Consider the following 115,343-nt stretch of genomic DNA (forward strand, 5'->3'; position numbering starts at 1 on the left):
AAATCTACGACCAGCTTCAAACGGTTATAGCGGCGTTCGGCCTTGAACACAACGGCACCAACGCCAGATACGCCACTCACCTCATCGCCGCACAGGTGGCGGTTGCCGGCGGCGCTCCGGACGATGCGCTAACGCATCTCACCCGCTATGTGCGCGCTGTGGAATCGACGACTTTTCCCGTTGTGCTGAACCGCAACCCCTATTTTGACGACATCGACGACTGGCTGTCCGATCACTTGTACACAGGGACCTTGTCACCGACTACTGAAGTCCTGACCCGACGGCTTTTTTACGATGCTGTGGCAAAGGACCCAACTTTTGCCGCATTGGCCGAAAACGCAACTTTTCAACAGCTATTGAAACGATTGGAGGCGATTATCCATGACTGATTTAAAAAATTTACTGCCCATAGTGGTGCCGTTTGCGCTGCTGCATTTTGGACTGGCTATTTTCTGTCTCGTCCACCTATACAAACGCAAGAAAGTGCGCGTGCTCAATGTGCCGATTTGGGTGCTGATTATCCTCCTTATTCAGACCTTTGGCTCTATTGGCTACTTGCTGTTCGGAAGGGTGGATACTTAATGGACGATCTCTTAACCATACAAAACCTCTCCAAGCGCTTCGGCGATAAAACGGTTCTCGACGCCCTCTGTCTAAAAGTGCCAAAAGGCGCAGTCTACGGGTTTATCGGTAAAAATGGCGCCGGCAAAACTACGACGATGAAGGCTGTTTTGGGGTTGCTTCCGGCAGATGCCGGCACGATTACAGTCTGCGGTGAACCCGCTGTCTTCGGAGGCGCCAAAACAAACAAGCACATCGGGTACTTGCCCGATGTCCCCGCCTTTTATGAATACATGACGGCCCGTGAGTACTTGAACTTGTGCCGTAAACTCGTGATTGCCGGCGGCGCTGAACGCACTGCCCCTGTGGACGAGCTCATCGAAAAAGTCGGGTTGACCGGCGTGGCCCAGAAAATCGGTGGCTATTCTCGGGGCATGAAACAACGCCTTGGAATCGCCCAGGCGCTTATCGGTCGCCCGCGGCTCCTCATATGCGACGAGCCCACTTCTGCACTGGACCCCATTGGGCGGCACGAACTGCTTACGATTTTACAGCGGATTAAAGAAGAGACCACTGTGATTTTTTCGACGCACATTCTCAGCGATGTTCAAAGCATTTGCGACCACATTGGCATCCTCCACGGCGGGAAACTCGCCTTTGAAGGGCCGATGCACGCCGTGGGTGCTGACGGCCGGCAAATTGCCATCGAATTTTACACCCCCGATGCGGCGGAGGCGTTTGCAAAACTCTCGCAGCCGCTGTACAATACGACGCTTTCAGGGCTCCACCTCACTTGTGATGTCGACGACGGGCCAAGTGCCTCTCAAACGCTTCTCGCACTGCTCGGTGAAGCTGCACTGCCTATCCTTTCCTTTGAGGTTAAGCGCCAGTCGCTTCAATCGCTGTTTATGGAGGTGACGTCATGAGATCTTTCGCCGTGTTTTATAAAAAGGAGTTGGCTGAACAGCTGAAGACGTACAAGCTCCTCATTATTGGTGCTGTGTTTGTATTTATCGGCATTACCAGTCCGCTCATCGCCGTGTACATGCCAAACTTGCTCGAAGCGTTTTTGCCCGAGTCCATGGAATTGACTTTGGCGGCGCCCACTTGGGTCGACAGCTACGGCCAATTTTTTAAGAATTTCTCTCAGTTTGGCTTACTGCTCATGATAGCGCTATACATCGGTACAATGAGCCGGGAGTACCAAAGCGGCACACTTGTGAACCTGCTCACCAAAGGCGTTCCGCGTTCGGCCATTATAGGGGCCAAATACGCCGCTGCCCTAACGGTGTTTACAGGCGCTTATGTCGTCTGTACCGGCATCGCCGCCCTCTATACGGGCTTCTATTTCCCAGTGGCCTTTACGACTTCTGTGTTCAGCGCACTGGTATGCCTCTATATCTTTTTTGCTTTTCTGTTGGCGTTGCTCGTAGGCGTCTCTACGGTAAGTCGGCGGGAGAGTACAGCGCTGCTCTATCTCTTTACAGCATTCGCGCCTTTGCTCCTCATTCAATTTCTGCCGCAAACGCGATTTTACAACCCGCTGTCTCTTTTGTCTGCACCTATGGCCATTGTGTCGGGGACACAAGTTCTCGGCGATTTTTTGCCGGCGTTGGGCATTGCCATCGCGCTTTCAGCCGCCCTATTGTTCGGTGCCGTTTGGTGGTTTAAGAGGCGGGGGTTTTAGAGAAGTTCACCTATCGAGAGCCAACACTTCTTAATAGCAAAAGGCATACCCTTTTTAATGTAGACGGTATGCCTTTTATTATTTCATCAAGGTGCCACCACCTAAAATGTTGTTTTATTTAAAATTTAACTTTAAATCCCATTATTATATGTTACCCTATAGGAAACGTGTTTTAAAATCAGTGATTAAGGAGGGCTTTATGAAATTTGGTAAAAAACGACTCGTTTTCAGTGCTGTCATTGCTCTAGTGCTTAGTGTTCTATTGTCCCAATCGAGTATTGGCCGCGATTTGTACACGCGTTGGCAGTATCGCAACCTCTCAAAGGGGATAACTTTTTCATTTGAGAACGCGACGGCGACTTCCATTAAAGCACCGACGCTTACCCTCGTGGAAACAACTCAAACACATCCTCTGACGTCATGGACCGCTATAGACGCCAACAGCACTGAGACTGCCTACTTGAATCTCGATGGCTACGATGGCAACGAATACGCCCTTGAACTCACTTACGAAAAATATGACGGCACATTGAACACCCTCTCTCTAATGTACTTGCCCTCTGCAAAAGGCCGCTACAAAATCGATATAACCGTAAAAGAAATCGACGAAACCGGTTTGATAAAAGGGCAGCTAAAAACTTATGATGGTCTCCAATCCTATACGTCTACTCTAGAATAAGACTCACCTTGACCGAACCTACCACTTAGGCCGTTTATTGTTCACACAATAATACGGCCTATTCAAGTCTGCCACTGGAGGGTTAGGCCTTGGTTTTGAGCAACTTAGCCAAAAATAAAAACGCCATCACTCCAAAAGACAATACGTAGCCACACACGCCCATCACAAGCTCTATATTAAAACTGTAAAAGTTAGCCGAGGCATCCATCCAGTATTGAACGGTTCCAAATTTCACAAAGTAAAACCGGTTGCTAACCGCCCCCATCATCGTCATGTAATTTCCCAAAAATACTGAGACCAGGTACAATACAATAAAAGAGTTTTTATTTTTCGTCAACTCAATTACGATTAAAGTATAGGCATTCCAAACACCCCATAGTGCCATATGTATGACTGCCACGCCAAAGATGTTCTGAAAAAACACGCCTACTGAAATGCTGTCTCCTGCACCGTAGACCAAAGTATTTATAAAAAAAGTCATAAAAATATATATGAACACACAAGCACTTGTGAGCATCGTAATAATAAAAAACTTGCAGGCATAGAGGGTTGCTTTCGAGACGCCACGCCCAATGTACACATCGACAACTCGATACGTGTAGTCATCGGCTATGAAGAAACAGAATAGCGGCAACAACAATAGTGACAGGTTAAAACATGTGTTCAAGCCATACAGCGTTGAGTTGACCCCTGAAGAAACGCTACTGGTTAAATCCCATGAGTAGCCTACTAAAATCAATCTCTTTTGAACCAAACTCAGCCCGACAAAATAGACAAAAACCCAGAACAGTGTATGGTATATGCTCTTTCTTTTTCTTAGCCGATAGAGCTCTGCATTTACTATGGCAATCATATAGTATGCCTCATTAGCACCACTCTAAAAAACTGCTCTAAGGCCATTTCATAGTTTTCAATCCTTTTAAATGACAATCCTTTTTGCTGAAAATCATGTACGACTTGATAAATATCTGTTTGTTTAGAAAATACGATGCTGTTTTCATCAATTTTTATGCCACCACATAGCCCATCAAGAGCTTCTATCTGCTCCAACTCACTTGCGTCACTGAACACCAAGCAATGGTTGCCCTTGAGTTCTTCCTCAAGCTGTTCATGTGTCATTTCCATGAGGCATCTTCCAGTGTCTATAATGCCATAATGGGTTGCAACCAAGTGCAACTCCGGTAAATTATGGCTTGATATTAAGAACGTGGTCCCTTCCTTTCTATTCAATCTGCGAATCAAATCCCTTACTGTTGCCATTGCAACTGGGTCGAGTCCATTTAAGGGTTCATCTAAAATAACCAGTCTCGGCCGATTCATTATGGCTAAAGCAATGCCCAACCTCTGTTTCATTCCCAGAGAATAAAATTTAACTTTTTTATTGCTTGCATCAACCAAATCCAGCATATCGAGCGCTTTTTTCGCAGCTTTTGTGTCCTTGCAACCAAACAAGCGCCTATAATACTCGAGATTTTGTAACCCTGTTAAATTGGGATAAAAAGCGGGGATTTCAAACAAAGTCCCTATTTTCTTTTTAGATATCTTATGAAACTCAGTCTCTCTCCCCATTAGCTTAATATGCCCTCGATCGTGATTGACAATCCCCATAATGCTCTTAATCAAGGTGGATTTCCCCGCGCCATTTGTCCCAATCAAGCCATAAATTGATCCTTCGGGAACTTTGAGGTCGATTGCCTTCAAAACATATTCTTTTCCATACTTTTTATGTACATTTTTGCATTCTATCATATTCCCTCCCCTGAACATTAATGAATATCGGATTTATTTATTTTTAAGAGCCCAATGCCAATGAAAATACATAAACTTGTTATTAACATAAACGTCATAACAGTGTACTCTTGTATGCCAAAGGCCTCGTTTTCAATAACACCTAGCATCCAGTACTGGTAAAACCAATACCTTGCCGTTATCCAGCTGTCATTCATTAGGGTCATGAGAAACAAGGTTCCAAACCCTATCAAGCCCATGATGTAAAAACCGATGAGCTTAGAGGTACTTTGCACAAATACGCATATAACCAGCGCAATAAGTCCAAACAATGACAAGAAGCCCCCTTGAAAAATAAGCGTAATCAGTAGCCGCTTCCAGTAAAGCCCCATTGGCTCTTGTAAACCAAATCCATACAAGAGCGTCCCAACAGCCATCGGAATAAAAACGAGTGATAAGTAAAACACAAGGGTAGTGATAACTGTAACAAAAACCTTGCTTAAAAAATAGTCATTTTTCGTGTATCCCGAAGCCAGTGTGTTGTAAATGGTCTTTGAACTGTAGTCGTGCCCCATGACTGAAACATAAATCGGCAGCGCCATTAGTGGGATGTTCATCGGTGTGCCAATACCATAATAGATGCCGTAGGCGCCATTTTTTAAACTATTCACTTCTGGGAGATTGTTGTAACTCATTATAATGATAGGGACTTCAAGTAAATCAATTAATATGTACATGAGAATACAAAGTAAAAATGTTATATGTATCATTCGGCTGTGGGCCAGTCTATACAAATCCGCTTGAATTAATTTTAGCACTTAGTATCACCTCTTCATTTTTTTTACAAATATATACTACCGTTTGTGAAAACGATTGTCAATATCACCGTTGTTTAATTTTTTATGATTTGTACTAGATAAACATATTTTACTATATAGGGTTCACTTAAAAACAGCCTCTCACCAATCACTTGTATGCTTAAGTCAAACCGCCAAAAAAGGCTAAAGACCGATCACTGCGGTCAAGCGTTTATCGGTCTCTTTATTATTGCCAGCCCCTTAAGACTTTCTTTCTCGCCACCACTTGTGAAGCGCCAGTGCTATAAAAGGTGCTGATTTCAGCAGTGGACTAATGTTTGGGTTTTGAAGGATGCCGGTGTAGAGGAGAGCCAATAGCAACCCGGCATAAATAAACAAATAGATGTGCATATCGACCTCCAGTAAAAAGTTTGCTCATCAAAATCTAAACTGTCCAACAACCACTGACTAGCAAGTGCCTGTTCCTGAAGAAAGCACCGTGGAACAAGTATCCGTCCTCAAAGCGCGCCATACACAGCGCTCTATAGCGATTAACTCATCACAAACTCTTTTTCTCAAAACCAGCATTTGACTCATCCATTACACAACCGTGAGGATTTGAATGTCGTATTCCTTTCTCTTGATTTCTTCTACCATGATATCTTTACGGGTTTCCAGAATCGGCATGACTTTATCACCAACAAAGAAACGATCCATTTTCCAGCTGCTTATGAAAATAATACGACCACCCTTACCAACTTTCTCCATCGCGCTTTCTAATACGCCACAGAAAATACTCTGCATGTGCCCCAGCCCGTTCATGCAAGCGACCACATCAACCGATTGATTGAGTAAATTCAGTTCAAGTGCATCGTACTGTAATAGCTCGACATTGCTTGGACACGTTTGCACGCGTTCCAGTCGGACAGACTCAATATCAATTCCGGTTACACGCTTTGCATACTTAGCGCTTTCAAGTGAAAATTTTGCTTCTCCACATGCAATCTCAACAACGTTTTTACCTAACAGATACAACTCAAGTTCCTTACAAATAGATTCTATGATTCTCATAGTGGCTTCACTCTTTCCTTTCTATTTATTCACTGCTAGATTTTGAAATAATCGCTAAAGGGCGTCGAGTAAGTCAAAGGGTTTTCCCCGCTCTCTCCCCTACAACTTAAATTCTATGTTATTTTTATAGTGACTATAAGAGTGCTGTTTTTTCATATTCTATGAAAATTTAAATGGCACTCTTAAATTTTAGCATTTTTTACATGCCCCTTTCAATAGAATCATTTCAAGCATTCTAATCGCTCCTTATTTTATAAATATTTACAAACTCATTGGTGGAAGCTACATTAGAAATAGAGATGTTTTGGTCATTCTTTATGAAATTTAACATAGGCATTTATCATATACTTCCCCATGAGGTTATTTTCTAAAAGCTTTATAACCACAGGTTTTGGTAGCAATAAACACGTGCTGAGGGGAACCTAGGCTGTATACCATTGACTGGTCACAAAACAAACCCGCTGACAACAGTCCTCCGTCAGCGGGTTCACTCTGTTTAACGCATTCGATTGTAGGTCATTAAAACAATACCGTCGCTGACGGCTTGTGACACCAAGTGCAGCGGCAGCGTCGGCGTACCCCCTAAAAACAATGGCCTGCCCTCACCTAGGATAATGGGGATTACGCCGACGATATACGTGTCAATAACATCGGCTTTAATAAACGCATCGGCAAGTCCGCCTCCGCCGTAAATCCATATGGCCGCTTCGCTGGCTTCCTGAAGAGCGACGACGTGTTCACAGATGGCGCCATTTACAAAAGTCACATTGTCGCCCCCTGTAAGCGGTCTCGATGTGGCCACCACAATCGCCTTGTCCTTAAATGTTTCAAACGCTTCTGCCGGACAGTCTTCATAAGCTTTGGCACCCATAACAATGGTGCCGACAGACGCCAAAAAGGCCTCAAAATCATACGGTTCCCCTGAGGTTAGCCCCTTGCCGTCTTCCCCTTTAATCCAATCGAAACCGCCGTCCGGGTCGGCGATGTAACCGTCCAAACTCATTGCCAAATTCAGTACAATCTTGCCCATTTATACACCTCCTTGTAACCTGTCTAGATCAATAATGCCGTCAAATTTTGATAGATACGCCGCCCGACGGTCGTGTGTAATGACAAAAACCGTCTTATCGGCACAGTCTAAGATAAAGCGATGCACCCACGCCACATTTTCGGGGTCGAGGGCACTGGTGGGTTCATCAAAGATAACAATGGAAGACGGTCGAATAGCCGACCGCAGCAGTGCGAGACGCTGTCGCTCGCCCCCTGAGAGTTTAACCCCTCCGGTGCCCACAGCCTCTGGACGACTGAAAAATGCCGGTGTCAAGTTGACACGTGCTAGAGCCGCCGGTTCAACAGCGAGCGGCCGATTTAAGCGCACATTGTTTGCAATGGTGTCGTTGAACACAAACGGGTTTTGCGCAACGTAGTCGACGTGACGAAGCAAGTCATCGTAATCCAGCGTCTGTACGTCTACGCCGTTGATTTCAATAGCACCCCTATACGCCACTTTGCCCATCAGCGCACTTAATAGCGACGTTTTACCGGAACCGGAGCGGCCGATAAACGCGTACTTTTTACCGGCCTCGAACGTGTAGCTAAACGGTTGCACCACTTCCTTGCCTTCGTAGTCAATAGATACCCTTTTGTACTCAATCGCACCATTTTCGAACTGCCGTCCCGAACCGCTCTCCTCAATGGCCAATACCTGTTCGTAATGTGCGCGCACCCCTTTTGTAGCTTTGAGATGCGTCATGCGCGACAACAAGGCGTTGAGAGGTGAAAAGACGAAATTGAGCAACTGGGTCCCAGCAATCATCGCTCCCACAGTTATGTCCCCTCTGACAATCAGAACCGCCGCTATAATCATACAGCCCATATGCGCAATCATCCCGATGGAACTGCTCAACTCCACCACGACCCGGTCGACGACCTCACGTACCAATCGACGCTGTTCGTATGAAGCATCAACAGCCCCCATCTTGGCTTTGAACCCCTCGCCGGCACCGTTGTCTACAATGGTGTTGCGCCTTGTAACAAATTCTTTAACCGCCTCTAAAGACGATGCGGCACTTTCTGAAAAGCGCTCATAGGCATGTGACGAACGCTTTTTCAGCGCTCTAACCAATAGGGGCGGCACCGTTGAAACGGCTACAAAAGCGCCGAAGAGCTGCGCATCTATAAAATACAGCGCCACGAGGCTAATCACTATTTTAAACCCGTAGCCGACAATTGTGCTCAGTGCGGTAAGATAAGACTTGTACAGAGTATCTGCATCGCTTTGAAACAAGTTGAGAACAAACGCCTGTGGCAACGCTTCCACAGTCATTCGCCGCCCTTTTAAAAGCTTTGCAAAAATGGCCGCTTTAACATCCAAAAGTACCTTTTTAGAGAAAAGGCGGTTGAAATATGTATCGAGGCTGTTGAACACAAACATGCCCACTATGGCCGTTACTGTGAGCAGCGCGTTTAGACGCAGCGGCGACCAAGTGCCTTCAATGGCGGCATTGGTGAGGTTTCCCATGGCATAAGCCAGCACCACCCCGAGGCTGTTGGCCACAATGCCGAAGAAAATCGACAACAAGAGCTTGCCCTTGTGTTTGTAGATGAATGGTTTCATAACACCTCCTTGTAAATCACTTTCGGTTCACTACCCAGCTTTATTACCCTATTCATTTTTCGCCCTTTTGTCAACATTTTTGTAAAGGTTTGCTCTCTTTACAAGGGAAAGCCCGCCAAGTTCTCTACCACTTGACGGGCTTTTCAGGTGAAACCGTTTTCGATGCATTAGGCGACGTTTGCTTTTGACGCACCAAAGTCACATCAGCGCCACTCGACAACGGCTTCCCGACGCGGTACCGTCCTACGGTACGTCACATCCGGATGGCCTAGTGCCAAGCACGCCACAACTTTTTCCCGATGCTTAAGATTTAATGTGCGCCTAATGCGGTTCGACCGATTGGCAAAAGTCGTAAAAATCCCGACGTGAAGGCCGCCCAGTCCGTGGGTACGTGCGTGCATCTCCATACTCTTTGCCGCCAGTGCCGCATCGACATCGCTTGTTGAAACCACCAAAATTGCCACCGGTGCATTCTTAAAGACAAAACCGCTATCAAAGGTGTAATTGCTCAAATCTTTTTTCAGCGGCAACGCCTTGCCAAAGATTTTTGAGAGTTTTTGCAGCCCACGTAGCTTAGGCAACACCAGTTGTTCTAAACGATCGATATCGTCCCTCACCACAATATACCGCACCCCTTGGCGGTTGACAGCCGTTGCTGTAAAACGCCCAGCCTCTATGATGTCTTCAATAACAGACGGCGCAACCGGTTCGCCTGTAAACTGGCGAATGGTTCTCAAGCGCTTGATAAAGCCCATCATTGCATCAGGGGCAATCAGAGGCGGCAGTGTATCGTAGTCGACGACCTCCTCGGGATTTAAATCGCTGATGGTCACCGCTTCCGTAGGACAAATTGCAACGCAATGCCCGCATTTGATACACGCTTCCGATGTAATGACGGCTTTGCCACTTTCTTTTGCAATAACCCTGCTCGGGCAATCAGTTACACAAAGACCGCATCCGACACAGCGCTCTGCATCTATATTTACTTGATACGTCACTTAGTACGCTCCTTCCTTCAAATAAGCCGTGTATTCCTTTAGATGGTCTGACAACGCTATTAGGTCGATCAACCCGCCTTCAATGTCCACGGCATAAAAATTCATCGTTCCCTCTTTCCGCATGCGAATGACCTGTGCCTCTTTTAAAATCTTTAAGTGGTGAGATACCGCAGGCCGCGACAAATGGGTACGCGCTGTAATTTCGCCGACGCGCATACCAACGCTGCAGGGGGCTTCCATTAGAGCCAAGAGTATATGTTGTCGTGTCTCGTCTCCAATGGCAATCAGTACTTTTTGGCTGCTTATAAAATCAGTTCTTATTTTTTCTATTGTCTGGGTCATCATTTGCCCTTCTTTCTTTTGGTTTAAAGCTTTAAACGGTTAAACCTATTTTAACAGAAATCGTCCTACCGTCAACATTGAGAAAGAAAATCGAGACGAATAACCGTCACAACTGTAAGATATTTAATCTTCATTCGTTATTATATAAAGCATGTTATTATTAATATAGAAAGGAGCTGAAAATGAAACGTATTTTAACACTTTACCTCATCATAGCTGCACTGCTGATAATGACCTTTTACAATCTGGGTAAACAGAGCCGCATCGACGCCTATCACGACCTTCATGTCACTCAATACGAAGAACAGCTCGACACAGTGCTGTTAAAGCTGAAACAACTTAAAGCAGCGGTTGCAACAGGTGCGCCCATTGCCGCAACGTATATGATTCAATGTAGAGGAGAACTGGTGCAACTCGGCTTTACAATAGAGTATTTTTCCCCTGAAGTGAACTTTAACACGCTAAGTCCACTGTCTTTTCAATTTATCTATTACAACCAGTTGCTGCTAGAAGAGCAACTCAGCAACACGCCTGATAAGCGTGCCATAGAAGATATGATTCACAATTTTAGCGCGTTAAAAAAAGCCCATATTTTCGCCACAGAATCCGGCGACTTCCAGACCATTCGCGAGCGCTGGAACGCTGCATTAAAACAGTTCATATTAAATACGTCACCTGATATTTTTCGATTGTAAAGGCGGTCTATCTCATGAAAAAAATAGGTTTTATTGCACTCTTAATCGTACTCGTGTGCGCTTATGGCGCCTATCAACTCAGCGCTTATAAAGTCGATGTGCTCTATCACGCAGACGGCGTGCGGATCTACAACAACAGTCTCGTCCTCGTTAAAAGTGCCTCCCTTTTCAACAGCTCTATGGAAAATTACCGTGTAAAACTCTCTGAGGAAGGCTTTGCTGCTGTGGCTTCTGCTCAGCTGCTCAATAGCCTAGAGAATGTCTCAAATTCGGTAGCGTATTTTGAGCTCAACGCCGAGAGACGTGGTGTTGACGATGAGACGCGTCAAATTATCGACGATTATACAGCGTTCCTAGAGACCCTCTACGAAGCTGTTGAAAAGCAGACTTTTAAAGTGCACGACGACCTCGACGCCATTGAGCGCGTAGAGGCCGACATCAGCACCCTCTTTGAAGCTGCACTCTTCACCAAAGAGGATCCCGGTTTAAAAACCCTATCTGACAAGTGGAATGCGCTGTCACTTAATTTTAGAAAACCTTAAGTTCTGGCCATAATACCTGTAAACCTCACCTTATTGCTATTGATTTAAAAAGGAGTTCATTGATATGAAAAAAATTTATATCGCGTGTCTTATCATCGTCGCGGTGACAAGCATCCTTTTCTACAATCTGGGTAAACAAAGCAGCATCGACGCGTATCACGACCTTCATGTCACTCAGTACGAAGAACAGCTCGACACAGTGCTGTCCGAGCTCCAGCAGCTTAAAGAGGCTATTACAACTGAGGCGCCTGATACGGCAAAGTATTTGATTCAAAGTAGGGGCGAACTGGAGCGGCTTTCCCTCACCATAGATCGCTTTGAGACCGAAACCGGTTATTCAAGCCTCAACACACTCACATGGTATTTTCTCAGATACCACCAGTCGATTTTAGACGCACAGTACCGCTACACGCCTGAAGTAGAGGTCATCGATAAAATGATTCAAGATTTTACCACATTGAAAGAGGGGCGTATTTTCGACACGAAACCAGGGGACTACGAGACCATCCGCGCACGATGGAAGTCTGTTAAAGAACAGCTTTTACTTCACCCTAAACCCGATACTTGGCAATTGTAAAGGAGGGTATTTCTCATGAAAAAAAAAGGTCTTATAACACTCTGCATCGCACTCCTGTGCGCTTACGGCGCCTATCAACTCAGCGCTCTAAAAACAGATTATATTTACCACGAAGACAGCGTCCGTCTCTATGAAAGAGTCCTCGATTTTACCGCTATGTCTGCGTCGAACTATCACACTCCCCTAAGAAAAGAAAAACTTCCCAAGACCACCCCAGTTCTACTGCTCAATCATTTGGAAAAGCTTAGAGACGCGGTGGCGTATTTTGAGTTCAACGCCGAGAGACGCGGTGTCGACGACGAGACGCGTCAAATTATAGACGACTATACAGCCGTTGTGGACACCCTATACGAAACTGTTGAAACGCAGGCTTTTGATTTTGACGCCATGGAACGCGTAGTGGCCGACTTAAACACCCTTTTTGAAGCTGCACTCTTCACCAGAGATGATCCCGGTTTAAAAACCCTATCTGACAAGTGGAATGCGCTGTCGCTTAATTTTAGGAAATCTTAAGTTCTGGCCATAATACCTGTACACCTCACCTTATTGCTATTGATTAAAAAAGGAGTTCGTTTATATGAAAAAAATTTATGTCGCGTGTCTTATCGTCGTCGTGGTGACAAGCATCCTTTTCTACAAACAGGGTAAACAGAGCCGCATCGACGCCTATCACGACCTTCATGTCACTCAGTACGAAGAACAGCTCGACACAGTGCTGTCCGAGCTCCAAAAGCTTAAAGAGGCTGTTACAACTGAGGCGCCTGATACACTAAAGTATTTGATTCAAAGTAGGGGCGAACTGGAGCGGCTTGCCCTCGCTATTGAACGTTTTAAAGCCGAAAATAGCTATTCCAGTTTCATCTCGCTCACACGGTTGTTCCCAGAATACCACCAGTCAATTTTAGACGATCAATACTACTATACGCCTGAAGCAGAGGTCATTGATAAAATGATTCAAGATTTTACCACATTGAAAGAGGGGCGTATTTTCGACACGAAACCAGGTGACTACGAGACCATCCGCGCGCGATGGAAGTCTGTTAAAGAACAGCTTTTACTTCACCCTAAACCCGATACCTGGTCATTGTAAAGGAGGGGTTTTCTTATGAAAAAAACAGGTCTTATAACACTCTGCATCGCACTCCTGTGCGCTTACGGCGCCTATCAGCTCGGTGCTATAAAAACAGATTATTTTTACCACGAAGACAGTGTTCGTCTCTATGAAAGAACCCTCGATTTTATCGCTACAGATGCGTCGTATTACCACATGCGCCTAAGTAGCGAAAAGGCTTCCAAAGACGCCTCAATTCTACTGCTCAATCAATTGGAAAAGCTTAAAGACGCGGTGGCGTATTTTGAGTTCAACGCCGAGAGACGCGGTGTCGACGACGAGACGCGTCAAATTATCGACGACTATACAGCGTTCCTAGAGACCCTCTATGAAGCTGTCGAAAAGCAGACTTTTGAAGCGCACGACTTGGACGCCATTGAACGCGTAGCGGCCGACTTAAACACTCTTTTTGAAGCTGCACTCTTCACCAAAGAGGATCCCGGCTTAAAAACTCTATCTGACAAGTGGAATGCGCTGTCGCTTAATTTTAGGAAACCTTAGTTTCAATAGCATTACCTGCGGGAAACAGGCGATTTATGGCCGTAAAGCCTAAGCCATTTCGGCCTCTATAATCGTCTGTCCTCTTAAAAGCTTTATCAAAGAACCTTCTGCAAATAAAGCCGTTAGCAGAAGACCACAAGCGATGCCCGAGCCCACCATAACGGAGATGATGCCAAACTTTTCGACAAAAATTCCAAATGCATAAGCCCCTAAAGAGGCGGCGATGCCACTTAAAAAGCCCAATATAGAGAATACCCGCGCCTGAAACTGTACGGGAATGTGCGTGCCCAGACGAGTTCCCAGCGGTAAACTGGTCAGTACGTCGCCAAATCCGTAGACGAACATCATTAAAAATGGCAGTACGAGCACGCTTGTAAACGGAATAAACAGTATAGCTGTAACGAACATCACACAGCCCAGCAATGTTGCTCCAACATAGCCCAGTCGGTTGTTAATCGACTTAAAAAGCAAAGTTGCTAAAATAACACCTGCCGCCGCTGAAGTCTTCAGCAAACCGTAATACGATTCCGGTAGACCGTGCCCTGTCTTGACCAAAATTGGGAGACTCAACGTAAACATCGACTCAAAGAACTGGATGCCCGCCGATAAAAATACCACTTTCAAAAGCAACTTGTTGCGGAGAGAAAGCTCAAATCCCTCTTTCAAGCTGATGGCCCATTGGCGCACAAAGGAAAGGCTTTGTGCAGTCGTTTTTTGGTGCGTCGGCGTTGTATCTTGTTTAATAAATAGTGTACAGAGGACTGCAACGAAAAAAGTGCCTCCATTTAACGCAAAGGCAAAAACTGACCCAAGGAATTGTGCCGTTACCCCGCCGACCAATCCCCCTAATATGGCTGATACGTTACCTATGATAATGGTTTGTCGCATGGCCATTTCATACGCTTCTTTGGGAACGAGCATTCTCGGCAAGACACTGCCCGCCACTTTCGAAAGTGACGACCCAAACACATTGGCCACATAAAGGGACGCCACAACAGCTGTGGAAAAATGACCGCTTTGTGCGTACAAAGCGATAACCAACCACATCGTCCCACTCCAAAAGTCACCTATAACCGACAGACGCTTCCTATTGTATTTGTCTACAACCGGTGCCAATAATGGGTTGAGCAGCGTATCGATAAAGATGGGCACCGCCAAAATTGCTCCCAGTGCCGTCGGCGATCCTGTCTTTTCAATTATCCACCATGAAAGCGCTATGTATCCGGCCATACTCCCAAGAGAAGAGATAAACTGACCGGCTCTAAACCAGTAAAAACATGAAGACAATTTGTTCGTCACACCATACCTCCTAATATCCTTTTGTGTTATCCAGTCTATTGATTCAAAAGATTTTTTTTTCTTATAATAAATTGTATACTAAATTACTCAGAGCGTCACCCGACTCACGTGAGGGGGTTCTTTAATGGAGGCATCTAATGCACTATAATACCGTCAATTTCGGAAATGCCATCAGAAAAATTCGTAAAAAGTTAAAGCTCACACAAAAAGACGTGGCCACTATCACAGGTATCAACGAAAACACCCTGCGCAGGCTTGAAAACGGCAAGGCCCTTCCCAAACAAGAGACACTGGATTTATTAAGCATTGCCTATAAACAGGATATTTCTCAGATTTTTTTATCGTGTCGAATGGACAGTTTTGGCGTATACACAGATTTAATGATTGAAATAGAAAAAGCCTTCGAGGCCAGTAATCCCCACCAACTACCGCGAGCACTTTTACAACAAACTCGAACTCCAGTTGCTTATGAACATTGCCGTTGCTGAAAACGACCGCAATAACCATTCCATCGCGTTGGAACTGTTAGATTTCTGCGTATGGTATCTAGAACATAACCTCGACCTAAAAAAAGGGGTGCTACCTACCAAAATTTACTTGAACGCTTCTTATATGCACTACCTGAACGCCTCATTCTATGATGCGCTTAACTATGCCAATCAGGGCATTACCTACAATAACAGCCAACGCAGTCAGTACAGTATCGGGCACTTGTACGCTCGAAGGGGATTCGCGGCTCTGAAACTCGGCTATGACACCTCCGATTACATAGATGCTTTTAACAAAGCTGCATTCTACCACGAAGTTTTGGGACAAGAAGCGCTTAAAGAACTTCTTACACGCACCTTAAAAGAACGCGAAGGCATTGATTTGCTCAATCATTAAACCGCTCCAACGGAACACTTCCAGTAAGAACAAGCTTTCTTAATTTGAAAAACATCTTCAAAAGGCTCATAAAAAATGTAACAGCCCTCTAAAGGAGAAGACCGTCCGTCTCCTAAAGAGGGCTGTTTTAATAGGCACCTCAAAAAAGGCTCTAATTGAATACATGTAAACTGCATTAACACCTGTTAAAAATAAATATCCAATTTATTTATTATCTATTTGGGGGGTGTTTGAATTTTTATAGCATAGGTAGTTGGATACTAAAAGTAATAAAAACGCCGCTATGAATATTTGAGCAAAAATGAACGCAAGGTGTATCTCATTTTGTGAAAAAATCAAATAGGCGCCTATTGTAGAAATCAAAAAGAGTAAAATGATTACGATTCTAAACTTATTTTGTATGTCTCTAGTTTCATACCATTTTCCTGAATCAATTAACATATCACTTATCCTGAATTATTCATGACGGTTCACGAAACACTCCCCAAAACCGCATAGTTACTGTGTTTTAGACTACTTTTGCTTTTCACTTATCAAGTGAAACCTAAATAAATAGAAGAAGAGCTCCAACTTTGTTAAAATGAAGTTACCACACTCACAAACTAACAAAGGAGAAACTCTTCATGTCTAGTGTAAGTTCACTTCAGCTCGAAAGCAATAGTAAAATCAAAATAAATTTCAATGGAGGCGATTTATCCTCCGATTCGGGGCTGCTTCTCATAAAAGAATTCGCCCATAAGTTTGGCTTCAATAAACACATCAGCCAGTTTGTAACGGACAAAAATGATAGCTTCCGTAAACACAAAGACCATCAAAATCTATCCCAGCTAATTTATCAAATCCTTGCTGGATACTTTAATGACAATGATGCAGACGAACTGACCAATGAACCTGTCTTTAAAAGTATTCTGGGTAAACAGGCTCTTGCCTCACAACCCACACTGTCGAGGTTCTGGAACCGTATGGATGGAGATACAGTCAAACAGTTTGAAGATATCATCCGTCATATGAGATCATCGGCCTACAGGACTAAAATGCCAGAACAAGTTCTGCTTGATCTTGATTCAACCCTACTTAACACGTACGGCAAGCAGGAAGGCGAAGGCTTTAATTACCACTATCAAGCTCATGGATATCACCCCTTACTCTGCTATGACGGACTCACTGGAGATCTTCTCAAAGCAGAGCTTCGAGATGGTACCGCCTATAGTTCTACAGGCGTCTGCGAATTCATGCAACCTTTATTAGATGAATACTTTACGAAGTACCCTGATGTCCATCTGTTCCTCCGTGGAGACAGTGGTTTTGCAACACCAGACTTGTACAAACAGTGTGAAAGCAATGGTGTATCCTATGCCATACGTTTGAAAGCAAACAAAATACTGTATGCTCACGCAAAACATTTGGATGATGAAATAACCGAAGCTACAAAGGATAACATGATTGATTATGTGGTCCGTTATGATGAGTTCTTGTACCAAGCCGGTAAATGGGACTATCCTAGACGGGTTATCGTCAAGGTCGAGAAACCGTACAATCAGCTAACCAATCAGTATGCCTTTATTGTGACCAACATGGATCTCAGTCCTGAAGAACTAATTAAGTTCTATCGACATCGAGGCACCATGGAAAACTTCATCAAAGAAGGTAAAAGTGGCTTCAACTTTGCATCAACGCCAAGTAAGGACAAAGTCGTTAATGCGAATCATCTACTGCTCCATGTCCTAGCATACAACCTATTTAATTACTTTAAACGATTGGTATTACCTAAAAGCATGAAGAAAATGTTGATAGATACCATTCGATTGAAGCTGCTCAAAATCGCATCAAAGGTTGTTAAAGCAGCAAGATATATTCATTTCAAACTGTGTAGCAGTTGTCCATACAAGAATGAGTTCTATGAAATTCTTGAGAACATCCGTCGACTTCCACAGTTGGAATAAACGTAACTGATGAACTTTGAAATCTGAAAATCGAGAAAAGTATTGTCCACAGGATAAGTCTGCCCATTTTTAGGTGATAAACAGGAAGACGTCTTCTATGATAAGCATTATGAAGCGCAAAAACTTAAATCCGCTCGATTTTTGGTGATATCATGGGTTCATGAATAATTCAGGCTGAATTATTCATGACGGTTCACGAAATACTCCCCAAAACCGCATAGTTACTGTATTTTAGATTACTTTTGCTTTTCACTTATCAAGTGAAACCTAAATAAATAGAAGAAGAGCTCCAACTTTGTTAAAATGTAGTTACCACACAAACACCAAAACAAAGGAGAAACTCTTCATGTCTAGTGTAAGTTCACTTCAGCTCGAAAGCAATAGTAAAATCAAAATAAATTTCAATGGAGGCGATTTATCCTCCGATTCGGGGCTGCTTCTCATAAAAGAATTCGCCCATAAGTTTGGCTTCAATAAACACATCAGCCAGTTTGTAACGGACAAAAATGATAGCTTCCGTAAACACAAAGACCATCAAAATCTATCCCAGCTAATTTATCAAATCCTTGCTGGATACTTTAATGACAATGATGCAGACGAACTGACCAATGAACCTGTCTTTAAAAGTATTCTGGGTAAACAGGCTCTTGCCTCACAACCCACACTGTCGAGGTTCTGGAACCGTATGGATGGGGATACAGTCAAACAGTTTGAAGATATCATCCGTCATATGAGGTCATCGGCCTACAGGACTAAAATGCCAGAACAAGTTCTGCTTGATCTTGATTCAACCCTACTTAACACGTACGGCAAGCAGGAAGGCGAAGGCTTTAATTACCACTATCAAGCTCATGGATATCACCCCTTACTCTGCTATGACGGACTCACTGGAGATCTTCTCAAAGCAGAGCTTAGAGATGGTACCGCCTATAGTTCTACAGGCGTCTGCGAGTTCATGCAGCCCTTACTTGATGAATACTTTACAAAGTATCCTGATGTCCATCTGTTCCTCCGTGGAGACAGTGGTTTTGCAACACCAGACTTGTACAAACAGTGTGAAAGCAATGGTGTATCCTATGCCATACGCTTGAAAGCAAACAAAATACTGTATGCTCACGCAAAACATTTGGATGATGAAATAACCGAAGCTACAAAGGATAACATGATTGATTATGTGGTCCGTTATGATGAGTTCTTGTACCAAGCCGGTAAATGGGACTATCCTAGACGGGTTATCGTCAAGGTCGAGAAACCGTACAATCAGCTAACCAATCAGTATGCCTTTATTGTGACCAACATGGATCTCAGTCCTGAAGAACTCATTAAGTTCTATCGAAATCGAGGCACCATGGAAAACTTTATCAAAGAAGGTAAAAGTGGCTTCAACTTTGCATCAACACCAAGTAAGGACAAAGTCGTTAATGCAAATCATCTACTGCTCCATGTCCTAGCATACAACCTATTTAATTACTTTAAACGATTGGTATTACCTGAAAACATGAAGAAAATGTTGATAGATACTATTCGATTGAAGCTGCTCAAAATCGCATCAAAGGTTGTTAAAGCAGCAAGATATATTCATTTCAAACTGTGTAGCAGTTGTCCATACAAGAATGAGTTCTATGAAATTCTTGAGAACATCCGTCGACTTCCACAGTTGGAATAAACGTAACTGATGAACTTTGAAATCTGAAAATCGAGAAAAGTATTGTCCACAGGATAAGTCTGCCCATTTTTAGGTGATAAACAGGAAGACGTCTTCTATGATAAGCATTATGAAGCGCAAAAACTTAAATCCGCTCGATTTTTGGTGATATCATGGGTTCATGAATAATTCAGGCTTATTATTATATTTAAAACAAAGACCACCATTAGTATCTCTATTATGAATGTAAAGTTTAAAGAAATAAAATCCGTTGCTTCCAGTGCATATAGAATAAATAATAAAAGCTGATACAACATCAGCGTCAAAAGACTTACTTTAAATTGCTTCCTACTGTATACTGTCTTTTTTTCAACCTTTCTTTCCCCCTTGACAAACATATGGTAGCACAAAAGTGTATTAATGAACCATAGTATAAACAGCCCTTCCAATATAACCCATACGTTGTCGAATAAAAAGTAGGCTGTTGGAAGCCATATCAAGCCCACTAAATACAGATAATATTTGTATGGATTTCTAATTTTATCGATATCATAAAATTTACCGTATTCTACCAGTAAGTACTCGACAACTTTGTAACCCACCCAAACAAATATCCATAATTTGGATGGTGTTGTGTAGTGGGTTAGGAGCCCATACACCAAAACAATTTGAAATACGGCGATGACGAATAATCGAATGACCAACTCTTTAAACGTAAAATGACTTTTACTCAACTTTTAGCCTCCTTGAGAATCTAGAAACTTACTCAACTTTCCCTCCAAAATTAAAAACAACTGTTTGAAACGGAGAGTCGGTGAGTTAATTAGCTATAATAGCCCCCAATGTCAAGACACAGTTTTCAGGAAATTAGGTTATTCCTTTCTTTGATATTTTAGAGCATGCTAAGCAGACTCATAGGGTGTTAAGTCATTCAATGATTGATGAATTCTTTCGAAGTTGTAAAACCTAATGCATTCCACTACTCTGGCATTGTCTGGCGCTCGCCCAACAGAATTAGTACCAATCTGAATCCCTTCACTTTTCAGTAAGGATATGTAGTCAGTACTGGTGAACTGCCCCCAAAGAGGGCTGTTTTAATAGGCGTCAAAAGTCGTTTTTTCAGACAGAAGAAAGTCTGGACCGTGTCCGGGATACACGCGGATAGCCTTTGGCAGCGTCTCAAAAAAAGCCACTGAGTGACGCTTATACGCTTCTCTATCGCCGCCGAGCATCTTAGTGACCACCGTTTTTCCCAGCGATAAGGCATCCCCAGAAAACAGCATTTCATCAACAAAATAGATGCAAATGCTCCCTGTGGAGTGGCCGGCAGTCGCCTTTAAAACGATGTCGCGCCCGCACCACTGTAAACCCAGCGCGTCGGTGAACACCCTGTCCACCGGCACGCGCTCAAACGCCGGCAGGGCCTTTGCCTCGGCACCGACGAAATGCATGTGTAGGCGATACGTCCTTTTAAGCAGCTTTGGCACCTCGTCGAGCTTCCGGTCACATGTTTCGGAGGCGATGACCTCGCCCCCGATGTGCCGCTTGACCTCGGCCAGTGCCGCAACGTGGTCGTAGTGCTCATGGGTCAGCACAATGTAGTCGTTTTTCAGGTCGTGTGCCACTACAAAGGCCCTTAGAGCCGCCCCGTCGTTGGGGTCGATGACCATCGACCGCTTTGATTCTTCACAGTAAATAACGTAGCCGTTGCTTTGATAATCTGTGCCCACAAAGCGCGCGATTTTTATGCCCACGACTTTACTTGACCTCGATGTCGTACTTTTTAAGGATTTCCATGCCCTTTTCAAAAGAGCTGAAATCGATGATGTCGGTGGTGTCCATCATAATGTCAAAAGCGTCCTCAAGCGTGGCAATCAAATTCATGTGCCCAATGGAATCCCAAGCCGTAATCGATTGGTACGCAAGGGCTTCAACCTCACCTGCCGGCACATCAAAACTTTCTACAAATGCGTTTACATACGTTTCATAATTCATTTTATCGTCCTCCACTATTATACAGTTGCCGACCCGCTACACTTCTGTATCCGGTGCCGTGTAATCGGTCTCTATGAAAACCGCCTTTGCCTCTACCGGGCTAAACATCGATGTGCTCCCAGACAAATACTGCTTGCGAAACGCCTTGTTTTGCGCAGCGAGGCAAACCGGCGAATACTCGCCAAAATACTTGATGCTGAAACCGTAGTCGAATATAGACTTCAGCGACTGTTCCTTGACATTGCCTACTTTTAAATTGATAAACGGGCAAGGCAGGGCATCGCCTTTAGGCGTAATAAACAACCTGTTCATTGCCCAACATCCGGAGATGCCTTCCTTTTTGGGATCGTAGAAATCCCATGTATCAAAATAACTTTTATAGGTCTTTCGAATGCGGTTAAAGATTTCGAGGTCTTCTGCGTCCAGCACGTTGTCTTTCCAAACGCCATAGGGCATAGCGAGCAAAAAGTAGGTGGCGTAGTCATTGGCCTTGGCGTATTCCAAAAGGTCAAACAAGTCTTGAGATTTGGAATTGTGGTGACCGAAAATAGGCTGTATCCACGTGGCCAGTCCGGCATTTCTCGCGTTTTCAAGCGCTTGTAATGCCCGCTGGTGCGCCCCCTTTACCCCTCGCGATCGGTCGAATGCCTCGGCGTCCATCCCCGACAAGCTCACGGCGACGCAGTCGACACCGCGCTCCGCCAGTATTTCTGCGAGTTCAGGGGTCAACAAGTAGCCGTTGGTGACGAGAATCACCTGAAAGCGTTCCGGTTTTAGGGCTTCGAGTATTTTAAAAAGGCTCTCTCGATCCACTAAGAGCTCGCCGCCCTGTAGAACGATTTCCCAAACCCCCAGTTCGTAAGCCTCGTCTGCCACCCGGGCAATGGTTTCAAAGTTCAGTGATACGCCGTTGTGCGCCATATCCTCTCTCTCGTAGCAAAACTCGCATTTGAAATTGCAGATGTTGTTGTAATCAATGGCTATCGAACGCGGTATGCGCCCGACTTTGTTGCCGTTTTTCTTGACTTTTCGGATGAACTGCCGCATCTTCGACATCACTTCCGGTTTGTTCATAACGCCCATATCACGCCTCCTGTTCAGACAACAGCGCTTCTATACGTTTGAGTACCTGCGGCGCCGTCAACCCACAGGCTTCCAAAAGATCGCCGTAATCGCCTGCCATAGGGTAGCTGTTTTCCACGCCGAGCATCAGTTGCACCGGGCGCGTACGCTTTGAAGCGTAATACTCTGCTATGGCGCTGCCCATGCCGCCGGCCACCATGTGTTCTTCCAGTGTGACGAGGTAGGGGTGCGCCGCCAGCTGATTGAGAACGGCTTCGTCCAGCGGTTTTATCGTGTGCATATCCACCACTGTACAGCGCGTTCCGGCGGCTTCGAGTTTTTCTGCCACTTCCAGTGCTGTCGCCACCAGTGTGCCCGTGGCCACCAGTGCCAAATCGCCGCCTTCTTTTAAAATATGGCTCTTTCCGATTTCAAATTCAAAGTCTTCTGTATACACCATAGGCGTGTTGACTTTCCCCGTCAGTCTCAAATACGCCGGCCCATCGTATTCGGCGAGGGCATAGAGCGCCTTGACCACCGATGCCCCGTCTGCCGGAGACACAATGGCGATGTTGGGAATTGAGCGGATATTGGCGATGTCTTCGAGGCCCATATGCGTCGGACTCAAATCGCCTTCTGCCAAGCCGCCGCCAACGCCTACGAGTTTGACATTCAGACCCATATACCCGAGGTTCACTCTCACTTGATCCAGCACCCGCGCCGTTACAAAGGTCGCGTAAGTGGCGGCAAAAACGTGCCGACCTTCTTTGGCCATACCTGCGGCCACGCCGACCATGTTCTGTTCGGCAATGCCCATGTCCAGCAGCCTCTGCGGAAAATCGTTTTGGAACTTCTCGACGCCGAAATAACGTGCGACGTCGGCGGTCATAAAGACAAACGCGTCGTCTAAAGCCGGTAAATCGTTAATGACTTGTCCTAGAACGCGGCGCATCCCGAGCATCGACCAAATGCGCGCGTTTCTCTTAGTTATCTTCTGCATGTTCTATCTCCGCCATTCCTATACGATACATTTCTTCAGTAAAATAGCCAATGTGCCATTCCACTTTGTTTTCCGTAAGACTGAGTCCCTTCCCCTTTCGGGTATGGGCAATAAGCGCTTTTGGTGCCGTTGTGGGCACGGCGAGGGCTTCGCGCACGGCGAGGACATCGTGTCCATCCACTTCGAAGGTTTCAAAACCGACGCTTTCCCACCGTCGCGCCATGTGGGCTTTCCCCATGACCTGTTCTGTGGTCCCGTCGTTTTGAAGGCCGTTGACGTCGATAATCGCCGTGAGCCGATTGAGGCCGAAGTGCGCTGCCGAAACAGCCGCTTCCCACACCGAACCCTCATCGCATTCGCCGTCTCCAAGCATCACATACACCTTCGACGTGGTATTGCCCTTTGCCTGCATGCCCAAAAGGCTTCCCACGCCAAGTGACAGCCCCTGTCCCAAACTGCCGCCTGAAAATTCGAGCCCCTTTTCAACATTGAATTTCGGGTGCTTAAAAAACGGCGATGCCCCTTGCATGGCGCCGTCGATTTCGTCTGCGCTAAGAAAGCCCGCTTCGTGAAGTGCCGCGTAGAGACCGATGGCGCTGTGCGCTTTGCTCATAATAAAGCGGTCTCGCCCTTCCCAAGTGGGGTTTTGTGCGTCGTAACGCATGACGTCGCCATAGAGGACAGCCAGTATGTCCGCCGCCGATAGACTGCCGCCCATGTGCGCACCTTTTGTCCCCGAGTTCAGTGCCATTTTCATAATGCTTTTTCTAATGCGCTTGGCCATTTGCTCAAGTGCTGTTTTTGACTGCATACTGTTCCCCCTTACCAGTTGGCTCTAGGCGGCGTCGTTCCCCCGTCCACTCTCAGCACCTGTCCCGTCACATAAGTGGACAAGTCTGAGGCGAAGAAGACGACGCTGTCTGCGATTTCTTCAGGTTTACCGAATCTCCCTAGGACAATGGCCGGGACAATGGCTTCTAAATGCCCTTTGTCCGACCCTTTGATCATATCTGTCTCAACGAGTCCCGGTGCAATGGCGTTTACCCGAATGTTAAAAGCGCCGAGTTCTCGCGCCTGCTGTTTCATCGCCCCGTTGATCGCCGCCTTGCAGGCCACGTAGTCGAAACTGGAGAAAAAGGCGTCCATGGCGGCAATGGAAGAAATGTACACGATGCTCCCGCACTTGTTCCGCTGCATCAGGCGAGAGACCAGTTGCGCCAATTCCATCTGTCCGAAAAAGTTGACGTCGAAGAGTTTTCGAACACCGGCCATGTCCATCATATTGAAGCGCTGGTACTCGGAGAGCATGCCCGCGTTGTTGACGAGGATATCTATGGGGTGCCCATAGCGCTTCATCTTTTTAACCCCGGCCTTCATGCCCTCTGAGTCGCACATATCGAAATAAATGGGGTAAATCTCGACGCCACACCGCTGTGACACCGCTTCTAAATCCGCCTCAAACTCGGGATTTTCTGTTCGGGCGCAGGCGTAAACCCGTGCGCCGTGCTCAGCGAGCTTTAAAAGGATCGCGCGGCCCAGCCCCCTGTTGGCGCCGGTAACCACCGCTGTCTTGCCTTCCAACAAACGACTCATCGGCTACCGCCTCCCCCCATAATTTGCTGGACTTCGTCCGGTGCAATTAGTGAAAACGTCATCTTAGAAGTGCATTTGTCGCCGACGCGCGCCTCGGCGTCAAACCATGCGACGCCTCTGCCATAACGCTTCAGCACCACGTCCACCGTCAAGGTTTCGCCAGGGTGTACCCCTGCGTACATCTTCACCGACTTCGACTCGCTGAAGTACAGGCGCAACTCTTTTTTACCGGGAAGCGTGTTGAGAATCAAACCGCCTGCCTGCATCATCGCCTCCATCTGAAAGACCCCCGGCATCATTGGATTTCCCGGGAAATGGCTCTTAAAATACCAAGTGTCTTCTGATAGCCGCTTGCTGGCAACCGCTCGTTCACCGGGAACCACCTCGATGTCGTCGATAAAGATATAGTCCGGCGTCTGTCTGAAGTAATCGTACAAATCGCCTGCTTTATTTAAAGTTATGGGTTCTGCCATATTCTTTCCTCCTGTCTGTTACCGCGCCAAATGTGCGACTATTTTTTCAGCAATGGCCGCACTGGTCAAACCACACGCCTCTAAAAGCGCTCTGTAGCTCGCCGCATGTGGGTACGCATCGGGAGCCGCTACAATGACCTGTGGCGGTTTTTCCCGTTCACCTGCCAAAAACGACGCCACCGCTGAACCGAGGCCCCCCACTTTGCTGTGTTCCTCCACAGTGACCACCAGCTTAAAGCGCTTGAGTCCCGAAAGCATCGCCGTATCCAGCGGCTTAAGCGTGTGCACATTAATCACTTGACACGAGATGCCCTCTTCCCGAAGCTGTTTTTCAGCGGCCAAACTTTCAGCCACCATACTGCCCGTCGCCAAAATCGCCACCTCGTCACCTTCAGTCAGTGCAATGGCCTTGCCGATTTCAAAGGGGTAATCTTCTCTGTAGACAATCGGCGCATTTTGCTCGCCGGTGAGCCGAATGTACACCGGCTTGTCACAAGCGTATGCGGCGGCAATAGCTTTGGCGGCCTCTGTGCAATCCGCCGGCGACAGCACCACCATATTGGGGATCGCCGTCATAATCGCCAAATCTTCCATGGCCATGTGCGTCGGGCCCAAAATCCCCACGGCGTAGCCCGAAGTCAAGCCCACGAGCTTTACCGGCAGGCCCATGTACCCCATGCAGACCTTCACTTGGTCGAGACAGCGCGTCGACGCAAAACTGGCATAGGTCGTGGCAAATACCTTGAGTCCGGCCTTGGCCATCCCCGCCGCTGCGCCAATCATGTTTTGTTCTGCGATGCCGAAATTGACCACCGCCTGCGGTTTGGCCTTCTGAAGCCTTTCAAGTCCTGAAAAATAGGTTAAATCCGCCGTCGTCACCACAAAATCGTCGTCGCCCTCGGCGAGCTCCGCCGCAATCTGCCCAAACGTACCGCAACCGCCGAGCATAGACCACGCCCTTATCCGCCTCTTATTCACTTCTATCATCGCTCAACTCCTCTAAAGCTCGTTCGTAAAGTTCTTGGGACAGAACACTGTGATGCCACTTCGGATCGCCTTCCATAAAAGAAATGCCCTTGCCCTTTACAGTGTCGGCAACAATGGCCACAGGGCGGTCAGACGTCTGGTTGAACGCTTCACAACACGCGGCGATGTCGTGGCCGTCCACGACGTGTACCGCCCAGCCAAAGCTTTCAAACTTCGCTTCAAGCGCATCCATATTCATAACCGACGCGGTGTCGCCGTCGTACTGCAACTGATTTCTGTCGACAATTGCCATGAGGTTGTCCAGTTTAAAGTGCGCCGCAGAAGCGGCGGCTTCCCACACGGCGCCTTCGTTGCATTCGCCGTCTCCAAGGAGTACAAAGAGCCTCGCTGCATTGCGCTTGCGCTTTAACGCCATAGCAAAGCCCACTGCAAGAGAAAGCCCCTGCCCGAGACTCCCTGTAGAGAAGTCGATGCCCAGTGCCGCGTTGGCAGAGGGGTGTCCATACAACCGCGTAGCGTCGCTTTTAAACGTCATCAGCTCTTCATCTGTCAACACGCCCAGTTGCTTTAAGCACGCATAAAGCGTCGGCACGCCGTGACCTTTGCTGAGAATCAACCGATCTCTTACCGCGCCTTCAAGTGGCGCGTGCATCGTGTACCCGTAGAGGGTGACGACAATTTCCACAATGGACAGCGACCCGCCGAAGTGAAGGCCCACCGGCCCCGCCGCCTTGCCCATTCTCAAGAGATCCCGCCGAATGGCCTGCGCCTGTTGTGTCAACGCCTCTATAAGATGAGGCATCTCTTCTTCTGAGCAGCTGTTCAAATGCTTGGCACTCGTGTACTCAATCGCCTTGCGCCGCTCATGCCACTGTGCCTTGGTCATGTGAACCCGCATTTGATCGTACAACAGGCCGTTTTTTTCTACGGCGTCTTTTGCCACTGAATCGACGGTGTAGCCCAGATGCCGGTTGATAAGCACCACGCCTTTATTGGCTGCGAGTACGTCGCCGTAAAGCGTTTCGGCGCCGAGGTCGTCGAAAAAACAGTCCAGCAAACTGGCGATAACCGATGTCATGTTGGGCAAGCTCTTACACGCTTTTTCCGCTATATAAGACGAAGTCTCACCACTTTTGCCCTCTGCATCGAGGACAATGGACACCACCCCTGCATCGACGTCGTCAATTACCACAATCCAGTAATGCACATGAGGGTTTTGCTGCTGCTTTTCAAACCATTTGCGCTGACCCTCTAAAGTCAGCTTCGGGTCTGTCGTCATAAACCGCGTGACATCCGGCTGCATACGCCAGTGCATCACCTGTTCGAGATCTCGTTCTGTCATTTTTCTAAATACCAAATTCATAGGCTCACCCTTTTGACTTATTCTTTCTATTTTAAAAGACGATTTGTCTGCACAACGTCCGAATGACGTCGTAGCCGTCCCATAAGACGTCTATGTCCAGTGCTTCTCCAATAGCCGCTATGCGGTCGACGCCCTTTAGCCGATGGTCGACAACCCAGCGCGCCACAGCGTCTTTGTCTACGCCGTGGACGATTAACGTCTGTATCTCTTCTGTCAACAGCGGTGCCACCGCTTCTAAATCGGTGCAATCGTACTGGTAAAACAGGCCGAACTGCCCTCTCAACCGGCTGAGCTTATCTGGGAACGCGTCTACCTGAACGGTGTAGAGGCGGTTGTCCCATCGCTTCACTTCAGTGATGGCGCCACCTTCCATGGCGAATTCGCACAGCAAGGTGTACTTGTCCACGGCCTTAATAGGCGTCAAGTCGTACTTGGCAGCCACTTTGGCCACAGCGTCCCAAAAGCGCGCCTTGGCCTCGGCGCATTTTTCTCCCGTCCAGAGAATGAGATGCGGTGTCGAGCAGGCGTTTTGATCCATTAAATACGTGTCGTTGTAAAAACCGCTTGCCATCTGCTCAAGTGCCGCATCGGAAAGGGTGTGAATGCTTTCTGAATCAAACAGCGCCAGTGAGTAGCGATCGGCAAAGACCACCTCCACCGACTTGGCTTTCATGGGCGATTGCCGAATGACCTCTACGGTCGCATCGCCGCCCCAGATGAGGCGGCAGTCGCTCATGGCTGAAAAGCGGTCGTTTACCGCTTGGTTGTGGTCGTAGCTGACCACCGTTATCATCGGCTTTAATATTTCAAACTGAGGCATTTCTAAGCATTCGCTCAAAAGGCGACACAGACACGCCACCTGTTCATAGGGGCGACTGGATACCCGCACGATGTTTGCATTGCCCGATAAGAGGCCGAAAATCAATGAAAACATAAAGTTGACAGGGACATTGGCCGGTGCAATGTGAAACGCCATTCCCCTGCCGAGAAACAAGCCGTCGCTTGAAAAGCGCGCCTTTATCTGCTGAATGTGAGCGCTTCTACACCAGAACCCCAGTGTGGCCACATCTGAATAACGCCGTGCCTCTGCATCGGTTCTAATGCGCTTTGACAGCGCGTCTAAAAAGTCGCAGACCACCGGACTAAAAGGCGCCATCGGCACCGCTGCCTCATAGTCGCCGCCGACTAAAACTTGTACGTTATCTTCTGCCATACGTATCGCTGCACCCCCTGACTTCTGCTTTTGCTATTCGTCCGTGAATTTTAAAGGTCTTCCCGTTGCGCCCACATGGACAGTCGTCCACGCCGAGGAGCTCGCCGACGTCTTCAGACAGCAAACAGTGTCCCGGGTAACTCTCCGGCAACAGGGATACCAATTCAATCAAACCCTTTTCACCGATGGCGCACGGTGCGAAGTCCTCCGGTCGCCTAATAATGATATCCGAATAGTTCGACGCGTGTAACCGGTCGTGGGCACAGCCCATAAAAATCGACCCCGTCTGCTCCACCATACCATAGTAATTGTACACTTCTTTTATACCCAGTGCGCTTTCAAGCGCCGCTTTGTACGCCGCGTTGTCCACAGATTCTTCTGCCAGCTTTTTAAATCCACCACCGTGTATCAATAGGGCGTTTGACAAGTCGAGAGACAGGTTCTGTTCTTTAACGGCTTTGTAAAGATGTGCCCAAACGATGTACGTAAACCCAAACAAAAAGATTTTCTCGTCGCGGTGCCGCTCTAAAAACGCCGTCACAGCCGGTATGTCCAGCGCCATATCTTCGTCTAGCGCATAGGTCACATCGTGCCCCATCATTGAAAAGCCCAAGATGCCCGACCCCCTTGCAGAGAACAGCTGGCGGTTTTTCACCACCGCTTTCGTGTCTACGATTAAAAGGGGCAGACGCTTCTTGCCCAAAAAGTCCGAGACGATTTTCACCAGTGTTTTGGTCTGGTGTGCCGCTGTCGTCCTGTCTAAAAAAATCTTTGAAACCTGTTGACCGGAAGTCCCCGAAGACGTCATGGTCTTTACAATGTCCGACCGGTCGACGCTGAGGAGCTCGTATTCTTTAAACAGCCGCACCGGTAAAAACGGGATGTCCGCTACGGGGTGCGGGTTCGAAGGATCAAACCCCAACGCGTCGAGTAGGCGCCGATAAGGCGCGCAGTTTTCATAATGGCTCTGTGTCAACGGCACGAGGGCCTCTTGATAGAACGCTTCCTTTTCAGTTTGCCGCATGCTGTAGGGCGCGCGTTCAAACAATTCGTCGATAAAAGACATGTCCCGCCCCCTTATTTTAATGCTGAATACAGTATTTTACCCGCTTCGTTTCGCGGAATTTCGTCGATGACCACGGCTTCAAAAGCAGAGGCGTTAATCCCAGTGGCGGTGCTCAGAGAGCGAATGATTTCCCTGTGCCCCTCTTTTGCCGTGGTGTAAATTTTAAGGTTGTCGTCAACACCGGCGCAGACGCATTCGATGCCACGACGGTTCAACAGCTGTTCGACTTCATCGAGGTTAACCCGATTGCCAAACAGTTTTAAAAAACGTTTCTTTCGGCCGACAATGTAGTAATACCCCTCTTCGTCGCGCACGGCCATATCGCCGGTATGCAACACGCCGCCGCGCTCATCGCCCTTGGCGAGGTCCCGGCAACTTTCGGCGTACCCCAATGTGACGTTTTTCCCCGTGTACAACAGTTCCCCCGTCTGATGCGGGGCCTCGATCAGGCGTTGATGGTCGTCGACGAGGGCAAAGGTGCCACCTGGTATGGCGATGCCGATGCTCCCCGCCTTTCGGGTGGCCATTTCCCAAGGCAGGTAGGACATGCGCGCCGTCGCTTCGGTTTGGCCATACATCACAATAAACCGCATGCCTTTTTGTGCACAGAGCTCTGTAAATTCCTCGCAAAGGGCCTTGGACAGTTTGCCTCCCGCCTGAGTCAGATAAGTGATTGAGTCGAGCTTCATGCGCTCAAACCTCAGTTTTTTAAGCATTTCGTATATGTACGGCACGCCGCCGAACGTCGTCGCTTTTTCCGTCTCCAGAAGGGTCCAAAACGCCTTTTCCATTAAGGTGTGCTCGTTTAATATGACGCGAGCCCCCATTAGCAAATGGCTGTTGAGAATGGACAGGCCGTAGGTGTAGCTCATGGGCATGGTGGTAATCGCCCGGTCGTCGCCTGTGATGTCGAGGTACGCCGCTATGGCGTTGGCGTTGGCCACGATGTTTTCATAAGACTGCCGCACCAGTTTCGGGCTACCGGTGCTGCCTGAGGTCGTCAACAGAAGCGCAAGGTCATCGTCTACGGCGTAGTCTCTTTCCGCGCCGGTCTTCATCAGTGCGTAACCGCCGTAAGTCTGTAAGACGTCTGCCCCCTCTTTTATAGGGGCAAAGAGGTACGACGGCTTGTAGCGGTTAAATAGCACTTGGTACAAGCTCTCTTCTATTTTGGGGTTGATGAGTACCGGTACGACGCCTCTGCGCAGGGCGCCCACATAAGCGCATACCGACGGCAAGTCGTTTTCACAGACGAGAAACATGAGATGTCTCGGTTCAGCTGCCGCCATCAGGGCGTCGCCGTCGGCAATCAACTGATCGTAGCAGATGTGTTCGCCGCGGTCCGTCACCAGTGCGACGCGGTTTTTATAGCGCTCGATGTCCTGGTAAAAATCTCTCACTGATGCCTCCTCTATTCCTCTATTTCAAACCGTTCAATGGGGTCGCCATAAGCGTAGGCCCTCTTGGCTTTCTTCGTTAAAAGCGTTCGGTAGTACTTGGGTTTAAGACCGTCCGACGGTCTGATGCTCCGCACGTTTTCCGCTGTAAACGCCTCGCCTGCTGCTATGGGCTTCACTGCGAAAAGCGAGCGCCGTCCTTTCAAACTCTCTCGGTCGCCAGCTTTAAGCGCGTATGTCGGCGTTCCCTTTATGGCAACGGTGTCTCGAACTGCGGCAACCATCTCGCCATATGCCGACATAGCCATGGAGAAAGGCGCGTCTAAGCTGTCGTCTGAGGCACCTTCGAGTTTGACGTGTTTCTCTATAACTTGAGCGCCAAGTGCCACTGCCGCTACCGGCGCCAGATGCCCCATGGAGTGATCTGAAAGCCCCACTGGGAGGCCAAAGCGCGCTTTCATATCGGGAATTACAGAGAGGTTCATGTCCTCGTATTTCGCCGGGTATTGGCTGCAACACTTGAGGAGAACCACTTGCTTATTGCCGTGCTTGTAACATGCGGCCACGGCTTCTTCAATTTCCTCCACGCTGGCCATGCCGCAGGACATAATCATCGGCTTGCCCTTGGCGGCAATGTGCTCGATTAGCGGGATGTCCACCAGTTCAAACGACGCCACTTTGTAAAAATCGACGCCCAGCTCTTCTAAAAAATCCACCGCAGTGGGGTCAAATGGCGTCGAAAGGAAGTCGACGCCCACGGCATCGCACTTGTCCTTAATCGCCCGATGCCATTCCCACGGGGTATAGGCCTTTTGATAGAGGTCGTGGAGCGTGTAGCCGTCCCAAAGGCCGCCGGTGATTTTAAAATACGATTTGTCCGACGGTATGGTAATGGTGTCTGCGGTGTACGTCTGTATTTTTACGCAATCGGCGCCGGCGCGTTGTGCCGCTTCAACAAGGGCGAGGGCATTTTCCAGTTTGCCGGCGTGGTTGGCCGAGAGTTCGGCAATCATATAGACGCCTGTGGCCATTTTTTCGTAAAGTTTCGTCATTTTATTAACCCTTTCTCTCTCTATTTGAAAACGTCACAGCGCTTTGGCGATGCGCTCTGCACCGTGCCCGTCTACAATCCGCCGGCCGCACGCGACCATTGCGCGGCGACGGTCGCCGTCTTCTATTACGGTCTTCAAAAGGCGTAGCGCCTCTAAAGCGGTGACCTGTGCATCGCCAGAAACGGCGCCTGCTGACAACATGGCACCAGCCGCACTGTACTGCCGGATGCCCGCCAGTTGGTTGTCCGCCAAGGCAAAGCACACCGTCGGCACGCCGACGGCGCACAGTTCCGCCAGTGTCGTGCCCCCTGCAGAAACGGCGGCATCACACCGGCGCATAAGCGCCGCCATATCGGACACTTTGTGATGTAGATAAACCGTCGAATGCGCTTCGGCAAGTCGCTCGAGTTCGTCGACTTCACCGTAGAGGCCGCCGATGACCAGATGCAGCCGAATCCCTTCTAAAGCGGGATCTTTTAAGGCTTCTGACGCAAAGATCTGCGAAAATCGAAACGGGTCGCTCCCGCCTGTGGTCACGAGGACGTCGCGCACGGCGTCTCTTACCGCTCTCGGTTCAGCAACGGCATTAAACTCTTTTCGCAGGGGGATGTAAGCGGCGCCGAGCAAGCATTTTGCCTGTAGGCCACTGTAATGTGCCAAGGTCGCCTCGAGGTTGTAGTTGATTAGCAAATCGACGGGGAGGTCAGGCGACGAAAGGTCGTCGATGTACGCAAGGCGCACACGCGCTTTTAGCGCCGCCAGATACTGCGGCGTCACCTGATAGCTGTCGACGAGCAGTGTGTCGATGTTTGCCTCTTTTATAAACGCGTCGAGGCGCTCAAGTTCCCCTTCTTTGTCTCGCCAGTCCGAATTCAGACAGACACACGGATGCCCCAATGACGCAATGAGCGTTTGGGCTTCGGCATCTGAAACGATGAAGGTATAGGGCGCCTTTAACTGTTGCGCTATGGCCACACACCGCATCACATGCCCTGTGGCGATATATGCGTTGGCGTCGACGCGCAACCCGATCACTGAGCGCCCTCTCGTCGTTTTTGCATCATCTTGTATTTCATTTCGGCGTATTGCCAATCTTCTAAGGTGTCGATGTCCTGCACTTCCATTTCCGACACCACAATGGGCACGATGCCCTCGAGAATCTGCCCCTTTACTGCGAGAAATTTCTCGACGTTGTAGCAATAAAACTGACCGCAGTCGAAGTACATCGGCTCGATGTCTTGTGAGCGGGTATTCATGTATTCCGGCCACTTGCGCACCACTGATGCCCCCTCGAAGACGTAGCCCCTTTCCGGCGGCGCCGGAAACTTGACGATGGGCAGTGCCATGGCGCCGTCTTGTGCTTTGATGGCGCGTAGGGCTTCTCTTAGTTTTTCAGCGGTTACAAACGGTGCCGTCGGGTAAATGCACACGGCATAATCGTAGGTTTCTCCTCTGGAAGCGTAGGTGTTCAGTACTTCCAATATGACGTCGGCCGTTGTGGCAAAATCGTCGGCGTTTTCGGCACTCCGCATAAACGGCACCTTGGCACCTGCTCTTATGGCAATTTCGGCGATGGCCTCGCTGTCTGTGGACACCATGACTTCGTCAAAGAGCCCCGACATCTGTGCCGCCTCTATTGAGTACTCGACAATGGGTCTACCGCAGAAGTCCTTGATGTTTTTTCCCGGGATTCTCTTGCTCCCGCCCCTTGCTGTTATAATGGCGATTGAACGCATGGTTGCCCCCTTTTTCTCTATATGGTCTATCGGCATAAGCGCCTGCTTACTAAAGTCTGCTGATTAAAGTGTCTCAAATGTTATTGAAACTACTTTATTACATGTATTTATTGTTATATTTTATCACCAACCCCCTCATAAGTCACCCTTGTTCTCAAGGGAAATGGGCGCATGTGGCTTTGTACTTTTTTAGGAACACAGCGACTCTGTCTATGTGGGTATTACACTACTGGAAGCGGGCGTTTTTTCTACTGTAAAAATCTTGGTTCAGGGCTTTGTTTTATATTGTATTGAAAGAGGTATTTTAAGAAAGAAGGACGCCGAAATCGTAACGGCGTGGCTTGAAAAACAGGTTTAAGCCCCCTATAAAAAAACCAACCCTTGCATGTACTGGGGTTGGTTTTTTGTGTTTTAATAAGATGCCAGTAGAAGGGCTTTGCAGCAATAGAGGCCTTACAATAGATGCGCCATAACCCATGTCGCCATCTTTAGAGCCTCTTCGGTTTGCTCTGCATTGCCACTTTTCGACCAATAGGCGACAAACAGCAACTCGATGTACAACATCATCGGTTTAAACGATTTGCGCTCTGTCTCCGTCAGTGGAAGGCTCACTTCGTAGCCGGCGACGATTTCTGAGAAAATGAGCGGCCACCTGCCGCTTTTTTCTGCGTCTTCTGTGTTGCCTATTAAAAAGGAAAGGGCAAAATAGCACAGGTCGAAGATGCGCACGTTGTCAACGCTTAAATCAAAGTCGATATACCCCGTCAGCACGCCGTTTTCAAACAACAGGTTCCCCATATGCGGGTCTCGATGAATCAAGTAACGCGGCAGTGTCGGGTACACGTTCTCCAGCCAATTTTGAACCATATGCAGCATATCTACGGGAACCCGCTGCTCTATCTCCGGCAGAATATAGTGCGTCCACTCTTCAAACAACTGCTTCTGTTGACCGCCGGTTTGACCCTCTATTTTTTTAAGCGCCACATGCAGTTTGGCCAAGACAGTCCCCAGTGCAAACGGCAATTCTTCCCCCACCTGATACACATCTAAATGGGCGCCTTTTAACTTGCTCATCAACACATAGTAGCGGCCGCCCTCTAAAACAAAGGCCTTTGCGTCGCGTGTCTTATGGTATGTCGCAACCGGCAAGCCCTCTTTGTACAGGAGTTGTGAGAACAACTGTCCTCTCTCCACGTCGGCGGCGCTCTTTCCACACTTGAGAATATAGCGCCCGTCCACTTCCCAAGCGGTACGGTAAATGGCGGTCACTGTATGCGGTGTCACGCCCCAATGTTTAAGCAGCGCCTTTAAGTTCTTATCGTCCATAGGTAGCTCCCTCTTTTAAGTCTTTGGATAGGCTCGCGTAAGCGAGTTGTTTCTTATTTAGCAACAAGATTTGAGCCAAAAGCCTTTCCGCGAATGTTCAGCGCGGAAAGGCGTCAGCGAAAAACGGTTAGTGATGCCGGAGGCATTACTAATGTTGTTTTACAACCGATGTCAGTTGGTCAATTAGGCGCTGAATGCTGTATAGCCCAAAAAGCAAACACAAGGTTCTGCCCACCACCACACCGTCTATCGCCAGCTGGTAGCCACCTCGCGTCAAAACTGTGGGATTAAAAAAGCAATAGAGCGCAACGAAAGCGGCTACCGCAGAGAAAATGATTGAGAAGCTTTTATTGCCGTTCGTAGGGGCATCCATCCTTTCTTCATTTTGTATGATTATTCTATTTCTTTTATTTTTTATAGGTCGATGATACCCCTATTTTAGCACTTTGTACATCGTGGGGGCAATAAAAATCAACGCTGAAAACACTGTGTGACAAGTGAGTTCGGCGTTGATTTCAAGTGTTTTTTTGTGATGACTTTAAAGCCTAAAGGGATTGCTTTTGCCACCTCAGAACAAAGTCGGTACAGCGCCTTCCATCAGGCCTCTATTCCCCAAGGCTTACTTATTTTGCTCTAATTCAAGTTCTGGATATCTCACTTGGATAACCTCAAAGGCATCGTCGGTTGAAACGGTTACGATGGGGCCTTCTATAAAACGCTTCTCACCGTTTTCTTCAATCATTACAAAATGCTTGTGCAGGATTTCGTTGCCCCGCCCGACGAGGTTCATCGGATCGTATCCGCAAATCCGCCCTTTTAGGGTTTCGTTTTTGGTAAAGCCTTTAAACTGCGACGCTATTGACGCTTTATGGGCTGCCAGCAAATTCTCGAAGTCGGTGACTGGGGTGGTGTTAAAGGCGCTATCCGCCTGTGTATCAGGGTAAAGTGCCTGCAACAAGTTCATATAAGCACCGGTAAAGTAGGCCAGTCGCCTCGTATTAAAGTGTTCTTTTAATATGTAGGAAGTCCCCTCTTGGATGTGGGTGTCATAGGTCGCCTCGTTCAAGGTTTTTAAGGCCAGCAATTTGCAGCTTTCTGCCGCCCCTTCAAAATTCTCCATTGCCAGTTCGTAGTTGTAAACGGGGTTCATTTCTTTTCTCTTCTCCCGGATGGCAAGCACTTTGCTGTACGCCTCTTTGTTTAGGGTCTGAATAGCTTCGACCAAATACTGTTTTTCTAAGTCTTTCAGCTCAAGATACGCTTTGTCGAGTTCATATCTGGTGGCGTTTATATCGTCTATACCGACTTGCATATCGCGCTCGTATTGGTAGCAGTGGAACATTTCATGAACCATGTTCGATGCCAGAAGATCTTCATCGCCTTCCGGCTTGTACCATATGGCCATGTAGGCGCCCTCGTACGTTATGGCGGTGTTGCCGATAAACCTTTGGTCTTTTTCGATGACTTTGTCTTCTAGATACACGTGTGTGTCATCGTACAAAGCGTATGCGTATTTTTTGAAACCTTTGTGCAAGGCATCGAAGTCAATGCGCGCCAGTCGGTTATCAATGGCTTCTCTAAGGTGTTTCATTGGAACCTCCTCTTTGATTGGGGTTTAGGTTTGCTGTCACGTTTGTATTGAGTTGAAACTATCGGCCTATTAAACATTGTGGCGCTATATGATTTAACCACAATTAAAATCACTATAAAAAATAGTAACCTTGTATGACTTAACTTCGCCATAAGCTCTCTTTACGGACAATCAAACGCAGAAACAGGCGCTTGTGGTCACCGTCTATTTGTTCTCCTTTAATTATTATACCTCTAAACAATCTGAATTTACAGATAACTATTCTGTTTTATGAACCGGTTCTGTTTAGAGGCGGATTGATTGGGTTGAGTATTGTCGATTGTATTATGCACAATTCGTTAGCTTTTGCAGCGTAGTGATGTGATAAGAAGGAGACGGTTTGGCATGATAACGCGTATCAGATTTTTAAAAAAATATTTTTTCGACAATAAGAGGCAATTTGTAATTTCGTTTGGCATTTTAATTTTATTGTCTATAATCAGTGTTGTGCCAAACTTATTCTTAAAAAGGATTTTTGATTTTCATGATATTTGCTTGGTAAAAAAACGCTTGAATTCTGATTCGTATTCAAGTAGATGCTCCAGTTTACCATCCTCTAAGACTCTTCCATTCTCAATTAAGACAACTCTATTGCCATTCTGAATTGTGGAAAGTCTATGTGTAATCATAATTACAGTCATTTCATTAGACAGCTTCTGAATAGCATTTATAAAATTTGACTCTGTATGCCCATCAAGATTTGAAGTCGGTTCGTCAAGAATTAAAACTTCTGGCTTGCAAATTAAAGTCCTTGCTAATGCCAATCTATGTCTTTGGCCACCGGATAGCTTCATTCCATCCTCACCAATAACCGTTCTGTAACCATCAGGTAACTTTTCGATAAATTCATGGATATCTGCAGCTTTACAGCTATTGACTATATCTTCCATAGTAGCTTCATTGTTTCCCAGCATCATATTTTCATATATCGTAGTATTTAGAAACTTAGACTCTTGCAATACAACGCCTACTTTTTGCCTAATGTTTTTTATTGGAATTATTTCGTTTGACCCAGAATAAAAATCTATTGAGCCCTTGGTTGGGACTTCTAAACCCGCAATCAACTTTATGACTGTTGACTTGCCGCTACCGGATTTCCCGACCAATTGAATCACATCATTTTTAGATATTGTTAGACTTAAGTCTTTAATGTGAAAAGCCTCTTCTTGGTCGTATCGAAAATCTATATTACAAAGTTCAAGTGATGAAAATGAATTTACAGCAGTATTGGGGATTTTCTCATGGTTAAAAGCCCTGCTACTAGACAAACTGTGTTCTTCTAACGCATTGTCATGTAACATTTCAATTACTCTGTTAATACTTGGGATCTCTTGATTAATCGATACATCTGCATCGATAATTTTAATGATACATTCGTAAAAGATCTCGAAAAATTTCATGAACACTAACAGTTCACCTATCGTTAGCATATTATTAAAGATCAGTATGCCACCGACGAAATATAAGTTCATTTTTGTTATGAAAAAATCCTTTATAGAAATAAACGTCATGTTCCCGCAAGCATACAAATGCGTTGTGAAAAATGTATTATTTAACTTATCCCAATAGTTCTCAAATGTTGCCATTTGCCTATCCAACAGTCCAAACACCTTTGTGTCTTTCCAGCTAGAGATACTTTTCCTTAGCCAATTCTCATAGTCTCCATAAGTTGCTCTGTAAAACTCAGCATGTTTCTTAATGGACTGAGTTAGCCATTTATTAATTAGAAAGGAAAGCGGTACCATAAGAATACCAAAGGTAGCTAAATGATAACTTATTGCAATTAAAGTGAAACAGTATATTATGGCTAGTAGCACATAATAGCCATAGTCGATGAGTTGATTAGAAATAAAGGTCTCTAATTTTTCACAGTCACTATCTAGCCGACTTTTAACATCGCCTTTTTGGTATCTTCCAATTCTATTAAAAGGTAACTTTAAATAGTTAAAGAATATTTTTGCTCTTGATTTTCCTAGTATATTGTTATAATAGTTATTGGATATCTTTCTCTGAAAAAACAGAACCAAAGATTCCAAGACATAAAGGGCTAAATAGGCTATTATAACGCCCATAAATAGAGTGCTATTTCGTTCAATAATGACGTTATCTATAATAATTTTAAATAGATAGGTCATTGATATACCCAATACAATCAGGAATACCTTCAATGTTGATAACTGAAATAACTCCCGAGTAAAGACTTTGACACTTGAATCTATCTGTTTAAAAATAGCCCTACGTTTATTTATGTTTTTTAGCATGAAAGGTCTCTTTTCTTACTGTATTGTGTTTGAAATAGCCTCTTATATTCTGCACAACGCCCTTCAAGTACAGAATGATGGTCAATTGATACAATTCTCCCACTTTCAATAACAATAACTCGATCAGAGTGAATAACAGATGAAAGTCTGTGAGCTATCGTAACAACTGTAATGGCCTTTGATAGCTTCTTTAAAGCTTGAAATATCACATACTCTGTTTCTGAATCTATAGCAGACGTTGCCTCATCTAAAATTAGAATCTTACAACCTTTTAACATGCACCTAGCTATACCTATTTGTTGTTTTTGTCCACCTGACAAAGTCAAATTATCTGTATCAAGTATGGTGTCAAGACCATTAGGTAAGGATTCTATAAATGAGTCCATATTTGCAAGCTTACAAGCAGTTAATATTTCTTTATCTGTTATATTCTCATTAACAACTAGAAAATTATCCCTTATTGTACCATCAATAATGAGCACATTTTGCTGAACTAAACCAATCTGATTTCTAATTGAACTTGCTGTAAAATCCACAAGATTCTGATTATCTATTTTAACAGCTCCACTTTGAGGCTTATATAGCTTCAGCAATAGGTTAAATATCGTTGATTTTCCCGATCCGCTTTCTCCAACAATCGAGACCAGTTCTCCAGGAACGATTTCAAATGAAACATCTGACAATACAGTTTCATTCTCTGTATATTCGAACTTCACATCACAAAAAGATATGGCCCCTTTTGATACTTCAATAGGTTTTTCATTCTCATTGTCTTCAATCTCAAACTCAAGAAGTTTATACACGCTTTCAAGTGAAACAGAATCCTTTTGATACTTGAGATATAGATCACTTAATGAGGCTAATTCCTTAATAGCCTTGTCAAAATATTGATACAATGCCACAAAGCCACCTATACTAAGTTCACCGTTGAAAATCAAATAAACTGCTGCTACATAATGAATCATTCTTATGATTAGACGAATTAGTGAGTTAATCCTTTCAGCTGTGAATTCAATCATATTTGAGTTCACTTTGTGGGTAACAATTTCTTTATGTCTGCTTTCAAACTTATGAAGAACATTTTTTTCTGCAGATAACAATTTGATATCCTTGACAGCTTGTGTCACTTCCATAACCCAGCTGATAAAGCTGCCATACTTTTTTCTATATAGACTGTATTCTTGTTTAATTTTCTTAGAGAAATATCTAGAAGCAAAAACCGTTAAAGGTACCGTAAAAAGCATTATAATAGCGATTTTGGGGTTGATTATGATGATAAAAAAAGCACATGTTATTAATCTAAACACCTTAACAACACTGTTAATAACGTTTTTCTTTATAACATTTATAAAAGCTTCAGTATCCTTGTTTAATGTATGTATTAAATCGCCGGTCTTAGCTTCTTTTAGGTAACTTGCCTCCATTAAAAAAATCTTATTGTACAGGGTTCTTCTTATTTCATATAAGAAATTGGATCTTAGATATACCCAGTTCAGATTAAGTACCATATGAAGTAATTGTTCACCGATAAACATGACGCCATACGTTATAATTATGATTTTAAAGAAACTTGTATTCTTAAAACAAAAGACCTCATCTATTAACAAACTAAAAATGTATGGATAGCTTAAGCTCATTAATGATGTCACAATACTAGATAAAAAGATATTCGTAAATGTCATCCAATAGGGGCGTACAAATCTATGTATCCTATTCCATTTGTTTTTCTTACTGATATCCAAGTATTTTTCCCCCTTGAAATTAATTTTGTGTCAACCTTTTCAAAACAGTAATTTTACTTGATACGATATTTACTGACAATGAGTGGTCACCTATTGCCTTCTCTAATTTTTCTTTATCTTCGTCGTTAATTTCGAAAGCAATCGAGAAGTACCCTAGACTATCTTTCGCTCCCACATCAACGACCTTTGAGGAGATCGTAAACTCCTGACCCGTTTTATTGACGAGAATGATCTTAGTTCCAACTTCAACGACTTCATCGTTATCAAGCTTAATGTATATTCTTGCCTGATTGTTATTAATCAAATGATTCTTTTCATCTTCTGAAACTTCCGCTTCAAAGTATCCATCTACATAGATGTTGTTGACTATATAGAACATAAAAGATGAGATTATCACTATTAGCAATAACGTTACAACAGGATATTTCACTATCAATCGCAATGATAATTTGTCAAATGTTTGCATAATTTCGTCCTTCTCTTTATTTATAGTTAAATCAATAGAGGCCCTAGTTTTCCCTGTCCTTTCATATGGTTTATGTCATCTACAAACTCAATGTTGTGGTGCATACAATGGTAGTGGGGGCCTCTGACCTGCTCGCAGGTTATGTGCCAACTGCAAAGTTCGAGCATATTCCTATGGCGTCGTCATATGCCCATTCATTGCTTTAACACCTGTAATGGATGAAGCTACTTCAAGTACAAGATATTCTCGTGTGACTTCATCAATGAGTGCGTACATTCTAAACCGTTTTCCTCAGTTCAAGATTAGCTGATTTGTAAAGATGGTATACGCGTTTGTGATTCATTTTATTTTCATTACGTTTCAACATTATGTGAACTCGCCTGGATCCAAAGCGATTAAACTCAGAACCGATTCCAATCATTTTTTCAATGACGCTGTGGTCTTCTATTGCCTTGTATGCTACTCGATTTTTGTCGGCGGGCTTTAAAAGCCCTTTAAGACTTTATTATCCAGGCTAAAATCTGCTACGAGTTTCTTAATTCGATCTCCTTTTCTACATTTTATCATATCGAACGATCATTTACACTGACTCAGTTTTTGGAGGACAGGTTAAAGCGCACTTTTTTGCACAACAAAGGGGTGGATTTTAATAATCCACCCCAACATTTATTTTAGAGCCCTAATTCTTAGTCCAACTTGACAGAAAATCATCTACAATTTAATTTTAAAACCTACTCAAACAAGTCTAAAAAGTCATCGCTATTATAGTCTTTCACTCTATATATAGTTTCGTCTATTATAACCTTGTCTTCCATAAAAGATACTAGAGTTGTCACGTCTCCTTTTTGTTCTATTTTGAACATGTACTGCCACCCTTTTTTCATTTCATCTGTTGTTTGCTCCAACGAAAGGGCATTTAATTTATCTATCAAATCTTCCCATTCTTCCTTTTTCAATGCAATTTCTTGTTTTGGGTCAGTCATCTGAGTAGAAACTGTAATTTTTTCCACTTGTTCTAGATCTATATCCATAGACACCCCTTCATTCTCTGACTTTTCGGAGGCACAACTTACTAATAGTATTGTGAAAACAAGTACTATAACTAAACCAAAGTACTTTTTCATCATAATCTCACCTTCCTCTATTTAATTATCAAAGTAAATTGTACCATCTAAATAAGTAGTGCTCGGTTCTATCCAAACATTATTATCTCCCCATCCATTGTTTACGATTACATAGTCTCCATCAACGGGGCTTGTAAAATACCCATGTCCAACTATCCAATGATTTCCATAAACAGGATGATTCGAGGTTCCTATTATTATGGGTCTGCTATTATTTACCTGTGTCTTAACCCTAGAAAAGCTAAAACTATTTGTGCGACTTGCGCTATTATTAACTGCTCTAGTACCAAGGTAATTATTTAATCCATCAACCATGTCAGTATAATTTGTACCGCCTGACCCCACATGTTGTTGCATTAAAGCAATCAAGGCGTCTTGGCTTGTACTATTACTTGGAACATAGTCTGTATCTACATAATCATAATAATATCTCATACAAATAGCACCAGCTATAGAACCACAATGCCCTCCTGAAATATACCACGTTTTCAATGATCCAGTAATATACTTCTCAATATTCACATGTCTTAATTGATTTTGTGAAGAGTATTCTAAACTTTGAACTAAGTCATTTTTGTTCGCAATCTCGCTCTTAGAATAGATTTCACTAAATTGATTTATATCAAAAGACACATTATCTTTTACAGATATAAACGCGTCCCCTCTCCTACTGTAATAACCTTGGATAGGTTCCACTAAGTTAGACAGATTCCTTAAGGTCCTATAAAATAAGGATACACATATGAGGGAGAAAAATCATGTCTAATGAAAAACGCAATCGCCGAGAGTTCACTGATGAATTTAAGAAGATGCCCGTCTCGTTTACGAGGCGTTTGCGTCAATCAAGCATGATTTGTCAAAGATCAGTATATTTCACACAGACGGTGGGAATGAAATCAAGAATAATGCAATCGACGGTTTATTGGATACATTTGCTATCAAGCGTTCATTAAGTCAAAAGGGATGCCATTATGATAATGCAGTTGCAGAAGCGACCTTCAAAACTTTCAAAAAAGAACTTATTTATCAAGAAGCTTTTGATTCAATTGATCATTTGAAAATCTTGTATCGAGTTTACTTAAACCATTATACAAGCTCCTGTGCCAATTTTTTAATGCTTTTTTAGATACTCTGTATAAACTTCTCATACGCAGCTGGTAATGCTAAATCAATCAGTTTATCAGAGAGAACCAGCTCATTTACGTTATCAAAATAATAATCGCTATACACAGCTGGAACTATTTTTATATTGTGCGCTTTGTTAAGATATTTGATACACAGACCAGTATTTCGTGGCTCAGCTTCCACTTTGACATCTGTATATTTCAATACACATAGCAACGGTTCAATCATCTTCAGTTGAAATTCAGGTTCATAGAAATTAGGCAATATACCATTCTTAATCCAGTTAAACAAATCCAACCCTTCACTACGATTTAAAAATCTATGTTCTCTTTGGTTCCAGTAGTTTTTTAGACAATCATGGCAAGCTGATTTGCATTTTGAAGGACAATGCTCCAAGATAGTTTTCACTTCATTAAAGAACTCTTCCAATACGTCTGCCAACCTAAAAGCATATCCAGCACCACTTGATAAATTATCATAAAGGTATACATCCGCAAAAACCATATTGTTAACTTTTCTAATTCTGTGACCCACACTTAAATCTGTGTATTCTACATCTAAATACCTACTTGCTGCTAGCCTGAATGTCTCTGCCAGCGAAATAACTGCGCTATTAAACCATAATCCTTTAGCTGACACGTTAATCGCTTGGGGATCTATTGAAAGCTGGAACACAATCATATCTGTTCTGAAACTATGCCCCAAAGAAACGACCTCATAGTCATGATGTCTGCATTTCATATGAGTTTTGTATGGAGAATTAATTTTATTTTTTTCAAACCCTTCACCACCAACAGTTGCCGCGCCACATTTTTTACAAACGGAAAAACCATCAGAATCTGGACCGTTATTTACTATCGTTATCATCTGGCTTTCACGACGTGCAACTTGGAGGTTTTGATAATTCGTCTTTTGCATATCATCAATAGGTGGTTCTGCATAACATGGTTTTTCAGCAAATGAATAATCTACATTTTTAGAAACGGATACTGCCCTCCCATTCTCTGATGCAAATCCCCATGGTTTCAACATTGATCTAAAGCGCTTAACTGCATTTCCACAAAAAGTACATTTTTCATTTTCTGGTTTTTCTGTGCTTAGCCAAGCACAAGAATTATCCGTACATTTGTATAGATTCTTAAAATAATTTTGATCATTAAAATATGCTTCAGCAGGGTTTGAAAAAGAATGATTTCCTTTTCTAAACTTTGTAGCATTTGCGTAAATGCCTCCACTTCGATACAATGTCTTATTTACAACAATTTCTTTCCCTGGTGCGTACTCACTGATTGCAACATCCAAACTTCTTTCAGGCTTTTGTTTAATTTTGCCTTTCTCATCTTCAATGTAAAATCCAACTACATTTTTTGGAAAAGAAAATGTTGGTATTAGTCCTTCATTATAAAGAGAGTCGAGCAGAGTCACCTTTTCTTCATTGTCGGGATCATACTTTTCTGGGTGTTTTTCGACATCTATTTTCAATGACATTAAGGCATCATTTAGCTCTTCTCTTAAATAAGGAAGATTCACTACTGAGCATTTTGTTGGAAGAAGTATGCTTCGTTCTGCATCATTCATTTCAAACTGATCAGCGAACTTAGCGAACCTTTCAAAATCATCATCAAAGAACTTTTGAGTTAGGATTTCATCAATACTTACACTCTGCTTTGCATAAAATGCTTTAAAAATTTCAATGAACAAGTGGCGTCTAATCAATCGGGCACTTTTATTATCAATCCATGGTTTTCTAACTTTTCCTGAAATAATCCTCTCTGGATTCGAAAAATAATAATTGTCGTGTGGCCCATTCTCCACATACGTCGTAATGGTTGAAATGCTAGAATTTCTTCTTCCTGCTCTACCAGCTCTTTGTTGATAATTTTCTCTCATCGGAGGCACATTTCTTAGTGCAACTGCAGACAGTGATCCAATATCAATTCCAACTTCCATAGTGGTCGTACAACTTAATATGTCTACAGGGCTACCATTTTCCAAATTAATATCTTGAAATCTCATTTCATAATTTTCTGTTGTGGACCATGTGTTTTGCTTTTGATCTTTATATGAAAGCTGGGCAGTATGTTCTTCTGTATTTATTCCCACAATTTGTTTGTTTCCCTTGATAACTTCATCAACAGGTCTGCGCCAGAAATCTAATGACTTCAGCTCTTTTGATGTCATTACTTGAAGATTATTATAACCACAGCAAGGACATATATCATTGATAGAAAACGGAACTACTTCACTGCATTTTAAACACTTTAACCAGGTATGCGTATCACTCATTTTCAGCGCAACTTTTGAAGTTTTCAAATAGTATTTATCTGAATTTTTACCTTTCTCACAAAACATTGTGATCAGTTCTTTTTTTATGAGTTTTTGTTGATCATCTAGAAAACCCATCGACTTTAATACAGCTGTAAGACCTCTTGAAAAACCCTTACCTTCATCAATACCAAATCGTCCATACTCGTTATTTTGAACACGTTCTCTAATTGAATCATCAACATCCTCACCAAGCGCAATTGAATCCTTGGCAATACTAATAAACCAATTGCTCATAATTGCTTTAAGCTGTTCATCTGTAATTAGAATGTTTTTATCTTCCAACTCATAAGATACATCTTCTAGATAATCGATTTTAGATGGTTCCATCCAACATATGGCAATATCAGATAGCGATTGATAGTTGTCACATATCATCTTCAATAATTGTTCTAAATAGAGATCAGGCTTATTCTTGAAATCAGAAATTAGGTTCTCATATTTGATTTTGCGCCCTCTCTGTGCTTCTCGATCCAATTTTAAGCGCATTAGATTTACATGTTGCTCGAAAAGTTCCTTGTCATTTCCATAGAAAAAACTAATATTATCTTCACAAGCGATTTCAAGAAAAAACGGATATAATGAATCTATATTTTTTTCAATATTTCCGTTATAAGCTTCTAGTCGAATTACAGCTTTTACCAAAGCCTGTCTAGCCGCATTGTCATCTGCAGATTTTGTCATGTCTTTCGCCAAAACAGCTGCTTTTTGTCTACTATCTGAGAACATCAAAACTTTTCTTCCTGCATTAGGAAATTTTCTTATTTTTTCTTCATCAAAAAATTGCTTTGGCTGAGATAAAAGCTGGGTTTGAACAATATTGAAGAACGGGATATTCCCCTTTGTCTGAAAATCAGTTAACCCGACTCTGCCAATAGTCGTAAAACATTTAGGACAGGTTGAAAATGTAATTAGTCCCTCATTAGAGTCTCTTTTGTCATCCTTTTTCTTATCCGTGTTACTGAAATATGCCACCTGAATATTGTTCAACGTGGGAGAATATTCTAAAAATCCGGTTATAGGATTAAAGTATTGAACCCTGATTTTTTTGTCTTTAATGACATCATTACATAGGTACAAATGAATTTCTTTGATATTATCAGACTTTATCAAGCCTTGCCTATTCCAAATATAGTAACGATCTCTTACATTAAGATCAATGAAACCCTTTATAAACAGAGCGCCACAGCGTCTATGATTGATTAACTCATAAATTTTTCCACCGCATTCACACTTGTCTTCTATAGTGTCTAGATACACTTTACCTATTTTTAAATCTCCATCTTGATTGGTTTCAATGCAATTGGGATTAAGACATGCATAAACACCTTTTAACCCTCTAAAAAACATGTGCACTCTTGAGGGGAACAATACTTTACCAGTAAACGATTTTGCTAAACATGCAATGGCGACCACCACTTGAGTTGCATGTTCTGTCTCAGGATTATTTTCAACAAACAGCTCTTTGACTATGGTATTGAATGACAGGGCTTTTCCTCTACATTTTTTTAAAAGCTGCTGGAACTGTTTAATTTCCAATAGATTCTTATAAAGCCAGTCGGAAGCCTCAGCAATAGTTGAAAACGCCACTGCTTTCTTATAAACACACTCAACGAACCGATTAATCATTTCAAGCTTAGATGATTCTTCACTCTGGAGCTTTTCGAGTTCTATCTCCTTAAGTTGGCCTGCACGGATTATTAAGTCACCGCTCTCTGTTAAAACTTCATCCGTTCCAAAAATATACTCAAAATTTCCGTCTTCACTTAGTCTTCCAGTTAAGTCACATGTAAATTCTTCAACAGCTTGAAAATCATCTTCTGTTTCGTTGGGCATGCTCGCACTTGTCAAAATAAAGCGGATTTTGTCATATCCAATATTTAATTTTTTCATTAATCTTCGTAAAAGAAGGCTCACTTCTCCACCTGAAGCACCGCGATACATATGTGCCTCATCGATAACAACCAATAATTGATTCTTGGGGTTCTTTAGCCAATTAGCAGTGTCTTCCCACATTTTTCTCTCACGTGGCCTCAAAAGCATGTATTCTAGCATAGAATAGTTTGTAATCAAAATGTCCGGCGTATTTGCTTGCATTTCAAACCGGGTGATCATCTCTGAATCATCACGGCTTGTGTTATGTTGGTTTGCTTTGATTCCATCAACAAAACCTTTCAAATCACGCTTTGCAGGTAATTTCCCCAAATCCAATAGGTCTTTCCTCATTTTTTCATCGATGTTAATCAAATCTTTCATGAGTGAAGATGCCAACTCTTTGTCTTTTTCACTACTTTGCTCACCAGAATAGGGTGTACGTCCTGTATACATTCCAAACTGAGGCATTCTAGGACTCGAATAATCTATAAGAGTCTTAACTTGATCTTTAAAGGCGTCACTTCCGAAATTTTTTCTCAATCGACCCATTTGATCAGAGACCAGTGCATTCATTGGATATAGAAGCAAGGCCCTTATGCCTCTTTGCTCCCACGAACTTTTATCCGATATCATTTCATCGGCAATTTTTGTTATCATTGGCCACATGAAACACTCTGTTTTACCAGAACCCGTTCCAGTAGATACGAATAAGTCTTTTCCAGATAGATAGCTTTGCAAAGCATTCACCTGATGTTCATAAGGTGATTTAAAGAATATTAAATTATTCTCTACAAATGAGTTAATAAAGCGTTTCACAGATTGTGAAGTCTCAATCTTCTCTAGACCATTAGTCGATGTTTTATATGCTTTATTCGCTTCAATATAAGGCTCTCTGTAGATAATTCCTTCTTTATGAATTTCAGGCAAAATCGCTTTCTGCAAAATAGGTGTGTTTGCAAAATATTGCGAATTAATATACTCATACAACCTGCCCCAAAGAGCTTCGTGCGTATCTTTTATCCCAAACTGCTCCATAATATACTCCTAACATCAGATTTAATCACAATTTATTGATAAGTTACCAAGCACCTGCTTACATACAGTTACCAGCTCATTCGAAATTAAATACTCAAACTCATTATCATAATTTCCAACTGGCCAAGCACACATTTTCATCACCATCGTCTCTCGAATTGGTAATTTACTGAAAAGCTTAATATAGGTGTAATTTTGCCGTTTTTCAATCAAAGCCTTCGCTTTGTTTCCATGCATTGATTTTAGTCCATACATGAAACGCCTTGTATCTTCACCTAACATATTATTTGATGCGTTATTGTTCGTACTAAAAAATTCTGGTATATATACACCAACGATTCTTTTATCTTCGACTTTAGCAAAACCAAAATCGGTAATATTTTTCCTATACAAAGTTATTTCAACATTTGATGGAAACTCATTACCCCAACAATTGTATAAACTCTTATTAATTCTGGGATTGAAAAATTGAATCCCCCTATCTAAATTGAGTTGACCCGCATTTTCCCAGTTGACTTTTCGAATGTACTTTCTGGTCCATTCATGAGCATCTACCTCATTTAGATCAAACAGCTTTGCCATAGAAACATACTTATATTTTTGCGATCTCATCTTTTCATAAAATCCAAGGCCTGACGCAGTTCGTAGGTTACTGCTGAGGTTATTTCTGGAATAAGTTAAATTTGGTTCAATCTTAGTAAAAAGGGGTGGCGCTAATTCAACAAATTCTCCAAAATTACTAGGTCTTAACACCCCTGCTAGTTCATAATAGAGTCTAATGTTTTTAATGACATCCGAAGCGCTTGTGTCACCGAAGTAATTTTTAAATGAGGGAAAAGCCATCCATAATGACTCCAAATGCTTTGAATTCCTTAAAGTAATATAGGTTTTACTTACACCCTCGATCGGCTGCTGTGGGCTTTTTTTAAGAGTAGATACTAGTAATGTTTCACCAACAGCTGAATATAGTAACCTATTGACAAATGATTCTTCCGATTCATCAGCATATCTCCGTAGGTCAAAATAATTAGAAATCTCGTTTAAAAGCTTGTACTCCGTATTTCCCATAACATCACCAAATATTTTCTTCTAGAAAGCGTCTATGTTTATCCGAAAGATCCAGATTACTGATTGATTCATCATAATCATGACCATTTTGCTTCATGCTCGGTAACAACTCAAAAAAGATCCAGGCGAATAAAGAATCCTCATTATTCAATTGGTTTAGCAAAGTAATTAGTTTGGATTTTTGTAAAAAATGGAGTTTTGATTTGAAGAGCTGTTGCTTATGACTATTAAGTGTATCTTTAACTTTTTTCATCGTTCTTCTGTCTTCTTCAATATCAATGCTATTAAGGTTTGCAAACACACTTGCTTCAATGCACTCCAAATCTACATTAGGATTGTCAAAAATCCAATCAGTATAAACAAAGTTTACAAAATTGAAGATAGAATCATCCATTAGTGACAATGACTCTGGCAATAAGGTTATGAAAACAATTTGCTTATTTAATTGATCACTCAATATTTCCATAGCCAAATTTGAATTCTTTTGAAGCAAATCAGCAATGCCAACAAAGATCTCATCTGTCTCAATTACAGATTCCATGAGCTCATCCTTTGACGTATCCACTGAATTAATATAAAGCAAAGTTCCTAAACGGCCTGCAAGAGATTTAGAAACACAATCAAATAACAATTTGCTGTATTTCCCCACAAAACTCAAACTCATCCCCTGTTTAATGCTACAAAGAATATAGCTTGATAGCGAATAGCTTAACTCCTTGTCAATACCAATGGAATCCAGATTACTCTTAAGAACATCAACCATTTCAGTAGTACTATCAATTGAATATGATTCTTCTGCATCTAACTTTCCAGCAGATGTACTGATAGACCTAGCGCCATTCATAATCGAATGTTCTTTGGGCTGATTACTTACCATTGCGTATTGAGACAAAAATTCGACCACGTCACTATTTGCTTTACTAATTTTTTCTCTAACCTTATCTGATAATTTTGAATCAATTTCATTAAGTGTTTCCGTTCTTTCAATTAAGTTCTCAAGCTTGGTTTCCATATCCGTGATTTGTGCGTCTATCGCATTTTTTTTATTCTGCCTTTTATTGATTTCCTCGTCAATTATTGCCAATCCTCTATTTCTTTTATCAACTTCTTTTTTGTGGTGTGTTAAGTAATCTTCTTCAATTTTATGCTTTAAATGCGTAACTATACTATTTGAGTTCCTTATCAACCCTTGACAGATACTCATTCTTAAATTTTCATCAACAAATACTTCATCAATCTGTTTTTTAATTGATTCTATGGCTTCCTCTATGTTCTCTATCGACCAGCCATTCTCTACAAAGAACTTTTCTATATCCAAAGGTTCACTAAGTACCATGTCCAACCAATGCTTAGTATTCCTTCTTTCTGCTTTAGACAGGCTAAGTGCCTTTACTTGGGATTGAACAAAAAGGCCTAGCTTCTCCTCAAAAGTTAGTACATCGATTCTATCATCCGGTTCATACAAACTTAAAAATTTATAGACCATCCTCCCCGGAAATCTGACTCCATTTTCATCTAATACCTTCACATTATCTGTGCTGAAAAAATCATTTTTTAACAGATAATAGCCATTCAAATGCGTAACACTTTGATCTAACTTATGAATAGATCCTTTCTTTTTAAGAATACTAGAGTCAGCATACATCACAAAATATTCTTCTTCAGTTTCTTCTAAAACAAGCAGGCAAGGCTTATAATCATACTTTTCAATGAACACGCCGTCTTTTAAAGCCTTAATCTTTCCCATTCTATCTAAATGGTCTAATGAATAATCTCTTATTAGCTCATAAAAAACTCTATTCGTTTTAACCGCCCAAATCTTATCAAAAGGATCCCACTCCCATATTTTAAGTTCATTTATTACATGGTTTCTATAATCTGTATATGGATATTTATAACCTGTATCTTCTTGATAACCGTCATCAAAATCGTTCGTTCTTTGATAATCAACAAAAGCATCCTTTTCAACATCCTTCAATCGAAACAAAACGGTTTTATAGTTATTACCTTCATAATTTTCACTCATCAATTGTGTCGTTAAACAAAGGGACAGTATTTTAGCCATGATTTTCTCCTTTTGCGATTTTCTCGATATATTTAGATAAAGTATCCGTCATTTTATCCATTGATACTAATAACCTTAAGTATTTGTAAGTTTCCTCGTATTTTTCGAGTACATATATTGACCACAATGTTTTAGAAGAAATTGCAATCGGTTTGCCTTTGATTCGTTTTATGGTTCTCAATAATGTCATATCTTGATCTTTATCAAGTGTTCTTTTTGTTCTGTTATCATTTTTTACGTATACTGCTACGACATCCGTGCCAATCAAATATTCAATTCGATCTACACCTAAAGTACTGTGTTCAGTTAATTGTTCTTTTTCAATCCGAAAGCCCATCAATAAATTCGACTTAAACTTCTTAATAAAGCACTTTCTGTCAAGTTCCTTTGTTATCTTACTATTGTATGATTGAAGAACCTCTGGGTCCATATGAACTTGTTCGATTAACTGAAAACGTTCTTCATCTACTTTGAAAGTCATTCCATTTTGCAATGGCATTATTTCAACATTCTGATCAAATGGGATTGATACAATCTCCTCTGAATTATAAAGTAAAAAGATCTCACTTGAATCATTCAACAATAGACTTTCCTCTTCTTCTATAGTTGGTGGCCATAAAACCATTTGCCGCTTTTGGGCTTCCTGTACTTTTAATCCAAAAGTTTCAAAAAACAGCTCGACATCACTTGTTTTTTCATGTATAGTCACTTCAAAAACTTCATATTTTAAGAAACTGGAGTTTGTAAATTTCATTTCTTGGACCATTTTAAAATCAGCACCAAGTATCGATTTATGGTCCAATGATTTTGCCGTCAAAAACAGATATGATTCTCCCGTATAAACACCATCTTTAGTTGACACTTTTTCACAAGCAAAATCAGACTTTTTAAATATGACGCCCTCTTTTCGAACGCCTGAAATTGTATCCGTCCACTTATTTATAATTTCAGGTGGTACTCTTTCAAGATTAAATGAAACAGCATATTGATCACGCAAATAGTCTAAGTAAACATAATGATAGCACGACGGACTGAAGTATCTTCTTGACACCTGGATATCAAACTCTGAATTCAATCCCGTTTTTATGTTAATTCTAAGGTCTTCATTTTCAGCTTCAATCAACACAGTTTCGCTAATATTTGGCAATCCAATTGCCAATCTGTAATGATCAAAACTCGAAACTAAGAATAATGTACTTTTTTTACCGTCATAAGCAGTGTTTTTGATTATCTGTTCAGCACCGGCATAGTGCTCACATTCTTTGCTGTAGGTCCCCTTTTTATGTCTAAAATGTTTGGTCTGAATGCCATCACCATATACTTGTACAGGAGTCTTGCAACCTAAGCAATAATAACTATGACTAGATGCCTTATCGCAATCTGCGGCATTTACTACTACATATTCATTGTTTTTATTGAACCAGTATGCCAATTGCATAATGCATCCCCCTTTAAACAACCTTCTGCCAATCTTTTTTTAGCTCAGCAATCAACCATAGGTCTCTAAAACCTCTTTCACACACATCGCAAATTGATCTTTTATTTCTATAGGCTCAACAATTCTCACCTTATTCCCAAACATAAACAGCCAACTTAAAAAAGTAGGTGTCACAACAACATCAACCTCAATACTAAAGGTTCCTACGTCATTTTTTTCTATTTCAACATCCTCTCCAAATCGATCTATAACCACATTAATTAGTGCATTGTCAACCTGCAACTTGACTCTTTCTGTGTCCCCACTAAACATCTTTTGGGAATACTCAGCGACATTGAAATCCTCCTGATCACCTGTGAAGATTCTATCTGCATCAACGATTCAATTGAAGTCATTCGATCGACGCGGAAGTTGCTTATATCCTCATACTTTTCGTAATATGCTATCATGTAATAATTGTCATCATCCCATGTAAAGGCATAGGGACTAGCGTAATACCAGTCTCCATTTCTACGATACTCAACTTCTTTGTCCAAGTTGTACATAAAATACTTAAACCTGATTTGTTTGTTTTTTTGGATGGCCTTGTTAATCTCATCCACATTGTAATAAATGTTTTCATTAGCAGCTTTTATTTGATCAACAATAACAACATGCTGGTGTAGTTCCTTAGCTTCATGGACACTTGTAAGCTTTTCCAGTTTTCCGATGAGTTCCTCACTTTTTTTATGTGTTATAAACCTTGACGATTGAACAGCATCAACCAGTAATTTCAGTTCTGGGAGTTCGAAATCTCTAGCACCTATAAAATTTTGATTTCATATTTAATTTCTGCCATAAATCCACATCCTCACTATTTAAGATTGGTATAATCAGCTCTATAATAAACCTTATAGTCCCCTACTTTAAAATCGTATTCTTTAAGCAATTTCACTATAAAATTTCTAATAGAGTTGCTACTTTGATTTAACTCAATAAACATTTCGTTACTAATTGAACCAGGCTTTCTTAGCATAGATTCATTTTTTGAAAAATACTTGTTCTTCTTACCATTCATGCTTTTGTTATGTTCAAAAGCCAAAAACTTATCCTTGTCAATCGCAATTAATAACTCACATGTTCTAATCAACATTTCTTGCCAAGTCTTGGCCTCAATGATTTTATTATCGCTTATTTTAAAACCATAGGGCCGGATATGGGTGAAATTTTCATACAACGTGTGCTCAACTTTACTATCCACAAGATATTCATCATAATTTGGCAATCCACGTTTTTCTTCAATTTCGTCTACACTTTCAAAATCCTCATTTGATTCAATTTCAAGAACAGATAATATTTGAATCAACTTATCCTCATGACCACTTAACGCTTCAGCTATTTTAGTTAATTTGTTTAAATCGTTGAATTTTCTTTCTAAAACTTTTTCGGAAGTCTTATCGCTAATTTCTTTAATCGTGTCATTTAAGACTGTTTGAAGTAATTCAATGCTCTCAAACAAATCTATTGCCTTGTTAGGAAAAAGTTCTCGAATATCACCAAGTAGTTCACTAGCGTTGCATAAACTCAACTACAAATCTAGAGCAAATCCATATTACGCTTTATAGGGATAAAAATGTAACCCTGTCGATTCTACTAATGAAACAAAGCTGACTCTAATCAGACAGTCTCGTTGCACAGTGATGGGAGCCACATATGGATAGATTAATCTAAAAAGGATTGAGCCTCATAATCTTTCGTTTGAAACTTTCAAAAGTACTGTAAAGACTTGCTCTTATAGCAACCCTGATCTTGTTTAGTGGTGCGTCTGTTCTCAGGTTTTGCTTAAACAGAGCGAGTAGACAGTAGAGAATGAGCGAAAGGTAAATTTGGTTTACCGCGCCCACTTCATCTGTCGCAAAGAAATGCTTGACTTTAGAATGCTGTTTAAGCCATTTGAAAAAGAGTTCAATTTTCCACCTGAGTTTATAGATATTGCAGACGTCTTCAAAACAGAGCCCTGTGTCGGTTTCAAGGTCAGGGACGTTTGTCAAAAAGTGATAAATAGTTCCGTCATCATCTGCTTGCTGAATATAGTGGTATTCATGCTTGGTCTTTTTGCTGCCTGAACCCATAGGGCCTTTTGATGCGTAAAGAACGCCCTTTGGATTATCATAGCGCGTATTCACCCATGTCACAGAGTTGCTTTTCATGCGAACGACAAAACAACCACCAGCTTCGTGGATTTGATCTAGGCGATTGTAATCCACATAGCCTCTGTCATAAACATTGATGACGCCTGGTGTAAAATCCGTCACACTGAGCATTTCACTCACTCATGTTCTTTTGCGCCAGTGACAGTGGCTTTACTTGGATAAAGTGCGTTTTCACCATAATAGCGAAGGCCGAGATGTAATTTGACACCCGCTTTTGTTTTTTGGTACTTCGACCACGCCATGCCCGTTAGGGCTCTTGTGATAACGCTGGCATCAACAATATTCAGTGCCAATATATCTCCATTCAACTGGACGCTTTCAAACTGCCCGTGAAGCTGTGACACCAGATGCGTGAAGATGTTCTGGAGCACAGATGTATCGAGAGTTGACAGTCGTCTATAGAGCTGAGAAGGGCTTATAGAATCTAGTTTAAGATACCTCTGATAATTGTCATCAAACAGCAGATCCGTTGAGATGGCTCTGAGGCCATCATGTTCTTTCAGGTTTGCGGTGACAAAGAGTTTGATTAGGTTTTGAGTCGTTAACTTCTTGGCATAAGCATCACAGTTATTCGTTTTGATGATATTTTTAACTTTTTTGAATTTAGGGGTTCAAGTACTTTACCAATGGTCTTAAGTTTCATATAATATAGATGTTGTGTTCCTTGTATTAGATTTGTGCGAGACCGTCTATGTGTGCTCCATGAATCTAGTATAAGGATTTTTTTATTGATTTTAAACCCCTTAATAGACATTATTGTTATTTATTGTTATTTATTATTCTTTTGCTATTGATTAAGTTTTATGCAACGCTAGTGAACGTATATTTAGCATTCCCTTATAATACCTCAAGTACCACTTTAAGCGTAACTTTCCATGCTAACTCTGCATTATAGTCCGTTACAATTGGCGCATCAGCACTCTTTCTAATTTCCACACTAGGATGAATCAAATTACGATAGCCCCTAACAGCATCAGAATGTCTTAAAATTTCATGTGAAAATAGTTTTTCTTTATCTCCAACAATCAACAACTCATTGAGTGACATGTTTTTTAGCTGGATTCTTTTCTTCTTATTCCCGCTATCAAACTCATATGAAGTTATTCCTTGGTCTTTTAGTGAGTATAATAAAATAGACTCAATAATACTTCCACTTAACACAAGTGCCATCTTATATGACTTTGTGATAAGTGCAAGAAAATTTTCTTCAACGTCCCTTTCAATCATATCCCTTAGCTTGTTGTCTTTAATGTTCTGAACTGAAGCCCTTAATTCATCACTATAGTTATACTTCTCAAAAACGCTCATATTAACATTATCGAATCGCTCAATCAGATTAGATAATTTCTCGCCTTCAGTAAAAATCCTTTCTAGCTCATCTGAAACCAACTTATTCACTTTGTATACTGTAGAATTAGTATTAATCTTATGGTCACTATGACTTGCTTTTTTGACGTACTTCTTTGCTATAAATGAGTCAATCATATCAGACGCCTTTGTTGTATCCAACTTCATGTATGCAGGTAATAATCTATACGGACATTCTATAAATCCATCATCATTCATATGCGAAAAGAAATTCATAAGTATTTTTAAGACCCACACATTTTCTATTTTCAACTTCTCCATGGCTAATAGGTCATCTTTCATTTCATCTTGATACTGCTTATAATCGTCATTTATTTGAACAAGTTTTCTAACATACTCATCATCATTATTTGATATTTCAACCGCACCTTCCATGAGCTTAACAGCCTTTGTGAAATTCTTTTCCTCAAGATATATATACGCTAAGTTATTCAGCACAGCAGACGAAGAAGTCTCTAAATCCTTAGAAATATGATGATAAAAGTTTTTAGCTTTGTCATTTTGTCCATTATTTCTATATGCATATGCTATCTCAAAACATGCGCAATCTCTTAGTTGCTCAAATTTATACATATTCGCAATTTCAACAACTCTTGTATAGTTCTTTTTTTTATGCAAGGCCTCAATGACAAGACACAACACTTCACTAAAATACTTTCCTTTTATCCTCCAGAACTTTCCTTCGTTCTTCAAAACATACTTCTCAATTTTGTCAAGAGTATCCTTGTCACAATCCTCTAAACTCAGTACAGGATTTCTACCTTCGCCCTCTGTATTCACAATATACTCTATACCACATTTAACTGCTTCATAATACTTGCTATCCAAATAATATGACCACGATAACGTATAATAATAATCCGAATTATTCACTCCGTGTTTCAATGCATACTTCAAGTCGGCAATGAAGCCTTTTTGCCCATTTTGATACTTTCTGTCACCCTTTATACCTCTTAGAATCGCAACAGCTTCAATATTCTCAGATACTGAGTTATAGACATCGCCCAATAATATGTCAATATACTCATCAAACCCAATCATAAACTCATTATGATGACTATTATAGTAAAGTGGCTCAATATTGAACGAAATAGGTAATTTCCGGATAAATGATATAGTCTTTTCTACTTTATCTTCTTTTGTTGAAACTAGCACCCTACCCAAACTAGCCAACCCCTTTACTTCCGTATTCTTGGCATATGTAATAATATGCGTAAAGATCGAACGCGCATCACTTAGTTTATTGCTATCATATAATGCAAACGCTGCCATTAGTGAAATCTCGAACTCCTCTCCAATCAAATATTTAAGAATGAAATCAGAATCACTTAGTTTTACAAATATATCTGTAATGCCACTGCTAAAGGCTCTATATATCAGAGTTGGAAGCACATATTCAAGTGATTTTAGTTGCTCTAAATCGATGTACATATCAAATACTGTTTCGAGGTCATCATCATCAGTATTTTGTAAAAGAAGACGGGCTATTCCACTACTTTCAGGATGCTTTAAGCTCCCCTTCTTCAATACTTCCACAGCTTTTCGCCTACTATCATCTTGATTCATATTAAGAAGCTGATAAGCTCTAAACAAATATGACTGAAACACCGAATCTTCTCTCGATATTCCTTGCTCGTAGATTTTTGCAGACTTCAATAAAGAATGCCCTTTGAAGTCTTCTTGTTCGTACACAAGTCCTTTAATAAACTCTAACCAAGGATGATTTGAATCTTCATTGCGAATCATCTTTAAGACATCTTCGTATTTTTTTTCATCAAAAAGTTTTGTGATTTCCTTAGAATCCATATACTTATTCTCCCTTCCCCCGTACTACTGATGGATAAAAATAAGTCGCAGAAATATGGTACTTCGCAACCCACATAATCTTCCTACTTAAGTTAATAGTTCATCATTTCACACAACACATATCCTTTAATAAAAATCATCATATGGATGTTTGCAGTCATAGCAAATATATACATAATGATCAGGAGCTGTTTCACCTAAGTAGTCTGTCTCATCATCCACTTCGGAACGAGGGTACTCTAGAGCGCAACCATCACATGTAACTCTATCAACTATATGACCACAAGATAGACATAAGTAATAGTCATAAGGTTCATAGAGTGCTAGTGACCAACAATCACAGTCAGGACATGAATATAACTCTTCACTATTTAATTCTGCATCAAGTTTTATATAAGTTGCATAATAGTAGAAATCTCTGAACTCTTCGTGACAACAATAACACTTTATGTTCTCACCTTCATGAACTATGTATTCTGAGTTACAAGTATTGCACTTAACTGTAACTCCTTCAAATGTGATTATTTTATGACCATCATCTTCAAATCGCTTTTTTGCATCGTTTATCAAAGCGTTTAGAGCTGTTTGCTCGCTGATATAAGAGTTAAATATTTCAACCCCCAGCAAATCTGATAATTTCTTCTCATGATTTTCACCATAGAACCTCCTGTACAGGTTCATAAATATTGGCACTACTTTACTTATAATATCTGCAGCATTGAACCTATTAACTTCAAATGACGAATGCATTCCTAGGTTACGTAGTTCTCTGAGTCTGTTAATATATCTCTTGTGATTCTCTTCAATCTTAAAATCTGCTAACTTTTCAAGTCTCAATAGTAATGTTTCGAAATTAACGCTATGTCGTTTACCGATTGGTTCTGCGTAGTCTTCCACCTTCGAATAAATCAATGAAGGATGCTCGTGACTCAATATATCTTTAAGTAGTAACTCAAATGCCGAAAACATCTCTTTTATTGAAATTTTATAGTATTTTGGATATAGCGTTCCTCGATTAAATGAATCTATAGCAACAACAAAAGAATCTAGAGCATTATCAAACAAATCCAGTTTAATTGTATCATATTCTTTTTTCACAACCATCTCCCACCTACGTGTACCTTTTGAAGTGTCGAACTCATACTTCAAACGACAGGGTTTGCAATGTAAGTACAAGGAATGATCTCTAAACCCAGGAATATTATCATGCTCTTCGATGACTTTCCCTTGCCCACATGGACATTTATACTCTAGTCTCTCTGTATCTCCACCACCAGCACCATAACCTTGATGGTCATCTGATGTGCGGCTAATTAATTCTGTTCTAATACCCATAATATTCTCCTTTATTCTCCAAAGATATTATATCATATAGTATTAAATTGACAAAAGAGAAACTTCAAATGAAGTTTCTCTTACAATATCCAACAAGAATTGAACTCGTAATCTCATCTTTACCAGTAAAGTGCTTTACCTTAGAGCAAAATGTGGTCATTTACTAACCAATAATCTCACTAATTGGCTCGTAAACCCTGTATTTAGGCCAAATACTCGTATTTATTTGTCAGTCAATTGTCAGTCACGCAATATCAGAAAACCCCACAAACCCAGTAAATTCAAGGGTTTGCGGGGTTGATTTTGTTACTCCCACTCGATCGTACTAGGCGGCTTACTCGTCACATCATAAAGGATTCTATTAACCCCTTCCACTTCATTGACGATTCTCGAAGAAATCTTATCCAGCACTTCATAAGGAATTCTCGCCCAGTCCGACGTCATCCCGTCGATAGACGTCACCGCGCGAATCCCGATGGCGTGACAGTACGTTCTCTCATCACCCATAACGCCCACAGACGTCACATTCGGGAGCACCGTAAAGTATTGCCAGATATCTCTTTCAAGACCGGCCTTGGCCACTTCCTCGCGTAAAATCGCATCGGATTCGCGCACGAGGTGCAGTGCCTCTTCCGTAATCTCACCCATGACGCGGATAGCGAGACCCGGTCCTGGGAACGGCTGACGCCAAACGATGTGCCCCGGAACGCCAATTTCCTCGCCCACGCGACGCACTTCGTCCTTAAACAAATCTCTCAGCGGCTCAATTAACTCGAACTGCATATCTTCAGGCAAACCACCGACGTTGTGGTGCGACTTAATCACCTCAGCCGTGTCGGTACCGCTTTCAATAACATCCGGATACACCGTCCCCTGCACGAGGTACTCGATATCTTTCAGCTTGCCCGCCTCTTCTTCAAAGACGCGGATAAACTCTTCGCCGATAATCTTACGCTTCTTCTCAGGATCTGAGACACCTGCGAGACGGCTCATAAAACGCTCTTTAGCGTCGACGCGGATAAAGTTCATATGGAAATCGTCAGCAAACACCTTTTCCACCTCGTCGCCTTCGTTCTTTCTCAAAAGACCGTGGTCGACGAAAATGCATGTCAACTGGTCGCCGATAGCCTTGTGTACCATCGTTGCCGCAACAGACGAGTCCACGCCGCCGGAAAGTGCACACAGCACCTTCTTATCGCCGACGCTCTCTTTAATCGACTGAATCATTTGCTCCGCAAAATCACCCATATCCCAGTCGCCTTTGCAGCCGCACACTTCGTATAAGAAGTTTTTAATCAACTGACGGCCAAACGGCGTGTGTTCAACTTCGGCGTGGAATTGCACCGCGTACAATCTGCGCGCGTCGTCCTGCATGGCCGCCACAGGACAGCTGTCCGTATGCGCAGTAATCTTAAACCCTTCTGGTGCACCTGCCACGTAGTCGAAATGGCTCATCCAGCATTGATCGCCACTTTCGATGCCGTCGAAAAGGTGCGACGACGCATCGAGTTGAACCTTGATTTTGCCGTATTCCTTTTGGCTGGCACGGGCGACCTTGCCACCGAGCGTGTGTGCCATAAGCTGCATACCGTAGCAAATGCCCAATACGGGTATACCCAGCTCAAATATTTCAGCGTCTAAACTCGGTGCGTTCTCAGCGTACACAGAATTGGGACCGCCGGTGAAAATAATCCCCATCGGCTGCTTTTCCTTAACCTTCTCCAGCGCATTGCGCCAAGAGACCACTTCACTGTACACACCGGATTCTCTAACGCGTCTTGCAATTAACTGATTGTATTGACCGCCAAAATCGACAATCATCACTAACTCATTGTTCATCTGAAAAATTTCCTCCATTTATCTAATGTAAACGGCGCGAGCCGTTAAATTGTCGATTACTTTTCCGAGCTGGAAATACTGTAGTTAGGCGGCTCTTTCGTAATAGAAATATCGTGTGGATGCGACTCTCTGAGACCCGCACCAGTAATGCGAATAAAGCGGCCCTCTGCTTTAAGCGCTTCAATCGTATGGGTTCCACAATAGCCCATACCGGCTCTGAGGCCACCTAGCAACTGATAGATAATGTCTTTTAAATAGCCTCTGTACGGCACGCGACCTTCGACGCCCTCAGGGACAAACTTTTTCGTATCGTTTTGGAAGTAACGGTCTTTAGAACCCGCCTTCATGGCACCTGTAGAGCCCATGCCGCGGTACATCTTAAAGCTTCTACCCTGATACATCACAATTTCACCGGGACTTTCCTCAGTGCCGGCAAAGAGCGAACCGAGCATAACGAGGTCGGCACCTGCTGCAATGGCTTTAGGAATATCGCCGGAGTACTTGATGCCGCCGTCTGCAATCACCGGCACACCGTAAGGCGCCGCCGCTTTGGCACAGTCGTAAACCGCCGTAATCTGCGGTACCCCGATACCCGCCACAACGCGCGTCGTACAAATCGATCCCGGGCCAATGCCCACCTTGACGCAGTCGGCACCGGCTTTAATCAAGTCCACAGTGGCTTCTGCCGTCGCCACATTCCCTGCGATAACGTCTAAATCCGGGTAGTTTTCTTTAATGGTCTTAACAGCGTTGATAACGTTCATGCTGTGGCCGTGAGCCGAATCCAGTGCAATAACGTCCACACCCGCTTTGTAAAGGGCGTCTACGCGATCGAGCATGTCGGAACCGATGCCCACTGCGGCACCGGCGAGGAGGCGACCTCTCGAATCTGTCGCACGGTTCGGGTACTTCACTTGCTTTTCAATATCCTTAATGGTAATTAACCCTTTTAAATAGCCTTTGTCGTCTACCAACGGCAACTTCTCGATTTTGTGCTTTCTCAAAATCACACCGGCTTCTTCCAGCGTAATGTTCGCCGGAGCGGTGACGAGGTTGTCCTTTGTCATAACGTCGCGAATCGGCGCTTCCATATCCGGCTCGAAGCGGATGTCGCGGTTGGTGATAATGCCCACGAGAATGCCCTCTGAATCCACAATAGGGACACCAGAGATTCTGTAACGTGCCATAAGCGCTTCAGCGTCTTTCACAAAGTGTTCTGCCGAAAGCGAGAACGGATCGACGATAACGCCGTGTTCACAGCGCTTGACCTTGTCGACTTCCAGCGCCTGTTGCTCGATGCTCATGTTTTTGTGGATAATGCCGAGACCGCCTTCTCTGGCAATGGCGATAGCGAGTTTTGATTCTGTTACGGTGTCCATACCTGCACTGATAATAGGAATGTTGAGGCCGATTTTTTTCGTGACCCGCGTCTTGAGGACTACCTGATTGGGGAGCACCTCTGATTTTTGCGGTACCAACAGCACATCGTCATACGTCAAACCTTCTTTAACCAACTTGTCTTCCATTACAAAAAAACCTCCTCTTAATGACCATTCCTACTTGAGTGTCCCTACTATATAATAAGGATAGAATTCGGTGAAATCAGCTGCATAACGCCTCGTATTTCGCCAGGCTCCATACAAATACAAATACCAATGCCCATGTGCTTTCGCTTTTACCCCGCTTCAGCGCATCAAAACAACTGTGTTGGATAAGGCTTTCGTCTCAACGCTTGTTGCTCAACAACATTAGTAATGCCTTCGGCATCACTAACCGATTTTCGCTGACGCCTTTCCGCGCTGAACATTCGCGGTAAGGCTTTCGGCTCAAATCTTGTTGTCAAAATAAAAAAGCAACCCACACTGTGAGTTGCTTCACACTTCGCCAAAAAAGCCGAGTGAAAAACAACTCATAGTGCGATTTATAGGGCAACCGCGTAGAGACATCCAAGCCATTCATTTGGATTTATATGAGTCCGTATTCTTTTAATGTTAAAAACTAAAATACCACGTTTGCGGTTTCTTGTCAATAAAAGTGGTAAAATATAAAAGGTAATGCCTATTAATTTTTAGTAAAATTTCTTTTTGAAAACAGGGGATTTTATGATAGAATAAGTACACCGTGTCCCTAAAGAGTTTCGTTAAAAAGAGAGAGGTGAGGCAATTTATATGGAGACATTGAAACACATTAAATCCTTTATCAGGCGCTATTGGCCGGCATACGTCTTCGGCGTTTTACTCTTAATCGCCATCGACGGCCTGCAGCTGTTCACACCGCTTGTCATCGGTGCGTTTACAGACGCACTCAGCACAGGCAGTTTACAGCAGGGCGACATTCCCCGCTATATCGTCTACATTTTAGCCATCGCCGGCGGCGTTGCCATCGGACGATTCGGTTGGCGGATGACCATCATCACCGCCTCTAAAAAACTCGAATACTGGCTGCGCAACAAAGTCTTTGCGCATCTTGAAAAAATGAGTCTCAACTACTTTAACCATCACAAAACCGGCGATCTCATGGCGCACTGCACCAACGACATCACGTCTGTGCGCAACGCCTTCGGCCCCGGCATCATCATGATGGTGGACGCCTTCTTCCTAGGCGTTATGACCATAGCCGTTATGGCGCGTCGCATCAACCTCGAGCTGACATTTGTCGCGCTTATCCCACTGCCGCTCATCGCCTTTTTCATCATCTATATGGGCAAATTTGTTCGCGAGCGGTTCCAGCACGTCCAAGAGGCTTTTTCAGATCTGACGGACAACGCACAGGAGACATTCTCCGGCATTCGCATCATCAAATCTTTCGTACAAGAAAAACAAGCCCTTCGACATTTCAATGAAAAAAATCAAGACAACTTCGATAAAAACATGCGCCTCGTCAAGCTCTACGGTTTCGTACAGCCTATGGTGGGCTTCATTGCGCTTTTAAGCACCTTAGTGGCCATGGTTTACGGCGGTCGCCTCGTCATCGACGGCGCCATCAGCATCGGCGATCTGGTCGCCTTCTTGTCTTACATCGGCATGCTGTCTTGGCCGATGATGGCCATCGGCTTCGTGTACCACAACATGCAGCGGGGGTTTGTTTCCCTCAAGCGGATCAACAACATCCTCGACACGCCGCCTGAACTCATCGACCTCGATTGTCTCGATGCGTTTAACGCCGCGTTTGAACCGGAGCCCGAGATCGAGATGAAAGCACTCACGTTCCAGTACCCGGGAACCGAACAGCCCGTGTTAAAAGACATCTCTTTCAAGCTGGAAAAAGGCAAAACCCTCGCCGTCGTCGGCAAAACAGGTAGCGGCAAAACCACTTTGGTGAACTTGCTCTTAAGACTGTACGAAGTGCCTATGGGCACCGTCTACATCGGCGGCAAAGACATCAACGAGGTTCCGATTCGAACCGTTCGTCAAATGACGGGGTACGTCCCTCAAGACAACTTCCTCTTTTCTAAGAGCATACGTTACAACCTCAAATTTGGGGATTTTGAAACGAGCGACGACGTGGTCACTGAAGCGACGAAAACCGCCGGTGTCTACGGCGAGATCATGAGTTTTCCAAAGGCGTTTGATACCGAGCTCGGCGAGCGCGGCGTCAATATGTCAGGTGGCCAGAAGCAGCGCGTCTCTATTGCAAGGGCCCTTTCTAAAAAACCGGAAATCCTCATACTGGATGACGCCCTTTCGGCTGTCGACACCAAGACAGAGGAGAGCATTCTCTCCCATCTTAAAGAGACGTCTAAAGAGACGACGACGATACTCATCGCCCACCGTCTGTCGACGATTCAACACGCCGACGAAATCATCGTACTGGAAGACGGCGCCATTGCCGAACGCGGCAACCACGACGTACTCTTGGCCCTAGGCGGCCTCTATGCCGACCTGTACCAAAAGCAACTGCTCGAAGAGAAACTTTCAAAGGAGTGATGTGATGTCCAGCCAAGAAAAAGAAATACAAAAGAGTTACGACGGCAAAATCATGGCGCGCCTTTTTAATTACGCCAAGCCCCACTGGCTGCCGCTGGTTGTGAGTATCGCGCTCATGTTGTTTATCACCGGTGTCGATTTGTCAGTGCCCTATGTCACCAAAGTGGCCATTGACGACTATATCGCCCCCAAACACCAGTCGGTGTATTTGGCGTCAGACGGCACCATTGCCTACCCGACGCTGAAGCAGAACCTGCTAAACGATTTGCCCGAAGAAACAGAAAGCATCTTGTTTCATCAAGACGACAGCTACTATTTAATAGAAGGGCTTACGAAAGAGACCGCCAAGGACAGTCCCGCCTTTACAGTGCGCGGCGACACCGTGAATGTTTCAGGCACTGCGTACGACGTACAGCCCCTCAGTGCCGCCGATGTAGAGGCGATGAAAGCGTTTAACAAAGCGCAGATTCTCAAAATCGCCGTCACCCTGTTCGGCATCTTAATTCTCAACTTTGTGTTCACCTTCGCCCACACGTACCTGCTCAACTACGCGAGCCAAAAGGTGGTCTACACCATGCGCGAAGAGCTGTTTGCCCACATTGAATCCATGAGTTTGAGTTTCTTTGACAAGAACCCCATCGGGCGTCTCGTCACACGGGTGTCCAACGATATGAACAACATCAACGAGATGTTTACAAACGTCCTCGTCACCTCACTCAAGGACTTCCTCCTACTGGGCGGCACCGTGGTGGTCATGTTGCTTATCAACTGGAAGCTCACCCTCATCTGTCTTGCAACCATGCCGTTTGTCATCTTCGCCGCCTCTGTGTTCAGAGTCAAGGCGCGAAATGTACAGCGTGAAGTCAAGGTCAAACTGGCGCGTATTAACGCCGTTTTATCCGAAAACATCAGCGGCATGAAGATTATACAGATTTTCAATCAGGAAAAACAAGTCTACGACGACTTCGACACCATTAACGCCGACTTCTTAAAGAGCTCTATTCAAGAGACCAAAGTCTACGCGGTGTTTAGACCGTCTATGAACCTCGCCTACTCCGTGTCCTTGGCATTGCTCCTTTGGTTCGGCGGCTCGAGTGCCATACGCGGCGTCGTCGAACTGGGCGTTATCGTGGCGTTTATCAGCTACACCCAGCAATTTTTCAGACCAATTATGGACCTCAGCGAAAAGTTCAACATCTTTCAGTCGTCCATGGCCAGCGCCGAGCGCATCTTCCTACTTCTCGACGAAACGTCTGTGATTCAAAACCCTCAGACGCCGTATGTCGGCGAAGAAGGGGCATTTAAAGGCCACATCGTCTTCAAAGACGTGTGGTTCAGCTATGACGCGTCGCCACAAACCGAGGACGACTACGTGCTCAAGGGCGTCAGTTTTGAACTGAAGCCCGGTGAAAGCGTCGCCTTAGTCGGGGCCACCGGCTCCGGCAAAACGACAATTATCAGTTTGCTCAACCGATTTTACGACATTCAAAAGGGCAGCATCACCATCGACGGCGTCGAAATTCGCAAGTGGGACATCGCCGCACTGCGCTCGAAAATAGGCATTGTGTTGCAAGATGTCTTCCTGTTTGCCGGTGACATCAAAAGCAACATTCGCCTGTACAACGACGCCATTGAACAAGCGCGCATCGAGGAAATCGCCAAGTACGTCAACGCCCACGGTTTTATTTCAAAGCTCGGCGGCACCTACGACGAACCGGTTACCGAACGCGGCAGCACCTTGTCGTCGGGCCAGCGTCAGCTCCTCTCCTTTGCCAGAGCGCTGGCTTTTGACCCGAAAGTTTTGATTTTAGACGAAGCGACGTCCAACATCGACACCGAGACAGAACAGTTGATACAAGACGCCATTACGAAGATTATCAAAGGGCGCAGCACCTTAATCGTCGCCCACCGTCTATCCACCATTCAGCACGCCGATCAGATCATCGTCATGAGCAAAGGCGAAATTAGAGAGCGCGGCAGACACCAAGACCTCCTCGAAAGGGAAGGCATGTATTACGACCTGTACAAACTCCAATACGCAAACGGCTAAAATCCGCATCAGCACCCGTTTACAAAGGGCCTGTTCAATGTTATAATAAGGCTATAATTGCATAAGCATCACCTAGGGGTGCCTTTCGGCTGAGAGCGTTTAATAGCGTAACCCTTTGAACCTGAACTGGTTAGTGCCAGCGGAGGAAAGCGTGTCGTTAGAAGTTATCACCATGTTCGCCCGCGAACATGGTTTTTTTTAACCACAAAGGAGAGAACGTCTCTTAGTTTCTCTCTGCTCAAAACCGAAAGTCCATACGATAAGGACAATCGGGCCGAGGGGCAACAGATGCTTCAATCTATCATTTACTTTGGAGGTTTGTCATGAATAAAACAGCTTCATCCAGTACAAAAATGCTCGTGGAAGGGGCAATGATGATTGCCATCGCCACCATCTTGAGCTTTTTGAAAATAACCACCCCACTGTGGGTCAACGGCGGCTCAATAACCGCGGCGAGTATGGTGCCTATTTTAATCTTCGCCTACAGATGGGGCGGCACAAAAGGTATCTTCGTAGGCGCTATCTACGGCACACTGCAGTTTATCATCAGCCCGTATGCCGCTCACGTCGCGTCCATCGTACTCGACTACCCATTGGCATTTGGCGGCATTGGCGCCATGGGGTATATCGCCAATAAGAACAGCAGCGATCGAACCGTCTTTATCGGCATCGCCGTCGGTCTGCTCCTCAGATTGCTGGGACACTTTTTATCAGGCGTTATTTTCTTCGCCGAATACGCACCGGAAGGCATGAACCCTTTTGTGTACTCCGTGCTGTACAACGGTTCCTTTATTCTACCGGAAATCCTCATTTCCTGCGTGGTGTTTAAACTCCTTCGCAAGACAGTGGACGCTCTCTAATCCATTACGCATCAAACCGCTCGCGCCAAGCGCCGAGCGGTTTTCTTTCATCCAAAACAACATGCGTAATGCCTCCGGCATCTACTAACCGATTTTCGCTGACGCCTTTCCGCGTTGAACAGTCGCGGAAAGGCTTTCGGCTCAACTCTTGTTGCTCAATATGATAAAGCCGCCCATCACAAGTGATGAGCGGCTCTTTATAGGCCTTATTGATTCAATTGGTTGTTAGGATGTGGGCTTACATCATGCCGCCCATGCCACCCATACCGCCCATTGGCGGCATCGGTTCGTCTTCAGACTTCACATCGACGACACCGGCTTCTGTCGTTAAGAACATCGCCGAGATAGACGCCGCATTTTGAAGAGCTGAACGGGTTACTTTAGTCGGATCCACAATCCCTTTTTCAATCATGTTGACATAAACGCCGTTTAATGCGTCGAAGCCCATGCCTTTTTCAGCTGCTTTAACGCGCTCTACGACGACAGACCCTTCGAGACCTGCGTTAAAGGCAATTTGTCTCACTGGCTCTTCAAGGGCTCTTGCGATAATAAGCGCACCGGTCTTCTCATCGCCTTCGAGCGTCTCTACAAGGGCGCTAACTTCGCCGATTGCCGCCACAAGTGCTGTGCCGCCACCTGGAACGATACCCTCTTCTACAGCAGCTCTCGTCGCGTTTAAAGCGTCTTCTATTCTAAGTTTTTTCTCTTTCATTTCCACTTCTGTCGCCGCACCCACTTGGATAACCGCTACGCCACCTGCGAGTTTTGCAAGGCGCTCTTGAAGCTTTTCTCTATCGAACTCAGAAGTCGTTTCTTCAATTTGAGACTTCAGTTGGCCGACGCGCTCTTGAATCACAGCTTTGTCGCCCATACCGTCGATAACAGTCGTGTTGTCTTTATTGATTTTAACCGACTTCGCACGACCGAGCATGTCTACAGTAGTCGACTTCAGTTCGTAGCCGAGTTCTTCAGAAATCAGTGTACCGCCGGTTAAGATGGCGATGTCTTGAAGCATTGCTTTTCTTCTGTCACCAAAACCTGGTGCTTTAACAGCGATGCAGTCAAATGTCCCTCTGAGTTTGTTCACCACCAATGTTGTCAGCGCTTCGCCTTCAATGTCCTCGGCGATGATTAAAAGCTTGCCACCCGATTGTACCATTTGCTCGAGAATCGGCAAAATCTCTTGGATGTTGGTAATTTTCTTATCTGTAATTAAGATGTATGGGTTTTCGAGAACCGCTTCCATCTTCTCAGGGTCAGTGACCATGTAGTGTGATACGAACCCTCTGTCGAATTCCATACCTTCCACCACTTCGAGCTGTGTGCCGAAAGTCTTCGACTCCTCTACAGTGATAACGCCGTCTTTACCGACGCGATCCATCGCTTCTGAAATGAGTTCGCCGATTTTTTTATCTGCCGCTGAAATCGATGCAACGTCGGCGATGTCTTTTTTATCTTCAATTAAAACGCTTTCTTTTTTAATCACTTCCACTGCTTTTTCAACAGCCTTTTCGATACCCGTCTTGAGAATCATCGGGTTGGCACCGGCAGCGACGTTTTTAACGCCTTCTCTGATAATCGCCTGTGCGAGAACCGTCGCTGTAGTCGTACCGTCACCGGCGACGTCATTGGTCTTTGTAGCGACTTCTTTTACCAACTGCGCGCCCATGTTTTCAAACGCGTCTTCCAGCTCAATTTCTCTGGCGATGGTCACACCGTCGTTTGTGATTAGCGGCGAACCGAATTTTTTATCGAGAACGACATTTCTCCCTTTAGGACCCAATGTCACTTTAACTGTGTTTGCAAGCTTATCGACGCCTGCTTCGAGTTTCTTTCTTACATCTTCTCCGTATAAAAGTTCCTTTGCCATGGTATCTGCCTCCTATTCGACAACTGCTAAAATATCTGCGATTTCACAGATGGTCACTTCTTCACCATCGATTTTAACTTCTGTTCCGACATACTTCTTAAACACGACCTTGTCGCCGACTTTAATGTCTTCAACTTCTTTGCTGACGGCAACAACTTCTGCCATTTGAGGTTTTTCTTTTGCTTGTGACGGCAACACGATGCCGCTAGCTGTCTTTTCTTCTGCTTCCAGCCTCTTGATAATCACGCGTTTTCCAAGTGGTCTTAACATTTTGCTTCCTCCTCAATGATTGTTTTAATAAAAGATGTGCATGAATACCATGCCATATAAAGTCTAATTAGGTGAGCGCTATCGCTCACACCATTCATGATAATACAAAGTGGACAAAAAATCAACATTTTTTTAGCACTCGTTTTAACAGAGTGCTAACAGAATGTAAACTTTTTTTTAAGACACAAAACGAATGGATGCGCGCATGGCTTCAGCGTACATATCGTTTACTTTTTCATAGGATACATCGCGCGCCTCGCAGATGCTCATCACCATGTCCCAATTGCCCTTTTCATAATAATGGACGAGTCTGAGCAAGTCGTGAAATGGGTTGTCGACACCTAACAGCGCATCTTTCAAATCGTCCTTCAACGGCAAATCGTCCAGAATCTCAAATAGCGGTCTTTCCATTACCGTGTCGATTAGCGACATCAAGCCCAGAATAAACGCCTCAGTATAGCGGTCTTTAAGGCCGAACCAATCCGCCGCCTTTTCACAAAAGAGCGCTCGGGTCAGCGATACGCGGGTAATTTCTTCCGGTTTGCTCCCATTGAGTTCTCTGAGCATAATCAGCGTTGCCCACTTTCGGATTTCCCTAAGCCCCAGTAACGCCAAAGCGTGGTTGATGCTGGTGACCTCACTAATGGTGTCAAAAGCCGGGGAGTTGATCATACGCAACAACTTGTAGGTCAGCGCCACGTCGGTCTTGACGATTTCTGCAATTCTATTAAAATCCACCTCTTCGTCGATGGTTTCTCTCAAGATTTCGAGGTACTTGACGTGGCTGCTCTCCGGGGCCTTAGTGGCGCAAATCATCGGCTTTTCAAAGAAAAACCCCTGAAACAGCGTGTAGCCAAAACGTTTGGCCTCTTCAAAATCCTTCTCGGTTTCGACCTTTTCAGCGAGCAACACAATGTTGCGGTTTCTGTATTTGTCCGCAATGTACTTGCGGCCCTCAGACCTTAAAATAAGAAAATCTACCTTAATAATATCCACATAGGGCAGAATGGCGTCAAAATGCCTGTTGTCCACAAAGTCGTCCAGCGCAATAATATAGCCCTTCTCTTTTAACGCTTTGCACTTGTCGATAAGCGCGTCGTCCACCTCGACATCTTCTAAAATCTCAATGGTCAGCTGCGCCGGAGAAAAGAGCGTCGGCACGTCTTCCAGCAACAAATTCTTGGTGAAGTTGATAAAAGCCGGTTTGTCGCCAGTCAGCGACTTCAAGCCAAAGTGTACCAAGGTATCCGTTACAACCGTCGCCGTCGCCACGTCGCCGTCTTGTGTCAAATCGTATACGTTTTTATGGCTGCTGCGATAAAGGATTTCATAGGCGACAACGCGTTTTCTTTCATTGAATATCGGTTGTCTTGCAACGAAAATTTCCATCCTTCCCCTCCTCCTGTTCAGCTTTTCTTATTGCGCATATAGTGGAACAAATACTGCTGTGCGTACCCGCCGTACCGTTTAAAATACGCCCCGACAAACGCCTCGTAAGCCCTTTGAGCGTCTTCCACGACATAGAGTTCTCTCAATAGCCTTTTTACCCAAGTATCTATCGGAAACGCATTCTTTTTCTCGTAGGCGAACAGCAAGATGCAATCAGCCACTTTATCGCCAATGCCGTAAAATTGCTTTAAAAACACCTTGCCTTCATTGTAATCGAGACGGTAGGGGGCCGATAAGTCGACTTTGCCAGTGTAAAGCGCCTGTGCCGTCTCATAGATGGCTTTGTTGCGGTAGCCCATGCCCTTCACTTTAAACGCCGCCTCCGGCTGTTTTGCAAGCACTTCCAGCGTGGGAAACGCGTAGTAAGGCGTCCCTTCATAGGTGCCGAGACAGGTGCCAAAGGTTTCGGCGAGGGCCTTTACCGCCATTTTGATTTTAGGTATGTTGTTGTTGCTCGAAATAATAAATGTCATCAGCGTTTCAAGCGGCGCCTGATTGAGAAGGCGTATGCCGCTGCCCGCCGAAACCGCTTCGAGAAGCCAGTGGTCTTTCTTTGAAAGATAGGCCTTTATAACGTCGTAAGACACATGGCAATCGAAGTAATGTCGGAGCGCCGCCTCACTCATTTCGCCGAGAACGACGTGAACGTCGTAGACGTCCCCACGGGGCACCACTTCTAAGACGGCGTTTTCGACGACGCCGATGTATCGACCGTCTACAGCTTCCCACCTGAAACACTGGCCACAGGTAAAGGTATCGTAGGGGTTAAAATGCGTTTGCGTTAAGGTTATCAAGCGTTCAGCTCCTTTTCTAATAGCGTTTCAATTACCTACCATTAGAACAAATTGCAGCCCGTTGGTCAAGTCCTGTTTTTAACGCGTCACGCCCCTACCTCTGCACACTAAACATTCGCGAGAGCACTTTAGGCTCCACACTTATGGTTTAAAAAAGCCCGCACCCTTAAAGGGCGCAGGCCGTCATTTATTTGATAACAGTTTTGTCGAACGCCATCGCTTACGCAATGAGAATCTTTAGTACAAAGAAGATGGCAATGACGTACGAAAGCGGGTGAATGTCTCTGAATCTGCCTGTCGCCAATTTTAAGACGATGTAAGAAAGCAAACCGAAGACAATACCTTCAGAAATTGAGTACGCAAGTGGCATCATAATCAGCGTCAAGAACGCCGGAATAGCCTCTGTGAAATCTTCAAAGTCGATTTCTTTAATCGGGCTCATCATAAAGAGGCCGACGAGAACCAATGCCGGTGCTGTAGCCGACGCAGGAATCATAAGGAACAACGGTGAAAACAACAGCGCGAGACCAAATAGTATCGCCGTTACAAACGAAGTTAAGCCCGTGCGACCACCCTCTGCAACCCCAGAAGCCGATTCAACATACGTGGTCACTGTAGACGTTCCCAGTACCGCACCAAACGTCGTACCGATGGCATCTGCAAAAAGAGCTTTTTTAACATTTGGAACTTTGCCGTCTTCAGTGAGCATGTCGGCTTTTGTCGCAACCCCTACTAGGGTGCCCACCGTGTCGAACATATCCACGAATAAGAAGATAAAGAGAACGAACAGCATATCCATTGAGAAAATTTCTTTTAGCGGCACGAACTCAAAGAAATAGGGTGCCGACGGTGTTGCAAACAGCTCGCCAAAGGGAACCACTTGTGTCACACCCATTGGAATACCGATAAGTGTCGTTCCGATAATGGCGATAAACAACGCGCCCTTTACTTTGTATGCCAACAGAATACCCGCTATTAAAATACCGATTAGAGCCAGTAGCGGCGCCCCCTGTGTGATGTTGCCCAGTGTCAGCGGCGTGTCGCCTTGGACGATAACACCTGCACCGGATAACCCGATAAACGCGATAAAGAGACCGATACCTACTGAAATCGCGCGTTTTATGTTGAGCGGAATCGAGTTGACAATCGCTTCACGCACATTGAAAAATGATAATAAAATAAAGACGAGACCTTCTAAAAAGACTGCGGTCAAAGCGAACTCAAACGATTTGTTCATCGGTCCAAGAACGACGTAAAACGTAAAGAAAGCGTTGAGTCCCATCCCCGGAGCCAGTGCAAAAGGCAGTTTGGCGTAAAACGCCATAATCAGCGTACCGATAACAGCTGAAAGCGCCGTTGCCGTAAAGACCTTCCCAGGATCCATACCGGCATCTGCCAAGATACTCGGGTTAATCGCCAAGATGTACGCCATGGTCATAAAAGTAGTAAACCCTGCGAGAACTTCTGTTCTAACATTTGTTCCGTGGTCTTTCAACCGGAACACTTTTTCGAAAAAGCCTGCATTATTTTCCATTCTAATTTCCCCTCCAAAATAGTTCTTTTTCTTACATGACAATTCTAACAGAATCCGAAACAAAACACAAATTATTTTTCTTTTTTTAATATTATTTTTCGTGTTTTAAAGTACCTTTAGGAGTTATTTTATATTTTAGTTCGGAAAATAGGAACATTTTACCGTTTTTATATGTAGTTTTTACACAATGCCATTTTGTTTTTAACGTACATTCGCCATATTTTCCGACAGACTATATGTTTTATTGTTATAAATTAGTTTACAAACGCTTTTCCCCATAAAAAAACGCGCACTTTTTAAGCACGCATTTTTCATAAAGTCATTTAAAAGAGCAACTGATAAATCATCGGAAAAAATACCGCCGGCAACATATTCCCCACTTTAATTTTGGCGTCTAAGAGCATGTTGAGGCCGAGACCCAAAATCAACAGCCCGCCAACCGCCGACATCTGAAGCACGACGACGTCGGTGAGCACAGGCGCCACCGTCCCCGCAAGCAAAGCAATTGCCCCTTGATAAACCAAGACGGCCGCTGCCGAAAACAAGACGCCCACGCCCATCGTCGATGCAAAGATAAGCGCTGTAATGCCGTCGAGTACTGCTTTGGAATAAAGGGTGCCGTGTTCGCCTTTAAGGCCGCTTTCCAGCGCTCCCATAACGGCCATGGCGCCGATGCAAAAAATCAGGCTCGCCGTCACAAAGCCCTTGGCAAACTGGGCGTCGCGCCCTGAAAAACGCTTTTCAAGTCGCGTCCCCAATTGTTCCAAGCGCCTTTCTATGTCGATAAACCCGCCGATAACAGAACCGATGACCAAATAGATAATGAGGTGCATGGTATAAGCCGTTCCCTCTAAAGCACCACTGAGGCCAATGAGTACGACGCTTAAAGCCACCGCCTTAATCACCGTCTCTGTCACTTTCTCCGGAAGGCCACCTCTTACGACGAGGCCCAGCGCACCCCCAATAACAATAAGGAGCGCGTTGACCGCTGTACCGAGAAGTACCATACTAGAAGAGACCTACAATCTCACCATCTTCTAAGATGTCGATTCTGTTAGCTGCCGGTACCTTCGGAAGACCTGGCATCCTCATAATATCGCCTGCTAGCGGAATAATAAAGCCCGCGCCTGCAGAAACCTTAACGTCGTTGATGACGACTTTAAAGCCCGTCGGTGCCGCCAAGAGTTTCGGGTCGTCAGAGAACGAATACTGCGTCTTCGCCATACAAATCGGCAAGTTGCCAAGGCCGTCTTCTTCAAACTTCTTCATGTTTTTCAGAGCTTTACCGGAAAACTCTACGCCGTCTGCTCTGTAGATTTCCTTTGCAATGGTTTCGATTTTTTGAGCAATTGGCAAGTCCAATTCGTAAAGTGGCTTAAACTGAGCTGCGCCGCTCTCTGCGATTTCCACAACTTTTTCAGCAAGTGCCACAGCGCCTTCGCCGCCCTTTGCCCACACTTGTGTCAAGACCACAGGAACGTCGATGGCTTTACACATTTGGTCGAGCAACGCCACTTCTTCCTTTGTATCGGTTGGGAACTCGTTAATGGCCACAACTGCCGGCACCCCGAATTTTCTTACGTTTTCAACGTGGCGCTCGAGGTTGGCAAAGCCCACCTTCAGCGCTTCGAGATTTTCTTCTGCCAATTGATCTTTGGCCACGCCACCGTGCTTTTTAAGCGCTTTTATCGTCGCGACGATAACCGCTGCATCCGGCTTTAGACCCGCGTATCTACATTTGATGTCGAAGAACTTTTCAGCACCGAGGTCGGCGCCGAAACCGGCTTCTGTCACGACGTAGTCGGCGAGTTTGAGTGCGGTCTTAGTGGCCACAACAGAGTTACAGCCGTGTGCAATGTTCGCAAAAGGCCCACCGTGGATAAACGCCGGTGTGTTTTCAAGTGTCTGTACGAGATTCGGTTGAATCGCATCTTTTAAAAGCAGGGCCATTGCGCCAACTGCGTTGAGCTCACGCGCTGTAACCGGCTTGTTTTCGTAAGTGTAACCGATGACCATCTTGGATAAGCGGTCTTTTAAGTCTTCTAAATCGTTGGCAAGACAGAGAATCGCCATGACTTCCGATGCAACGGAAATATCGAAACCGTCTTCTCTAACCACGCCGTTTCCCTTAGGACCGAGGCCGACGACGATGCTTCTGAGGGCGCGGTCGTTCATATCCACAACACGTCTCCACGTAATGCGGTTCGGGTCGATGCCCAGCGGATTGCCTTGATGGATATGATTATCGATTAACGCCGAAAGTAAGTTGTTCGCAGTGGTTACTGCGTGGATATCTCCAGTGAAGTGGAGGTTGATGTCTTCCATTGGCACCACTTGCGCATACCCGCCGCCTGCGGCACCGCCTTTTACGCCGAAACACGGGCCGAGAGACGGCTCTCTAAGTGCTGTAAATGTCTTCTTCCCGATTTTGTTGAGCCCCATGCTGAGACCGACGTTTACAGTCGTCTTACCTTCACCTGCCGGTGTCGGATTAATGGCTGTCACGAGGATCAATCTGCCGTCCGGCTTGTCTTTTCTCTCTTTTAACACATCGAGGTGAACCTTTGCTTTGTAGTTGCCGTAGAGTTCAAGAGACGTTTCGTCGATACCGACCTGTGCGGCAATTTCTTTAATAGGCTTCATCGTCGATTCTTGAGCGATTTGTACATCTGTCTTCATAATAGGCTCCTTTCATTTTTAAAATCTATTAGTGATCATACATTAGATTAACCCGCTATGGTTTGAAAGTTTCCGCTTGCTTTTCAAGGCGCTTCATCAGCGCAATGGTTTTCGGCGTCCCCATCTTTTCCGCCTGCTCTTTTGCAAGGCGCATATAGCGTTTGCCGTCTTCGGAAAAACCCTCTGCCATAAGTATCATACCCAAATACCCTTGCGCCTCACTTTTTTTCCACGGTGAGTCGATAATATCATAACATTTTAGCGCTTCTGTAAGATAGGCTTTTGCACGCGCCAAATCGTTCATGGTATAGGCGATAATGCCGGCGTTGGTGTTGAAGATCGACCGCCCTCTGAGAATATTGTACGTTTTGCAATACACAATGGCCTTATTGGCGTATTCGAGGGCTCTTTCCAATTCACTTTCCTTTAAAAAAGTCTCTGAGATATAGTTGTACGCCGCCGCGATGTTCAGGGCGTAGGTTTTCTTTTCCGAAAGGGACTCAAACGCTTCAATCGACGCTCTAAAGAGCATACGCGCCTCTTTGTAAGCGCTGGACATCAGCCGTTCAATCCCCATGAGCCGCATGAGCATCGCCTCTTGTTTCGGCGATTTTACCAGCGGCTGCATACAACTGAGCATTTCCCGCATAGCTTCCGGTTGCTCAGTCTGAATCCAGTAGTAAATCTGTTGAACAGACGCTTTAAACAGCATGTCGTCATCGCCGCTCACCTGGGCGTCTGAAACGAGTTCCGACAAGATGGCCAATCCCTCTTCGTAGTCGCCGCCACGTATGCAATACCGCGCTTTCATATGCCTGTACTGCATGCGCACCTCCGGCGCCACCTCTTCACCAGACGCTTCAAACAGCTGGTCGAGCAGTTCAAAGTAATATTCCGGACTGAAGTCGAGCTTGACCTCCACCATCAGTTGACCTTCGGGATAGAGCTCGTGGCTGAAGTCAAACACTGTTTTTAGATAAGCGATGGTGTACGCCAGTTGCTTGCTCTTGTTGTGACTGCCCTCGTAATGGTACATCAATTTTTGAAATATTAAAACATCTTTAGGCAATCCTGTCAACTGCTTTTCGAGGATTTCCGCTATTTTGTTGTGTCGCACGCGCTTTTGAACATGGGGCATTTTGTCGTAGATATGCGCTCTGAGTTTGTGATGTGTAAATCGCCAGTGCACCGTACTGCCTCTGGGCACCTCTTCCACAAACCCCTTGGCCTTGAGTTCCTGAAGCACTTCCAGCAGACGCTCCGCCGAACCCGAATAGAGTTTTTCGAGGAAACTGTGCGCCACTTCGTCAAAAAACATGGCGATTAGCCCCAACACTTTTTGACCTTCTTTAGACGCTTCAAAGAGCCGCGCGTCCATTAAGTTTTTAAGGCGCGTTACAGCCGAGGCGTCGTTTCGCACAAAGAGCCCCGCGTATTCGACAATGAAAAACGCGTTGCCGAGGGACGCTTCATAGACCTTTTTATGAACCGCATCGGACATGGGCGCTTGAATGCGCTCGCTTAAAAACGCGTACGTCTCCGCTTCGGTAAATCGACACAGTTCCAAGCGCTCCACGAGACCGTACTTGTAGAGCGGCATTAGAAAATGCGTCATTTTTTCCGTCTCCATCTGTCGCGCCGTGGCCATAAACGTCACCCCGTCGACGTGTAGGACGATGTTTTGAAGGAGCCTCAAACTCCATTCGTCCATCCACTGGAGGTCGTCGAACACAAAGACGATTTTCCGGTGCTTGCTGAAGTCGCCGAGCAATTTGCAAATCAAACGCTCCAAATAATCACTGTTGATGGTTTCAAGGTTCTCGAGACCCGAGGCATCTTCAAAACACATCACACTGGGAAAAACTTTGCCCAGAATCTGAACCACCGTCTGCGGCACTTCGAGCCCGGACGCCTGCATTTGATCGATCAATCTGCCCAGTACCGCGTTCCACGCTTTGTACGCGAAGTTCTCTTCGACGAGGTAACAGGCACTCCAGACGATTAGAGCTTCTGACGCCTGCTGGTTTAAAACCGCCTTGAGCAGTTTTGACTTGCCCACGCCGGCTTCCCCTTCTACCACAAGCGCCTTTTTCTCGCCAAACTTCTCAAAACGCGATAGTAGACCGACGATTTTTTCCTGTTCGGCGACCCGCCCGAAAAGCGCCGCTTTAGGTGCGGCTTCTGTGCGCGTTTGAATCAGCTGGTAGTAAAGTGCCCGCGTATCGGCATCGGGTTTGATGCCCATCTCTTCTTCTAAAAGGCGTTTAAGCGCCGCGTAGGTCTCCACCACTTTTTTATAAAGTTTCTTCTTTTTATACGCACGCATTAAATAGCGCGTCGCCGTCTCGTCAAAGGGATCGATTTTCTGTAGCGTCTCCGCCACTTTATAAGCCTGCTCCCACGCGGTTTCAAGCCAAGTGTCAAACACTGTTTGCGCCGCTTGCCTATATTTCATGTTGAGCATTTGCTCAGTGTCCAATCGCCACTGCTCAAACCCCACGGCATCTTTTACGGCGACGCCTTCTAAAAAACTGCCTTCGTAACGGCTTAAAAACAATTCGGAAGACGGCTCGACATCCACTTCCCAACAAAAATCGTCGCTGAGTTCAACGGTGTTCTTCGTGGGACTCTTAAAGACATCGGCACCGAGGTCTTTTTTAATTCTGTACAGGCTGTTGCGCAAGTTTTTCTTCGCAACGTCCATTGACTGATTGGGCCAAATCAAATTGACGAGTTCTTCCCGCGTGGCGCGTTTTTCAAAGGCCAAGTAGTAAAACAGCGCTTCGCTGCGCTTTAAAGACAGCGCCATACGCGCGTTATTCAATTGTATTTCAGGTTTACCAAAAAGCTTTACGCTTAACGTCGTCATGTCCTACCGCCAATTTTAAACTCAAAAAACTGCCGTTGTCTAACCGCAGTTTGCATTACTGGAGATGTCAATAAACCGTCTGTGAAATCGGGTACAGGCGCCACCTTCATGAACTTACGGCAAGCGCTGTCCCCTCTAAATGAAAAGCCGGCCCCTCCGTAAATCCGGAGAGGCACTCGGCTCTCGTGTGCTCGCGGCACACTGTTTTGCTTATTTTCCACCTTTTACATAGTGCGCTTTAACAAGGGCTTCAATCTTAGAAGCGTCTGTTAAATAAGGCAATGTGATGTGGTCCTTAGGACGCATATCGTTGTATTCTGCCGATGTTTCAATGGCGTGCTCGTTGCGCGCCCACGCACGTCTTGCAACGCCGCCCATAACATCCCACGGCATAGAATTCTTAAGAATTTCATCGACGCGCGCACTGCCGTCGAGCACCATGCCAAAGCCACCGTTGATGGATTTGCCGATGCCGACGCCGCCGCCGTTGTGAAGCGCAATAAGGCTCATGCCGCGCGCCGCATTACCGGCAAAGATATGTGTCGCCATATCCGCCATGACATTAGAACCGTCTTTGATGTTTGATGTCTCTCTAAACGGCGAATCCGTTCCGCCGGTATCGTGGTGATCTCTACCGAGCATAATCGGTCCAACTTCGCCATTTCTAACCATTTCATTGAACTTAAGTGCAATTTTCAGGCGGCCCAGTGCGTCCTGATAGAGGATACGCGCCTTGGTGCCCACAACGAGTTTGTTTTTCTTAGCGTCGCGAATCCAAATCCAGTTGTCTCTGTCTTGGAAACGTCTGTCGGGATCGATGCACGCCATTGCCGCACGGTCGGTTTTATCGAGGTCTTCCTCTTTACCGCTGAGGCACACCCATCTGAACGGTCCATAACCGTAGTCAAAGAGAATCGGCCCCATGATGTCTTCTACATAAGATGGCCAGATAAAGCCGTCGAGTTCGTTGACACCGTTTTTACAAATTTCGCTGACGCCGGCGTCGTAAACCGCTTTCATAAAGCTGTTGCCGTAATCGAAGAAGTAAACGCCTTTGGCGCTGAGTGCTTTAATTGCATGGTAATGACGCACCAATGTGGCGTCGACGCATTTTCTAAACGCCGCTTTGTCCGCACCAAGGAGTCGTGTACGCTCTTCAAAGGTCATGTCTACCGGGCAGTAACCGCCATCGTAAACGTTGTGACAAGACGTCTGGTCGGATAAAAGATCCATGTGTACGTCGTTCTCAACAGCGTACTCCAACAAGTCGACGATGTTGCCGTGGAAGGCGATTGCAGCTGCTGTGCCGGCCTCTTGGTGTTTTTTTGCCAGATCAAACGCGTCTTTTGGCGTACGCGTTACTGCCGATACCCACCCTTGTGAGTGACGGGTTTCAATTCTCGAATCGTCCACCTCTGCAATGATGCCGACGCCACCTGCGATTTCAACCGCTTTGCCTTGAGCACCACTCATGCCGCCGAGGCCGGACGTAACAAACAATTTGCCTTTAAGGTCTTTATCCGCAGGGATACCGAGCTTATCACGACCTGCGTTGAGCACTGTGGAATACGTTCCGTGTACAATTCCCTGAGGGCCGATGTACATCCAACCACCTGCTGTCATCTGTCCATATGAACAAACGCCAAGTGCAGTCGCGCGGTTCCAATTCTCGAGGTCGTCAAACATACCGATCATCAAACCATTGGTGATAATCGCTCTCGGCGCTGTAACCGGCGCTTGGAAAAGGCCCAGTGGATGTCCAGAGTGGAGCACGAGCGTTTGCTCTTCTGTCATCACTTCGAGATAGCGTTTAATCAAATGGTACTGCATCCAGTTTTGGCATACCGCACCGGTTTCACCGTAAGTGATGAGCTCATACGGGTAAAGGGCGATGTCGAAATCGAGGTTGTTGTCGATCATAACCTGCATCGCACGACCTTCGACGATTTGGCCTTTGTAGTCGTCTATAGACTTGCCTTTGATGTTGCCCACCGGTCTGAATCTGTACCCGTAGATGCGGCCCTTTGTCAACAATTCATCGAGGAACTCCGGTGCCAATACATCGTGCCATTTTTCAGGTACGTAACGAAGTGCGTTTTTCAGCGCCAACGCCACTTCGCCTTCGTTCAGTGTCAATTCTCTCTTAGGCGCTCTTCTAATGCCTTCGATAAACGCCGGGTATTCCGGCAGTTCAGGAAAGATGTCTTCAAGTTTCACTTGCATCGCCTTTGCGATTTCTTGATTGTTCATCTCAATACCTCCACATTTTTTATTGCTTTCAGTTTACCTGTCGTGCGTCTATTTTAGGTCGAATCGGCCTATTGACTGAGTATTTTATGGACTTTAAGTGCCGTTTGAAGGGCATAGCGCTGTTCTTCATCGTCGAGTTTATAGGGAATAATCTCCTGAATACGCGTCAAACGGTATAAAATGGTGTTGTAATGCGTATAGAGGACGTCCGACATCTTCTTCAAGTTCCCGTTACACTGAAAATAGACTTCCAGCGTCTTGACGAGTTCGGTGTCCTTGCGCGAATCGTAAAGCATCAACGGTTCGATGGTTTCCTTCAAAAAGGCTTCGGCTTCAGACTTGATGGCGTGGTGAGAGAGCACCTTATACACGCCCATGTCTTCAAAGGCAACCACATCGCCCGGCAAGTAGTTCTTAGCGCCTTCTGACGCTTTTACCGCATCCTGCAAACTCTTGTGGACAAGTGCCAGCCCTTTGTATATTCTGCCGACGCCGATTTTAATTTGCTGTTTTTTCAGTTTCAATTTGAGCACGTCGTAAATGCCCCGGCTGTAACGATCCACCACCGTGCGGTCCTCGCCTTCCTTGAGCATCAACAAAATGTAGACGCTTTCGCCTTTGTTGAGAATCATGTAGACGCGACCGAGGTCTTTACAGATCAGTTCTGCGAGATAAGCGGCTTTCAGCAGGCGCTCAGATTCGTCTACAGCCGATTTTGAGGTGACGTGAATGTTGAGGATGACATAGTGTGCCTGTTCTGAAAATCTAAAGTTTTGCGCGCGCTCAACGGCTTTCTGTCTCTTGACGTCGTCTGCTGAAACGAGGTCGTCGAAAAACTCTACTTTGTACTTGTTTTCGACTTCCTGCACCGAGATTTTCTTCAGAAACTCGAGGGCGATTATGTTTGATGCCGCTTCCAGCCCAAGCTGATCGTAATGGGTGATGGCCTCGTCTTTGCCATAGGCGACGATGTGACCGTACACTTGGTTTTTAACGAATATCGGGATAATCAAGCGCTCTACTTCCGACGACTTCAGCACCGCTTTGTCCCGAATCAACTTGGCGTTTTTACTCTCGAGGTGAATGCCCTCAATGTTTTCGTGAAGCATGGTATAGGCGTCTTCAAAAGCCGATTTGACGTAGTACGTGTCTTCAAAATAGTAGTCGCAGATAAAAACAGGCGACGGTATGGTCTTTTGTATGCTCCTAAGAACATCGTCGATGTTCCCCCCGCTGACGACGACGTTCATCATGTCTTTGTGAAGCGTCTCCACCCGCTTTAGGATATTGGTCTGCTTTTCGTACATGAGCTGATACACCACGGAAAACACTTCGGTAAATGAGACGTCGTAGTCGAGGTCCAGCACGGCGATGCCAAAGGTGTTGCACAAATCCACAGTCTCTTTCGCCAAGGCTTTCAAATACGGCGTAACTTTTACGAATATGGCCGCGACCTGCTTTTCGTGGAGCGCTCGAAACAGCTCCTTTTGGGCGTTGATGTGCATTTCTTTGAACATCTGTCCCGTCGTCAAGATAACCTGACCGTCCTGACCAATCCAGTTGAGGATCTCTCTATCTACCATGACGTTGCACGATGTTATCGGGTTGTTCAACGTCTTTTCTTCAGTTAGTAATTTCGACTTTGAAAAAAGCGCCACTTCCAGCAGCTCTCTCAAAAGCACATTTGATTCATTAATCACAGTTGCCCCCTCACACAAAAGTTAAAATTCGTATCTTTATTATATCAAATTGTGAAAAGACTACAATGTTAACTTGAAGGGACGGTTCTTTTGTGCCGTTTAACGTCTTTCCGCTTGTACACAATCAGGTGAAAGGCGCACCATCACCCGGTCTTGCCTATGCATCACCTCTTTTCTCATCTGCACCTCACCTCGAGCACCGCCCCTATGCCCGTTCCCTTCATCACGTCGACAAGTGAGAAAGCACAAAAGAACAAATGGGCCGCCACGCGCCTTTCACCTGCATTCAAAAGTCCATCTATGTAAAATTTTAGTGGAATCGAGCACAAAAGAACCGTCCCCAAAAGAACTTGAACTTGAAAAAACCCGCGCCATAAGGCACGGGTTTTGAATAAGTGTATTAACTGCGGATTAGTAGTTACCTTGAGCGATCATCGCGTCAGCAACTTTTACGAAACCAGCGATGTTAGCACCGGCAACGAGGTTGTAACCGAATCCGAATTCTTGAGCTGCTTTAGCTGCATTGTCATGAATGTTTTTCATGATTTGTTGTAACTTAGCGTCAACTTCTTCTGCAGTCCAAGCTAATCTCATAGAGTTTTGGCTCATTTCAAGAGCAGATGTTGCAACACCGCCAGCGTTTGCCGCTTTAGCAGGACCAACGATTACGTTGTTGTCTAACAAGTACTCAAGTGCTTCGTTTGTACAAGGCATATTTGCCGCTTCACATACGAATTTAACATCGTTTGCAACGATTTGCTTCGCGTGCTCTAAGTGGATTTCATTTTGAGTAGCACATGGAATAATGATGTCTGCTTTTACATTCCAAGGTCTTTCGCCTGGGAAGTACTCAGCGCCAAATTTATCAGCGTATGGCTTAACGATATCTTGTCCGCTTGCTCTAAGCTCGAGTAAGAACTCGATTTTTTCGCCAGCGATACCCGCTTCGTCGTAAATGTATCCGTCTGGACCAGAAATTGTTACAACTTTACCGCCTAATTCTGTAACTTTAGTAGCTGTACCCCAAGTTACGTTACCGAAACCAGAGAGGGCAACAGTTTTGCCTTCGAAAGTTTCGCCATGTGTCTTAAGCATTTCTCTTGTAAAGTAAGTGACACCGAAACCAGTTGCTTCAGGACGGATTAAAGAACCACCGTAAACGAGGCCTTTACCAGTAAGAACACCGTTTTCGAATGCGCCACGGATTCTTCTGTATTGTCCGTAAAGGTAACCGATTTCTCTACCGCCAACACCGATATCGCCTGCTGGAACGTCCACGTCAGGACCGATGTGTCTATATAATTCAGTCATAAAGCTTTGGCAGAATCTCATAACTTCAGCTTCTGATTTACCAGCTGGGTTGAAGTCAGAACCACCTTTACCGCCGCCGATTGGAAGACCAGTTAAAGCGTTCTTGAAGATTTGCTCAAAACCTAAGAACTTGATGATGCCTAAATAAACTGACTTGTGGAATCTAAGACCACCTTTGTAAGGTCCGATAGCGCCGTTGAACTGTACTCTGAAACCTCTGTTAACATGTACATTACCTGCGTCGTCTACCCATGGTACTCTGAATACGATTTGTCTTTCCGGTTCAGTGATTCTACCGAGAATATTTGCTTTTACATACTCAGGACGCTTCTCTAATACAGGCTCTAAAGATTTAAATACTTCTTCTACAGCTTGTAAAAATTCTGTTTCTCCAGCGTTACGCTGTTTAACCTGTTCAAATACCTCTTCAATGTACTTCATTTCAAACATCTCCTTTAAAATGATCTTGTCGAAACCTCGTTCAGTTTGTTAGGGAATTTCCCATTTGTCTCGAAATTGTTAAAAAAATATTAATCCCTTCAACGCCTTAATTTTAACATAGAAGATATACAGTGTAAACCAAAATAAAGGGCTATTCTATAACTTTTTTGAAACAGTTCAACAGGACAAAATTGTCCCTATGGGACAATTTAAACCCCGTAAAATACCGAACATTTTCGCCTTAATAATGATTATCATTGTATTGTCGCCTTTTTTCCTTTTTTTTTAAAAAAACGTGTTGTCCGCCTGTACCTCTGTGGCTATAATAAAGGCAAGTTCACGAAAATAAATGGCGAGTTATTTTATAGGAGGTTTTAATATGTACGTAATTAAAGATACTTGTATTTCTTGTGGCGCATGTGAGCCAGAATGTCCAGTAAACGCTATCTCTGCTGGTGATAGCATCTACGTAATCAACTCAGAATGTATCGACTGTGGCGCTTGCGCGAACGTTTGCCCAGTTGACGCTCCACAACCAGAGTAATCTAAAAAAATGGCGGTAAAAAGGTCAGTGCCCAGAGCACTGACCTTTTTTTATACCTTCTTATCCAGTAGAGATGCGCCGCCTCAGCATTAGCTGAACACCACGCGCACCCACTTCTCCGACTTGTAACGGCGCTGAATTAAAAGCCACTTCACCACTTCCTCTGCAAAAGAAGCCCCCACGACAACTGGTACCGGAAGACGCAGTACAAAGCCACACACAAAAGTGAGCGGAATGCCCACAATCCACAACGTCGTCGCCTGTAAAATCGTCCCGTAAAGGGCATCGCCGCCCCCTCGGAGCACGCCGACAATCATCAGCATATTGAGCATTCTCAGCGGCAACATCAATGCAAAAATCGACAGGATGCCCTGAGACATCGACTTGACCTCCGGCGACACTTTAAAGAACATCGGTATGACGCCGGAAGAAGCGAACAGAATCGCCGCCAAGACGACGCCCACCTTCAGCGCGAGCTTGCGTATATGCGCCGACAGTTCCATGGCATGTTCACTCTTGCCCGCACCGACTTCGTTGCCCACGACCACCAGCGCGGCGTATGAAAGACCGAACGCCACCACCATAAAGAGGTTCATCACCGTGCTGCAAATCTGCATCGCCGCTGTCGCACGCGTTCCAAGGCGCGCATAGAGCCCGACATACGTCACCATGCCGATGCCCCAACACGCTTCGTTGAGCAAAATCGGGTAAGTGACTTTCTTTAAAGACGCCTTCATCGACGTCTCGAGTCCCTTGAAATCGCCGACGCCCAAGGCGAGCTCCGGCACGTGCTTGTAAATAAAGTAGATGAGCACGAAGCACTCGATGGTACGCGCCGTCAACGTGGCAATAGCCGCACCTTTGGCATGCATCGGCTCAAAGCCCATGTAACCGAAAATCAGCACCATGTTCAGCGTGCCGTTGATTATTAAGCCGAGCAAGCTGGCGTACATCGGCATTTTGGTGTTGTTAATGCTTCTAAGTGCCGATGCCAGTACAAAGGACACACTGGTAAACAAATACCCCATGAGCGTAATTCTCAGGTAGGAACTGCCCACGGCCACTATTGTGGGATCGTCGTTAAACAGGCCGATAATCTCTTCAGTAAACGTCAAGCCCACCACCATAAACACTGTGGACAAAAGCAGTGCTGAGATGAGCGAGCGCCCGAGCACCTTTTTAATAGAGCGCTGGTCCTTATTGCCCCAAAGCTGGGCGATTAAAACACCGCTGCCCCCGGCGACGCCGAAGATAAACAGCGTGTAAAGAAAATAAAATTGATTGGCAAGCCCCACGGCGGCAAGCTGCACTTCTCCGATTCGACCGATCATCATCGTGTCGAGGAGATTCAACGCCGTTGTAATAAGATTTTGAATAATGATGGGCAATGTCAATGCCAACAGATAGCGATTAAATTGTTTCTTTTCCATGGTACTCTCTCCCCTAACGCGTTAATTTTTCACAAAAAAAGAACACCCACCTTGAGTTTTTTTCAAGTGGATGTTCAACACTCCGCCGTAAAGGCGATTTGCATATTTTTTTAACTTTACTGATTATACGCAGTGGAGACCCCCTTGTCAAGCCCTCCACGCGTATTTATTTGTTGACTTCGTACTTTTCAGTATGGTATTGAACCAACTTACTGACGAATTTCAAAATCGCTTTCTCTTCGTTGATGCTGATGTCGCCGAGGACAAACGCCAACTCCTTGCTTTGCTCGCGGACGATTTTCTCATATACCACGCGCCCCGCCGACGTCAGTTCAAGGCATTGCCCCCTGCCGTCGGTCTCGTCCTGACGCTTGATGAGCAATTTAAGCATCATCAGGCGCTTGCATGTCGTGGTCACGAGATTTCGGTCCACTTCCAGCGAGTCGATGAGTTCGTTGAGTCGAATGGGTTCTTGTTCACCAATGCGCTTAATCATAAGCATTTCCATCAAACTGATTTTAAAGCCCAAGTCCCTTTTAAAAAAGCCCGACTTGTCTTGCATCAAAAGTTTTGTGTGGAATCGGTCTAAAATCCGGCCGATTTCATTTGTGTAATTCGCCATCGACTGTCCTTTCTAAAACGCCTTTTATTCTGCGCGCTTTACAATTACCGCTTCGCCCATACCGCCGCCGATACACAGCGTCGCCAAACCGTAAGTGCCCTCGCGCTTAACCAGTTCGTGAATCAATGTGACCAAAATTCGATTGCCCGACGCACCGATTGGGTGTCCGAGGGCAATTGCGCCGCCGTTGACATTGACTTTTTCTTGGTCGAGACCGAGCTCTTTTGATACGGCAAGCGCCTGTGCGGCAAACGCCTCATTGGCTTCAACGAGGTCGAGGTCCGAAACCGAAAGGCCCGATTTTTCAAGCGCCTTTCGACTTGCCGGTACGGGACCGATGCCCATAATCTTTGGATCGACACCTGCAGAAGCGTAGCCCACCACTGAGCATAGCGGCTTCAACCCGAGGGCGTCGGCCTTTTCCTTCGTCATCACGACGACACAAGAAGCGCCGTCGTTAATGCCGGACGCATTGCCCGCCGTTACCGTGCCGTCCTTCTTAAACGCCGGTCTCAATTTCGCCAGTTTTTCTTCTGTCGTCTCCTTGATGTACTCGTCTTTATCGAAAACAATAGGGTCCCCTTTTCTCTGAGGAATCGTCACCGGTACGATTTCGTCGTCAAATCGACCGGATTCACGCGCCTTAAACGCACGCGACTGAGACAGGTACGCCAATCCGTCCTGTGCCTCTCTTGTAATACCCCATTTTTCTGCAATGTTTTCAGCTGTTATCCCCATGTGATAGTTGTTGAAAGCTTCCCAAAGGCCGTCCATCACCATCACGTCGTACAGTTCGCCGTTCCCCATGCGCTGGCCCCATCTGCCGGATTTAATCAAATAAGGCGCCATGCTCATGTTCTCAGTACCACCTGCGACCACCACGTCGTTGTCGCCGGCGAGAATCGATTGAACCGCCATGGAAACTGTTTTAAGACCGGAACCGCAAATCATGTTCACCGTTGTACACGGCACCGATTCCGGGTAACCTGCGCCAACCCAGCACTGTCTCGCAATGCCTTGGCCGTAGCCGGCTTGTAGAACAGAACCGAAGAGCACTTCGTCAACCGCTTCAGGTGAAAGGCCGACTTTGTCCAGCGCACCTTTGATAACTGTGGTGCCTAAGTTTGCAGGGGTTACCCCTTTTAAACTGCCGCCAAAAGCACCGATGGCCGTACGAACAGCACTGACAATAACCACTTCTCTTTTCATGTTGTACCTCCCTAAGTTTAATGTGTTACAATCCCTAGAGAATATTTTATCAAAAAAACGAGACTAGGTCATGCCCAGTCCCGCATTTTCTTTATCTTTTTTTTAACATGCAAAGAGCGTAATTATGCAGTGGTTTTGATAGAATTATTCTTTTTCTTTTAAGAAATATGAAAGTGTTAACAGATTATCTATCAAATGGACATTTTCCACAACAATGTCTTCGCGTACTTTTAAGTCGATTGGCGCAAAATTCCAAATCGCCTTAATGTTCGTCTTTTGAATGCGGTCTGCCACATCTTGAGCGCCCGCACGGCTCGTACAGATGTAGACGATTTCAATGTTGTTTTCTTCAACATAGGTATTGAACTCGTCGATGTCGTAAACTTGAACACCGTTGATGTTAAGCCCAACCAATTTGGGGTTGATGTCGAACATCGCTTTTAAATGAAAGCCCAATCTGCTGAAACTCGAATAGTTGGCCAGTGCCTGTCCCATATTTCCCGCTCCGACAATGGCAACGTTGTATTCGCGTGTCAAACCTAGGATTTTCCCGATTTCCGTATAGAGGTCGTCGACGTTGTAGCCGTACCCCTGTTGTCCGAAACCGCCGAAGTTATTGAGGTCCTGACGAATTTGCGATGCTGTAAATCCTATTAATTTACTCAATTCCTTTGAAGATATACGTTTAATATCTTTGTCGAGGAGGTCTTTCAAATACCGATGGTATTTTGGCAATCTCCTAATAACTGCTACTGATATGTTTTTTTCTTTCATTACTCACCTCATCGTTCTTTAAGCCTTATTCGTATATTGTACCATTTTTTACTAAAGGTTGTCAAATAAATAACAATCTTTTTTCGCACCAATTATCGTCTTAGAGTTGATTATACCCAATAAATGCCCAACTAACAACCTTTTAACGCAACTTCAGCCCCCGTTGGTCACCGAGACCTCGTTATTTTTTTCTTTAAAATTTTCTTAATATTTTAGAAAAAAAGCGGCCTGTCTATTATACACACAAAAAAACAGCGCTCGAAAGCACTGTTTTTCAGCTATTCTTTCAATAGAACAGGAATCCAAATCTCGCAGAAGCACTCTGAGGCGCCGTAGTATTCAAAATCCGTTCCCGGCGCCATTTCATAGGTCGATCCCGGCAGAAATTCTTTAAAAATGCGTTCCCACATAGCGCCGATACACGCACCGTCGTCACCAACACACGGGAAAACCGCCCACAGCGCCTCTGGAACGCTCCAAACTCGGTACCCCTCCGGCACAGCGCCACCGGTGTATACTTTGCCGATGCCGTAATCGAAAAACTGACTGGCATGCTCCGTGGCACTGCAGAGGCCGTATACCCCGCCGTCTGAACTGAACGCCTCAAAAGTGCCGTCGTTTTGGCACGCCGTCCAAAAATCCGGTATGTCTCGATTGGATGCCTTTGACGTCTCTTCCTGATTAAACGCGCGTACTTTGCACAGCACGTCAAATGCAGCGCGCTTTTCTACTCTGTAATCCAACAGTTGTCCTCCTTCTAAAATCATTTTTAAGACGAGGCGGTTATAAGATTTGAGCGGTGCCCCAGTACGCTTGGCTTTAAGCGGCGTCATGCCGTGAAACCGCGCAAATGCCCTAGAAAAACTTTCAGGACACTCGTAGCCATAACGAAAGGCGACTTCTATAATAGAATCGTCGCTATGTGTCAGGTGTTCACCGGCCAAAGACAGACGCCTATTGCGCATGTAGACAGACGGCGTGGTTCCCGTGGTCAGCTTGAACATCCGGTGAAAATGATACGGCGATAGACATAGATGCGCCGCCACCTCTTCATAAGTAATCCCGTCCAACAGATGCGCTTCCATAAACGCCACCGATTTTTGCATATCCGCTATCAATGCCATAACGACCTCCTCTAGATTTAGTATAAGACAGTTTGTGAGCTACTTCTTGACATTTCCTGTCCTCTTTTGTCACGCGCTTTCATTCTACCAGTGTATCATGTATAATGAATCTGATAACTCTAGAAAAGGAAGTAGACCATGATTGCATTATCTTGTACGGGCATCTGCAAAACCTACGGCATCGACACCATCTTGGAAGATTTGTCTTTCACAGTGGGCGTCGGCGACAAAGTAGGGCTAATCGGCGTCAATGGCGCCGGTAAAACCACCTTGATTAAAATCCTGGCCGGTATCGAAACCAAAGACGCCGGCGAGATCTTTATATCCAAAGACATGACCACCGGATACTTAGAGCAAAACACGCAAATTGATTTGGGCATCAGTGCCTTCGACTATTGCGAAGCCATCTTCAGCGACGTTTTTGAAATCGAGCAAAAAATGCGCGAACTCGAAGTGCTGATGAGCGACACCACGCACCCCAATTACGAGGGGACGATGGCGTCATACGCACGGCTTCAAGAAGCCTTTGAAACCCTCAACGGCTACGCTGTGGGGAGTCAGATTCGCGGCGTGCTCAACGGCCTCGGCTTTGCCCCGGAAGAATACCACAAACCCATTAACGCCCTCAGCGGCGGGCAAAAATCACGTGTGGGCATCGCCAGACTGCTTTTAAAGCAACCGGATATCCTCTTTCTCGACGAACCGACCAACCACCTCGACATCGACGCAATTAAGTGGCTTGAGACCTACCTCAGAGAGTACAAAGGGACAATTATACTCATTTCCCACGACCGGTATTTTCTCGACCAGGTGATTACCCATGTGTACGAAATCGAAAATCATGAAATCACCACTTACAAAGGCCGATACTCAGACTTTGTGGTTCAAAAGGCCGTTGCACTTGAAGCGGCGCAAAGACAATACGAAATCGAGCAAAAAGAAATCAAAAAGCAAGAGGACTTAATTCGCAAATTTAAAGAACGCGGCACTGAAAAACTGGCAAAGCGGGCAAAATCACGTGAAAAGCGCCTTTCTCACATCGTGCCGTCCGAGCGCCCCAAAGTATTTAAGGCGCATTTCAGCCTAAACCTCGCCGCCGATATTCAAAGTGGCAAAGACATTTTAAAAGTGGAAAATCTGTCGAAGGCCTACGGCGCGCATCAAGTCTTTGAAAACCTGAGTTTCGACATCTTCCGCGGCGAGCGCATCGGCCTCATAGGCCCCAACGGCGTCGGCAAAACGACGTTGTTCAAAGCATTGCTCGGCCAAGTAGATGCCACGGGCACCATGACGTGGGGGCATCAAGTGGAGAAGGGCTATTACGACCAAGAACTTAAAAACCTCACACTTGAAAAAACCGTTCTCGAAGAAATTCACGATGAAAACCCGCATTTGACGCTGACTGAAGTGCGTTCGCTCTTAGGCGCCTTTCTGTTTTCAAACGACGACGTCGACAAGCATATCGGACAGCTTAGCGGCGGAGAAAGAAGCCGTGTTTCACTGCTCAAGCTCATGCTTTCAAGAAACAACACGCTGTTCCTCGACGAACCGACCAACCACCTCGACATCTACTCGAAGGAGTCGCTGGAAGACGCCCTGTGTGCATACGAGGGCACTTTAATTATGATTTCCCACGACCGCTACTTCTTGAACAAAATCGCCACCAAGATCTTTGAACTGACAGAAGACGGGCTCACCGTCTATTGGGGCAATTACGATTACGCTCAAGAAAAGAAGACAGAAGCGCTTTTGGACGCCTCGGACATGGCGCCGAAAGATACGCTCACCAAGACGCAAATCAAAGAAAACAAGCGCAAGGAAAAAGAGGCGAAGGCGGAAGTGAAGAGACTCAAAACCCGCCAGAGCACTATTGAGAGCTTACTGGAATCTAAAGAAAGTGCACTGTCTGAACTGGAAATGGCCCTATGTGAACCCGAGGTGTTTTCAAACCCGGAAAAATCGGTAGAGACGCAAAAATCCATCGAAGATTTAAAGGCTGAAATCGAAGCGCTATACGCAGAATTCGATGAATTATTAGAATTATTATGATTTCTTTAATCAAAAGGATATAGACAAATGTTATTTTTTCTTTATAATAAAAACTAAGTTATACGTTCAAGCGACTTTAGGAGGTTACCATGTTTGAAAAAATCAAGGCTCTCATCGTAGAGCAGTTAAGCGTCATAGATCCTGACGATATAAAAGCGGATACGTCTTTTGACAGCATGGATGTCGATTCCATCGATGCAGTAGAAATCATTATGGCCATTGAAGACGAATTTGAAATTGAGATTCCCGACGACGTAGCACAGGATTTTGCATCTATTAACGACATCGTGCATTACTTAAATGAAATTGGTATTGAAGAATAAGCACCACTTATCGCTTTCTCCACTTGGGGAAAGCGATTTTTAATTTAAACGATGCCATAGGCGCTGCTCCCGACAACATCCCCCATATAAAAACGGATAATTATGCACCGTAATTAAATATACAGAAGTTATCCACAGGTCCATACAGTATCCACATGATTAACGTCTATTATTCACATGATTCAACCCTTGTTTTTCGTGTTTTCTGAAAAGTTGTGCACATAGTCCACAATTTAATCCACAAAATATCCAAAACTTATCCTGAGTGAATATACACTTCCATTGATATATTTGCGCCTTCACAACCTCTTCTTTGTAAAACAGGCGGTGGAGATTGGCACTAAAAAACCCACCTTCATACAACAGGTATGAGGTGGGGACTTTTTACAGGGTTTCACCGATTTTGAGATTGGGCACAGCGTTAACATTTAAATCGCCGATATCGCCGTTTAAAAATCGGTAATAGCCGGCACAGCCGATCATCGCCGCATTATCGGTGCAAAGAGACAGCGGCGGGTAATAGAGGTGCACGCCTTTTAACTCAGAAAGCGCTTCGCGTAGGGCTGAATTGGCCGCTACACCGCCTGCGAGTACCAACGTATCGTACCCCAGCTGTTTCAGCGCCCGCTCTGTTTTCCCTTTCAACGCACCGACCACAGCCGCTTGAAAACTTGCACAAACGTCTTCCACACAGATGGTCTCGCCTTTCATTTTGGCGCTGTTGAGGTAATTGAGCACCGCCGACTTGAGACCGCTGAAACTGAAGTCGAGATGTGCTTCCCCCATCATGGCTTGTGGAAAATCAATGGCTGTCGCATCACCGCTCTGCGCGAGCTTGTCTACAACCGGGCCACCGGGGTAACCGAGCCCCAAGGTACGCGCCACCTTGTCAAACGCTTCGCCTGCGGCATCGTCACGCGTCCGCCCGACGATTTTAAAGGTCGTGTAATCCACCACCTCTACAAGGTGCGTGTGTCCGCCGGAAACAATCAGACAGAGAAACGGCGGCGCCAGTTCCGGGTGGGCAATATAATTTGCCGCAATATGCCCTTCGATATGGTTCACAGGCACCAAGGGCACTTCCAACGCATACGCCAGCGCCTTTGCACTGGAGAGCCCCACCAACAGCGCCCCGACGAGTCCGGGCCCATACGTCACGGCAATGTGGTCGATAGCGCTCATGGACACCTTTGCCCCTTCAAGCGCGGCGTCGACCACTGCCGAAATTTGGTCGAGATGGTTCCTCGACGCCACTTCCGGCACGACGCCACCAAATTTTTTGTGTATCTCTATCTGGGTGTACACCGTGTTTGAAAGCACTGTGCGCCCATTTTTGAGCACCGACGCTGCCGTTTCATCACAGGACGTCTCTATCGCCAGTGTCAATCTATCGTTTCCCATTTATAGCTCCTTCCACATAACCAGGGCGTCCTCACCACTGTCTATATAATACTTGGGCCGAACCCCCACGGATTTAAACCCGTACTTTTCGTAGAGTGCAATCGCCGCCGAATTGCCCACGCGGACTTCCAACGTCATGTGTGCGTACTTTTCGTCACGGGCAAAAGCCACCATGCCCTCCACGAGCACCGCGCCAAAGCCCCTGCGACGCGCCGAGGGCTTAACGGCGATATTGGTGATGTGGAGTTCGTCTAAAATGCACCAAAGCCCCCCATAGGCGACGATTTCACCGCCGCCTTCCACCACAAAATACCGCGCTTTCTCGTTGGTTTCAATTTCTTCGATAAAACTGTTCTTTGTCCACGGCGATGCAAAAGAGGCTTTCTCAATGGCATATACCGCTTCAACATCCGCTCCGGTCATTCTTCTAAACGCCGCCGACATTACTTTAAATCCCTCTCTGCTTGGGATTTTTTAAAATACTGCGCCTTGACAGTGCTGTACGTCGACGCCGTCAACGCAGCGTCCTTTAAGTGAACGGCGTTTAAAGCGCTGATGCGGTTGTCAACGCGACGCGCTACGTCACCGCCCAGCTGTTCGGCACAATCCGTGGCCACATCGCCGACCCAGAGCAAATCGGGTTTGTCCGCCGCTTTTTCCAACACGCGCTCAAGTGGTTCAGCCCCCTCTTCAATCGGCGTTACAACGCCACCGGAAACTTTGTAAAACCCGTAGTACACCTCGTCTCGATTGGCGGGCAGAAGCGCCGCAACAGTCCCCTCGTGACGGGAAAAATTCGCACATAGAAGCGCCAAACTCGTAAACGTATAGACCGGCTTCCCACTTACTTGGGCAAAGGCCTTAACCGTGCTGAGTCCAATGCGCACGCCGGTAAAAGACCCCGGTCCCGAACACACGTAAAAGGCGTCAAAATCCGTCGGCTTCAGAGACAGTTGCTTTAAAAAAGCGTCGATCATGGGCATCAGACGCTGTGAGTGCGTACGGTTGGCCAGAACCGTGAACTCGCCGAGCAGTTTTTCGTCCTCAAATGCCGCAACGCTGGCAATTTGAGAAGATGTATCCAATACAAATCCTAACATAATACAGCCCCTCTTTCATTCATGCCCTCTAAAGTCACCACGCGTCGGAACGCCTCGTCAAATGTCATGCGCAGCCATACCGCCGTTTTCGGAATGAGCGGTGCCACAAGTGACGCCCACTCCACGACGCAGATGCCGTCGCCGTAGAGAAAGTCGTCAAAGCCGATTTCATCCATTTCCTCCGGACTTCCGATTCTGTACACGTCGAAGTGGTGCAGTTCAACCGGAGCGCCGTGCAAAACCCCTTGGTAGCTGTTCATAATCGTAAACGTCGGGCTGGTGACATAGTCCTCAACCCCGAGCGCTTGTGCAAAAAATTGTGTAAAAGTCGTCTTTCCGGCGCCTAAATCGCCTTCTAGGCAGAGAACATCGCCTCTGCGCAAGCTCTGCGCCAGCGCTTTCGCCAACGCCTGCGTCTCCTCGAGACTTTCTATTGTAAACGTCTGTTTTGTCATCGCATTTCTCCTAATTCACTCTATCCCTTTATTTTACTAAGAAACAAAGAGGCGGTCAACTGTCTATAGCAGCCAAAGAAGCAATGCCCCTGCAAAGACCACAACCACATTGCTCAATAAATTCACCTTGTTGTTGGTCATAAACGTCCAGCCCTTTATTTTTTTGTTCGGCCGGTTGCCGGTGAAGCGTTTTTCCGTCACGCTGTTATCGGCATCGACGTACTCCGCCTGTACCCATTCCCCTAGAACACTGTCCACCAAAGCGCCCACAAAACCACCGACGGCGATAAAAGCCACCGACCAAAGCGGCGGCAGCCCCACGCTGAGCCCTTCAAAGACGACAAAAGCACAGGCGATAAAGAGGGCACCGGCAAAGGCGCTTGCGTGTCCCAGACGCGTCACACCACCGGAGAGCCCCGTAGGTACCGGCGTTCTCTTAATCAGATAAACGGGCTTTTGATAACTGAGTGCGCCGACTTCAGAGGCCCAGGTGTCCGATGCGGACACGGCAAATGACAACACGGCGAGCACTTTGTACGCGTAGTCGCCGCTCTGGGCATACAGCAGCGCCATAGCCAGCGCCACGCCGCCGTTGCAGACCACCTGTGTGTAGTCGCGACAATCGCCTTTCTCCCCTTCCACCTTGCGTATAAGGCGTCCCTTTTGCAGGTGTTCGGAAATCTTAGAAATAACACTCGACGACAAAAAGAACGCCACGAGACTCATATAGATGGTAAACGCACCAAATCCATACAACAGCGTTCCAATAAGAATGGCGCTCACAGCGCCATTTAATGTCAGGGAGCGTTTCATATAAGCCGGTACACTCACGGCAGCGCTCCACAAAAAACCGTATAAAAATTGCATGTTGCACTCCTAAATCATTAAATAGGCCAAAACACTGATGCCAATAGGCACCGTCAAATTGTCAAATCCCAAAGGTGTAATCGCTTCGAGGCAGGCGGCCACCAGCCCGAGCACCAGAACTTCGTACACTTTCAGCCCCATGCTGAAATACAAATTGAACGCCGCGATGACGGCAACTGCCGCCACGAAAGCGGTCGTCGAGCCGACCACGGACTTTTCCTCGCGGATAAACGTCCATTTTTTAGTGCCGTACTTTTTGCCCACAACGGCGGCGAGTCCATCGGCATACCCCATGACCAAAATCCCCATGCCACCGATCTCCGGTTTTTCAATGCCAAAAGACCAAATGGCGAGGACAAACAGCGAAATGGCGTAATACACCGTCCCGAGATTTTTCAGGTCGTCATCGCGCTCCATGCTCTTAATGTAGCCCCCTCTAAACGAGAGGTAGTTGACGACAATAAATAGTGCTGGCACGACTGCCGCCTCAAAGGGCTTATCGAAGTAGTACATCGCGATAAACCACCAGTGTGCCGATAAAATGTGAATACTCTTTCTCGCGTTTTCCCCCGTCAACCAGCCCAACTTTTCAAAGAGGCTGACAACGACAATAATAGAACCCACAAACAATACTGAAACGATAATGCCCATAGCTTCCCCCTACCATTCTATTTTAACGCTTTTTAAACCCAATAGACTACAAAAAGTATAACAAAAATGCAACATAATTCATATAGCAAATTTATTAAATCTATACTCAGAATTTTCCGTCATTTGCCGATAACGCCTATAAGTACGAATGCGTACGCTACTGTAAGGAGACATATGCGCTATTTCATACACATGGAGGTGATCTTATGAAAATAGCATCTTACGACGTCACTCAACAAAGCGCGTCGATTTTGGCGCGCCATGAAGAGACGACGACAACCATTCGGTTTGAAAAAATCGAACGCCCGCCAATTGTGCTGGACATCCAATCCCAGAGCGAGGTGACGGAGCCCATCCTTTCCGAAGAAGACGAAGCCACCTTAAAACTCCTCGAACGGCTTATTGAAGCCCTCACTGGCAAGCGCTTCAAGTTCAACCAAGTGTTCCGGCAACCGGAGCACCTGAAAACAGGCGGTAGACAAGCCCCTCGAGCATCGTTCAAACTGCATGTCAAACGCTCGAGAGAAGTGCATGAAACCGAGACACTAGTGCCCTGTATCGTTCACAATTAAAAAAACTGCTCATCTACTCTGCATCATTGCGGCGTTAAAATCTCTCGACAATGTCCCGCATTGTCGTCGATATTTTGCCTTGCACTGATACAGATTATCTGGCATTTTTAATTAAATCTCAACGAGACAGTGCACTAGACTACCGGTCTAAGGGACAAGTGGTCACCGAAGACGGCAGAACCGTCGACTTTGAACTCAACCTTTACAACAGCAGAAGCTATTACGAAAAATCCGAAATCAGCGCAGAGGTATCGGGCACGTTCCACGATCCGCTGGTGATTAATTTAGACGGAGAAGGCATCGATTTCGGCGACAAGACGCTGCGCATCGACCTCGATTTAGACGGCCAAGTAGACGCCGTCAAATGGCTCAAAAACGGCAGTGGGTTTTTGGCACTTGATAAAAACGCCAACGGCACTGTAGACGACGGCAGCGAGCTCTTTGGCCCTGAAAGCGGCAACGGCTTCGGCGAACTCAACGCATACGACGGCGATGCCAACGGGGTCATCGATGAAAACGACGCCGTCTTCAACCGCCTTAAAGTCTGGACGCCGAGGGCAACGCCACACTTATCGGCCTCAAAGAAGCCGGTGTCGGCGCCATCTTCTTAAGTTACACACAGGGACAGTACCACTTTAAAAACGGCGACGACGCCTACGCCCGCATTAAAGCGACGGGAACTTATCTAAAAGAAACCGGTCAGGCGATGGCCATCCACGAAATCGATTACAAAATTTAACCGGGAAGGGGCAACCCTTCCTTTTTATGTGCATGAGTCCCGTGTTTTCGGGTAGAAAAGCTATACCAACAGATTAAGGAGCGCTTATGAAACAGCTGAATACCAAAATCATATTTTATTTTTCTGTTCTCAGTCTCTGTGTTGCCATTGCTATCGGCTTTTTTATTCTCTCCTATTTTAGACTCACCATCGTCGAAGAAGCGGAGTCTGTGCTCAAACGCACCTCTGAAGACGCCTCTCAGATTCTCAGCGCCCGAAATGAGGTACAGTTCGTCTTTATGGAGGGCATTGCACAGTCGGAGCTCTGGCTTTCGGATACTGTGTCCATGGACGAACAACTCGCGCATTTAACCGAACAGCTCAGCCCACTTGAACACTTTTTAAGGGTCGGCATCGCCGATACTGAGGGCCGTTTGTATATGCACGAAAGAGACGGCATCGGTGTACGTAAAATCGATATTTCAGAGCGGACGTACTACAGCCAGACTATGAACGGAAAACGCGGCTTAATGAACCCCTCCAGAACCATAAACCCCGAGTTTGCAGGGCAAATTGTCGTGGTCTATGCCGTGCCTATCAAAAGAGATGGCGAAGTCGTCGGCGCCATTGTGGCGTCCAGTTACAGCCAAACGCTTTCAGATTTAATTGCCGATATGGGCTATGGCCAAAACGGTTACGCCTTTCTCCTAGACAAACGTGGCACCGTCGTCGCACACCCCGATAGAAGCCTCGTTCAACAACAGTACAACATCTTTTCCGATACCGGCGCTTCGCTGACAAGTTTTACGGACAGCGCTCAGCGCGCTTTAAACAGCGGCAGTAGCGGTACAGTGGATTTCACTTATGGGGAAGACGCCTACTACGCTGGGTACGCCCGTGTACCCGAATCGGACTGGACCGTTTTTATCGTCGCCGATAAAGGGGAAGTCCTCCACCTCATGCAGCCGCTGCAAAGGACGTTCTTTATCTACACGGGGATTATTTTAGCCCTCAATCTCCTCATACACAGGCGTCTAAAAGATGAAATCCGAAAAGAAGCACACATACTGGAAATGCTCGCCAACTACGACAGCCTTACCGGCGCACTGAACAGACACGCCGGCATCGAGTTCCTCGACCAGTGGATGCACGGCCCTTGTGAATCGCTCACCGTGGTCTTTATCGATATCGACAACCTCAAGCGCGTCAACGACAGGCAAGGTCATCAGGCAGGAGATGCCCTTATCATCGACATCGTCAATGCCATCGTCCGCCACATCCGATCCGGCGACAAATGTGTGCGCATCGGCGGAGACGAGTTCTTCCTCGTCCTACCCAACTGCGACGTCGACAACGCCGAGAAAATTATGTGCACCATCACGGACGATTTGCCGGACTCGGCACACATCAGTTACGGCATCGCCGCTTACAACGCCGATGTACACCACAGTCCGAAAGAACTCCTCGATGTGGCAGACGCCAGAATGTACGCGCAAAAACAACTTAGAAAAAACACCCGCTAAACCACCATCTCCGCGTCGCTACAGGCGCGGTCCTCAACCGGTGGTTTTTTTTACGTCTCTAAAGCAACGGGGCGTGTTCTACAGTTGACACCGTGCGCTTTTATTTCTAAAATCATAATAACGACAGCTGACATCCCCGTCGTATAAAAGGAGGCACTCATGGCACCTAAAAAAATCCTAATCGTCGACGACGATCTCGATATCAACCGCACCCTAGCCGACTACTTAACTCTAGAAGGCTTCTTAACCACCTCGGCTTATTCCGGTACAGAGGCGCTTAAAGCCTTGGAAAAAACACCGGACATCATACTCCTCGACATCGCCATGCCCGAAATGGACGGCTATGCATTTATACGCCGCGCTCGGGCTCATATCACCTGCCCCATTCTCTTTATCACCGCCAACACCTTTGAAGAAGACCACATTCGATGTCTGACCCTCGGCGGAGACGATTTAATTACCAAACCCTTTAGCCTTCCGGCACTTACCGCCAAAATAAAAGCGCACCTAAGGCGCTCAGACCGCGAAGCCCATTCCAGGCGACAACAGGTGACCTTTTCAGGCGAACTCGCCATCGACTACATCGGAAGAGTCGTTACCGTCTCTGAAAAAGCGATTAAACTCACACGCGTCGAATACGAAATCGTGGAATTTCTCTCACGCCACCCCGCGCAAGTATTCACTCGGGAGATGATTTACGAAAACCTCTGGGGGCTCGACGCCCTTGGTGACAGCAGCATTGTCACCGAACACATCCGCCGCATTCGACAAAAACTAGGTGCGGCCGAGCCCATAGAAACGGTTTGGGGGGTGGGGTACAAATGGATTGGATAGACAGCCGGTGGTTACAACTCAAAAAGTTATTTCTAACAGGAGATTTAAAGCGGTCTTTAACCGCCTATTTTCTCTCGATGCTCGTCATGGTCTACACCTTCCACTTCATCGCCGATCGGGTGCTCTCTCACTGGATTGACATCATGGTGCACAACGCCACTCACCCTTATATTCAATATGTTTCGCCATGGCTCAATCGCCTGCTGTGGCTTCGGACTTACGACGTGTTCTTTTGGATTCTTCTAGGCACCGTCGGGGCCACTAGGATGTTCTACCGACATCGAATCCGTGCGCCACTGGACCACATCGCCGTACAAGTGGCACATCTGAAACGCAACGACTTGACGTTTGGCAGTGCCTCTACCGGCTGTGACGAACTGTCTGCCGTCTGTACACAGTTGGATAGCGTGCGTCGAACGCTATCGGATACTTATTCGGGATTTTGGCGACAAATCCAAGCGCAGAGGCAAGTTCACAAAGCGCTTGCCCACGAGGTTCGTACGCCTATTACAGTAATCCAAACGCAGACGGAGCTGCTCGCCCTCAAACACCGGCGCGGCGTTTTAACCGATGACGCACTGGACGCCTTTGTCCGGCAGTTGTTGCATCAAACCCGTAAACTTGAAAAACTCACTGAAAAAATAACGGCGACAACGGCGCTGAAAGACGGTTTCGCACAAAAGAAAGCCCTGACGGCAAAGGCCCTTCAAGCCCTCATTGAAAACGAACTTCATACTGTAAAAAGCACCGCTACCTATCAGTTACCTGACGTCGTGTACCACCTAGACGCCCATACGGTACTCACCGTGCTCCAAAACCTCCTCAGCAATGCGACGCGCTACGCCAAGACACGTGTCCACATCGATGTCTCCCTTGACGAAAAAAGCGGTTTGTTGGCATTTGTGGTTAAAGACGACGGCGAAGGGTTCTCCGATAAAGCCCTGCTCGACGCCTGTTCGCCCTATTTCTCCGAGTCAGACGGCCATTTCGGCCTCGGCCTCTTCCTCTGTCGCACCCTCTGCGAACAACACGGCGGTCGCCTGACTTTGTACAACCACTTTGAAGGCGGTGCTATGGTGCAAGCACAATTTTACGTCCTTTAACCCCTTGTAGAGAATTTGTAGAGATTTGTCGTGTATACTGATGCCATTAAACCAAAGGAGCCTACTGATGAAAGAAACTCTTGTAATTCACAACCTCAGCCACCACTATGGCAAAAAGAAGGCATTGGACGACGTCTCCCTCGCCATCGGCAAGGGCATGTACGGGTTACTGGGGCGAAACGGCGCCGGCAAAACGACCTTGATGAAACACATCGCCACCCTGCTCCCCGTCAAATCCGGAACCATCGAGCTCATGGGCGCGCCCCTCAAGGGCGATGCCGCCTCGCGCGAACAAATCGGCTATCTGCCTCAAACGTTTTCTATGTACGCGTCGATGACTGCCTACGAGGCGCTGGACTACCTCGCCGTACTGTCGGGACTGGATGCCGCCACTCGAAAGAAACGGATTCCCCACGTCCTCGAACAAGTCAACCTCACCCAAAGCCGCCATGTAAAAGTCAAGGCGATGTCCGGCGGTATGAAGCGGCGACTGGGCATTGCACAAGCCATTTTACACGACCCGAAAGTCATCGTCGTCGACGAACCGACGGCAGGCCTCGACCCCGAAGAGCGGGTTCGTCTTAAGAGCCTTCTGGCAACGCTGTCTAAGGACAAAATCGTCTTGCTGTCGACACATATCGCCAGCGATATTGAAGCCATCTGCGACCACGTCGGCATCTTAGATGCCGGTCAATTGATTTTTGACGGCGCACTAACCGCCCTTATCGCCGAGGCACAAGACAAACTGTATAAATTTGATATCCCGTTTTCAGAGCGCGAAGCGTTTTCTCAAAAGCACCGAATCCTCTCTATGACCCCCACAGAAACGGGGTTAACCGCTCGCTTTGTCTCAGAGACACATCCTTTTAAAGGGGCACTTCCCGTCACCCCGACTGTTGAAGACGCCTATTTGTACAAACTGATGACAGCAGGAGGTGCTTATGTCCCTGTATATTAAAGAGCTGAAAACCATCGGAAAAAGTCTGACCTACTGGGTTTTCGTCGTCGTATTGGCACTGAGCATCTTCACACAGCTCGACGGCGAGAGCGTCCTCACAGCCCCTGTCGAGGGGTCCGGCAGCTACGGTGAACTTCCCAGCGACGCCGAAGCCGACATCATTAGGAACGGCATCGAACGCCTCTTTATCGAGTCGTACTACAACAGTTTTTCAACCTACCCACTTGGAGTTTACAAGGAAGTAACGCTACCTGAGGAAGCGCTGAGTGAAATGCACGCCTACATTGAATCGGTTACCGGTATGCCCTACGCCGAGATTAAAGCGCTCCACGCCGAAAACGCCTCTACACAAAGGCCGTTTGCCTTATCGTTTGAGGCCCAAACCACGCTGCCGCTCTACTTTGCTCAAATGAACGCCTTTGATACCGCCCTAGGCGGCGGTTCCTATTACAGTACCGATGCCTTAAAAATTTTCAGCACCCGACCGCGCACCTATGAAGAAGCGTACAAAGATTACAGCGATACACTTGAGCACGACCGAGTAACCGGCAGCTACGCTCGTCTGTTTTCAGACTACATGGGCATCTTTCTCGCCATCTTTCCCGTCTTTATCGTCGTCACTGTGGCGCTGAGAGATGGGCGACACAAAGCCCAATCGGTTGTTTTTTCAAGGGCCTCTTCTTCTGTGAAAATTATTTTCTCAAGGTACTTTGCCATTGTGACCCTCTGCTACCTCGCCACTTTGGTGCTGTCGATTATCCCCACAGTAGAAAGCGTCTATCAGGCGCAAATTCTCGAGGTTCAACCCGACTATCTGGCCTTTTTTAAATACTGCACCGGTTGGCTTTTGCCCACCATCTTGTTCGTCGTGGCCTTCGGCTACTGCCTTACGATGCTTTTGGGAGCCATTCCGGCCATTTTAGGTCAATTGTTGCTTTACTACATTGCGCTTAACGCCAGTGGCGGCGTCTTGGTGGGCTATGTTGGCCGCAGCCTCATTCCGCGATTTAACGCACTGGGACAGTACGCCGTTTTTGAAGGCATGTACAGCCAACTGGTCGTCAACCGACTGCTCTACACGGCACTTGCCCTGGCCTTTCTTCTGTTAACAGTGGCCGCTTATGAGATAAAGCGAAAGGGGGTTCTCGGCCATGTGGCGTTATTTAAGCATCGGAAACAGTCACTTTAAGCACGTTCTGATTCGCTACCTCGCCGCCGCATGTCTCTATTGCCTGTGTTTACCGGTGCTTGTACACACTCAGAACCTCGGGGCGACAGACGTCGCCAAGGTCTTAGAAGTTTACGCCCTGTGGGTGGGACCCCTTATTATGGTTTCTGTATACACCCCTGAACTCGATAGCGCTATCGACGAGGTGGTATCGACGAAACGAACCGCTCGGTACACCGTCTACGGCATTCGGCTCCTTCAGAGCGCTGTAGCAATGGCCGTTGTACTCGCCTTGTTTTTGCTCTATCTCCGCTACAAAGGGAACCACTTTGACTTCGCGCTGATTTTTACAGGGGCATTTACCACAGCGACTTTCTTAGGGGCCATCGCCATGACGACACTCCAGTTTACGCGTCAACTCCCCACGGCTTTTATGGTGGCCACAGGGTACTACTTGCTCAATTTCGGTGCAGGGGCAAAATACCTCGGCGATCTCTACCTTTTCAGTATGTCCAAAGGCCATTTTGAGCCCAAGTTAGTCATGGGCGCAGCCACTGCGGTTTTAATCGCCGTTGCGTTTTCAAGGAAATCGTTTGGCACTTTTTACAATTACATTACAAAATAGCTGTTATATTAAAAAAAGAGATGATGCATATGAACAATTTGTCATCTCTTTTTTGGTGCGTTTAGGTTATACTAGTGAACTGTACCGTCTAAAAATAGCCTCTGTTTTAAGCAAAAGGCACTATGGCGGAAATGTTACACACCGCCGCTGACGACCAACAGCGCGGGGGACTTATCTTTGGGAGGATCTTCATGTCATCATCTAATCGCAAACGCCTTGAGGCCTTGGATGTCACTCGAGGCATTGCCATTTTAGCCGTTGTCCTAATACATACGACAGCGCCGTCTGTTGCCCTACACGCACCGGGTACAGCTTCTTTTAACGCCATCTACACCCTCAATCGACTGCTTCAGTTCGCTGTGCCGTTGTTCATTATGATCAGCGCCATTGTGGCCACCTACGCCGCGGAGGACATTCATTGGCCCACTTTTTACAATAAAAAGTGGTTGCGAATTGCAGTGCCCTACCTCGTGTGGTCGCTGATTTACATCGTCAAAAACCTGTTGACGCGTCCAAATTATATAGAAAAACTCACAAACGTCGGCGATTTGGCTTTTATCTTTTTAATGGGTAAAGCCCACCCGCACCTTTACTACCTGTCGGTTCTCATGCAGTTTTTCATCTGCTTTCCCTTAATTCTCATGTGGGTGCGCAGAACGCGCCTCACACCGTTACAGTGGACAGCTGTCGCAGCTTTGCTTCAAATCGGCATCTACTGGCTCAACCGGTTGGTAATTTACGAGCATTTTAAATACCCCGCCAGCCTGTACATCTGGTATTTGTTTATCAGTTTAATTGGCGCTTACATCGGCCATCACTACGAGGCCCTCAAGGTGCGCTGGCACGACTACAAACGGGGCATTATCTCGTTGGCCGTCACCAGCGGTGCACTGAACCTAGCCCTGCTGTTCCGATTTACCTATACGGGAGAAATGAACACTTTTTATCAGCTGATGGTTTGGTATGTATTTGTGACAACCGCTTCGCTCTGCATCATCGCACTGTCTGAAAAAATACATCAAAATTTGAAGCCACTTTCAAACGGTCTCAGCGTCATCGGCACTTACGCGTTTGGCATCTACTTGGTTCACCCGCTGATTTTAATGGTGGCCTTCAGAGCCAGACGCTTCTTACAGCTACCGCTGAAACCTTCTGTGGTGCTGTGTATTTTCGCAGGAACGGTTTTCCTCGCCCTTGGACATGCATGTGCGACGACCCACTCGTCTCTCGGACCGACTGTGGGTGCAAAAAAGGGGACGGTTCTTTTGTACCGGAAAACACTATAATTTACCATTTTTGAACCCAATAAAGCAGGTGTCCCGCATCGCAAAGGCCTTTTGTCGACAGCGGTTCACCTGCTTTTCTCATTGCGCCGAAGTTTCCCTCGCCGCGTTTGCCCGGTGTATGCACCAAAGGCCTGCGATGTGGGGCGTGACGTCTGTACTTGCGGCAGAGTCGGTTCTCTAAAACGGCGTGTTTAGAGGCCTTCACACCTGCTTTTGGTTGCATTTCATTTCCATATTTTAGGATATTTCGACACAAAAGAACCGTCCCTTTAAAGAGGGGCTATCGCATTTGTGTTGCTTTTTCCGGTTTTCTAAGGAGCTCGCCCAATGTGCGTTGTCGCACTCTCGAGGCGTCAAATCCCGTCCATTTAAACATCAAATCGAGTACTTTTCCACCTAGAAGTGCCAGTACAACTGTGCCGACGCCAAAGGGGCCGCCGAGCAAGAGGCCAAGTGCTGTAACGGTGATTTCAATGGCCACTTTTACCACGACAACCGGCTTGCCCGTTATTTTCATAATCAGTAGCATCAGACCGTCTCTCGGACCTGCGCCGAGACCACAGCTCATATAAACAGCCATGCCGTACGATAAAACGAACAGACCGACGATACTGAAGAGTATTTGTGAAAGCAGGCCGTGTGGCGTCGGTACCAACTGTGTCGCCTCCAATAAATCTATAAAAAATCCAACGAATAAAATGTCACAAATTGTGCCGAGACCTGGGTAAGATTTCATAAAGAACATCCCGATGATAATGACGATGCCAATCAGCTGACTCCAAACGCCAAATGAGATGCCCGTCGCATTTGTCAGTCCGGCATTTAGTGTGCCCCAAGGGAACAAACCGATGTTGGCGTGAATCATAATCACAGTGCCCAGTGCCGCTAAAAAAAGGCCAAAAATAAGTTTGCTCAATAAGAAGTAAGTCCTTCTACTCGTAAGTGTTTTTTTCATTTTTCTTCACACTGAACCTTTCTTGTATTGCTAAGTCAATTCGATTATAATGACATTGAAGCCATAAGTAAAATGAATGTTTTTAATGGCCATCATGAAAAAATTTCATCCATTCGAGGTACATATGAAATACCGAATTTTCAAGCAAATTATGACCAGCGGCAACTTCACGAAAGCCGCTGAAGCACTGAATATGACACAGTCTGCGGTGAGCCACGCCGTCAGTGCTTTAGAGAGGGAAATCGGCTTTACACTCTTTGTGAGAACTAAGCAGGGTATTCGCCTCACAGAAGACGGCAAACAGTTGTGGCATCACGTCGAAACTCTCGTCGCTGCCGAAGACCGTCTTTACAACCAAATTCACGCCATGAACCGACTGGAGATGGGCACGCTGCGCGTCGGCAGTTTTACCAGTGTGTCGTCACGTTTTCTCCCCAAGATTTTAAAGGCCTACGACGCCAGATACCCCGACGTCCAAGTTGAAATTTTCGATGCAGATTACGACCGCATTATGGAAAAGCTTCATCAGGGTCGCATCGACGTCGGTTTTCTCATAGAAGATTACATCAAAAAAGAGCACCACTCATTGCCGTGCTTTAAAGACGAAATGGTCGTCGTCGTTCCTTACGACATGGATCTCAGCCAAATCGACGACATTGCTCTCAAAGATGTTGAAAAGTATCCGTTTATTATGCCGGACAACAATCAGGATGTGTATTTAAAGCAGCTTTTGGCAGAAAATCACGTCCTGCCTAGAATAAAGTACAAGTTTCAGCTGATGAGCACTGTTTTCGCCATGGTGGAGGCCGGTCTCGGCATTACCATTGTGCCGGATTCGACGCTGCTCAAAACCAATTACAACGTGGACTTGATTTCGCTCGATCCCCCTGTTTACCGAAACATCCACATTGTCGCCAACAAGACACAGATGCATTCCCCTGTCGTCAAATCTTTTTTTGAAGTGGCCAAAAGTATAAAATAATTTAATGGCGGTATGTATTGACACGTGACAACTTCTTGTTGTAAACTAGACGAGAATTAAATAGTGGATGATGATTGATTGGAGAAAAGTGGGCAAATGCCCATGCACCGTAGGAGAAAGAAAAGCGACAGGCCCAAGAGCGCTTTTTGAAGCTTTCAGGTTATTTACAACAATCGGACACAGCTCTGGAGAGCGTCATTCAGTTGACCATCGAAGAAGCAAGCTGCGCAGGCAGTGAATCTTTCAGATAAAAGGACAGAGTATAATCGGCATTCTTTGTGTTGCCCATTATACCTATGTCCTTTTTTTAGTGTCATGATTTATGGAGGGGGATTTATGGAGATTGTAAAAGGAATGGGACTTTTGTTTTTGACATTGGGGATATTCTCCCTGTTTAGCCTCAAGGCACCCAAGGGGCAGAAAGCCATGTCGGGTCTTGCCAATGCGGCAATTGCCACTTTTCTTGTGGAGGCGATTCACAAATACATCAGCGGCGACTTTTTAAGCAGTGCCTTCTTGGGCGAAGTGGGCACTGTGGCCGGCAATATGGGCGGTGTAGCGGCGGCTGCACTGACCATGCTTCAAATGGGCGTTTCCCCTGTTCTCGCCGTAACGGCAGGCGTCGCCGTCGGGGGATACGGTATTTTGCCGGGGTTTATCGCAGGGTATAGCCTAGGACTCTTGGCGCCGAAGCTTGAAAAATACTTGCCGGAAGGCCTCGACATCATACTCAGCGCCCTGTTAATCGCACCTATGGCACGGGGCATCGCCTTTGCCACCACGCCAATAGTCGATTCAACACTGGCCAATATCGGCGGCACCATTACCATTGCAGCCAGTCAGTCGCCTTATCTGATGGGGCTTCTTCTCGGGGGCATTATGAAAGTTATGTGCACATCGCCGTTGAGTTCCATGGCGTTGACGGCGATGCTCGGTCTCACAGGACTGCCTATGGGCATTGCGGCGATCGCCACTGTCGGCGGCTCTTTTACCAACGGCATCTTGTTCCACCGATTGAAGTTCGGCACCGGCGGCAAAGTGGTTGCCGTCATGTTGGAACCGCTGACACAAGCGGATATCGTTACGCAGAACGCCATCCCCATCTACACGTCGAACTTTATGGGCGGTGCCCTTGCCGGCCTTTCTGCGGCATTCTTCGGCATTGTCAACAACGCCCCTGGTACGGCGTCACCGATTCCGGGTCTACTGGCACCTTTCGCTTTTAACCCGCCGCTACAGGTGATGTTGGCTGTTGGATTTGCCATAGCAGGTGGCACTTTAGCCGGACTCGTCGGCTCCGCTTTCTTTAAAACACGCAAAAAAACGCAACCTTTAACTGCTTAACAATAGCGTCCCCCGGGGGCGCAAAAAAAACAGCCTGACATCTTTAAAATGTCGGGCTGTTTTTTGTGTGATTTATTCAGCAACTGAAGCGTCCCTATGGACGATTTCACCGTCTATGAGGGTGTACAGCGCATGGGCTTGCAGGTCAAACGGGTGTCTGTCCCAGATGACGAGGTCTGCATCTTTTCCGGCCTCGAGGCTGCCGATGCGCTCATCCAGTCCTAGGATTTCCGCCGCGGTGATGGTAATGGCCTTTAGTGCCGTTTCCTCATCGAGCCCTGCTTTGTGCGCCAGTGCCGCACACATCGGAAGGGACTGAAGCGGAATAACCGGGCTGTCTGTCATGATGGCAAACTTCACACCTGCTTCGTGGAGAACTCTCGGCGTGTCGAACGATTTATTGGTCAGCTCGAACTTGCTCTTGTTTCCAAACGTCGGTCCCACCACCGCAGGGTAGCCTTCCTTTGCCAAGTGCTCGGCGATAAGATGCCCTTCTGTACAGTGTTCAAGGGTCAATTTTACGCCGAACTCTTTTGCAATTCGAATGGCTGTAAAGATGTCATCTGCACGGTGTGCATGCGCTTTAAGCGGCATTTCACCGTGTACAACAGGCAACAGCGCCTCAAGTTTCATATCAAAAGCAGGCATCTTGGAGACGTCTCCCGCCGCCGCTTTAATCTTTTTATTGTACTCAAACGCCTTAAACAGCATCTCTCTCAGGCAAGCCGCCGTACCGAGACGCGTCGACGGCATCGATTTTTTAGCGTTGTAAACGCGTTTGGGATTTTCTCCAAAAGCACATTTCATCGCCAGTTCTTTGGTGACGACCATATCGTCGACGCGGTTGCCTTTGAGTTTTAATACGGTAAATGTGCCGCCGATGACATTGGCGCTCCCCGGCCCTGCGGCAGCAGTTGTCACCCCACCTGTCAGCGCTAAAGCAAACGCTTCGTCCATTGGGTTGATGGCGTCGATTGCTCTTAAATGCGGTGTTACAGGGTCGGTCATCTCATTGCCGTCATCGCCTTCGAAGCCTATGCCCTCTTCAAAGAGGCCGACGTGGCAATGTGCGTCGATAAATCCCGGGAAGACAAACTTGCCGTCGGCGTCGATAACCTGAGCCCCTTCAGGCGCTGTTAAATCCGTGCCGATTGCTTGAATGGTCTTGCCGTCAATGAGCACGCTACCACCTGGCACAATCCCCTGTGTGATGGTATAAAGCGTTGCATTTTGAATCAGTAACATAATACCCCTCCTAGCTATTATTTCGATACTCTAAAGAAATTATAGCATATTTAGGATAAGACCGCGTTTATTTTTCGATATTTTTCATAGAAAGTGCAATTTTTCCGCGTTTGTAATCGACGTTTAAAATGCGTACTGTAACGGGATCGCCCACAGAAACCACTTCCATCGGATTTTTGACAAATCTGTTGGAGAGCTCCGATATATGGACGAGGCCGTCTTGTTTGACGCCGATGTCCACAAAGGCGCCGAAGTCGACGACATTTCGCACGGTCCCCGGTAAAATCATGCCTTCTTCGAGGTCTTCCATCTTTAAGATATCGCTTCTAAAAATCGGTTTCGGCATTTCTTCACGTGGGTCTCGGCCGGGCTTTTTCAGTTCTTCAACGATGTCTTGTAACGTCAATTTGCCGATGTCCATTGCGTCGGCCAACTTGCCGATGCCGCCAAAGGCGCGCACGCGCTCATCGATGTCTGAAAAACCACTTTGCCCCATGGCGTCAATGGCGTAGTCCAAGGCCGCCAACAACGCTTCTGTTACCCCATAGGATTCGGGGTGAACGGCAGTGTTGTCCAGAGGATGCGCACCGTCTGCAATCCTGAGGAAGCCGGCACATTGTTCAAAGACTTTGTCGCCGAGGCGCTTGACTTTCAACAGCTCTTTTCGCGTCTTGAATTTGCCTTTTTCATCGCGGTACGCCACGATATTTTTTGATACGGTGGCCGAAAGACCTGCGACGTAATTGAGCAGCGACGGCGTCGCCGTGTTCAAGTCGACACCGACGTTGTTAACACAGTCTTCGACGACGTTGCCCAGTTGTTCTGTGAGGCGTTTTTGATTGACGTCGTGTTGGTACTGACCGACGCCGATGCTCTTCGGATCGATTTTAACGAGCTCAGCCAGTGGGTCCTGTAAACGGCGCCCAATTGAAATCGCCCCTCTTATGGAGACGTCGATGTCCGGGTACTCTTCTGTGGCCAGTTTGGAAGCAGAGTACACTGAGGCGCCCGCTTCGCTGACGATGGTGTAGTACACTTCTCGGTCCAATGTGGCGAGCAGTTCTGCCACAAGCGCCTCGGTTTCCCTTGAAGCGGTGCCGTTGCCAATTGGAACGACGTCGATATCGTATTTTTCTATAAGCCCTTTTAACACCTCTTTTGACGCCGCCACTTGATGCTGCGGTGCATTGGGGTAAATGGTCTTGTAGTCGAGCAGTTTGCCAGTTTCGTCGAGTACCGCCAACTTACAGCCGGTGCGGTAGCTCGGGTCGATGGCGAGAACGCGCATCCCTTTTACAGGTGGGACGAGCAACAGCGCTTTCGTATTTTTCCCGAAGACTTTGATGGCCTCTTCTTCTGCCCGCTCTGTGAGGGTGCTGCGCACTTCGCGCTCAATAGACGGAGAGATGAGGCGCTTATAGCTGTCCTCAACGGCTTCGATGAGATAAACAGACGCTTCGTCAGAGGTGTTGCGCACCGTTTTGCGCATGAGCCACTGAACGTTGTTATCATCAGGTGCCACCACTTTGACTTTCAGATGTTTTTCCTTCTCGCCACGATTTAGCGCTAAGATTCTATGATTGGCCACTTTAGACAGCGACTCTTCAAAATCGTAGTACATTTCGTAATTGGTTTCTGCACTTTCATCTGTGGCTTTAGAAGTCAACTTGCCCGCTTTAAACGTTTGGCTGCGCATATGGGCTCTGTATGCCGGCGTGTCCGACAGGCGCTCGGCGATGATATCCTTCGCCCCTTGAAGCGCGTCTTCCACAGTGTCCACCTCTTTTGACGGGTCCACAAAGGTGCTCGCTTTTTTGAGAAGTGCCGCTTTGTCCAGCACTTGAAGCATCATGGCGTCGGCAAGGGGCTCGAGACCTCTTGCCACAGCTTTAGAAGCACGGGTGCTCTTTTTCTGTTTAAACGGTCTGTAGAGGTCTTCGACTTTTTGAAGAACAGTGGCACTCACGATGTCCTGTTTAAGCGGTTCTGTAAGTTTCCCCTGTTCTTCGATGATTCGGAGAACTTCTTCTTTTCGCACTTCGAGTTGTCGCAGGTACTTTAGTCGGTCGTCAAATTGTCTTAGGACGTCATCGCTGATGCCACCTGTAGCTTCTTTTCTATACCGGGCAATAAACGGAATGGTGTTGCCTTCGTCGATGAGACCGAGAGTGGCCTCGACTTGTTTCTTCGTCAGTTGAAGCTCTTTAGAGAGCTGGTCGATTAACAATGCGTTTTGTGTTTCCATGCACGTCTCCTTATCTCATATCCTTTAAATAACTGTCGATGAACAAATCGATGTCCCCATCCATAACCGATTGAACATTGCCCGTTTCCGCTTCTGTTCGATGGTCTTTAACCATGTTGTACGGGTGAAACACATACGATCGGATTTGAGACCCCCACGAAATTTGTGAATAGTCGCCGGCGAGGTCTTCGATTTTTTCTTTTTTCTCACGTTCTTTGAGTTCGACGAGCTTTGCCGTGAGCATTTTCATCGCCGTGGTGCGGTTGGCAATCTGCGAGCGCTCGTTTTGACAAGCCACGACGATGCCTGTGGGCACATGGGTAATCCGCACAGCGGAATCGGTGGTATTGACGTGCTGACCACCTGCACCTGAGGCCCTGAACGTGTCAATTTTAAGGTCTGAGGGGTTGATGTCGATTTCGTAATCGTCGTCCAGTTCTGGCATGACATCCACCGACGCAAAGGACGTGTGCCGTTTGCCCGACGAATCGAAAGGCGATATTCGAACGATTCGGTGGACGCCTTTTTCGGATTTTAGGAACCCGTAGGCATTGAGACCTTCCACTAAAAGCGAAACACTCTTTATGCCGCCCTCTGT

107 protein-coding genes and 3 riboswitches (2 of these 110 cut by a window edge) are annotated in these 115,343 nt (G+C 45.6%); of the genes, 33 read left to right on the forward strand and 74 right to left on the reverse strand.

Translation table 11 applies throughout. The annotated features are described in order from the left end of the window. From ACR6HW_RS09080 to ACR6HW_RS09100, 5 genes are all read left to right on the forward strand, one after another. On the forward strand, nt 1–389 hold the 3' portion of the coding sequence (locus tag ACR6HW_RS09080) for a helix-turn-helix domain-containing protein (protein ID WP_455730815.1). Its footprint begins 733 nt before the window's first position; only the last 389 of its 1,122 coding nucleotides appear in the window; the start codon falls outside the window, past its left edge; its stop codon occupies nt 387–389. Continuing rightward, a complete protein-coding gene (locus ACR6HW_RS09085) occupies nt 382–582 on the forward strand; it encodes a PLDc N-terminal domain-containing protein (protein WP_455730816.1) in 201 nt (66 codons plus the stop codon). The genes ACR6HW_RS09080 and ACR6HW_RS09085 overlap by 8 nt, the downstream gene beginning before the upstream one ends. Next, on the forward strand, nt 582–1,487 hold the full coding sequence (locus tag ACR6HW_RS09090) for an ABC transporter ATP-binding protein (RefSeq protein WP_455730817.1): 906 nt from the start codon (nt 582–584) through the stop codon (nt 1,485–1,487). The genes ACR6HW_RS09085 and ACR6HW_RS09090 overlap by 1 nt, the downstream gene beginning before the upstream one ends. After that, nucleotides 1,484–2,248, forward strand: a complete 765-nt coding sequence (locus ACR6HW_RS09095) for an ABC transporter permease (protein WP_455730818.1) — start codon at nt 1,484–1,486, stop codon at nt 2,246–2,248. Before ACR6HW_RS09090 ends, ACR6HW_RS09095 begins: the two co-directional genes overlap by 4 nt. Nucleotides 2,249–2,447: 199 nt before the next feature. After that, the gene (locus ACR6HW_RS09100; protein WP_455730819.1) at nt 2,448–2,927 is read left to right on the forward strand and encodes a hypothetical protein; all 480 of its coding nucleotides are present in this window, start codon (nt 2,448–2,450) and stop codon (nt 2,925–2,927) included. Nucleotides 2,928–3,009: 82 nt separating this feature from the next. On the opposite strand, the gene ACR6HW_RS09105 is transcribed toward ACR6HW_RS09100, so the two are convergent. The 9 genes from ACR6HW_RS09105 to ACR6HW_RS09145 form a co-directional block, all read right to left on the reverse strand. Continuing rightward, entirely contained in the window at nt 3,010–3,780 is a 771-nt protein-coding gene (locus ACR6HW_RS09105) for a hypothetical protein (protein ID WP_455730820.1), read from the reverse strand. Beyond that, nucleotides 3,777–4,676: an ABC transporter ATP-binding protein gene (locus ACR6HW_RS09110; protein ID WP_455730821.1), complete on the reverse strand. Its 900-nt coding sequence runs from the start codon at nt 4,674–4,676 to the stop codon at nt 3,777–3,779. The genes ACR6HW_RS09105 and ACR6HW_RS09110 overlap by 4 nt, the downstream gene beginning before the upstream one ends. A gap of 17 nt (nt 4,677–4,693) precedes the next feature. Further along, the gene (locus ACR6HW_RS09115) at nt 4,694–5,392 is read right to left on the reverse strand and encodes a hypothetical protein (RefSeq protein WP_455730822.1); all 699 of its coding nucleotides are present in this window, start codon (nt 5,390–5,392) and stop codon (nt 4,694–4,696) included. 321 nt (nt 5,393–5,713) lie between these two features. Continuing rightward, nucleotides 5,714–5,863, reverse strand: a complete 150-nt coding sequence (locus ACR6HW_RS09120; protein ID WP_455730823.1) for a hypothetical protein — start codon at nt 5,861–5,863, stop codon at nt 5,714–5,716. 189 nt (nt 5,864–6,052) lie between these two features. After that, nucleotides 6,053–6,523 (reverse strand): class I SAM-dependent methyltransferase, encoded by a 471-nt coding sequence (locus ACR6HW_RS09125; RefSeq protein WP_455730824.1) that lies wholly within the window; start codon nt 6,521–6,523, stop codon nt 6,053–6,055. A 496-nt stretch (nt 6,524–7,019) separates the two neighbouring features. After that, nucleotides 7,020–7,553, reverse strand: a complete 534-nt coding sequence (locus tag ACR6HW_RS09130) for a dihydrofolate reductase family protein (protein ID WP_455730825.1) — start codon at nt 7,551–7,553, stop codon at nt 7,020–7,022. Continuing rightward, nucleotides 7,554–9,140 (reverse strand): ATP-binding cassette domain-containing protein, encoded by a 1,587-nt coding sequence (locus tag ACR6HW_RS09135; RefSeq protein ID WP_455730826.1) that lies wholly within the window; start codon nt 9,138–9,140, stop codon nt 7,554–7,556. Between the two features lie 203 nt (nt 9,141–9,343). Then, on the reverse strand, nt 9,344–10,138 hold the full coding sequence (locus ACR6HW_RS09140; RefSeq protein ID WP_455730827.1) for a nitroreductase family protein: 795 nt from the start codon (nt 10,136–10,138) through the stop codon (nt 9,344–9,346). Next, nucleotides 10,139–10,483, reverse strand: a complete 345-nt coding sequence (locus ACR6HW_RS09145) for an ArsR/SmtB family transcription factor (RefSeq protein ID WP_455730828.1) — start codon at nt 10,481–10,483, stop codon at nt 10,139–10,141. A 179-nt stretch (nt 10,484–10,662) separates the two neighbouring features. Between ACR6HW_RS09145 and ACR6HW_RS09150 the strand changes: the two genes are divergently transcribed. The 6 genes from ACR6HW_RS09150 (at nt 10,663) to ACR6HW_RS09175 (ending at nt 13,906) form a co-directional block, all read left to right on the forward strand. Beyond that, nucleotides 10,663–11,175 carry a hypothetical protein gene (locus tag ACR6HW_RS09150; protein WP_455730829.1) on the forward strand — a complete coding sequence of 171 codons (513 nt, stop codon included), beginning with the start codon at nt 10,663–10,665 and terminating at the stop codon, nt 11,173–11,175. A 14-nt stretch (nt 11,176–11,189) separates the two neighbouring features. Continuing rightward, entirely contained in the window at nt 11,190–11,717 is a 528-nt protein-coding gene (locus ACR6HW_RS09155) for a hypothetical protein (RefSeq protein WP_455730830.1), read from the forward strand. A 64-nt stretch (nt 11,718–11,781) separates the two neighbouring features. Next, nucleotides 11,782–12,294 (forward strand): hypothetical protein, encoded by a 513-nt coding sequence (locus ACR6HW_RS09160; protein ID WP_455730831.1) that lies wholly within the window; start codon nt 11,782–11,784, stop codon nt 12,292–12,294. A 15-nt stretch (nt 12,295–12,309) separates the two neighbouring features. After that, nucleotides 12,310–12,807, forward strand: coding sequence for a hypothetical protein (locus tag ACR6HW_RS09165; protein ID WP_455730832.1), 498 nt, complete (start codon nt 12,310–12,312; stop codon nt 12,805–12,807). A gap of 64 nt (nt 12,808–12,871) precedes the next feature. Beyond that, nucleotides 12,872–13,384, forward strand: a complete 513-nt coding sequence (locus ACR6HW_RS09170; protein WP_455730833.1) for a hypothetical protein — start codon at nt 12,872–12,874, stop codon at nt 13,382–13,384. Between the two features lie 15 nt (nt 13,385–13,399). Then, a complete protein-coding gene (locus tag ACR6HW_RS09175) occupies nt 13,400–13,906 on the forward strand; it encodes a hypothetical protein (protein WP_455730834.1) in 507 nt (168 codons plus the stop codon). A 48-nt stretch (nt 13,907–13,954) separates the two neighbouring features. On the opposite strand, the gene ACR6HW_RS09180 is transcribed toward ACR6HW_RS09175, so the two are convergent. Continuing rightward, nucleotides 13,955–15,205: an MFS transporter gene (locus tag ACR6HW_RS09180; protein ID WP_455730835.1), complete on the reverse strand. Its 1,251-nt coding sequence runs from the start codon at nt 15,203–15,205 to the stop codon at nt 13,955–13,957. Nucleotides 15,206–15,342: 137 nt separating this feature from the next. On the opposite strand from ACR6HW_RS09180, the gene ACR6HW_RS09185 reads away from it, so the two are divergent. The 4 genes from ACR6HW_RS09185 to ACR6HW_RS09200 all read left to right on the forward strand — a co-directional run bounded on the left by ACR6HW_RS09185 (nt 15,343) and on the right by ACR6HW_RS09200 (nt 19,699). Beyond that, the gene (locus ACR6HW_RS09185; protein WP_455730836.1) at nt 15,343–15,693 is read left to right on the forward strand and encodes a helix-turn-helix domain-containing protein; all 351 of its coding nucleotides are present in this window, start codon (nt 15,343–15,345) and stop codon (nt 15,691–15,693) included. Next, nucleotides 15,674–16,090 (forward strand): hypothetical protein, encoded by a 417-nt coding sequence (locus ACR6HW_RS09190; protein WP_455730837.1) that lies wholly within the window; start codon nt 15,674–15,676, stop codon nt 16,088–16,090. The genes ACR6HW_RS09185 and ACR6HW_RS09190 overlap by 20 nt, the downstream gene beginning before the upstream one ends. A 623-nt stretch (nt 16,091–16,713) precedes the next feature. Then, the gene (locus tag ACR6HW_RS09195; protein ID WP_455727928.1) at nt 16,714–18,033 is read left to right on the forward strand and encodes an IS1380 family transposase; all 1,320 of its coding nucleotides are present in this window, start codon (nt 16,714–16,716) and stop codon (nt 18,031–18,033) included. A 346-nt stretch (nt 18,034–18,379) separates the two neighbouring features. Next, complete coding sequence (locus ACR6HW_RS09200; RefSeq protein WP_455728668.1) at nt 18,380–19,699, forward strand: IS1380 family transposase; 1,320 nt, start codon at nt 18,380–18,382, stop codon at nt 19,697–19,699. A 1,073-nt stretch (nt 19,700–20,772) separates the two neighbouring features. Here ACR6HW_RS09200 and ACR6HW_RS09205 read toward each other — a convergent pair. From ACR6HW_RS09205 to ACR6HW_RS09305, 21 genes are all read right to left on the reverse strand, one after another. Beyond that, nucleotides 20,773–21,432, reverse strand: coding sequence for an MBL fold metallo-hydrolase (locus ACR6HW_RS09205; RefSeq protein WP_455730838.1), 660 nt, complete (start codon nt 21,430–21,432; stop codon nt 20,773–20,775). Nucleotides 21,433–21,436: 4 nt separating this feature from the next. Beyond that, complete coding sequence (locus ACR6HW_RS09210) at nt 21,437–21,673, reverse strand: acyl carrier protein (RefSeq protein ID WP_455730839.1); 237 nt, start codon at nt 21,671–21,673, stop codon at nt 21,437–21,439. A gap of 36 nt (nt 21,674–21,709) precedes the next feature. Next, a complete protein-coding gene (locus tag ACR6HW_RS09215; RefSeq protein ID WP_455730840.1) occupies nt 21,710–22,756 on the reverse strand; it encodes a radical SAM/SPASM domain-containing protein in 1,047 nt (348 codons plus the stop codon). A gap of 1 nt (nt 22,757) precedes the next feature. After that, nucleotides 22,758–23,735, reverse strand: a complete 978-nt coding sequence (locus tag ACR6HW_RS09220) for a transketolase family protein (RefSeq protein WP_455730841.1) — start codon at nt 23,733–23,735, stop codon at nt 22,758–22,760. Continuing rightward, nucleotides 23,719–24,546: a transketolase gene (locus tag ACR6HW_RS09225; protein ID WP_455730842.1), complete on the reverse strand. Its 828-nt coding sequence runs from the start codon at nt 24,544–24,546 to the stop codon at nt 23,719–23,721. Before ACR6HW_RS09225 ends, ACR6HW_RS09220 begins: the two co-directional genes overlap by 17 nt. Nucleotides 24,547–24,557: 11 nt before the next feature. Continuing rightward, complete coding sequence (locus ACR6HW_RS09230; protein WP_455730843.1) at nt 24,558–25,328, reverse strand: SDR family NAD(P)-dependent oxidoreductase; 771 nt, start codon at nt 25,326–25,328, stop codon at nt 24,558–24,560. Next, nucleotides 25,325–25,801, reverse strand: coding sequence for a 3-hydroxyacyl-ACP dehydratase FabZ family protein (locus tag ACR6HW_RS09235; protein ID WP_455727441.1), 477 nt, complete (start codon nt 25,799–25,801; stop codon nt 25,325–25,327). Before ACR6HW_RS09235 ends, ACR6HW_RS09230 begins: the two co-directional genes overlap by 4 nt. An 18-nt stretch (nt 25,802–25,819) precedes the next feature. Next, the gene (locus tag ACR6HW_RS09240; protein WP_455727442.1) at nt 25,820–26,788 is read right to left on the reverse strand and encodes a transketolase family protein; all 969 of its coding nucleotides are present in this window, start codon (nt 26,786–26,788) and stop codon (nt 25,820–25,822) included. Beyond that, on the reverse strand, nt 26,772–28,151 hold the full coding sequence (locus ACR6HW_RS09245; protein WP_455727443.1) for a GNAT family N-acetyltransferase: 1,380 nt from the start codon (nt 28,149–28,151) through the stop codon (nt 26,772–26,774). Before ACR6HW_RS09245 ends, ACR6HW_RS09240 begins: the two co-directional genes overlap by 17 nt. Before the next feature lie 31 nt (nt 28,152–28,182). Further along, entirely contained in the window at nt 28,183–29,364 is a 1,182-nt protein-coding gene (locus ACR6HW_RS09250) for an acyl-CoA reductase (protein ID WP_455727444.1), read from the reverse strand. After that, nucleotides 29,351–30,430, reverse strand: a complete 1,080-nt coding sequence (locus ACR6HW_RS09255) for a LuxE/PaaK family acyltransferase (RefSeq protein ID WP_455727445.1) — start codon at nt 30,428–30,430, stop codon at nt 29,351–29,353. The genes ACR6HW_RS09250 and ACR6HW_RS09255 overlap by 14 nt, the downstream gene beginning before the upstream one ends. Nucleotides 30,431–30,441: 11 nt before the next feature. Further along, entirely contained in the window at nt 30,442–31,830 is a 1,389-nt protein-coding gene (locus tag ACR6HW_RS09260) for an AMP-binding protein (protein WP_455727446.1), read from the reverse strand. 11 nt (nt 31,831–31,841) lie between these two features. Next, a complete protein-coding gene (gene pseI / locus ACR6HW_RS09265) occupies nt 31,842–32,879 on the reverse strand; it encodes a pseudaminic acid synthase (protein WP_455727447.1) in 1,038 nt (345 codons plus the stop codon). 33 nt (nt 32,880–32,912) lie between these two features. Next, on the reverse strand, nt 32,913–33,914 hold the full coding sequence (pseG, locus tag ACR6HW_RS09270; RefSeq protein WP_455727448.1) for a UDP-2,4-diacetamido-2,4,6-trideoxy-beta-L-altropyranose hydrolase: 1,002 nt from the start codon (nt 33,912–33,914) through the stop codon (nt 32,913–32,915). Then, nucleotides 33,911–34,651, reverse strand: coding sequence for a pseudaminic acid cytidylyltransferase (pseF, locus tag ACR6HW_RS09275; protein WP_455727449.1), 741 nt, complete (start codon nt 34,649–34,651; stop codon nt 33,911–33,913). Before pseF ends, pseG begins: the two co-directional genes overlap by 4 nt. Before the next feature lie 417 nt (nt 34,652–35,068). Beyond that, nucleotides 35,069–35,941: a phosphotransferase enzyme family protein gene (locus ACR6HW_RS09280; RefSeq protein ID WP_455727450.1), complete on the reverse strand. Its 873-nt coding sequence runs from the start codon at nt 35,939–35,941 to the stop codon at nt 35,069–35,071. A 148-nt stretch (nt 35,942–36,089) separates the two neighbouring features. Next, nucleotides 36,090–36,314: a hypothetical protein gene (locus tag ACR6HW_RS09285; RefSeq protein WP_455727451.1), complete on the reverse strand. Its 225-nt coding sequence runs from the start codon at nt 36,312–36,314 to the stop codon at nt 36,090–36,092. Nucleotides 36,315–36,560: 246 nt separating this feature from the next. Then, nucleotides 36,561–37,532 (reverse strand): hypothetical protein, encoded by a 972-nt coding sequence (locus tag ACR6HW_RS09290; RefSeq protein ID WP_455727452.1) that lies wholly within the window; start codon nt 37,530–37,532, stop codon nt 36,561–36,563. 521 nt (nt 37,533–38,053) lie between these two features. Next, a complete protein-coding gene (locus ACR6HW_RS09295) occupies nt 38,054–39,832 on the reverse strand; it encodes an ABC transporter ATP-binding protein (RefSeq protein WP_455727453.1) in 1,779 nt (592 codons plus the stop codon). After that, nucleotides 39,826–41,514, reverse strand: a complete 1,689-nt coding sequence (locus ACR6HW_RS09300; RefSeq protein ID WP_455730876.1) for an ABC transporter ATP-binding protein — start codon at nt 41,512–41,514, stop codon at nt 39,826–39,828. Before ACR6HW_RS09300 ends, ACR6HW_RS09295 begins: the two co-directional genes overlap by 7 nt. A gap of 79 nt (nt 41,515–41,593) precedes the next feature. Further along, nucleotides 41,594–42,040: a hypothetical protein gene (locus tag ACR6HW_RS09305; protein WP_455727454.1), complete on the reverse strand. Its 447-nt coding sequence runs from the start codon at nt 42,038–42,040 to the stop codon at nt 41,594–41,596. Nucleotides 42,041–42,105: 65 nt separating this feature from the next. Between ACR6HW_RS09305 and ACR6HW_RS09310 the strand changes: the two genes are divergently transcribed. Further along, the gene (locus tag ACR6HW_RS09310) at nt 42,106–42,246 is read left to right on the forward strand and encodes a hypothetical protein (protein WP_455727455.1); all 141 of its coding nucleotides are present in this window, start codon (nt 42,106–42,108) and stop codon (nt 42,244–42,246) included. 71 nt (nt 42,247–42,317) lie between these two features. Here ACR6HW_RS09310 and ACR6HW_RS09315 read toward each other — a convergent pair whose 3' ends face one another. The 16 genes from ACR6HW_RS09315 to guaB form a co-directional block, all read right to left on the reverse strand. Further along, entirely contained in the window at nt 42,318–42,461 is a 144-nt protein-coding gene (locus ACR6HW_RS09315) for an IS3 family transposase (protein WP_455727456.1), read from the reverse strand. Between the two features lie 310 nt (nt 42,462–42,771). Continuing rightward, nucleotides 42,772–43,167 carry a hypothetical protein gene (locus ACR6HW_RS09320; RefSeq protein WP_455727457.1) on the reverse strand — a complete coding sequence of 132 codons (396 nt, stop codon included), beginning with the start codon at nt 43,165–43,167 and terminating at the stop codon, nt 42,772–42,774. Between the two features lie 18 nt (nt 43,168–43,185). Continuing rightward, a complete protein-coding gene (locus ACR6HW_RS09325) occupies nt 43,186–43,797 on the reverse strand; it encodes a hypothetical protein (RefSeq protein ID WP_455727458.1) in 612 nt (203 codons plus the stop codon). A gap of 489 nt (nt 43,798–44,286) precedes the next feature. Beyond that, entirely contained in the window at nt 44,287–49,524 is a 5,238-nt protein-coding gene (locus tag ACR6HW_RS09330; protein ID WP_455727459.1) for a DEAD/DEAH box helicase, read from the reverse strand. A 21-nt stretch (nt 49,525–49,545) separates the two neighbouring features. Next, entirely contained in the window at nt 49,546–50,592 is a 1,047-nt protein-coding gene (locus ACR6HW_RS09335; RefSeq protein WP_455727460.1) for a hypothetical protein, read from the reverse strand. A 4-nt stretch (nt 50,593–50,596) separates the two neighbouring features. Continuing rightward, nucleotides 50,597–52,657 (reverse strand): hypothetical protein, encoded by a 2,061-nt coding sequence (locus ACR6HW_RS09340; protein WP_455727461.1) that lies wholly within the window; start codon nt 52,655–52,657, stop codon nt 50,597–50,599. Continuing rightward, nucleotides 52,650–54,095 (reverse strand): competence protein CoiA family protein, encoded by a 1,446-nt coding sequence (locus ACR6HW_RS09345; RefSeq protein WP_455727462.1) that lies wholly within the window; start codon nt 54,093–54,095, stop codon nt 52,650–52,652. Before ACR6HW_RS09345 ends, ACR6HW_RS09340 begins: the two co-directional genes overlap by 8 nt. A gap of 51 nt (nt 54,096–54,146) precedes the next feature. Continuing rightward, nucleotides 54,147–54,407: a WCX domain-containing protein gene (locus tag ACR6HW_RS09350; RefSeq protein WP_455727463.1), complete on the reverse strand. Its 261-nt coding sequence runs from the start codon at nt 54,405–54,407 to the stop codon at nt 54,147–54,149. Further along, nucleotides 54,356–54,697, reverse strand: a complete 342-nt coding sequence (locus ACR6HW_RS09355) for a WYL domain-containing protein (RefSeq protein ID WP_455727464.1) — start codon at nt 54,695–54,697, stop codon at nt 54,356–54,358. The genes ACR6HW_RS09350 and ACR6HW_RS09355 overlap by 52 nt, the downstream gene beginning before the upstream one ends. A 251-nt stretch (nt 54,698–54,948) precedes the next feature. Further along, nucleotides 54,949–55,662 carry a hypothetical protein gene (locus tag ACR6HW_RS09360; RefSeq protein WP_455727465.1) on the reverse strand — a complete coding sequence of 238 codons (714 nt, stop codon included), beginning with the start codon at nt 55,660–55,662 and terminating at the stop codon, nt 54,949–54,951. Between the two features lie 139 nt (nt 55,663–55,801). After that, nucleotides 55,802–56,398: an IS4 family transposase gene (locus ACR6HW_RS09365; protein WP_455730877.1), complete on the reverse strand. Its 597-nt coding sequence runs from the start codon at nt 56,396–56,398 to the stop codon at nt 55,802–55,804. Nucleotides 56,399–56,403: 5 nt separating this feature from the next. Then, nucleotides 56,404–56,658, reverse strand: a complete 255-nt coding sequence (locus tag ACR6HW_RS09370) for a hypothetical protein (RefSeq protein ID WP_455727466.1) — start codon at nt 56,656–56,658, stop codon at nt 56,404–56,406. 466 nt (nt 56,659–57,124) lie between these two features. Beyond that, nucleotides 57,125–59,461 (reverse strand): tetratricopeptide repeat protein, encoded by a 2,337-nt coding sequence (locus tag ACR6HW_RS09375; RefSeq protein WP_455727467.1) that lies wholly within the window; start codon nt 59,459–59,461, stop codon nt 57,125–57,127. A gap of 126 nt (nt 59,462–59,587) precedes the next feature. Beyond that, a complete protein-coding gene (locus ACR6HW_RS09380) occupies nt 59,588–60,796 on the reverse strand; it encodes a DUF3644 domain-containing protein (RefSeq protein WP_455727468.1) in 1,209 nt (402 codons plus the stop codon). Between the two features lie 306 nt (nt 60,797–61,102). After that, a complete protein-coding gene (gene guaA, locus ACR6HW_RS09385; protein ID WP_455727469.1) occupies nt 61,103–62,635 on the reverse strand; it encodes a glutamine-hydrolyzing GMP synthase in 1,533 nt (510 codons plus the stop codon). Between the two features lie 56 nt (nt 62,636–62,691). After that, nucleotides 62,692–64,161 carry an IMP dehydrogenase gene (guaB, locus tag ACR6HW_RS09390; protein ID WP_455727470.1) on the reverse strand — a complete coding sequence of 490 codons (1,470 nt, stop codon included), beginning with the start codon at nt 64,159–64,161 and terminating at the stop codon, nt 62,692–62,694. A 366-nt stretch (nt 64,162–64,527) separates the two neighbouring features. Then, nucleotides 64,528–64,628, reverse strand: a riboswitch (purine riboswitch). Between the two features lie 175 nt (nt 64,629–64,803). Here guaB and ACR6HW_RS09395 point away from each other — a divergent pair. The 3 genes from ACR6HW_RS09395 to thiT all read left to right on the forward strand — a co-directional run bounded on the left by ACR6HW_RS09395 (nt 64,804) and on the right by thiT (nt 69,471). Further along, complete coding sequence (locus ACR6HW_RS09395) at nt 64,804–66,561, forward strand: ABC transporter ATP-binding protein (protein WP_455727471.1); 1,758 nt, start codon at nt 64,804–64,806, stop codon at nt 66,559–66,561. Nucleotides 66,562–66,565: 4 nt separating this feature from the next. After that, the gene (locus ACR6HW_RS09400; protein ID WP_455727472.1) at nt 66,566–68,611 is read left to right on the forward strand and encodes an ABC transporter ATP-binding protein; all 2,046 of its coding nucleotides are present in this window, start codon (nt 66,566–66,568) and stop codon (nt 68,609–68,611) included. A gap of 64 nt (nt 68,612–68,675) precedes the next feature. Then, nucleotides 68,676–68,777, forward strand: a riboswitch (TPP riboswitch). Nucleotides 68,778–68,934: 157 nt separating this feature from the next. Beyond that, nucleotides 68,935–69,471: an energy-coupled thiamine transporter ThiT gene (gene thiT / locus ACR6HW_RS09405; RefSeq protein WP_455727473.1), complete on the forward strand. Its 537-nt coding sequence runs from the start codon at nt 68,935–68,937 to the stop codon at nt 69,469–69,471. 238 nt (nt 69,472–69,709) lie between these two features. Here the strand turns inward: thiT and groL are convergent, their stop codons facing one another. The 11 genes from groL to gdhA all read right to left on the reverse strand — a co-directional run bounded on the left by groL (nt 69,710) and on the right by gdhA (nt 86,638). Then, a complete protein-coding gene (groL, locus tag ACR6HW_RS09410; RefSeq protein ID WP_455727474.1) occupies nt 69,710–71,341 on the reverse strand; it encodes a chaperonin GroEL in 1,632 nt (543 codons plus the stop codon). Nucleotides 71,342–71,353: 12 nt separating this feature from the next. Further along, entirely contained in the window at nt 71,354–71,611 is a 258-nt protein-coding gene (groES, locus tag ACR6HW_RS09415; protein WP_455727475.1) for a co-chaperone GroES, read from the reverse strand. A gap of 177 nt (nt 71,612–71,788) precedes the next feature. Then, a complete protein-coding gene (locus ACR6HW_RS09420) occupies nt 71,789–73,000 on the reverse strand; it encodes an EAL and HDOD domain-containing protein (protein ID WP_455727476.1) in 1,212 nt (403 codons plus the stop codon). A gap of 17 nt (nt 73,001–73,017) precedes the next feature. Continuing rightward, nucleotides 73,018–73,854: a DNA-3-methyladenine glycosylase family protein gene (locus ACR6HW_RS09425; RefSeq protein ID WP_455727477.1), complete on the reverse strand. Its 837-nt coding sequence runs from the start codon at nt 73,852–73,854 to the stop codon at nt 73,018–73,020. Nucleotides 73,855–74,074: 220 nt separating this feature from the next. Beyond that, nucleotides 74,075–75,388, reverse strand: coding sequence for an NCS2 family permease (locus ACR6HW_RS09430; protein ID WP_455727478.1), 1,314 nt, complete (start codon nt 75,386–75,388; stop codon nt 74,075–74,077). 323 nt (nt 75,389–75,711) lie between these two features. After that, nucleotides 75,712–76,395, reverse strand: a complete 684-nt coding sequence (locus ACR6HW_RS09435; protein ID WP_455727479.1) for a DUF554 domain-containing protein — start codon at nt 76,393–76,395, stop codon at nt 75,712–75,714. A gap of 1 nt (nt 76,396) precedes the next feature. Further along, on the reverse strand, nt 76,397–78,067 hold the full coding sequence (locus tag ACR6HW_RS09440; RefSeq protein ID WP_455727480.1) for a formate--tetrahydrofolate ligase: 1,671 nt from the start codon (nt 78,065–78,067) through the stop codon (nt 76,397–76,399). 55 nt (nt 78,068–78,122) lie between these two features. Then, the gene (locus ACR6HW_RS09445) at nt 78,123–80,936 is read right to left on the reverse strand and encodes an AAA family ATPase (RefSeq protein ID WP_455727481.1); all 2,814 of its coding nucleotides are present in this window, start codon (nt 80,934–80,936) and stop codon (nt 78,123–78,125) included. Between the two features lie 210 nt (nt 80,937–81,146). Then, nucleotides 81,147–83,186: a urocanate hydratase gene (locus ACR6HW_RS09450; protein ID WP_455727482.1), complete on the reverse strand. Its 2,040-nt coding sequence runs from the start codon at nt 83,184–83,186 to the stop codon at nt 81,147–81,149. Between the two features lie 68 nt (nt 83,187–83,254). Beyond that, the gene (locus ACR6HW_RS09455; RefSeq protein WP_455727483.1) at nt 83,255–84,886 is read right to left on the reverse strand and encodes a PucR family transcriptional regulator; all 1,632 of its coding nucleotides are present in this window, start codon (nt 84,884–84,886) and stop codon (nt 83,255–83,257) included. A 411-nt stretch (nt 84,887–85,297) separates the two neighbouring features. Next, nucleotides 85,298–86,638, reverse strand: a complete 1,341-nt coding sequence (gdhA, locus tag ACR6HW_RS09460) for an NADP-specific glutamate dehydrogenase (RefSeq protein WP_455727484.1) — start codon at nt 86,636–86,638, stop codon at nt 85,298–85,300. A gap of 379 nt (nt 86,639–87,017) precedes the next feature. Between gdhA and ACR6HW_RS09465 the strand changes: the two genes are divergently transcribed. Further along, on the forward strand, nt 87,018–87,182 hold the full coding sequence (locus ACR6HW_RS09465) for a DUF362 domain-containing protein (RefSeq protein ID WP_455727485.1): 165 nt from the start codon (nt 87,018–87,020) through the stop codon (nt 87,180–87,182). A gap of 89 nt (nt 87,183–87,271) precedes the next feature. Here the strand turns inward: ACR6HW_RS09465 and ACR6HW_RS09470 are convergent, their stop codons facing one another. The 5 genes from ACR6HW_RS09470 to ACR6HW_RS09490 form a co-directional block, all read right to left on the reverse strand. Next, on the reverse strand, nt 87,272–88,612 hold the full coding sequence (locus ACR6HW_RS09470; protein WP_455727486.1) for an MATE family efflux transporter: 1,341 nt from the start codon (nt 88,610–88,612) through the stop codon (nt 87,272–87,274). Nucleotides 88,613–88,778: 166 nt separating this feature from the next. Then, nucleotides 88,779–89,234, reverse strand: a complete 456-nt coding sequence (locus tag ACR6HW_RS09475) for a MarR family winged helix-turn-helix transcriptional regulator (protein WP_455727487.1) — start codon at nt 89,232–89,234, stop codon at nt 88,779–88,781. Between the two features lie 24 nt (nt 89,235–89,258). Beyond that, nucleotides 89,259–90,443, reverse strand: a complete 1,185-nt coding sequence (locus tag ACR6HW_RS09480) for an acetyl-CoA C-acetyltransferase (RefSeq protein ID WP_455727488.1) — start codon at nt 90,441–90,443, stop codon at nt 89,259–89,261. A gap of 144 nt (nt 90,444–90,587) precedes the next feature. Further along, nucleotides 90,588–91,217, reverse strand: coding sequence for a redox-sensing transcriptional repressor Rex (locus ACR6HW_RS09485; protein ID WP_455727489.1), 630 nt, complete (start codon nt 91,215–91,217; stop codon nt 90,588–90,590). A gap of 278 nt (nt 91,218–91,495) precedes the next feature. Beyond that, entirely contained in the window at nt 91,496–92,341 is an 846-nt protein-coding gene (locus tag ACR6HW_RS09490) for an AraC family transcriptional regulator (RefSeq protein WP_455727490.1), read from the reverse strand. 138 nt (nt 92,342–92,479) lie between these two features. Here ACR6HW_RS09490 and ACR6HW_RS09495 point away from each other — a divergent pair, with 138 nt between their 5' ends. Continuing rightward, a complete protein-coding gene (locus ACR6HW_RS09495; protein ID WP_455727491.1) occupies nt 92,480–94,390 on the forward strand; it encodes an ABC-F family ATP-binding cassette domain-containing protein in 1,911 nt (636 codons plus the stop codon). An 89-nt stretch (nt 94,391–94,479) separates the two neighbouring features. Further along, nucleotides 94,480–94,713: an acyl carrier protein gene (locus tag ACR6HW_RS09500; RefSeq protein ID WP_455727492.1), complete on the forward strand. Its 234-nt coding sequence runs from the start codon at nt 94,480–94,482 to the stop codon at nt 94,711–94,713. 384 nt (nt 94,714–95,097) lie between these two features. Here the strand turns inward: ACR6HW_RS09500 and tsaD are convergent, their stop codons facing one another. The 6 genes from tsaD to ACR6HW_RS09530 form a co-directional block, all read right to left on the reverse strand. Next, the gene (tsaD, locus tag ACR6HW_RS09505; RefSeq protein ID WP_455727493.1) at nt 95,098–96,114 is read right to left on the reverse strand and encodes a tRNA (adenosine(37)-N6)-threonylcarbamoyltransferase complex transferase subunit TsaD; all 1,017 of its coding nucleotides are present in this window, start codon (nt 96,112–96,114) and stop codon (nt 95,098–95,100) included. Continuing rightward, nucleotides 96,115–96,537 (reverse strand): ribosomal protein S18-alanine N-acetyltransferase, encoded by a 423-nt coding sequence (gene rimI / locus ACR6HW_RS09510; RefSeq protein ID WP_455727494.1) that lies wholly within the window; start codon nt 96,535–96,537, stop codon nt 96,115–96,117. Nucleotides 96,538–96,557: 20 nt separating this feature from the next. Then, nucleotides 96,558–97,214, reverse strand: a complete 657-nt coding sequence (gene tsaB, locus ACR6HW_RS09515; protein WP_455727495.1) for a tRNA (adenosine(37)-N6)-threonylcarbamoyltransferase complex dimerization subunit type 1 TsaB — start codon at nt 97,212–97,214, stop codon at nt 96,558–96,560. Further along, nucleotides 97,208–97,669: a tRNA (adenosine(37)-N6)-threonylcarbamoyltransferase complex ATPase subunit type 1 TsaE gene (tsaE, locus tag ACR6HW_RS09520; protein ID WP_455727496.1), complete on the reverse strand. Its 462-nt coding sequence runs from the start codon at nt 97,667–97,669 to the stop codon at nt 97,208–97,210. The genes tsaB and tsaE overlap by 7 nt, the downstream gene beginning before the upstream one ends. Nucleotides 97,670–97,732: 63 nt before the next feature. Further along, nucleotides 97,733–98,536 carry a DUF92 domain-containing protein gene (locus ACR6HW_RS09525; RefSeq protein WP_455727497.1) on the reverse strand — a complete coding sequence of 268 codons (804 nt, stop codon included), beginning with the start codon at nt 98,534–98,536 and terminating at the stop codon, nt 97,733–97,735. A 9-nt stretch (nt 98,537–98,545) separates the two neighbouring features. Next, the gene (locus ACR6HW_RS09530) at nt 98,546–99,187 is read right to left on the reverse strand and encodes a diacylglycerol/polyprenol kinase family protein (RefSeq protein ID WP_455727498.1); all 642 of its coding nucleotides are present in this window, start codon (nt 99,185–99,187) and stop codon (nt 98,546–98,548) included. 206 nt (nt 99,188–99,393) lie between these two features. Here ACR6HW_RS09530 and ACR6HW_RS09535 point away from each other — a divergent pair, with 206 nt between their 5' ends. The 9 genes from ACR6HW_RS09535 (at nt 99,394) to ACR6HW_RS09575 (ending at nt 107,974) form a co-directional block, all read left to right on the forward strand. Beyond that, nucleotides 99,394–99,759, forward strand: coding sequence for a hypothetical protein (locus ACR6HW_RS09535; protein ID WP_455727499.1), 366 nt, complete (start codon nt 99,394–99,396; stop codon nt 99,757–99,759). Nucleotides 99,760–99,809: 50 nt separating this feature from the next. Beyond that, nucleotides 99,810–100,370: a hypothetical protein gene (locus tag ACR6HW_RS09540; RefSeq protein ID WP_455727500.1), complete on the forward strand. Its 561-nt coding sequence runs from the start codon at nt 99,810–99,812 to the stop codon at nt 100,368–100,370. Nucleotides 100,371–100,584: 214 nt separating this feature from the next. Beyond that, nucleotides 100,585–102,000 (forward strand): sensor domain-containing diguanylate cyclase, encoded by a 1,416-nt coding sequence (locus tag ACR6HW_RS09545; protein ID WP_455727501.1) that lies wholly within the window; start codon nt 100,585–100,587, stop codon nt 101,998–102,000. Between the two features lie 159 nt (nt 102,001–102,159). Then, nucleotides 102,160–102,834 (forward strand): response regulator transcription factor, encoded by a 675-nt coding sequence (locus ACR6HW_RS09550; protein WP_455727502.1) that lies wholly within the window; start codon nt 102,160–102,162, stop codon nt 102,832–102,834. Then, nucleotides 102,822–103,937 carry a sensor histidine kinase gene (locus ACR6HW_RS09555; RefSeq protein ID WP_455727503.1) on the forward strand — a complete coding sequence of 372 codons (1,116 nt, stop codon included), beginning with the start codon at nt 102,822–102,824 and terminating at the stop codon, nt 103,935–103,937. The genes ACR6HW_RS09550 and ACR6HW_RS09555 overlap by 13 nt, the downstream gene beginning before the upstream one ends. Nucleotides 103,938–104,004: 67 nt before the next feature. Beyond that, a complete protein-coding gene (locus ACR6HW_RS09560) occupies nt 104,005–104,895 on the forward strand; it encodes an ABC transporter ATP-binding protein (protein WP_455727504.1) in 891 nt (296 codons plus the stop codon). Beyond that, entirely contained in the window at nt 104,879–106,084 is a 1,206-nt protein-coding gene (locus ACR6HW_RS09565; protein WP_455727505.1) for a hypothetical protein, read from the forward strand. Before ACR6HW_RS09560 ends, ACR6HW_RS09565 begins: the two co-directional genes overlap by 17 nt. Then, the gene (locus tag ACR6HW_RS09570; RefSeq protein ID WP_455727506.1) at nt 106,047–106,688 is read left to right on the forward strand and encodes a hypothetical protein; all 642 of its coding nucleotides are present in this window, start codon (nt 106,047–106,049) and stop codon (nt 106,686–106,688) included. The genes ACR6HW_RS09565 and ACR6HW_RS09570 overlap by 38 nt, the downstream gene beginning before the upstream one ends. A 191-nt stretch (nt 106,689–106,879) precedes the next feature. Then, nucleotides 106,880–107,974 carry an acyltransferase gene (locus ACR6HW_RS09575; protein ID WP_455727507.1) on the forward strand — a complete coding sequence of 365 codons (1,095 nt, stop codon included), beginning with the start codon at nt 106,880–106,882 and terminating at the stop codon, nt 107,972–107,974. 1 nt (nt 107,975) lies between these two features. Here the strand turns inward: ACR6HW_RS09575 and ACR6HW_RS09580 are convergent, their stop codons facing one another. Together ACR6HW_RS09580 and ACR6HW_RS09585 are read right to left on the reverse strand one after the other, a co-directional pair. After that, on the reverse strand, nt 107,976–108,197 hold the full coding sequence (locus tag ACR6HW_RS09580) for a hypothetical protein (protein WP_455727508.1): 222 nt from the start codon (nt 108,195–108,197) through the stop codon (nt 107,976–107,978). A gap of 57 nt (nt 108,198–108,254) precedes the next feature. Then, nucleotides 108,255–108,929 carry a YczE/YyaS/YitT family protein gene (locus ACR6HW_RS09585; protein WP_455727509.1) on the reverse strand — a complete coding sequence of 225 codons (675 nt, stop codon included), beginning with the start codon at nt 108,927–108,929 and terminating at the stop codon, nt 108,255–108,257. A gap of 124 nt (nt 108,930–109,053) precedes the next feature. Here ACR6HW_RS09585 and ACR6HW_RS09590 point away from each other — a divergent pair, with 124 nt between their 5' ends. Next, nucleotides 109,054–109,911: a LysR family transcriptional regulator gene (locus ACR6HW_RS09590; RefSeq protein ID WP_455727510.1), complete on the forward strand. Its 858-nt coding sequence runs from the start codon at nt 109,054–109,056 to the stop codon at nt 109,909–109,911. A 175-nt stretch (nt 109,912–110,086) separates the two neighbouring features. Beyond that, a riboswitch (glycine riboswitch) is annotated at nt 110,087–110,180 on the forward strand. 67 nt (nt 110,181–110,247) lie between these two features. Continuing rightward, complete coding sequence (locus ACR6HW_RS09595) at nt 110,248–111,255, forward strand: PTS sugar transporter subunit IIC (RefSeq protein WP_455727511.1); 1,008 nt, start codon at nt 110,248–110,250, stop codon at nt 111,253–111,255. A 72-nt stretch (nt 111,256–111,327) separates the two neighbouring features. Here the strand turns inward: ACR6HW_RS09595 and ACR6HW_RS09600 are convergent, their stop codons facing one another. The 3 genes from ACR6HW_RS09600 to prfB form a co-directional block, all read right to left on the reverse strand. After that, complete coding sequence (locus tag ACR6HW_RS09600; RefSeq protein WP_455727512.1) at nt 111,328–112,500, reverse strand: amidohydrolase; 1,173 nt, start codon at nt 112,498–112,500, stop codon at nt 111,328–111,330. A gap of 67 nt (nt 112,501–112,567) precedes the next feature. Continuing rightward, nucleotides 112,568–114,745, reverse strand: a complete 2,178-nt coding sequence (locus tag ACR6HW_RS09605; RefSeq protein ID WP_455727513.1) for a Tex family protein — start codon at nt 114,743–114,745, stop codon at nt 112,568–112,570. Between the two features lie 10 nt (nt 114,746–114,755). After that, the gene (prfB, locus tag ACR6HW_RS09610; RefSeq protein ID WP_455727514.1) for a peptide chain release factor 2 occupies nt 114,756–115,343 on the reverse strand (it continues 514 nt past the right edge of the window). Within the gene, nt 114,756–115,343 belong to an annotated coding region that runs on past the window's edge; the region does not span the whole gene.

It is taken from the genome of Fusibacter sp. JL298sf-3 (genome assembly GCF_053842995.1).

What these genes read in the sequence shown, in the direction of transcription:
- groL (WP_455727474.1), bottom strand. Translation starts at nt 71,341, where the DNA reads ATGGCAAAGGAACTTTTATACGGAGAAGATGTAAGAAAGAAACTCGAA.
- tsaB (WP_455727495.1), bottom strand. Translation starts at nt 97,214, where the DNA reads ATGTTAGGATTTGTATTGGATACATCTTCTCAAATTGCCAGCGTTGCG.
- ACR6HW_RS09100 (WP_455730819.1), top strand. Translation starts at nt 2,448, where the DNA reads ATGAAATTTGGTAAAAAACGACTCGTTTTCAGTGCTGTCATTGCTCTA.
- ACR6HW_RS09250 (WP_455727444.1), bottom strand. Translation starts at nt 29,364, where the DNA reads ATGGCAGAAGATAACGTACAAGTTTTAGTCGGCGGCGACTATGAGGCA.
- guaB (WP_455727470.1), bottom strand. Translation starts at nt 64,161, where the DNA reads ATGGAAGACAAGTTGGTTAAAGAAGGTTTGACGTATGACGATGTGCTG.
- ACR6HW_RS09375 (WP_455727467.1), bottom strand. Translation starts at nt 59,461, where the DNA reads ATGGATTCTAAGGAAATCACAAAACTTTTTGATGAAAAAAAATACGAA.
- ACR6HW_RS09315 (WP_455727456.1), bottom strand. Translation starts at nt 42,461, where the DNA reads ATGATTGGAATCGGTTCTGAGTTTAATCGCTTTGGATCCAGGCGAGTT.
- ACR6HW_RS09595 (WP_455727511.1), top strand. Translation starts at nt 110,248, where the DNA reads ATGGAGATTGTAAAAGGAATGGGACTTTTGTTTTTGACATTGGGGATA.
- tsaD (WP_455727493.1), bottom strand. Translation starts at nt 96,114, where the DNA reads ATGGGAAACGATAGATTGACACTGGCGATAGAGACGTCCTGTGATGAA.
- ACR6HW_RS09120 (WP_455730823.1), bottom strand. Translation starts at nt 5,863, where the DNA reads ATGCACATCTATTTGTTTATTTATGCCGGGTTGCTATTGGCTCTCCTC.
- ACR6HW_RS09450 (WP_455727482.1), bottom strand. Translation starts at nt 83,186, where the DNA reads ATGAACAATCAAGAAATCGCAAAGGCGATGCAAGTGAAACTTGAAGAC.
- ACR6HW_RS09165 (WP_455730832.1), top strand. Translation starts at nt 12,310, where the DNA reads ATGAAAAAAAAAGGTCTTATAACACTCTGCATCGCACTCCTGTGCGCT.
- ACR6HW_RS09320 (WP_455727457.1), bottom strand. Translation starts at nt 43,167, where the DNA reads ATGATGAAAAAGTACTTTGGTTTAGTTATAGTACTTGTTTTCACAATA.
- ACR6HW_RS09395 (WP_455727471.1), top strand. Translation starts at nt 64,804, where the DNA reads ATGGAGACATTGAAACACATTAAATCCTTTATCAGGCGCTATTGGCCG.
- ACR6HW_RS09215 (WP_455730840.1), bottom strand. Translation starts at nt 22,756, where the DNA reads ATGGGCGTTATGAACAAACCGGAAGTGATGTCGAAGATGCGGCAGTTC.
- ACR6HW_RS09245 (WP_455727443.1), bottom strand. Translation starts at nt 28,151, where the DNA reads ATGAATTTGGTATTTAGAAAAATGACAGAACGAGATCTCGAACAGGTG.
- rimI (WP_455727494.1), bottom strand. Translation starts at nt 96,537, where the DNA reads ATGACCGGAGCGGATGTTGAAGCGGTATATGCCATTGAGAAAGCCTCT.
- pseI (WP_455727447.1), bottom strand. Translation starts at nt 32,879, where the DNA reads ATGACGAAACTTTACGAAAAAATGGCCACAGGCGTCTATATGATTGCC.
- ACR6HW_RS09485 (WP_455727489.1), bottom strand. Translation starts at nt 91,217, where the DNA reads ATGAAAGAAAAAAACATATCAGTAGCAGTTATTAGGAGATTGCCAAAA.
- ACR6HW_RS09380 (WP_455727468.1), bottom strand. Translation starts at nt 60,796, where the DNA reads ATGGGTATTAGAACAGAATTAATTAGCCGCACATCAGATGACCATCAA.
- ACR6HW_RS09130 (WP_455730825.1), bottom strand. Translation starts at nt 7,553, where the DNA reads ATGGGCAAGATTGTACTGAATTTGGCAATGAGTTTGGACGGTTACATC.
- ACR6HW_RS09195 (WP_455727928.1), top strand. Translation starts at nt 16,714, where the DNA reads ATGTCTAGTGTAAGTTCACTTCAGCTCGAAAGCAATAGTAAAATCAAA.
- ACR6HW_RS09110 (WP_455730821.1), bottom strand. Translation starts at nt 4,676, where the DNA reads ATGATAGAATGCAAAAATGTACATAAAAAGTATGGAAAAGAATATGTT.
- ACR6HW_RS09590 (WP_455727510.1), top strand. Translation starts at nt 109,054, where the DNA reads ATGAAATACCGAATTTTCAAGCAAATTATGACCAGCGGCAACTTCACG.
- ACR6HW_RS09475 (WP_455727487.1), bottom strand. Translation starts at nt 89,234, where the DNA reads ATGGCGAATTACACAAATGAAATCGGCCGGATTTTAGACCGATTCCAC.
- ACR6HW_RS09585 (WP_455727509.1), bottom strand. Translation starts at nt 108,929, where the DNA reads ATGAAAAAAACACTTACGAGTAGAAGGACTTACTTCTTATTGAGCAAA.
- ACR6HW_RS09305 (WP_455727454.1), bottom strand. Translation starts at nt 42,040, where the DNA reads ATGCAAACATTTGACAAATTATCATTGCGATTGATAGTGAAATATCCT.
- ACR6HW_RS09310 (WP_455727455.1), top strand. Translation starts at nt 42,106, where the DNA reads ATGGTTTATGTCATCTACAAACTCAATGTTGTGGTGCATACAATGGTA.
- ACR6HW_RS09150 (WP_455730829.1), top strand. Translation starts at nt 10,663, where the DNA reads ATGAAACGTATTTTAACACTTTACCTCATCATAGCTGCACTGCTGATA.
- ACR6HW_RS09400 (WP_455727472.1), top strand. Translation starts at nt 66,566, where the DNA reads ATGTCCAGCCAAGAAAAAGAAATACAAAAGAGTTACGACGGCAAAATC.
- ACR6HW_RS09155 (WP_455730830.1), top strand. Translation starts at nt 11,190, where the DNA reads ATGAAAAAAATAGGTTTTATTGCACTCTTAATCGTACTCGTGTGCGCT.
- ACR6HW_RS09200 (WP_455728668.1), top strand. Translation starts at nt 18,380, where the DNA reads ATGTCTAGTGTAAGTTCACTTCAGCTCGAAAGCAATAGTAAAATCAAA.
- ACR6HW_RS09230 (WP_455730843.1), bottom strand. Translation starts at nt 25,328, where the DNA reads ATGAGTCGTTTGTTGGAAGGCAAGACAGCGGTGGTTACCGGCGCCAAC.
- ACR6HW_RS09345 (WP_455727462.1), bottom strand. Translation starts at nt 54,095, where the DNA reads ATGCAATTGGCATACTGGTTCAATAAAAACAATGAATATGTAGTAGTA.
- ACR6HW_RS09145 (WP_455730828.1), bottom strand. Translation starts at nt 10,483, where the DNA reads ATGATGACCCAGACAATAGAAAAAATAAGAACTGATTTTATAAGCAGC.
- ACR6HW_RS09525 (WP_455727497.1), bottom strand. Translation starts at nt 98,536, where the DNA reads ATGCAATTTTTATACGGTTTTTTGTGGAGCGCTGCCGTGAGTGTACCG.
- ACR6HW_RS09300 (WP_455730876.1), bottom strand. Translation starts at nt 41,514, where the DNA reads ATGACATTTACGAATATCTTTTTATCTAGTATTGTGACATCATTAATG.
- ACR6HW_RS09445 (WP_455727481.1), bottom strand. Translation starts at nt 80,936, where the DNA reads ATGACGACGTTAAGCGTAAAGCTTTTTGGTAAACCTGAAATACAATTG.
- ACR6HW_RS09435 (WP_455727479.1), bottom strand. Translation starts at nt 76,395, where the DNA reads ATGGTACTTCTCGGTACAGCGGTCAACGCGCTCCTTATTGTTATTGGG.
- ACR6HW_RS09560 (WP_455727504.1), top strand. Translation starts at nt 104,005, where the DNA reads ATGAAAGAAACTCTTGTAATTCACAACCTCAGCCACCACTATGGCAAA.
- ACR6HW_RS09095 (WP_455730818.1), top strand. Translation starts at nt 1,484, where the DNA reads ATGAGATCTTTCGCCGTGTTTTATAAAAAGGAGTTGGCTGAACAGCTG.
- ACR6HW_RS09235 (WP_455727441.1), bottom strand. Translation starts at nt 25,801, where the DNA reads ATGGCAGAACCCATAACTTTAAATAAAGCAGGCGATTTGTACGATTAC.
- ACR6HW_RS09480 (WP_455727488.1), bottom strand. Translation starts at nt 90,443, where the DNA reads ATGAAAAGAGAAGTGGTTATTGTCAGTGCTGTTCGTACGGCCATCGGT.
- ACR6HW_RS09090 (WP_455730817.1), top strand. Translation starts at nt 582, where the DNA reads ATGGACGATCTCTTAACCATACAAAACCTCTCCAAGCGCTTCGGCGAT.
- ACR6HW_RS09115 (WP_455730822.1), bottom strand. Translation starts at nt 5,392, where the DNA reads ATGTACATATTAATTGATTTACTTGAAGTCCCTATCATTATAATGAGT.
- ACR6HW_RS09530 (WP_455727498.1), bottom strand. Translation starts at nt 99,187, where the DNA reads ATGGGCATTATCGTTTCAGTATTGTTTGTGGGTTCTATTATTGTCGTT.
- ACR6HW_RS09470 (WP_455727486.1), bottom strand. Translation starts at nt 88,612, where the DNA reads ATGGAAAAGAAACAATTTAATCGCTATCTGTTGGCATTGACATTGCCC.
- ACR6HW_RS09290 (WP_455727452.1), bottom strand. Translation starts at nt 37,532, where the DNA reads ATGAAACACCTTAGAGAAGCCATTGATAACCGACTGGCGCGCATTGAC.
- ACR6HW_RS09335 (WP_455727460.1), bottom strand. Translation starts at nt 50,592, where the DNA reads ATGGGAAATACGGAGTACAAGCTTTTAAACGAGATTTCTAATTATTTT.
- ACR6HW_RS09540 (WP_455727500.1), top strand. Translation starts at nt 99,810, where the DNA reads ATGTCCCGCATTGTCGTCGATATTTTGCCTTGCACTGATACAGATTAT.
- ACR6HW_RS09580 (WP_455727508.1), bottom strand. Translation starts at nt 108,197, where the DNA reads ATGCAACCAAAAGCAGGTGTGAAGGCCTCTAAACACGCCGTTTTAGAG.
- ACR6HW_RS09600 (WP_455727512.1), bottom strand. Translation starts at nt 112,500, where the DNA reads ATGTTACTGATTCAAAATGCAACGCTTTATACCATCACACAGGGGATT.
- ACR6HW_RS09440 (WP_455727480.1), bottom strand. Translation starts at nt 78,067, where the DNA reads ATGAAGACAGATGTACAAATCGCTCAAGAATCGACGATGAAGCCTATT.
- ACR6HW_RS09570 (WP_455727506.1), top strand. Translation starts at nt 106,047, where the DNA reads ATGTGGCGTTATTTAAGCATCGGAAACAGTCACTTTAAGCACGTTCTG.
- ACR6HW_RS09105 (WP_455730820.1), bottom strand. Translation starts at nt 3,780, where the DNA reads ATGATTGCCATAGTAAATGCAGAGCTCTATCGGCTAAGAAAAAGAAAG.
- ACR6HW_RS09125 (WP_455730824.1), bottom strand. Translation starts at nt 6,523, where the DNA reads ATGAGAATCATAGAATCTATTTGTAAGGAACTTGAGTTGTATCTGTTA.
- ACR6HW_RS09280 (WP_455727450.1), bottom strand. Translation starts at nt 35,941, where the DNA reads ATGGACGATAAGAACTTAAAGGCGCTGCTTAAACATTGGGGCGTGACA.
- guaA (WP_455727469.1), bottom strand. Translation starts at nt 62,635, where the DNA reads ATGAACAATGAGTTAGTGATGATTGTCGATTTTGGCGGTCAATACAAT.
- ACR6HW_RS09490 (WP_455727490.1), bottom strand. Translation starts at nt 92,341, where the DNA reads ATGGCATTGATAGCGGATATGCAAAAATCGGTGGCGTTTATGGAAGCG.
- ACR6HW_RS09295 (WP_455727453.1), bottom strand. Translation starts at nt 39,832, where the DNA reads ATGCTAAAAAACATAAATAAACGTAGGGCTATTTTTAAACAGATAGAT.
- ACR6HW_RS09545 (WP_455727501.1), top strand. Translation starts at nt 100,585, where the DNA reads ATGAAACAGCTGAATACCAAAATCATATTTTATTTTTCTGTTCTCAGT.
- pseF (WP_455727449.1), bottom strand. Translation starts at nt 34,651, where the DNA reads ATGCCGATAGACCATATAGAGAAAAAGGGGGCAACCATGCGTTCAATC.
- ACR6HW_RS09175 (WP_455730834.1), top strand. Translation starts at nt 13,400, where the DNA reads ATGAAAAAAACAGGTCTTATAACACTCTGCATCGCACTCCTGTGCGCT.
- ACR6HW_RS09495 (WP_455727491.1), top strand. Translation starts at nt 92,480, where the DNA reads ATGATTGCATTATCTTGTACGGGCATCTGCAAAACCTACGGCATCGAC.
- ACR6HW_RS09420 (WP_455727476.1), bottom strand. Translation starts at nt 73,000, where the DNA reads ATGGAAATTTTCGTTGCAAGACAACCGATATTCAATGAAAGAAAACGC.
- ACR6HW_RS09340 (WP_455727461.1), bottom strand. Translation starts at nt 52,657, where the DNA reads ATGGCTAAAATACTGTCCCTTTGTTTAACGACACAATTGATGAGTGAA.
- ACR6HW_RS09190 (WP_455730837.1), top strand. Translation starts at nt 15,674, where the DNA reads ATGAACATTGCCGTTGCTGAAAACGACCGCAATAACCATTCCATCGCG.
- ACR6HW_RS09575 (WP_455727507.1), top strand. Translation starts at nt 106,880, where the DNA reads ATGTCATCATCTAATCGCAAACGCCTTGAGGCCTTGGATGTCACTCGA.
- ACR6HW_RS09135 (WP_455730826.1), bottom strand. Translation starts at nt 9,140, where the DNA reads ATGAAACCATTCATCTACAAACACAAGGGCAAGCTCTTGTTGTCGATT.
- ACR6HW_RS09550 (WP_455727502.1), top strand. Translation starts at nt 102,160, where the DNA reads ATGGCACCTAAAAAAATCCTAATCGTCGACGACGATCTCGATATCAAC.
- ACR6HW_RS09240 (WP_455727442.1), bottom strand. Translation starts at nt 26,788, where the DNA reads ATGATAGAAGTGAATAAGAGGCGGATAAGGGCGTGGTCTATGCTCGGC.
- ACR6HW_RS09465 (WP_455727485.1), top strand. Translation starts at nt 87,018, where the DNA reads ATGTACGTAATTAAAGATACTTGTATTTCTTGTGGCGCATGTGAGCCA.
- thiT (WP_455727473.1), top strand. Translation starts at nt 68,935, where the DNA reads ATGAATAAAACAGCTTCATCCAGTACAAAAATGCTCGTGGAAGGGGCA.
- ACR6HW_RS09255 (WP_455727445.1), bottom strand. Translation starts at nt 30,430, where the DNA reads ATGTCTTTTATCGACGAATTGTTTGAACGCGCGCCCTACAGCATGCGG.
- ACR6HW_RS09500 (WP_455727492.1), top strand. Translation starts at nt 94,480, where the DNA reads ATGTTTGAAAAAATCAAGGCTCTCATCGTAGAGCAGTTAAGCGTCATA.
- tsaE (WP_455727496.1), bottom strand. Translation starts at nt 97,669, where the DNA reads ATGACAAAACAGACGTTTACAATAGAAAGTCTCGAGGAGACGCAGGCG.
- ACR6HW_RS09430 (WP_455727478.1), bottom strand. Translation starts at nt 75,388, where the DNA reads ATGGAAAATAATGCAGGCTTTTTCGAAAAAGTGTTCCGGTTGAAAGAC.
- ACR6HW_RS09185 (WP_455730836.1), top strand. Translation starts at nt 15,343, where the DNA reads ATGCACTATAATACCGTCAATTTCGGAAATGCCATCAGAAAAATTCGT.
- ACR6HW_RS09160 (WP_455730831.1), top strand. Translation starts at nt 11,782, where the DNA reads ATGAAAAAAATTTATATCGCGTGTCTTATCATCGTCGCGGTGACAAGC.
- ACR6HW_RS09210 (WP_455730839.1), bottom strand. Translation starts at nt 21,673, where the DNA reads ATGAATTATGAAACGTATGTAAACGCATTTGTAGAAAGTTTTGATGTG.
- ACR6HW_RS09365 (WP_455730877.1), bottom strand. Translation starts at nt 56,398, where the DNA reads ATGCTCAGTGTGACGGATTTTACACCAGGCGTCATCAATGTTTATGAC.
- ACR6HW_RS09555 (WP_455727503.1), top strand. Translation starts at nt 102,822, where the DNA reads ATGGATTGGATAGACAGCCGGTGGTTACAACTCAAAAAGTTATTTCTA.
- ACR6HW_RS09535 (WP_455727499.1), top strand. Translation starts at nt 99,394, where the DNA reads ATGAAAATAGCATCTTACGACGTCACTCAACAAAGCGCGTCGATTTTG.
- ACR6HW_RS09170 (WP_455730833.1), top strand. Translation starts at nt 12,872, where the DNA reads ATGAAAAAAATTTATGTCGCGTGTCTTATCGTCGTCGTGGTGACAAGC.
- ACR6HW_RS09330 (WP_455727459.1), bottom strand. Translation starts at nt 49,524, where the DNA reads ATGGAGCAGTTTGGGATAAAAGATACGCACGAAGCTCTTTGGGGCAGG.
- ACR6HW_RS09565 (WP_455727505.1), top strand. Translation starts at nt 104,879, where the DNA reads ATGTCCCTGTATATTAAAGAGCTGAAAACCATCGGAAAAAGTCTGACC.
- gdhA (WP_455727484.1), bottom strand. Translation starts at nt 86,638, where the DNA reads ATGAAGTACATTGAAGAGGTATTTGAACAGGTTAAACAGCGTAACGCT.
- ACR6HW_RS09220 (WP_455730841.1), bottom strand. Translation starts at nt 23,735, where the DNA reads ATGCAGAAGATAACTAAGAGAAACGCGCGCATTTGGTCGATGCTCGGG.
- ACR6HW_RS09605 (WP_455727513.1), bottom strand. Translation starts at nt 114,745, where the DNA reads ATGGAAACACAAAACGCATTGTTAATCGACCAGCTCTCTAAAGAGCTT.
- ACR6HW_RS09225 (WP_455730842.1), bottom strand. Translation starts at nt 24,546, where the DNA reads ATGCAGTCAAAAACAGCACTTGAGCAAATGGCCAAGCGCATTAGAAAA.
- ACR6HW_RS09285 (WP_455727451.1), bottom strand. Translation starts at nt 36,314, where the DNA reads ATGGATGCCCCTACGAACGGCAATAAAAGCTTCTCAATCATTTTCTCT.
- groES (WP_455727475.1), bottom strand. Translation starts at nt 71,611, where the DNA reads ATGTTAAGACCACTTGGAAAACGCGTGATTATCAAGAGGCTGGAAGCA.
- ACR6HW_RS09085 (WP_455730816.1), top strand. Translation starts at nt 382, where the DNA reads ATGACTGATTTAAAAAATTTACTGCCCATAGTGGTGCCGTTTGCGCTG.
- ACR6HW_RS09350 (WP_455727463.1), bottom strand. Translation starts at nt 54,407, where the DNA reads ATGTTTAGTGGGGACACAGAAAGAGTCAAGTTGCAGGTTGACAATGCA.